The 113584-nt window shown below is 62.2% G+C and carries 97 protein-coding genes, 5 tRNA genes and 4 pseudogenes (1 of these 106 cut by a window edge); 63 read left to right on the top strand and 43 right to left on the bottom strand.

What is annotated here, in order from left to right; all coding sequences use genetic code 11:
• The 3 genes from INQ47_RS19005 to INQ47_RS18995 all read left to right on the top strand — a co-directional run.
• Positions 1 to 815 carry the 3' portion of an aldehyde dehydrogenase (NADP(+)) gene (locus tag INQ47_RS19005; protein ID WP_404702323.1) on the top strand. The gene continues 769 nt to the left of window position 1, outside the view, so 815 of the gene's 1584 nt are visible here — the last part of the coding sequence; its start codon lies beyond the left edge, outside the window; the stop codon is at positions 813 to 815.
• A gap of 82 nt (positions 816 to 897) precedes the next feature.
• A complete protein-coding gene (locus INQ47_RS19000) occupies positions 898 to 2265 on the top strand; it encodes an MFS transporter (protein WP_404702322.1) in 1368 nt (455 codons plus the stop codon).
• Positions 2262 to 3200, top strand: coding sequence for a 2-hydroxyacid dehydrogenase (locus INQ47_RS18995; RefSeq protein WP_252458501.1), 939 nt, complete (start codon positions 2262 to 2264; stop codon positions 3198 to 3200). The genes INQ47_RS19000 and INQ47_RS18995 overlap by 4 nt, the downstream gene beginning before the upstream one ends.
• Positions 3201 to 3376: 176 nt before the next feature.
• On the opposite strand, the gene INQ47_RS18990 is transcribed toward INQ47_RS18995, so the two are convergent.
• Positions 3377 to 4309: an NAD-dependent epimerase/dehydratase family protein gene (locus tag INQ47_RS18990; protein WP_404702321.1), complete on the bottom strand. Its 933-nt coding sequence runs from the start codon at positions 4307 to 4309 to the stop codon at positions 3377 to 3379.
• A 314-nt stretch (positions 4310 to 4623) separates the two neighbouring features.
• Here INQ47_RS18990 and INQ47_RS18985 point away from each other — a divergent pair, with 314 nt between their 5' ends.
• Complete coding sequence (locus INQ47_RS18985) at positions 4624 to 5064, top strand: MerR family transcriptional regulator (protein WP_021785530.1); 441 nt, start codon at positions 4624 to 4626, stop codon at positions 5062 to 5064.
• Between the two features lie 61 nt (positions 5065 to 5125).
• On the opposite strand, the gene INQ47_RS18980 is transcribed toward INQ47_RS18985, so the two are convergent.
• Both INQ47_RS18980 and INQ47_RS18975 read right to left on the bottom strand, forming a co-directional pair.
• Positions 5126 to 6028, bottom strand: coding sequence for an acetoacetate decarboxylase (ADC) (locus INQ47_RS18980; protein WP_404702335.1), 903 nt, complete (start codon positions 6026 to 6028; stop codon positions 5126 to 5128).
• 265 nt (positions 6029 to 6293) lie between these two features.
• Positions 6294 to 7730 (bottom strand): coniferyl aldehyde dehydrogenase, encoded by a 1437-nt coding sequence (locus tag INQ47_RS18975; RefSeq protein ID WP_404702320.1) that lies wholly within the window; start codon positions 7728 to 7730, stop codon positions 6294 to 6296.
• 102 nt (positions 7731 to 7832) lie between these two features.
• Here INQ47_RS18975 and INQ47_RS18970 point away from each other — a divergent pair, with 102 nt between their 5' ends.
• The 4 genes and pseudogenes from INQ47_RS18970 to INQ47_RS18955 all read left to right on the top strand — a co-directional run bounded on the left by INQ47_RS18970 (position 7833) and on the right by INQ47_RS18955 (position 11513).
• A complete protein-coding gene (locus INQ47_RS18970) occupies positions 7833 to 8456 on the top strand; it encodes a TetR/AcrR family transcriptional regulator (RefSeq protein ID WP_392520937.1) in 624 nt (207 codons plus the stop codon).
• 77 nt (positions 8457 to 8533) lie between these two features.
• The gene (locus INQ47_RS18965) at positions 8534 to 9232 is read left to right on the top strand and encodes a type 1 glutamine amidotransferase domain-containing protein (protein WP_404702319.1); all 699 of its coding nucleotides are present in this window, start codon (positions 8534 to 8536) and stop codon (positions 9230 to 9232) included.
• A 179-nt stretch (positions 9233 to 9411) separates the two neighbouring features.
• Positions 9412 to 10857 (top strand): annotated as a pseudogene (locus INQ47_RS18960) (TonB-dependent receptor domain-containing protein); the annotation flags it as partial.
• Between the two features lie 116 nt (positions 10858 to 10973).
• Positions 10974 to 11513, top strand: a complete 540-nt coding sequence (locus INQ47_RS18955; RefSeq protein ID WP_404702318.1) for a histidine phosphatase family protein — start codon at positions 10974 to 10976, stop codon at positions 11511 to 11513.
• A gap of 3 nt (positions 11514 to 11516) precedes the next feature.
• Here the strand turns inward: INQ47_RS18955 and INQ47_RS18950 are convergent, their stop codons facing one another.
• Entirely contained in the window at positions 11517 to 12302 is a 786-nt protein-coding gene (locus INQ47_RS18950) for a sulfite exporter TauE/SafE family protein (RefSeq protein ID WP_021785523.1), read from the bottom strand.
• A gap of 124 nt (positions 12303 to 12426) precedes the next feature.
• Positions 12427 to 13020, bottom strand: a complete 594-nt coding sequence (locus tag INQ47_RS18945; RefSeq protein ID WP_252458507.1) for a helix-turn-helix domain-containing protein — start codon at positions 13018 to 13020, stop codon at positions 12427 to 12429.
• Positions 13021 to 13134: 114 nt separating this feature from the next.
• Between INQ47_RS18945 and INQ47_RS18940 the strand changes: the two genes are divergently transcribed.
• The 3 genes from INQ47_RS18940 to INQ47_RS18930 all read left to right on the top strand — a co-directional run bounded on the left by INQ47_RS18940 (position 13135) and on the right by INQ47_RS18930 (position 15838).
• Positions 13135 to 14271, top strand: coding sequence for an NAD(P)/FAD-dependent oxidoreductase (locus INQ47_RS18940; protein ID WP_404702317.1), 1137 nt, complete (start codon positions 13135 to 13137; stop codon positions 14269 to 14271).
• A gap of 12 nt (positions 14272 to 14283) precedes the next feature.
• A complete protein-coding gene (locus INQ47_RS18935) occupies positions 14284 to 14661 on the top strand; it encodes a RidA family protein (RefSeq protein ID WP_176683966.1) in 378 nt (125 codons plus the stop codon).
• Between the two features lie 112 nt (positions 14662 to 14773).
• Complete coding sequence (locus tag INQ47_RS18930) at positions 14774 to 15838, top strand: hypothetical protein (RefSeq protein ID WP_103444055.1); 1065 nt, start codon at positions 14774 to 14776, stop codon at positions 15836 to 15838.
• A 53-nt stretch (positions 15839 to 15891) separates the two neighbouring features.
• Here INQ47_RS18930 and mcpA (INQ47_RS18925) read toward each other — a convergent pair.
• From mcpA (INQ47_RS18925) to INQ47_RS18915, 3 genes and pseudogenes are all read right to left on the bottom strand, one after another.
• A pseudogene (gene mcpA / locus INQ47_RS18925) lies at positions 15892 to 16488 on the bottom strand (methyl-accepting chemotaxis protein McpA); the annotation flags it as partial.
• A 258-nt stretch (positions 16489 to 16746) separates the two neighbouring features.
• A pseudogene (gene mcpA, locus INQ47_RS18920) lies at positions 16747 to 17778 on the bottom strand (methyl-accepting chemotaxis protein McpA); the annotation flags it as partial.
• Between the two features lie 142 nt (positions 17779 to 17920).
• Positions 17921 to 18799 carry a LysR family transcriptional regulator gene (locus tag INQ47_RS18915; RefSeq protein ID WP_404702316.1) on the bottom strand — a complete coding sequence of 293 codons (879 nt, stop codon included), beginning with the start codon at positions 18797 to 18799 and terminating at the stop codon, positions 17921 to 17923.
• A 102-nt stretch (positions 18800 to 18901) separates the two neighbouring features.
• On the opposite strand from INQ47_RS18915, the gene INQ47_RS18910 reads away from it, so the two are divergent.
• Positions 18902 to 19330, top strand: coding sequence for a PACE efflux transporter (locus tag INQ47_RS18910; RefSeq protein WP_021785516.1), 429 nt, complete (start codon positions 18902 to 18904; stop codon positions 19328 to 19330).
• Positions 19331 to 19369: 39 nt separating this feature from the next.
• Here the strand turns inward: INQ47_RS18910 and INQ47_RS18905 are convergent, their stop codons facing one another.
• The 5 genes from INQ47_RS18905 to INQ47_RS18885 all read right to left on the bottom strand — a co-directional run bounded on the left by INQ47_RS18905 (position 19370) and on the right by INQ47_RS18885 (position 23850).
• Positions 19370 to 20419, bottom strand: a complete 1050-nt coding sequence (locus tag INQ47_RS18905) for a hypothetical protein (RefSeq protein WP_252458512.1) — start codon at positions 20417 to 20419, stop codon at positions 19370 to 19372.
• A gap of 150 nt (positions 20420 to 20569) precedes the next feature.
• The gene (locus tag INQ47_RS18900; protein WP_014591693.1) at positions 20570 to 21238 is read right to left on the bottom strand and encodes a GntR family transcriptional regulator; all 669 of its coding nucleotides are present in this window, start codon (positions 21236 to 21238) and stop codon (positions 20570 to 20572) included.
• A 16-nt stretch (positions 21239 to 21254) separates the two neighbouring features.
• A complete protein-coding gene (locus INQ47_RS18895; protein WP_021785513.1) occupies positions 21255 to 21953 on the bottom strand; it encodes a FadR/GntR family transcriptional regulator in 699 nt (232 codons plus the stop codon).
• Between the two features lie 44 nt (positions 21954 to 21997).
• On the bottom strand, positions 21998 to 23308 hold the full coding sequence (locus INQ47_RS18890) for a C4-dicarboxylate transporter DctA (RefSeq protein WP_252458514.1): 1311 nt from the start codon (positions 23306 to 23308) through the stop codon (positions 21998 to 22000).
• A gap of 227 nt (positions 23309 to 23535) precedes the next feature.
• Positions 23536 to 23850, bottom strand: coding sequence for a helix-turn-helix domain-containing protein (locus INQ47_RS18885; RefSeq protein ID WP_003250216.1), 315 nt, complete (start codon positions 23848 to 23850; stop codon positions 23536 to 23538).
• Between the two features lie 266 nt (positions 23851 to 24116).
• On the opposite strand from INQ47_RS18885, the pseudogene INQ47_RS18880 reads away from it, so the two are divergent.
• The 3 genes and pseudogenes from INQ47_RS18880 to INQ47_RS18870 all read left to right on the top strand — a co-directional run.
• Positions 24117 to 24398, top strand: a pseudogene (locus INQ47_RS18880) (PAS domain-containing protein); the annotation flags it as partial.
• Positions 24399 to 24563: 165 nt separating this feature from the next.
• A complete protein-coding gene (locus tag INQ47_RS18875) occupies positions 24564 to 25682 on the top strand; it encodes a methyl-accepting chemotaxis protein (protein WP_404702334.1) in 1119 nt (372 codons plus the stop codon).
• 13 nt (positions 25683 to 25695) lie between these two features.
• Positions 25696 to 27384, top strand: a complete 1689-nt coding sequence (locus tag INQ47_RS18870; RefSeq protein ID WP_404702315.1) for a putative bifunctional diguanylate cyclase/phosphodiesterase — start codon at positions 25696 to 25698, stop codon at positions 27382 to 27384.
• A gap of 93 nt (positions 27385 to 27477) precedes the next feature.
• Here INQ47_RS18870 and folD read toward each other — a convergent pair whose 3' ends face one another.
• A complete protein-coding gene (gene folD, locus INQ47_RS18865; protein ID WP_003250234.1) occupies positions 27478 to 28332 on the bottom strand; it encodes a bifunctional methylenetetrahydrofolate dehydrogenase/methenyltetrahydrofolate cyclohydrolase FolD in 855 nt (284 codons plus the stop codon).
• 269 nt (positions 28333 to 28601) lie between these two features.
• On the opposite strand from folD, the gene INQ47_RS18860 reads away from it, so the two are divergent.
• The 11 genes from INQ47_RS18860 to INQ47_RS18810 all read left to right on the top strand — a co-directional run bounded on the left by INQ47_RS18860 (position 28602) and on the right by INQ47_RS18810 (position 38692).
• Positions 28602 to 28678 (top strand) — tRNA-Arg (locus INQ47_RS18860).
• Between the two features lie 41 nt (positions 28679 to 28719).
• A tRNA-His gene (locus tag INQ47_RS18855) sits at positions 28720 to 28795 on the top strand.
• A 52-nt stretch (positions 28796 to 28847) separates the two neighbouring features.
• A tRNA-Leu gene (locus tag INQ47_RS18850) sits at positions 28848 to 28932 on the top strand.
• Positions 28933 to 28968: 36 nt separating this feature from the next.
• Positions 28969 to 29044, top strand: a tRNA-His gene (locus tag INQ47_RS18845).
• Positions 29045 to 29666: 622 nt separating this feature from the next.
• The gene (locus INQ47_RS18840; RefSeq protein WP_176683955.1) at positions 29667 to 29966 is read left to right on the top strand and encodes a DUF6388 family protein; all 300 of its coding nucleotides are present in this window, start codon (positions 29667 to 29669) and stop codon (positions 29964 to 29966) included.
• Positions 29967 to 30214: 248 nt separating this feature from the next.
• Positions 30215 to 31528 carry a trigger factor gene (gene tig / locus INQ47_RS18835; protein WP_404702314.1) on the top strand — a complete coding sequence of 438 codons (1314 nt, stop codon included), beginning with the start codon at positions 30215 to 30217 and terminating at the stop codon, positions 31526 to 31528.
• 91 nt (positions 31529 to 31619) lie between these two features.
• Positions 31620 to 32261: an ATP-dependent Clp endopeptidase proteolytic subunit ClpP gene (clpP, locus tag INQ47_RS18830; RefSeq protein WP_003259400.1), complete on the top strand. Its 642-nt coding sequence runs from the start codon at positions 31620 to 31622 to the stop codon at positions 32259 to 32261.
• 108 nt (positions 32262 to 32369) lie between these two features.
• Positions 32370 to 33653, top strand: a complete 1284-nt coding sequence (clpX, locus tag INQ47_RS18825) for an ATP-dependent Clp protease ATP-binding subunit ClpX (protein ID WP_003250242.1) — start codon at positions 32370 to 32372, stop codon at positions 33651 to 33653.
• A gap of 164 nt (positions 33654 to 33817) precedes the next feature.
• Entirely contained in the window at positions 33818 to 36214 is a 2397-nt protein-coding gene (gene lon / locus INQ47_RS18820; protein WP_103444062.1) for an endopeptidase La, read from the top strand.
• A 152-nt stretch (positions 36215 to 36366) separates the two neighbouring features.
• The gene (gene hupB / locus INQ47_RS18815) at positions 36367 to 36639 is read left to right on the top strand and encodes a nucleoid-associated protein HU-beta (protein WP_003250246.1); all 273 of its coding nucleotides are present in this window, start codon (positions 36367 to 36369) and stop codon (positions 36637 to 36639) included.
• A gap of 181 nt (positions 36640 to 36820) precedes the next feature.
• On the top strand, positions 36821 to 38692 hold the full coding sequence (locus INQ47_RS18810) for a SurA N-terminal domain-containing protein (RefSeq protein WP_275967092.1): 1872 nt from the start codon (positions 36821 to 36823) through the stop codon (positions 38690 to 38692).
• Between the two features lie 115 nt (positions 38693 to 38807).
• Here INQ47_RS18810 and INQ47_RS18805 read toward each other — a convergent pair whose 3' ends face one another.
• On the bottom strand, positions 38808 to 39848 hold the full coding sequence (locus INQ47_RS18805; protein ID WP_103444825.1) for a patatin-like phospholipase family protein: 1041 nt from the start codon (positions 39846 to 39848) through the stop codon (positions 38808 to 38810).
• Between the two features lie 177 nt (positions 39849 to 40025).
• Here INQ47_RS18805 and INQ47_RS18800 point away from each other — a divergent pair, with 177 nt between their 5' ends.
• From INQ47_RS18800 to INQ47_RS18790, 3 genes are all read left to right on the top strand, one after another.
• On the top strand, positions 40026 to 40304 hold the full coding sequence (locus INQ47_RS18800) for a lipoprotein (RefSeq protein WP_003250254.1): 279 nt from the start codon (positions 40026 to 40028) through the stop codon (positions 40302 to 40304).
• Positions 40305 to 40318: 14 nt separating this feature from the next.
• Entirely contained in the window at positions 40319 to 41098 is a 780-nt protein-coding gene (locus tag INQ47_RS18795) for a CHAD domain-containing protein (protein ID WP_404702313.1), read from the top strand.
• Between the two features lie 77 nt (positions 41099 to 41175).
• Positions 41176 to 41973 (top strand): acyl-CoA thioesterase, encoded by a 798-nt coding sequence (locus tag INQ47_RS18790; protein ID WP_404702312.1) that lies wholly within the window; start codon positions 41176 to 41178, stop codon positions 41971 to 41973.
• Positions 41974 to 42013: 40 nt separating this feature from the next.
• Here the strand turns inward: INQ47_RS18790 and INQ47_RS18785 are convergent, their stop codons facing one another.
• The 3 genes from INQ47_RS18785 to INQ47_RS18775 all read right to left on the bottom strand — a co-directional run bounded on the left by INQ47_RS18785 (position 42014) and on the right by INQ47_RS18775 (position 44860).
• Positions 42014 to 42382 (bottom strand): Mpo1-like protein, encoded by a 369-nt coding sequence (locus tag INQ47_RS18785; RefSeq protein WP_404702311.1) that lies wholly within the window; start codon positions 42380 to 42382, stop codon positions 42014 to 42016.
• Between the two features lie 75 nt (positions 42383 to 42457).
• Positions 42458 to 43936: a methyl-accepting chemotaxis protein gene (locus tag INQ47_RS18780; protein ID WP_103444066.1), complete on the bottom strand. Its 1479-nt coding sequence runs from the start codon at positions 43934 to 43936 to the stop codon at positions 42458 to 42460.
• Between the two features lie 126 nt (positions 43937 to 44062).
• Entirely contained in the window at positions 44063 to 44860 is a 798-nt protein-coding gene (locus tag INQ47_RS18775; RefSeq protein ID WP_021782896.1) for a TatD family hydrolase, read from the bottom strand.
• A gap of 157 nt (positions 44861 to 45017) precedes the next feature.
• Between INQ47_RS18775 and INQ47_RS18770 the strand changes: the two genes are divergently transcribed.
• From INQ47_RS18770 to greB, 4 genes are all read left to right on the top strand, one after another.
• The gene (locus INQ47_RS18770; protein WP_404702310.1) at positions 45018 to 46424 is read left to right on the top strand and encodes a transglycosylase SLT domain-containing protein; all 1407 of its coding nucleotides are present in this window, start codon (positions 45018 to 45020) and stop codon (positions 46422 to 46424) included.
• Between the two features lie 112 nt (positions 46425 to 46536).
• Complete coding sequence (locus INQ47_RS18765) at positions 46537 to 46974, top strand: DoxX family protein (RefSeq protein WP_010953281.1); 438 nt, start codon at positions 46537 to 46539, stop codon at positions 46972 to 46974.
• A 248-nt stretch (positions 46975 to 47222) separates the two neighbouring features.
• Positions 47223 to 47531, top strand: coding sequence for a hypothetical protein (locus tag INQ47_RS18760; protein WP_003250272.1), 309 nt, complete (start codon positions 47223 to 47225; stop codon positions 47529 to 47531).
• Between the two features lie 11 nt (positions 47532 to 47542).
• Positions 47543 to 48031: a transcription elongation factor GreB gene (gene greB, locus INQ47_RS18755; protein ID WP_021782892.1), complete on the top strand. Its 489-nt coding sequence runs from the start codon at positions 47543 to 47545 to the stop codon at positions 48029 to 48031.
• Between the two features lie 60 nt (positions 48032 to 48091).
• On the opposite strand, the gene INQ47_RS18750 is transcribed toward greB, so the two are convergent.
• Together INQ47_RS18750 and INQ47_RS18745 are read right to left on the bottom strand one after the other, a co-directional pair.
• The gene (locus INQ47_RS18750; RefSeq protein WP_404702309.1) at positions 48092 to 50599 is read right to left on the bottom strand and encodes an ABC transporter permease; all 2508 of its coding nucleotides are present in this window, start codon (positions 50597 to 50599) and stop codon (positions 48092 to 48094) included.
• Positions 50596 to 51282: an ABC transporter ATP-binding protein gene (locus INQ47_RS18745; protein ID WP_252458293.1), complete on the bottom strand. Its 687-nt coding sequence runs from the start codon at positions 51280 to 51282 to the stop codon at positions 50596 to 50598. The genes INQ47_RS18750 and INQ47_RS18745 overlap by 4 nt, the downstream gene beginning before the upstream one ends.
• A gap of 10 nt (positions 51283 to 51292) precedes the next feature.
• Here INQ47_RS18745 and INQ47_RS18740 point away from each other — a divergent pair, with 10 nt between their 5' ends.
• The 3 genes from INQ47_RS18740 to INQ47_RS18730 all read left to right on the top strand — a co-directional run bounded on the left by INQ47_RS18740 (position 51293) and on the right by INQ47_RS18730 (position 53338).
• Positions 51293 to 51898: an arylesterase gene (locus INQ47_RS18740; protein ID WP_014591667.1), complete on the top strand. Its 606-nt coding sequence runs from the start codon at positions 51293 to 51295 to the stop codon at positions 51896 to 51898.
• A gap of 58 nt (positions 51899 to 51956) precedes the next feature.
• On the top strand, positions 51957 to 52247 hold the full coding sequence (locus tag INQ47_RS18735; protein ID WP_003250283.1) for a hypothetical protein: 291 nt from the start codon (positions 51957 to 51959) through the stop codon (positions 52245 to 52247).
• 113 nt (positions 52248 to 52360) lie between these two features.
• A complete protein-coding gene (locus tag INQ47_RS18730) occupies positions 52361 to 53338 on the top strand; it encodes a L,D-transpeptidase family protein (RefSeq protein WP_252458291.1) in 978 nt (325 codons plus the stop codon).
• Positions 53339 to 53469: 131 nt separating this feature from the next.
• On the opposite strand, the gene INQ47_RS18725 is transcribed toward INQ47_RS18730, so the two are convergent.
• Positions 53470 to 53721: an Lpp/OprI family alanine-zipper lipoprotein gene (locus INQ47_RS18725; protein ID WP_003250288.1), complete on the bottom strand. Its 252-nt coding sequence runs from the start codon at positions 53719 to 53721 to the stop codon at positions 53470 to 53472.
• Between the two features lie 508 nt (positions 53722 to 54229).
• Between INQ47_RS18725 and INQ47_RS18720 the strand changes: the two genes are divergently transcribed.
• Positions 54230 to 54511: a GNAT family N-acetyltransferase gene (locus tag INQ47_RS18720; RefSeq protein WP_003250290.1), complete on the top strand. Its 282-nt coding sequence runs from the start codon at positions 54230 to 54232 to the stop codon at positions 54509 to 54511.
• Positions 54512 to 54580: 69 nt separating this feature from the next.
• On the opposite strand, the gene INQ47_RS18715 is transcribed toward INQ47_RS18720, so the two are convergent.
• Positions 54581 to 55657 carry a 3-deoxy-7-phosphoheptulonate synthase gene (locus INQ47_RS18715; RefSeq protein WP_252458290.1) on the bottom strand — a complete coding sequence of 359 codons (1077 nt, stop codon included), beginning with the start codon at positions 55655 to 55657 and terminating at the stop codon, positions 54581 to 54583.
• A gap of 231 nt (positions 55658 to 55888) precedes the next feature.
• Between INQ47_RS18715 and INQ47_RS18710 the strand changes: the two genes are divergently transcribed.
• The 3 genes from INQ47_RS18710 to cysB all read left to right on the top strand — a co-directional run bounded on the left by INQ47_RS18710 (position 55889) and on the right by cysB (position 58561).
• Complete coding sequence (locus tag INQ47_RS18710) at positions 55889 to 56836, top strand: putative 2-dehydropantoate 2-reductase (protein ID WP_404702308.1); 948 nt, start codon at positions 55889 to 55891, stop codon at positions 56834 to 56836.
• A 124-nt stretch (positions 56837 to 56960) separates the two neighbouring features.
• Entirely contained in the window at positions 56961 to 57458 is a 498-nt protein-coding gene (locus INQ47_RS18705; protein WP_021782885.1) for a universal stress protein, read from the top strand.
• Positions 57459 to 57586: 128 nt separating this feature from the next.
• Positions 57587 to 58561, top strand: coding sequence for an HTH-type transcriptional regulator CysB (gene cysB / locus INQ47_RS18700; RefSeq protein WP_252458288.1), 975 nt, complete (start codon positions 57587 to 57589; stop codon positions 58559 to 58561).
• A gap of 168 nt (positions 58562 to 58729) precedes the next feature.
• Here the strand turns inward: cysB and INQ47_RS18695 are convergent, their stop codons facing one another.
• The 5 genes from INQ47_RS18695 to INQ47_RS18675 all read right to left on the bottom strand — a co-directional run bounded on the left by INQ47_RS18695 (position 58730) and on the right by INQ47_RS18675 (position 64149).
• Positions 58730 to 59464 carry a phosphoadenylyl-sulfate reductase gene (locus INQ47_RS18695; protein WP_003250299.1) on the bottom strand — a complete coding sequence of 245 codons (735 nt, stop codon included), beginning with the start codon at positions 59462 to 59464 and terminating at the stop codon, positions 58730 to 58732.
• Between the two features lie 78 nt (positions 59465 to 59542).
• Positions 59543 to 60883, bottom strand: coding sequence for an aminodeoxychorismate synthase component I (pabB, locus tag INQ47_RS18690; RefSeq protein ID WP_404702307.1), 1341 nt, complete (start codon positions 60881 to 60883; stop codon positions 59543 to 59545).
• Positions 60884 to 61091: 208 nt separating this feature from the next.
• Complete coding sequence (locus tag INQ47_RS18685) at positions 61092 to 62072, bottom strand: alpha-L-glutamate ligase-like protein (RefSeq protein WP_404702306.1); 981 nt, start codon at positions 62070 to 62072, stop codon at positions 61092 to 61094.
• Positions 62072 to 63607 (bottom strand): inactive transglutaminase family protein, encoded by a 1536-nt coding sequence (locus tag INQ47_RS18680; RefSeq protein ID WP_252459465.1) that lies wholly within the window; start codon positions 63605 to 63607, stop codon positions 62072 to 62074. The genes INQ47_RS18685 and INQ47_RS18680 overlap by 1 nt, the downstream gene beginning before the upstream one ends.
• Before the next feature lie 5 nt (positions 63608 to 63612).
• A complete protein-coding gene (locus tag INQ47_RS18675; RefSeq protein WP_021782881.1) occupies positions 63613 to 64149 on the bottom strand; it encodes an ATP-dependent zinc protease in 537 nt (178 codons plus the stop codon).
• Positions 64150 to 64455: 306 nt separating this feature from the next.
• Between INQ47_RS18675 and INQ47_RS18670 the strand changes: the two genes are divergently transcribed.
• The 6 genes from INQ47_RS18670 (at position 64456) to prpD (ending at position 72919) form a co-directional block, all read left to right on the top strand.
• The gene (locus INQ47_RS18670; protein ID WP_404702305.1) at positions 64456 to 65172 is read left to right on the top strand and encodes a GntR family transcriptional regulator; all 717 of its coding nucleotides are present in this window, start codon (positions 64456 to 64458) and stop codon (positions 65170 to 65172) included.
• Positions 65169 to 66059 carry a methylisocitrate lyase gene (gene prpB, locus INQ47_RS18665; protein WP_012053054.1) on the top strand — a complete coding sequence of 297 codons (891 nt, stop codon included), beginning with the start codon at positions 65169 to 65171 and terminating at the stop codon, positions 66057 to 66059. The genes INQ47_RS18670 and prpB overlap by 4 nt, the downstream gene beginning before the upstream one ends.
• Before the next feature lie 60 nt (positions 66060 to 66119).
• On the top strand, positions 66120 to 67247 hold the full coding sequence (gene prpC, locus INQ47_RS18660; protein ID WP_021782879.1) for a 2-methylcitrate synthase: 1128 nt from the start codon (positions 66120 to 66122) through the stop codon (positions 67245 to 67247).
• Between the two features lie 162 nt (positions 67248 to 67409).
• Positions 67410 to 69998: a Fe/S-dependent 2-methylisocitrate dehydratase AcnD gene (gene acnD / locus INQ47_RS18655; protein ID WP_103444071.1), complete on the top strand. Its 2589-nt coding sequence runs from the start codon at positions 67410 to 67412 to the stop codon at positions 69996 to 69998.
• Positions 69999 to 70072: 74 nt separating this feature from the next.
• Positions 70073 to 71263, top strand: a complete 1191-nt coding sequence (prpF, locus tag INQ47_RS18650) for a 2-methylaconitate cis-trans isomerase PrpF (RefSeq protein ID WP_021782877.1) — start codon at positions 70073 to 70075, stop codon at positions 71261 to 71263.
• A 171-nt stretch (positions 71264 to 71434) separates the two neighbouring features.
• Positions 71435 to 72919, top strand: a complete 1485-nt coding sequence (prpD, locus tag INQ47_RS18645; protein ID WP_252459467.1) for a 2-methylcitrate dehydratase — start codon at positions 71435 to 71437, stop codon at positions 72917 to 72919.
• A gap of 175 nt (positions 72920 to 73094) precedes the next feature.
• Here prpD and acnB read toward each other — a convergent pair whose 3' ends face one another.
• A complete protein-coding gene (gene acnB / locus INQ47_RS18640) occupies positions 73095 to 75704 on the bottom strand; it encodes a bifunctional aconitate hydratase 2/2-methylisocitrate dehydratase (protein ID WP_404702333.1) in 2610 nt (869 codons plus the stop codon).
• A gap of 405 nt (positions 75705 to 76109) precedes the next feature.
• Here acnB and INQ47_RS18635 point away from each other — a divergent pair, with 405 nt between their 5' ends.
• Complete coding sequence (locus INQ47_RS18635; protein ID WP_181004865.1) at positions 76110 to 76592, top strand: DUF1289 domain-containing protein; 483 nt, start codon at positions 76110 to 76112, stop codon at positions 76590 to 76592.
• Between the two features lie 10 nt (positions 76593 to 76602).
• On the opposite strand, the gene queD is transcribed toward INQ47_RS18635, so the two are convergent.
• Positions 76603 to 76959 (bottom strand): 6-carboxytetrahydropterin synthase QueD, encoded by a 357-nt coding sequence (gene queD / locus INQ47_RS18630; RefSeq protein WP_003250327.1) that lies wholly within the window; start codon positions 76957 to 76959, stop codon positions 76603 to 76605.
• A 53-nt stretch (positions 76960 to 77012) separates the two neighbouring features.
• Positions 77013 to 78092, bottom strand: a complete 1080-nt coding sequence (locus tag INQ47_RS18625; protein WP_209964892.1) for a patatin-like phospholipase family protein — start codon at positions 78090 to 78092, stop codon at positions 77013 to 77015.
• 237 nt (positions 78093 to 78329) lie between these two features.
• Between INQ47_RS18625 and INQ47_RS18620 the strand changes: the two genes are divergently transcribed.
• The 5 genes from INQ47_RS18620 (at position 78330) to INQ47_RS18600 (ending at position 82331) form a co-directional block, all read left to right on the top strand.
• Positions 78330 to 78638, top strand: coding sequence for a PepSY domain-containing protein (locus INQ47_RS18620; RefSeq protein WP_404702304.1), 309 nt, complete (start codon positions 78330 to 78332; stop codon positions 78636 to 78638).
• Positions 78638 to 78952 (top strand): PepSY domain-containing protein, encoded by a 315-nt coding sequence (locus tag INQ47_RS18615; protein ID WP_392519311.1) that lies wholly within the window; start codon positions 78638 to 78640, stop codon positions 78950 to 78952. The genes INQ47_RS18620 and INQ47_RS18615 overlap by 1 nt, the downstream gene beginning before the upstream one ends.
• On the top strand, positions 78953 to 79621 hold the full coding sequence (locus INQ47_RS18610; RefSeq protein ID WP_103469233.1) for a response regulator transcription factor: 669 nt from the start codon (positions 78953 to 78955) through the stop codon (positions 79619 to 79621).
• Positions 79618 to 80937, top strand: a complete 1320-nt coding sequence (locus INQ47_RS18605; RefSeq protein ID WP_404702303.1) for a sensor histidine kinase — start codon at positions 79618 to 79620, stop codon at positions 80935 to 80937. Before INQ47_RS18610 ends, INQ47_RS18605 begins: the two co-directional genes overlap by 4 nt.
• A 239-nt stretch (positions 80938 to 81176) precedes the next feature.
• Positions 81177 to 82331: an HPP family protein gene (locus tag INQ47_RS18600; RefSeq protein ID WP_404702302.1), complete on the top strand. Its 1155-nt coding sequence runs from the start codon at positions 81177 to 81179 to the stop codon at positions 82329 to 82331.
• Here INQ47_RS18600 and INQ47_RS18595 read toward each other — a convergent pair.
• Complete coding sequence (locus INQ47_RS18595; protein ID WP_021782868.1) at positions 82305 to 83171, bottom strand: LysR family transcriptional regulator; 867 nt, start codon at positions 83169 to 83171, stop codon at positions 82305 to 82307. The two genes, INQ47_RS18600 and INQ47_RS18595, sit on opposite strands and share 27 nt — an antisense overlap.
• Before the next feature lie 178 nt (positions 83172 to 83349).
• On the opposite strand from INQ47_RS18595, the gene INQ47_RS18590 reads away from it, so the two are divergent.
• Complete coding sequence (locus tag INQ47_RS18590) at positions 83350 to 85239, top strand: propionyl-CoA synthetase (RefSeq protein ID WP_404702301.1); 1890 nt, start codon at positions 83350 to 83352, stop codon at positions 85237 to 85239.
• Between the two features lie 566 nt (positions 85240 to 85805).
• On the opposite strand, the gene zapE is transcribed toward INQ47_RS18590, so the two are convergent.
• Together zapE and INQ47_RS18580 are read right to left on the bottom strand one after the other, a co-directional pair.
• The gene (gene zapE, locus INQ47_RS18585; protein WP_404702300.1) at positions 85806 to 86876 is read right to left on the bottom strand and encodes a cell division protein ZapE; all 1071 of its coding nucleotides are present in this window, start codon (positions 86874 to 86876) and stop codon (positions 85806 to 85808) included.
• Positions 86877 to 87008: 132 nt separating this feature from the next.
• On the bottom strand, positions 87009 to 87251 hold the full coding sequence (locus tag INQ47_RS18580; RefSeq protein WP_020193386.1) for a hypothetical protein: 243 nt from the start codon (positions 87249 to 87251) through the stop codon (positions 87009 to 87011).
• A gap of 260 nt (positions 87252 to 87511) precedes the next feature.
• Here INQ47_RS18580 and INQ47_RS18575 point away from each other — a divergent pair.
• Positions 87512 to 87586 (top strand) — tRNA-Gln (locus tag INQ47_RS18575).
• A gap of 116 nt (positions 87587 to 87702) precedes the next feature.
• Here the strand turns inward: INQ47_RS18575 and INQ47_RS18570 are convergent.
• Genes INQ47_RS18570 through INQ47_RS18560 form a run of 3 tightly spaced genes read right to left on the bottom strand, consistent with a single transcriptional unit; the run spans position 87703 to position 92827 of the window.
• A complete protein-coding gene (locus tag INQ47_RS18570; protein ID WP_404702299.1) occupies positions 87703 to 90090 on the bottom strand; it encodes a response regulator in 2388 nt (795 codons plus the stop codon).
• A gap of 13 nt (positions 90091 to 90103) precedes the next feature.
• The gene (locus INQ47_RS18565; protein WP_021782864.1) at positions 90104 to 90565 is read right to left on the bottom strand and encodes a response regulator; all 462 of its coding nucleotides are present in this window, start codon (positions 90563 to 90565) and stop codon (positions 90104 to 90106) included.
• A gap of 15 nt (positions 90566 to 90580) precedes the next feature.
• Positions 90581 to 92827 carry an ATP-binding protein gene (locus tag INQ47_RS18560; protein ID WP_404702298.1) on the bottom strand — a complete coding sequence of 749 codons (2247 nt, stop codon included), beginning with the start codon at positions 92825 to 92827 and terminating at the stop codon, positions 90581 to 90583.
• 267 nt (positions 92828 to 93094) lie between these two features.
• Between INQ47_RS18560 and INQ47_RS18555 the strand changes: the two genes are divergently transcribed.
• The 7 genes from INQ47_RS18555 (at position 93095) to INQ47_RS18525 (ending at position 99439) form a co-directional block, all read left to right on the top strand.
• Positions 93095 to 93622: a spore coat U domain-containing protein gene (locus tag INQ47_RS18555; protein WP_404702297.1), complete on the top strand. Its 528-nt coding sequence runs from the start codon at positions 93095 to 93097 to the stop codon at positions 93620 to 93622.
• 30 nt (positions 93623 to 93652) lie between these two features.
• Entirely contained in the window at positions 93653 to 94189 is a 537-nt protein-coding gene (locus INQ47_RS18550; protein WP_404702296.1) for a spore coat U domain-containing protein, read from the top strand.
• 18 nt (positions 94190 to 94207) lie between these two features.
• On the top strand, positions 94208 to 94741 hold the full coding sequence (locus INQ47_RS18545) for a spore coat U domain-containing protein (protein ID WP_404702295.1): 534 nt from the start codon (positions 94208 to 94210) through the stop codon (positions 94739 to 94741).
• Positions 94742 to 94744: 3 nt separating this feature from the next.
• The gene (locus tag INQ47_RS18540) at positions 94745 to 95248 is read left to right on the top strand and encodes a spore coat U domain-containing protein (RefSeq protein WP_020192458.1); all 504 of its coding nucleotides are present in this window, start codon (positions 94745 to 94747) and stop codon (positions 95246 to 95248) included.
• 40 nt (positions 95249 to 95288) lie between these two features.
• Positions 95289 to 96065, top strand: a complete 777-nt coding sequence (locus INQ47_RS18535) for a molecular chaperone (protein WP_404702294.1) — start codon at positions 95289 to 95291, stop codon at positions 96063 to 96065.
• Between the two features lie 108 nt (positions 96066 to 96173).
• Positions 96174 to 98471, top strand: coding sequence for a fimbria/pilus outer membrane usher protein (locus INQ47_RS18530; protein ID WP_404702332.1), 2298 nt, complete (start codon positions 96174 to 96176; stop codon positions 98469 to 98471).
• Positions 98468 to 99439, top strand: coding sequence for a spore coat protein U domain-containing protein (locus INQ47_RS18525; protein ID WP_404702293.1), 972 nt, complete (start codon positions 98468 to 98470; stop codon positions 99437 to 99439). Before INQ47_RS18530 ends, INQ47_RS18525 begins: the two co-directional genes overlap by 4 nt.
• A gap of 88 nt (positions 99440 to 99527) precedes the next feature.
• Here INQ47_RS18525 and INQ47_RS18520 read toward each other — a convergent pair whose 3' ends face one another.
• The 5 genes from INQ47_RS18520 to dkgB form a co-directional block, all read right to left on the bottom strand.
• Positions 99528 to 100676 carry a M14-type cytosolic carboxypeptidase gene (locus tag INQ47_RS18520; protein ID WP_252459358.1) on the bottom strand — a complete coding sequence of 383 codons (1149 nt, stop codon included), beginning with the start codon at positions 100674 to 100676 and terminating at the stop codon, positions 99528 to 99530.
• Between the two features lie 142 nt (positions 100677 to 100818).
• A complete protein-coding gene (locus INQ47_RS18515; RefSeq protein ID WP_209964927.1) occupies positions 100819 to 101592 on the bottom strand; it encodes a helix-turn-helix domain-containing protein in 774 nt (257 codons plus the stop codon).
• Between the two features lie 36 nt (positions 101593 to 101628).
• The gene (locus INQ47_RS18510; protein WP_404702292.1) at positions 101629 to 102861 is read right to left on the bottom strand and encodes an MFS transporter; all 1233 of its coding nucleotides are present in this window, start codon (positions 102859 to 102861) and stop codon (positions 101629 to 101631) included.
• Positions 102862 to 103112: 251 nt separating this feature from the next.
• A complete protein-coding gene (locus INQ47_RS18505) occupies positions 103113 to 104285 on the bottom strand; it encodes an MFS transporter (protein WP_404702331.1) in 1173 nt (390 codons plus the stop codon).
• 20 nt (positions 104286 to 104305) lie between these two features.
• Positions 104306 to 105109, bottom strand: a complete 804-nt coding sequence (gene dkgB / locus INQ47_RS18500; RefSeq protein ID WP_404702291.1) for a 2,5-didehydrogluconate reductase DkgB — start codon at positions 105107 to 105109, stop codon at positions 104306 to 104308.
• A gap of 205 nt (positions 105110 to 105314) precedes the next feature.
• On the opposite strand from dkgB, the gene INQ47_RS18495 reads away from it, so the two are divergent.
• On the top strand, positions 105315 to 109502 hold the full coding sequence (locus INQ47_RS18495; protein ID WP_404702290.1) for an NEL-type E3 ubiquitin ligase domain-containing protein: 4188 nt from the start codon (positions 105315 to 105317) through the stop codon (positions 109500 to 109502).
• Positions 109503 to 109548: 46 nt separating this feature from the next.
• On the opposite strand, the gene INQ47_RS18490 is transcribed toward INQ47_RS18495, so the two are convergent.
• Together INQ47_RS18490 and INQ47_RS18485 are read right to left on the bottom strand one after the other, a co-directional pair.
• Entirely contained in the window at positions 109549 to 110043 is a 495-nt protein-coding gene (locus INQ47_RS18490; RefSeq protein WP_003250391.1) for a DUF934 domain-containing protein, read from the bottom strand.
• Positions 110027 to 111679 (bottom strand): nitrite/sulfite reductase, encoded by a 1653-nt coding sequence (locus INQ47_RS18485; protein WP_021782849.1) that lies wholly within the window; start codon positions 111677 to 111679, stop codon positions 110027 to 110029. Before INQ47_RS18485 ends, INQ47_RS18490 begins: the two co-directional genes overlap by 17 nt.
• 213 nt (positions 111680 to 111892) lie before the next feature.
• Between INQ47_RS18485 and INQ47_RS18480 the strand changes: the two genes are divergently transcribed.
• Complete coding sequence (locus INQ47_RS18480; protein ID WP_252459362.1) at positions 111893 to 112969, top strand: ABC transporter substrate-binding protein; 1077 nt, start codon at positions 111893 to 111895, stop codon at positions 112967 to 112969.
• Positions 112970 to 113584: the final 615 nt, after the last annotated feature.

The raw sequence follows: 113584 nt of genomic DNA, 5'->3' as shown, positions 1-113584 counted from the left end.
AACCGATCCCGGTTTTCGCCGAAATGAGCAGTATCAACCCGGTGCTGGTATTGCCCGGCGCGCTGGCGGTTCGCGCCGAGGCCGTGGCCTGCGAGCTGGTCGCCTCGGTGGTGCTTGGCTGTGGGCAGTTCTGCACCAATCCCGGTTTGGTACTGGGCGTGCGCTCTCCCGAATTCAGCACCTTTGTCGAACACATGCGTGCGCAGGTAGCCGACCAGTCACCGCAAACCATGCTTAACAAAGGCACCTTGGCCAGCTATGCCCACGGTGTGGCCACCCTCAAGGCACTGCCCGGCATTCGCCATCTGGCGGGTGCCGAACAGCAGGGCAACCAGGCCTGGCCGCAACTGTTCGCGGCGGATGCGCGGTTGCTGCTCGAGGGTGAGCCGTTACTGCAAGAAGAAGTCTTTGGCCCGGCCACGGTGGTGGTAGAACTGGCCGACCAGGCCCAGTTGCTTGCTGCACTGCATGCACTGGGTGGGCAACTGACCGCCACGCTGATCGGCGAGCAGAGCGATCTGGCCGCTGCCGCGCCACTGGTAGCGGTACTGGAGCAGAAGGCCGGTCGGATCCTCGTCAACGGCTACCCGACCGGTGTCGAGGTCTGCGACGCCATGGTGCACGGCGGCCCGTACCCAGCCACTTCTGACAGCCGTGGCACCTCAGTCGGCACACTGTCGATCGACCGCTTCCTGCGCCCGGTGTGCTATCAGAACTTCCCAGATGCGCTGTTGCCCGAAGCCCTGCGCGACGCCAATCCACTAGGGCTGCTGCGGCTGGTCGATGGTCAGCCCAGCCGCGAAGCGATTCGCTGACAGGTACTACCATCGGGCACTCGTGCCCGATGCTCTCTAAATAACAACAATCAGGCGTGCACGACATGCCAAGAGGTTAGTTATGGCTCATCAAGTTGTAGACCCCATGCACGATAAGGCTTTCGAAGATCGCACCTATCGCAAGGTAATCATACGAATCCTGCCTGTCCTGTTGCTGTGTTACATGGCGGCCTATCTCGACCGGGTGAACATCGGCTTCGCAAAACTGAGCATGCTGGAGGATCTGCAGTTCAGTAATACGGTCTACGCCTTGGGCGCGAGCGTTTTCTTCTGGGGCTACTTTCTGTTTGAAGTCCCAAGCAACTTGTTGCTGCATCGATACGGCGCGCGGTTCTGGATCGCCCGCATCATGCTGAGCTGGGCCATCATCTCCATGGCTGTCGCATTTACCCAGCCACTTGCCGCGTTCTTCCATGTCGAGTCCAGTACCATGTTTTACGTGCTGCGCTTCCTGCTCGGTATCTGTGAGGCAGGCTTCTTTCCGGGAGTGATTCTTTACCTCAACTACTGGTTCCCGACCCATCGGCAAAGCCGGGTGATGTCTGGTTTCCTGATGGCAATGCCTGTCAGCCTGACGCTGGGCGGCATTTTGTCTGGCTGGCTCATGACCAGCATGGATGGCTGGCATGGTATGGCCGGTTGGCAGTGGATGCTGCTGGTCGAGGGTGTACCGTCGGTGATCATGGCGGCGATCGTTTATTGCTGCTTGTGCGACAACATCGACAGGGCGGCTTGGTTGTCCCAGCAGGAAAAGGAACTGCTCAAAGCCAACTTGAAGCAAGAGGAGCACGGCAAGGTTTCACGCCTCAAAGATGTCTTCTTCAGCCCACGTGTTTGGCTGCTCGTATTCATCTTGCTCACGTTCAACACAGGTTTTTATGGCCTGGCCTTCTGGATGCCGTCGATCATCAAGAGCGCGGGAGTGACCAGCACCCTGGAAATCGGCTTGCTGACCGCCATCCCCTATGGCGTTGCGGTGATCGCCATGTTCCTCAACGCGCGCCACTCCAACCGCACTGGTGAACGTCGGCTGCATGCCGCGATCCCGGCGTTCATCGGTGGCTGCGGGTTGATCCTGAGTGCTGTTTTCGCACACAACGTTGTCCTTTCAATCGTGTTCCTGACCGTGGCGGCATCCGGGGTGCTCAGCCTGATGCCTATCTTCTGGACGTTGCCGGGCACGGTGCTCTCAGGTGTCGCAGCTGCGGCAGGCATAGGCATGATCAACGCGTTCGGCAACCTGTCTGGTTTCACCGGTTCGATGATTACAGCAGTGGCGGAGAACCTCACCGGCGACATCAACAACGGCACTTATGTCTTGGGCCTGTGCCTGTTCATCAGTGGAGCATTGATCATGGCGATCCCTGCCGCGATGTTGAAGCGACCCGACTCGCAGCCCCGCGAGCAGTTGAACCTGGAGGCAGCATGAACATCAATCACGGAGCAAGCCCGCGCCAGGCCCTGCTGATGCTGGCGCCGTTGCTCGACGAGCACGAAAGTCAGCTCGCCAGGCAGTTCGACTTGGTACGTGCTTTTGATTCGCATGCCCTGGAGGCTGTTCTAGCCGACCGGCCGGAACGTTTCCGTGCGGTGGTGACCAACGGAGTAGTAGGGGCGACAACCCCAGTCATGCGCGCACTGGTCAACCTGTCATTGATCGCTGTCAACGGTGTGGGCGTTGATTGCATTGATCTGGACCAGGCGAAAGCCCGCGGCATTCGGGTCGAGACGACGGTCGATATCCTCACGGATGCCGTGGCGGACCAAGCAGTAGCTTTGCTCTTGAGCTTGCTGCGCCAGGTTTGCGTGGCTGACCGCTTCGTTCGGGCGGGCCTGTGGCGCGAGGCCGCATTCCCATTGCTAGGCACCACGTTGCGAGGGCTGCGCGTCGGCATCATAGGTCTCGGCCGTATCGGCCAAGCGATTGCCAGTCGCCTACTGCCGTTCGGAGTCAAGCTGGCGTATCACAATCGCAATGAGCTGCAGGGCTGCAGTTACACCTATTACCCCGACGCTAGCAGCCTGGCCGCGGACAGCGACATTCTTATCCTCGCTGCCGCAGGAGGAAGTGCGACGTCACGCCTGGTCAATGCGCCAGTGCTGGAAGCGCTTGGCGCGAAAGGGGTGATTGTAAACGTGGCGCGGGGAAGCGTGATCGACGAAGTGGAACTGGTTGCTCGCTTGCAGGATGGGCGACTTGCAGGGGCGGCCTTGGACGTGTTCGTAAATGAACCGCAAGTGCCCACCAGCTTGTTTGACCTGGATAACGTAGTGCTTCAGCCGCACATAGGCAGCGCTACTCTGCAGGCTAGGAAGGCTATGGGGGACTACGTCGTTACTGCGATTTGTCGAAGTACACTTTGAAGGAAAGGCAATACGGCAAGCTTGGGCCATTGAACATGACTGCTTGTTCAAATCGATGTCCAGTTTGGGTCGTATAGCGACGGTCATACCTCGACCGTCGCTATACATTTTGAGCCCTCTGTTTGCTCCGCCATCTCCAATGCGTCATCGACTTCAACCCTCGCTATGGAGCCGTCTCAGCAGCTACCAGACACATTGAAGACTTGAGCGAGCCCTTGATGGTAAGTCGTGACTTTGAAATCGGGAAAACGCTGCTTGTACTTCGAAGAGTCGAACAGGTTGTCGTGCTCGTACCGTGGCAGCAGCTCCCGCAGCTCACGAACTTGCTTGGATATCAGGCCTACAGCTGTCAGGGTCAATTTGCCTAGAATTTTATAAGTAGCGTCCTTACCAGAGGTCTGAGAAGCCAGCGTGACAAGTTGTTTGTAGGTCAGCCGCTCATCGTCACAGGGCAGGTGCCAGGTTTGCCCGAACGCATCTGGCGTGTTCCCCAGCGCTGCCAGTGCCCGGCTTGCATCCGGCGTCCAGATGAGTGTTCGCTGAGTATCGTCTCGCACAGGGACGCGTGGCGTCTTGCCGGCCTTCATGTTGTCGAGGACCAGGGTATTGGTGATGCTCTGCGTTTTGCCGGGCCCATAGAACTCTGGAGCTCGCCCTATGACCACTGGAATGTCGCCTCGCGCCATCTCCTGCAACACCATCGATGCCATTCGCGCACGAACCTGCCCTTTACGACCGACCGGTTCGAAGGGCGTGTTCTCCGTCAGCAGACGATCATCCTGCGGGTACATATACGTGTTGTCGAAATAGACGAAGCTGGCATCGGATGCGCGAGCCGCATCAAGCGCGTTTCGCAGCATCACTGGAAACTGCGTTTCCCAAAGCTGTGTATCTGGCGGGAGTCCGGCCGTGAAATAAACGATGCTGCTACCCTTTACGGCCTTGGCCGCCTGGCTGGCGTCTAGCAGGTCCGCCGCAATCAGCGTGTCAGAGTCGCTGACTTTGCGCGGATTACGGCTGACCAGCCTGATATCTTCGGTAAATGTCCGGTTCAGTTCCCGTGCCAGCTCTATGGCGATCTGGCCAGTTGCGCCTAAAACGGTTTGCATTTGGTCTCCTGGAAACCTCGGTAGAAGGTTTCTCTCTACTAACTGCGATGATGATGGCCCGTTTACGTATGCCGGGCGCGACGCTGTGGCTGCCGCCCTTGGGCGCGGTACAGCAAAGTCCATGTAGCCCAGGTACTTACCTTAGGCTTAAAGTAAACTTTAAGGTCAAGTCCTTATCGTAAGAGTAGGCGCGGGATGGCGGGTTGGGCCGATTTGATCAGGCCCACGATTGGAGATCCGTAATGGAAGTTGGCTCTCGGGTGTCCGGGGGGTTAAAGTGAGCTTTAAGGTCAGAACTTCTGTGAAGGTGTGGTATGAGGATTGGAGCGCTTGCGAAAATCACGGGTCTTGCCGCTTCGCGCATTCGTTTCTACGAGGCAAGTGGGCTGATTCAATCAGTTGAGCGAAAGGCCAATGGCTACCGCGACTATTCAGATGATGCCGTCTGGATACTGGAGATGATCACCAGCGCACAGGCAGCAGGGTTTACCCTGGAAGAAATCCGGCACCTGTTGCCGATGAGTTCGCAAGGTTGGCGTCATGACGAGCTACTTTCCGGGTTGAAGCGCAAGGTCGAGGAGATCGAGGTGCTGCAGCAACGCTTGGCTCGCAACAAGGAGCAGTTGCTGATGGTGATCGACGGCATTGAAAGCAAGCCAGACGGCATGCCGTGCGTAGACAACACCCAGCGGGTGCTTGGCCGTCTGCGTGAAGACATCGCTTTGAACAAGGTGGGCGCTTCACCTGCCAAGTGAAGCATGCCAGCGTCTGATGCGGAGCAGGGCGCCGGCCCAGGGGCCGGCGCTGATAGAGCGTTCAGTTACCGCTATTCAATGCTGCCAGCGCCTTTGGAGCATAGAGGGCGCTCTGGAATTCGGGCACGTATTCGTATTTCACCATCTTGCCCAACTTCAAAGAACGGATGTAGGTCGACAGGCTACCGTCGCCGAGCACCAGGTGAGCCGAGTCAGCGCTCATGCTCGATCCATGACGGGTCTGCCGAGACGTCGCATAGCCATAACTCAGCTGTCCAGCGTGATCGAGGTTGGTGAAGCTGTTAGTCACCAAGCCGGCTTCACTGGATACGTCCTCGAGCTTTTTTGCCCTAAAGACGACGTCAATGTTGCCAGTCTGCGCGTCGACGATGTCATAGGACACGGTCGCGGCGTCCTCTCGGCGGTTGATCTCTGTCAGCCATTTCGGCAGGTTGTAGCCCACTACGCCACGGACACGGGCAAGCTCGGTATTCACCGGCAATTTGAGCACGTAGCCCCAGAAGTCCTTGGACATGGATTGTCCGATCAAGCTGAATGGCCCGAGATTGGACTTTCCTGGTTTGTTGGTGATGATCGACAAGGCAATTTCGTTGTAGCTGTCGTTGTCGCAATAATCGTAGGTGTAAGCCGTGAACGCTACCAGGCCGCGGCCTGGCCATACCTGCAGGGGTTGAACCTGCTTGAGTACTTCGGCAGGCATCAGCTCGCGCAGGCGATCGAGGTCTGCGGTGTAAACGGCTGTAAACCGGCTGTTCTTGTAGTAGAAGTTGGGCGAGTACGACTCGAAACCCATATCGACCTTGGTCTTTTCCAGGCCTTTGAACCAACTGAGGTCCATGCCTGGCGCTTCGGCCTGGATCACCGACAGGGGAGGGTTGGAGCGGTATCGGTCGTACAAACCGCCTTTGACGACGGGGACCTGGTGGCCTGCGATCTCTATCATCGCGGTTTCGGCATGTTTGGGGATGCCGGTCGTGTCCGCCAGGGTGGCGTTGGCGATGGGGGTCAGGAGTGCACCTGCCACTGCGGCGACGGTTCCGAGTTTCACTTTTCAGTCTCTCCGGTGAATTGCATCACGCATTGATGAATGCGACCAGGCATCTCGCTTGGCGCCGAACTAGGTGGACATTGCACACGCACCTTAACTTTAAACTTAACTTTAATGTCAAGGCGCCAAAGACCCGCTTTTCCAGCTACTGGGCGTGCTGTCAGGGGCGGGGCCGCAGGGTGAAGGCGAGGGCAAAATCAGCCAGTTTTCCGAATGGTGCCCGGAGCAGCTTTGGCAAGTTCCAGCGACCTTGGACGAACACGCCCTTGACATGGCTCATCGAGCGAAAACCCTCGATACCGTGGTAAGCCCCCATGCCACTGGGACCCACGCCCCCGAACGGCAGGTCGTCCACCGCGACGTGCATCAGGGTGTTGTTGATGCCGACGTTGCCGGAGGTGGTGCACCTGAGCAGCGCTTCGCTGTCGGCCCCCACATTGCCGAAGTAGTAGAGCGCCAGCGGACGTGGCCTGGCATTGATATAGCCAATAGCTTCGTCGAGGGAGCGGTAGGTACGCACGGGTAGCAAAGGCCCGAAGATTTCTTCGTGCATGACCCGTGCATCGTCACCAGCCCCCACGATCAGCACCGGAGCCAGTGTTCGCGGTCGCTCTGCTGCGCGCTCTGGCGTCACGCCAGTCTCGATCACCTTGGCGCCCCTGGTGCGGGCGTCTTCGACCAGCGACTGCAACCGCGTGTAGTGCCTGTCGCTGACGATGGAGGTGTAGTCCGGGCTGGTCGGGCCTTGCGGATAACCACGGGCGACAGCCGCACAGTACTGGGAGATGAATTCATCCAGGTCATCCTCATGGACCAGCGCGTAGTCCGGTGCCACACAGGTCTGGCCGGCGTTGGCCAGTTTGCCGAAGACGATGCTGTCGAGGGTGTTGCGTCCGGCATGCCCAGGGGCCACGACCACAGGGCTTTTGCCGCCCAGTTCAAGGGTCAGCGGCACAAGGTTGTCACTCGCCGCCCGCATCACCATCCGGCCAACCTGGGTACTGCCGGTGAACAACAGGTGGTCGAAGGGTAAAGCGCTGAAGCTTGCGCCTATCTCAGGGCCGCCGAGTATCACCGCCACCTCTTCGACGGTAAAACTGCCCGCCAGAATGCGCTGAATCAACTCACTGGTACGTGGCGTCAGTTCGGAGGGTTTGATCATCACCCGATTGCCAGCCGCCAGTGCGGTGGCCAGGGGGATGAAGGTCAACGCTATTGGGTAGTTCCATGGCGCCATGACGCCGATCACGCCTTTGGGCTGGTACTCCACATGCGCGCGGCCAGTGCGGTGAAACGCCGCGACATGACGACGCTCGGGTTTCATGAAGCGGCGTAGGTGCCGCAACAAGTAATCGATGGACTGGACCACGCCAAGCAGTTCCATGATGTCTGTCTCATGCCTTGAGCGGTTGCTGAAATCGGCGCTGATCGCTTCTTCCACGTCGCGGCGATGGGCAAGCACTGCCGCGCGCAACTTGATCAGGTTGGTTTTGCGTTGCTCAAAACCGGGTGGCCCGTCATTGAGAAACGCACGACGCTGCTGCTCCAGCGTGGTTGCGGCGTCGATAACCGGGATGGACGTTGCGGCGATAGTCATCTTGCACCTCTCAAGGTTATTGCAATGTAGACACTGTAAACTTGATTTCCGCCGATCATAGGAAGACAATGTTTTCACTGTCAACATGAGGGGAGCAGCCGTATGTCAGCCGATGAAATTTGCGAAGCAAAGCCCTACCACCATGGCGATTTGCGCCGCACCATCATCGACACTGCTTTGGCGACCCTGAAAGAACAGCAAGGCTGGCAATTCACCTTGCGCGAAATAGCCCGGCGAGCCCAGGTGAGCCACTCGGCGCCATATCGGCATTTTCCGGACAAGGGGGCGCTGCTCCACGAGTTGGCGCTACTGGGCTTCGAGCGATTGAATGCGGCGATGCAAGACTCGATGGGGCCAGCGATGTCAGCACCAGAGCGCTTGCGGGCGATGGCTTACGCCTACCTGGCGTTTGGCGAGGAAAATCCGGATTTGTACCGGTTGATGTTTTCGACACAGGCGGGAGACCCCGCGCAGATCCATGTTGACCCCCGAGCCCAGGCACCGTTCTACCTGGTGATCGAGGTGCTGGAGCGTGGTCAGGAGGAGGGTACGATCCGCGCCCGTTCTGCCTTGGGACAGGCCACCGCAAGCTGGGCGCACCTTCACGGGTTGACCCTGCTTTCGATCGATAGCCGGTTGGTGCCGGCGAAGGTCGGCGACCATGCCATTGAGGATGCCTTGACGACCTTGCTTGACGGGTTGGTCAGTGATCAGACGGCTCGATGACCTGCGACTCTACAGAGAACTGCTCGCCCGTATGAAGGCGATGCTTGGCCCAACCACCTAGGATCAGGTACTCAGGCATGACCAAACGCATCCTGCACGTCGTTACCAACGTTGCCCATTACAGCGACCCAAGTCATCCCACGGGGTTGTGGTTGAGTGAGCTGACGCATGCCTGGCATGTGTTCGCTGGCAGAGGTTACGAACAGCACTTGGTGAGCCCGCAGGGTGGAAAATCCCCACTCGAGCCGCGTTCGCTCAAGTGGCCATTGCTCGATGGCACGGCCAAAGCCTGGTTGAACGACCCGGCGGCAATGGCACGTCTTGCCAACACCTCAAGTCCGCAAGCGTTAGTGTCATCAAACTTCGACGCCATCTATTTTACCGGTGGCCATGCGGTGATGTGGGACTTCCCTGAGGACGAGGGTTTGCAGCGACTGACCCGCGAGATCTACGAGCGTGGTGGCGTTGTCTCTTCGGTTTGCCATGGCTATTGCGGGTTGCTCAATACTCGGCTGTCTGATGGTCGTCTCCTGGTAGAGGGGCGTCGTCTGACGGGCTATGCCTGGATCGAAGAAGTGCTGGCGGGCGTGGCGAGCAAGGTCCCATACAATGCCGAGCAAGAAATGAAGCGTCGTGGGGCGCGCTACGAGAAAGCACTCTTGCCATTCACTTCCAATGTGGTCGTCGATGGCCGCTTGGTGACAGGCCAGAACCCACAATCTGCCAAAGCAACTGCCGAACAGGTAGTGGCACTGCTCCAGCGGAAGGCTGCGTGAGATCCCTCGCTTAACGAGAGGAGCGACGTCTTCGCCATAGAGTGGTACGGCTGACACTTCGGTGATTCGGCACAGGCCGTTGTAGGAGCGGGTTCACCCGCGAAAGGGCCAGGCCTGCCGGCAATTTCCACCAGCCGTTCACTGTTGCCGCCGCCACCCTATTCGCGGGTAAACCTGCGCCTGCAGGCGACCGCGCACGCCTTATCCGCCGCGAGCCCGGGGTGAACCTGACCGGCAACAGTGCCAGTGGCGCACGCGGAAACAACCGCCAGATCGACCTGCGCGGCATGGGCCCGGAAAACACGCTGATCCTCATCGACGGCAAGCCATCCAGCGCGCGCAACGCCGTGCGCTATGGCTCCGGCGCCATGGGCGGGGTGGTCAACATCATCACCAAGCGCCCTTCCGAAGAGCTGAAAGGCAGCATCAGCCTGTACACGCAGCTGCCCAAAGACAGCGCAGAAGGCGCCAGCCGCCGAGCCAACTTCAACCTCAGTGGCGGCCTGACCGATAACCTTGGTTTCCGCCTGTACGGCTGCCTGGCCAAGACTGATGCCGACGATCTGGACATCAACGCCGGGCATGCCACCAGCGCCCTGGCAGCGGGGCGGGAAGGGGTGCGCATCAAGGACATCAACGGCCTGCTGAGCTGGAAACTGAACGACGAGCACCGCCTGGAAGCCAGTGCCGGCTACAGCCGTCAGGGCAACATTTTTGCCGGTGACACCATGAACAGCAACGGCGGCGGCGACGTCGACTCCGTCTCCAGCCTCTACGGCCACGAAACCAACGTGATGCAGCGCAGTACTTACGACCTGACCCACCTCGGTGATTTCACCTGGGGTACCAGCAAGACCACGCCGGCCTACGAGTACGTGCGCAACTGGCGCCTGAACGAGGGCCTGGCAGGCCGCACCGAAGGTGCCCCCAACGACGAAGGTAGGGCCATGTCACGTTTGCGCAGCACACGTCTGAGCAGTGAAGTGAATCTGCCGTTCGCCATGGGCAGCACAGAACATGTGCTTACCGTGGGCGGCGAGTACCTGTATGAAGCCCTCAACGACCAAGGTTCGTTGCGCCCGCAAAGCTCCGCCCCCAGCATCAGTGACGGCATTGTCGGCTTCGATCGCAGCCGCGTGACGCAGTGGGACAACGCCGGCAAAGCGCGGGTGGAAGGTGTCGAAGGCAACTTCTTCATCGAGGTGACTCCGACCCTGGACTGGAACACCAACCTGACCTGGATGCTCGACAACGATAATCGCGAAACGGGCGAGCCGCTGTCGGTGATCCCGGAATACACCGTCAACACCAGCCTCGACTGGCGCGCCACCGAACAATTGTCATTCCAGCTGGCAGGTACTTACTTCGGCAAGCAGAAATCACCGACCTACAACTACCGCACCCAGCAGGACTACGACAAGACCGCCCAGCAGGACGTCGAGGCCTATGGCCTGGTGGACGTGAGCGCCGGGTACAGGTTCAACGCCAACTACGATGTGCGTGTAGGTGTGAACAACGTGTTCGACAAGCAGATCCTGCGTGGCGGCAATGCCAGCAGCTCGGGGGCAAACACGTATAACCAGCCGGGCAGGGCGTTGTTTGCTGCGCTGAACATCAACTTCTGATCCGAGCGGCTGCTGTGCGGCCCATGCGCGGGCAAGTCGGGTCGACGACATTGTTGCAGCCAAAAGCCTCGCATCGTGCTAAACCATGCGCCCCAGCCCGCTGCGAGAAATGCCTGGTGAAAGCCATCCGCCTGACCCTGATCTGCCATGCCCTGACCCAGGCCCAGAAGAGCGGGCGCCTGCACCATTCTGACGATGGCATCCTGCCGCTAGAGCAAGAGTCAGGCGCCGACCGTTCAGGTGCGCAGTTGCTGAGTGCGCCAGAGCGGCGGGCCTGCGAGACGGCGGCGTGGTTAACGGGGGCGGTACAGATCGAGCCGGGGTTGGCCGATTGTGACCTCGGGCGTTGGCAGGGTTTGTCGCTGAAGCAGCTGCAAGCCGAGCAACCGCAGGCGTTGGCAGAATGGCTGCAGGATCCGGCCAGTGCCGTGCATGGTGGCGAGTCGTTCGCTGCGCTATGCCAGCGCCTGGCCGCCTGGCTGGCGGCCTTCGACAGGCCGGGTGACTGGCTGGCGGTGACCCACCCGATGGTCATCCGCGCCATGCTGGTTCAGGTGCTAGGGTGTCCGATGAGTGCCGGGCAGCGTATCGACGTGCTGCCGTTGTCACGCCTGGAACTGAGCTTTACCGGGCAGTGGCGGTTGCGCCTGGGCTAAGGCTCAGAACGCCAGCTTGTAACCGATCAGCAGCAGCATCGCTGCCAGGCAAGGGCGCAGCACGCGGTCGGAAATTCGCCCGGTGAGGTGGCTACCCAGATAGATGCCCGGCAGCGAGCCCAGCAGCAGATAGCCCAGCAGCGACCAATCCATGTTGCCCATGCCCGCGTGGCCCAGGCCTGCTACCAAGGTCAGTGGTACGGCGTGGGCAATTTCGGTACCGACCAGGCGACGGGTGACCAGGAACGGGTACAGCAGGAACAGCGCCACCGTACCCAGGGCGCCAGCACCGATGGAGGTGAGGGTGACCATTACTCCAAGCACCACGCCGGTCAGCACTGTGAGGGTGTTCAGGCTGCGGTTGCTGAGGTGGTAGTGATCACCGGCATGGCGGCTGGCGAAGGCCTGCAGGCGAGATTTGAACAGGATGGCCAGCGCGGTCAGGATCAGCACCACTGCCAGGCCTTGCTTGATGATGGCGTTGAGCGCCGAGGTGTCGGTGTGCAGGGTGCTGAGGAACCACAGGGTCAGCGCCGCTGCGGGCACGCTGCCCATGCTGAGCAGGCCGGTGATCTTCCAGTCGATGTTCTTGTTGCGCGCGTGCACCCAGACGCCACTGGCCTTGGTGATCGCTGCATACAGCAGGTCGGTGCCGACAGCAGTCGCCGGGTGGATGCCAAACCACAACAGGATCGGGGTCATCAGCGAGCCGCCACCGACGCCGGTCATACCGACGATGAAGCCCACGACCAGGCCAGCAATGGTGAAACCGAAAGAACCTACATCCATACGCTACTCGACTGCCCAACTTTGCCCGTTATCGGATGCCAGTCAGCATATAGATTTTTTTATAGCCAAATAGACTTGTTCGTTATTAGGTTATAACCGCGCTTGCCTTGGCAGGTGCGCCCGATCAACGATCGGTCATCACTACCATGACATGGGCATCACCACCGTCATCGCTTTCCGACAGGTAGATGTGCCCCACCTGGCTGTCGAAATACGCCGTCTCCTGCGGCCCGATACTCACCGCTTCTCCGGTCTCGAACTCGATGCGCACGCGCCCACTCAGCACCAGAGCGAATTCTTGCCCTGGGTGGCGGATAAAGTCGTCGAACTGGCCGCGCTCACGGGCAATGATGCGGGCATAGGCCGGTGTCATGCATCGTCCGGGGAAGTCCCCGGCAATCGGATAATAGTCGTAGGTGCCGGTCGAATAGCCCGCCGCTGCGGGCAGTGAATCGACCACCACGGTCACCGGCACCGGCGCACTGACCGTACCGCTGGCGCGAAACAGCTGGGCAATATCGACATTCAGCGCCCGCGCAGCAGCGGCGAGTTTTTCATAGCTGACCGACACCTGCGCCAGTTCCATCTTCGACAACGTGGACAGCGGCACGCCACTGGCTTCGGACAATTGCTTGAGGGTCATCTGGCGCGCCTTGCGCACCTGGCGCAGGCGCTGGCCGACGACGGCACGGTCAAGCTGGGGTAGAGCTGCGGGCATTCAGGGATCTCGGCATGCGGCGGTGGTCGGGCATCTTACCTTGGACACTTGCGCATTTCTAAATTCTCATATATTAGAATTCTCATAAATGATAATTGGCTGGCAGGAGCGTGCATGACCCCGACCTACGACACCCTGATCATCGGTGCTGGCATTGCCGGCGCCTCGCTGGGCTATCGCCTGGCCGGCCGGCAGCGTGTGCTGTTGCTCGAGCGTGAATCGCAGCCTGGCTACCATTCCACCGGGCGTTCGGCGGCCATGTTCATGGAGGCTTACGGCACTCCGCAGATCCAGGCACTGACTCGCGCCAGCCGGGCCTTCTACGAAGCGCCACCGCAGGGCTTCTGCGAGCACCCGCTGCTGGAGCCGCGAGGCTGTCTGTATGTGGCCGGCCTGGAGCAGCGTGAACTGCTTGAGCAAACTTACGCGCAGAACCTGGCCAATGGCACAGAGGTCAGCCTGCTTGACCGGGACGCGGCCTTGGCACTGGTACCCAGCTTGCGTGGCGAAGCCCTGGCCGGCGCGGTGCTTGAGCCGGGTGCGATGGACCTTGATGTACATGCCTTGCACCAAGGCTTCTTGCGTGGTTATCGCACTGCTGGCGGTGAACTGCGCTGTAACGCCGAGCTGATCAAGGCCTGGTACCTGGACGGCGTGTGGCAGGTGGAGTTGGCGGATGGCAGCCGGCTGCAGGCCCGCCGCCTGGTCAATGCTGCAGGGGCCTGGGCGGACCGTGTGGCCGAGCAGTGCGGGGTGGCGCGTATCGGCTTGCAACCGTGCCGCCGTAGCGCCTTCACCTTCCCCGGCCCGGCAGAACAAAACTTTGCCCGCTGGCCAGCGGTGATCGGCGTCGATGAAAGCTTCTACTTCAAGCCCGATGCCGGCCAACTGTTGGGGTCGCCAGCCAATGCCGACCCGGTTGAGCCACAGGATGCCGCGCCCGAGGAGTTCGACGTGGCCTTGGGTATTTACAACATTGAAACCATGACCACTTTGGCGATCCGCCGCCCCAGCCACACCTGGGCCGGGCTGCGTTCGTTCGTTGCCGATGGCGACCTGGTGATCGGTTTCGATGCGCATGCCCCCGCGTTTTTCTGGCTGGCGGCCCAGGGAGGCTATGGCATCCAGTCGGCAGCGGGCGCCTCGCGCCTGGCCGCCGACCTGCTGCTGGGCCAGCCCTTGTGTCCCGACCTTGTCAGCCAGGGAGTGGCGCCCGAGCGCCTGTCCCCGGCCCGTTTCCAGCAACCCTGAAAGGAGCATCCCATGAGCAATGACATTCAGCGTTTCCCCAGTAGCCTGCCGTTCCCGTTTTCCCGCGCGGTAAAGGCCGGTGGCTTTCTGTTCCTCTCCGGGCAGGTGCCGATGAGCACCGACGGCGAAGTGGTGCGCGGTGATATCCAGACCCAGACCCGTGCTGCCTGCGAGCGCATCGCCGAAAGCCTGGCGGCCTGTGGTGCGCGTTTCGACCAGGTGGTGAAGGTCACGGTCTGGCTGTCGGACATGCGCCATTTCGCCGGCTTCAACGAGGTGTACAAGGCGTTCTTCGGCGCGGCGCTACCGGTGCGCTCCACCGTGGCTTCGGCGTTGGCCCTGGGCGTGGATGTGGAGATCGAAGTGCAGGCGTTCGTCGGCGACGCCTGACCGGGCAAAGAGCCCGTGTAGAGGCGACCGTGTGTCGTGATGGGCTGCAAGGCCGCCCCTGCGACAGGTATGCGACGGCAATGAAAAAACAACAATAAATCCAGAGGTTCACATGCAAGAGCAGCTGAAGATTGCCGGCGCATTTGTCGGCGTGATCGTGGGGGCGGGGTTCGCTTCAGGGCGGGAACTGTTGTTGTTCTTTGTCGATTTCGGCGTGTGGGGGTTGGCTGGCGCGTTGGTCAGCGCCGCCTTGTTCACCTTCCTCGGCATGGCGTTGGCGGGGCTGGGCAATCGCCAGCAGGCCACCTCGCACAAGGATGTGATCCTGGCCATCTGCGGCCGTCACCTGGGCATGTTCGTCGACTGGTTGATCACCTTTTTCATGTTCGCCGTCACCGTGGTCATGCTGGCCGGCGGTGGTGCATTGCTGGAGCAGCAGTTCGGCATCCCGGCCCTGACTGGCAGCGTGCTGGTGACGCTGGTGGTGGTCGGCATCGTGTGCCTGGACGTGCGCAGGATGATTCTTGCAATCGGCGCGATCACCCCCTTGCTGATCCTGGTGGCTTCGGCGATAGCGCTGTATGCCGTGATCACCCGCGAGCAGAGCTTTGCTGCGCTCGATCAGGTGGCCAGCCAGCAACAGGCCGGCACCCGTCATTGGTTGCTGGGTGCGTTCCTGTATGTGTCGTATAACATCGTGGCGGGCGCGCCGATCCTGGCCATCCTGGGCGGTTCGGCCAAGGGCGAGAAAGCGGCGGTGTGGGGAGGCCTGCTCGGCGGTGCGGCACTAGGCGGCCTGATGCTGGTGATGAGTGCCGGGCTGTTGTCGCGCCTGGACAGTGTGGCCGACCAGCCGATGCCGATGCTGTCGATTGCCAACGAAGTGTCACCACTGCTGGGGCTGGTGATGTGCCTGATCATCTTCGGCATGATCGTCAACACCGCGGTGGGCACGCTGTTTTCCTTCCTCTCGCGGCTGTTACCTGCGGGCACGACGACGTTCCGCTGGGGCTCGGTGGTGACCGGGGTGGTGGCGTTCGGCTGTAGCCTGGTGGGGTTCATCAGCCTGGTGGGCGAAGTGTACCCGTTGTTTGGCTACCTGGGCTTTGTGCTGATGGCGGCGGTGCTGCTGGCCTGGGTACGGCGGGGCAAGGCTGCGAAGGCGGTGGCTGCATAAGGGGCCGGTACAGGCGACAACAGGCATAGGCCGTTGCCGCCTGAACCCGGCGTTTAAATCCTGAAGCTGCCCACCAACTGCTTCAAACGCCCGGCCTGCTGGGCCAACTGGTCGCAATGGCGCAGGGTCTCGTTGAGGTTCTCCACCCCCTGCTGGTTCAGGGCGTTGATCTGGGTGATGTCCAGGTTGAGGCTCTCGACCACGGCGGTCTGTTCTTCGGTCGCTGTCGCCACCGACTGGTTCATGCCATCGATTTCGCCAATGCGCTGGGTCACGCTGGCCAGGCGTTCGCCGGCCTGGTTGGCCACCTGCACGGTCTGCTCGCTGGAGACCTGGCTGGTGTTCATGGTATGCACCGCTTCGCGCGAGCCTACCTGCAGGCTGGTGATCATGCGGTGGATTTCTTCCGCCGACTCCTGGGTACGGTGCGCCAGGTTACGCACCTCGTCGGCTACCACGGCAAAGCCACGGCCGGCTTCACCCGCACGGGCCGCTTCAATGGCCGCGTTCAGTGCCAGCAGGTTGGTCTGCTGAGAAATGCCCTTGATCACGTCGAGGATCTTGCCGATTTCGTCGGTGCTGGCGTTGAGCGTTTCGATCTGCGCGCACGACTCGCTGATCCGTTGCGACAGGGCAGTCATGGCGCTGATGGCTTCTTCAACCACTTCACGGCCACCGTGCGCCTGCTCGCTGGCACCGCTGGCATGTTGCGAAGCATCTGCGGCGTTGCGGGCGATTTCCTGGGTGGCGGCGCCCAGTTCGTTGATGGCCGCAGCGACGCTGTTGGTGCGCATGCTCTGTTCTTCAGAACCGCTGATCGACGCATTGGACGCGCTGACCACTTTCTCCGAAAGGTCATGTACCAGGCGGGTGGCCGAGGACACTTCGCTGATCGAGGCATGGATGCGCTCGACAAAGCGGTTGAACGAGGTAGCCAGTTCGCCGAACTCGTCCTTGTTCTGCACGGCCAGGCGGCGGGTAAGGTCACCTTCGCCTTCGGCGATGTCACGCATGGCGCGGCCCATGGTGGTCAGCGGGCTCATCAGCACCGGAATCAGCAGGCCGAGCAGGCCGGCAATCGCGGCCACGGCGATCAGCATGGCGATGATCGCCGAGGTGCGGAACTGGCTGAGCGCGGCATAGGCCTTGTCCCTGTCGATCGACAGCCCGATGTACCACTGCGCCGAAGGCAGGCCGGCCACCGGGGCGAACGAGATGATGCGGTCCTGGCCGTCGAGCGTGACATCCTGCATGCCGGCGGCGACCCGCAGGTTGCTGCCTGGGTAGATGTCCTTGAGGTTCTTCATTACCTGGTCTTTGTTGGGGCTGACGATCACCTGGCCATTGGCGTCGGCCAGGAAAGCGTGACCGATGCCGCCGAAGTCGACCGAGTTGATGATCTCGACGAGGGTATCGAGGGTCACGTCACCGCCGACAACACCGATCAGTTCGCCATTGCTCTTGCTCTTCACCGGCGTGGCGATGGTCACCATCAGGCCACCGACTGCACCTTGGTACGGGGCGGTCAGCACGGTCTGCCCGGCGCTGGCGGCGGCGCCATACCAAGGGCGCTGGCGCGGGTCGTAACCGGCGGGCATCTGGGTATCCGGGCGCTGGGTGAATCCGCCGTTGGCCTGGCCCAGGTAGGTGAACAGGAAATTACGCGTGTAGGACGGCTGCTCGATCAGCCCTGCCAGCGTGTCGCCGGCGCCTTGCTGGCCGATGTCCTGTGCCAGGTTTTCCAGCACCAGAATGCGCCCGCTCATCCAGTTCTGGACGCTGCTGGCGGTTAGTGCACCGGCCTGCTGCACCGAGGCTTCAATGTTCTGGCGAATGGTGTTGCGTTGCAGGTAGTCGTTGTAGAGCGTGAACAGGGCAAATGCCAAAACCACGACGCCGCAGGCGCTGAGCAGGATCTTGTGGCGAAATTTCAGGTTCATGTTTCGAGACCTTGAGCCAATGAGGGGAGGGCGCAGCGCGCTCATGACGCGATGCGGGGCCTGTCGACCGAGATATCGGCTCGAGGGGTAAAAGATTGAAGTGCTTAGAGAAAATTCTTACAGTCGTTTCGACGGACGGCAGTCACTGGTCAGCCAACTGTTCGATCAGCAGGCGTGCGGCCCGCTGCAGCGGCTGTTGTTTGCGCCACAGGATATGCACGGGCAGTTGCAACTCGTTGCGTGTATTGCGGAACTCGAGGCGTACCAGACGCCCGCTGGCCAGCAGCGGCGCGACCCGTGACAACGGCAGATCGCCCCAGCCCAGGCCCGCTTCCACCATCTGCAAAGCCAGGTCGAAGCTGTCGCTGGACCAGTGCGTGGCACCGATCAGCGGGCGAGGGTCAGTCAGCGGCAGGTCGCGGCTGCGCACCAGAATCTGACGCACCTGGGTCAGGTCTTCAAGGTAGTGGATACGCCCCTCACGCCAGGCCGGGTGGGCTGGCGACAGGGTGGCTACCAGCGACTCCATGCCAATGTGCTGGAAGCCGCGTCGGGCATCGACCTGCAAGCCGGCAAAGGCTACGCAGAGGTCGGCGCGGCCGCTGTCCAGCAAGTGCAGGGCTTCTTCCTGTGGGGCGCTGAGCAGGGCAATGTCCAGCAACGGGTGGCGCTCACCGAGGTTGGCGATGGCCGCCAGTAGCGGGCGGTGATCGATGTCGGGTACCACGGCCAGGGTCAGGCTGCTCTCCAGCCCTTGGGACAGTTCCAGGGCATGAACCTGCAGCAGCCCCAGTTGTTCGGCAATCAGCCTGGCGTGTGGCTTCAGGGCCAAGGCCTGTGCGGTTGGGCGAACTTCACGCGGGCCGCGTTCAAACAGGCTGTAGCCAAGTTCTGCCTCAAGGTTGCCAATGGCCATGCTCACAGCGGAAGGCACCCGCTTGAGGGCGCGTGCCGCAGAAGAAAACGAGCCGTGGTCGAGCACGGTCAGAAACAGCTGGATGTTGTCGCTGGAAAAGTTCATGGCAGCCTCCTGTCAGTTGATCTGACAGCTGCTGACTTTTGCTGTCAAGTGTGTTGAAGCATGATCGCGCCCGTCGCTTTTTGTCTTTGGAGGTAACCCCGGGTGCAGGGATTGAAACGCAAGCTGGTCTACGTGACTTTCTATGAGCTGATCGGGCTGTGCATGTCGACCCTTGGGCTGGCCTACCTGTCAGATACGCAGGCGTCGCATACCGGGCCGCTGGCGGTGATGATCACCACCATCGCCATGCTCTGGAACCTGGTCTATAACACCCTGTTCGAGTACTGGGAGAGCCGCCAGGCCAAGCGGGGGCGCAGCGTGGCGCGGCGGGTGGTGCATGCCATCGGCTTCCAGTTGACCCTGGTGGTGTACTTGATTCCGCTGATTGCCTGGTGGCTGGACATGACATTGCTGGAGGCGCTGCTGGTGGATATGGCGTTCATCATCCTGGTGCCGTGCTACACCTTTGCCTACAACTGGGCGTTTGATCGGGTGTTTGGTTTGCCACGCTCTGCCCTGGCTGCAGCTTGATATAGCCTTGCGCGGCGAACAAGCCAGCACAGGCCGCCACTAAGGTGGCAGGCGAATGATCAAAGGCGCCTGCTGCTGCTCAACCTGCTGTTCCATCGGCCGCGGCGCACTGGCCAGCAAGCTGTCCTCAACCTGCCCTGACAGGTAATAGACCCCCGCCATGGCCCCGCTCTGGCGGTTCTCCATCAGCTCCTGCCATTCCTGGTTCAACGCCACGTTGAGAATCACCCGCAGCTGTTCGACCATCTGCGGGTGTTCACGGTCATGGGTCATCATCCCGTAACCGGCCGTAGCAATCGAAATCATCGCCCCCGCCACCTTGCCCACTGCCGATGCCACGGCACTGGCGATACCGCGTGGCGCCAGGGTGGCGCCGAGCTTTTCGCTGGCCTGGGTGGCCACCGAGTTAAGCCCGACATCGGTTCTGCCAGGGCCTTTGCTGGCCTGCTGATGCAAGTGCTGGCGCATGGCTTGCCAGGCCGGTTGCTGGTCCAGTGACTTGGCCCGCAGCAGCTGATAGAGGCTGGCATTGCGCGCATCCGGTGGCCCCAGGGCGATGGCGGGGATACGGTTGAGGCGCTGGCTGAACTGCTCGGGCGGCGCGTTGTAACGGCTGATGATGGCCGGCAGTTGCTGGCCGAGCAGTTGCAGATACAGTTCACAGGCGCGGTCGCGGATACCCTCGGGGTTGATCTGCTCGGCTACCGGCTCGATCACCCGCGCGTGATACTGCTCCTGCAGGTACAGGGCCAGGCGTTTTTCTGCCGGTTCCCGACCCTCGCCGCTGTCGAGCTTGTACCAGGCCACCTTGAGGGTGAGCCATTGCTGGGTCCAGTAACCCGTGAACCAGGGGATGAAGTCGCGCTCGGTGCGTTGTTGCACCTGCTCCTTCCACACCCGCATGGAGCGACGGGCATAGTCATTGGCCGAGCCGGCGGCGCCGGCCGAGGCGTTGATCAGTTCCTGATCGATGCGTTGCCACGCCGCAGGGCTGAGTATTGTGGGCGGGGGCGGGGCAGGGGGACGCTTGCTCGCACAACCGCCGAGGGCCAGCAGAAGGCATAGCAACAGGAAGATTCGAGCACTCACGCGACCGCCTCCCTGGTAGAGGCTGGGCTGGTTCTCGCAGTATAGGGTGGGGCTATCGGGGCTGCTGTGCAGCCCATCGCCCGCTCGGCGCAGCTGCAAATGGTTGCGTGAACGCGGCCTGAGCAGGAGCGATCGCGTAGTCTGGTCGGATTATTCCAGGTCCAGCTTTTCTTCCAGGCGGTCAAGGTGCCTGTGCATCAACCCCAAGGCCGCTTCGGCATCACCTTGCTCCACGGCATCGATGATCGCCGCATGCTCTTCCCACGCGCAATGATCGCAGCACGGCGATTCGTAGCGAGCGATGATCAGCGAGGTCATCGGTACCAGCCCATTGAGAAATCGCGCCAGCGGCGCATTGGCCGCTACCTGCGCCAGTTTCAGGTGGAACTCGCCGCCCAGGCGGATCGCCGCGCAGCGTTCGCCACTCTCATGGTGCTGGCGCTCGCGCTCCACCAGTTGCCGTAGCTGGCGTACCTGCGCCGGCCGGGCGCGTTGCGCGGCCAGTGTGATCAGTGTGGTTTCGGCCAGGCGCCGGGCACTGAGCACCTGGCGTGCCTGGTCTGGGTCAGGCGCGGCCAGATGTGCGGTGTGGCTGGGGCGCTGCACCACCACCTGCTGGTCGGACAGGCGCCCGAGCACGCGGCGGATCACCGTGCGACTGACACCAAATGCATGGCCCAGCGCCTGCTCGGGCAACAGGCTGCCCGGGGGCAGGCGCTGTTCGAGAATGGCGTCGAACAGCCGCGGGTAAATCTGCTCGGCCGACAGACGGGTTTCGCCGGCCGCGAGCAGGGCAGGCAAGTGGGGGGCGGCGTTCATGGTCACTCTCCTGAGGTCATGGATGTGGATGTTCGTCCGGGATATTCAGCGCGATGCCCATGCGCAGCCCTTCGGCCACGATATGCTGACGCATCTGGGCACTGGCCTGGGCGCTGCTGCGTTCGCGAATGGCGCGTACCACCGCTTCGTTCTCCTTCAGCCGCGCGGCCAGGTGCTCTGGCGAGTTGCGCAGCATGTCGGCGCTTTGCTTCAGGGCATTGCCGGTCTGCTGCACCACGCTCTGGAAAATCGGGTTGGTGGTCAGGGCGAACAGCGCTTCATGGAAGGCAATGTAGGCTTTGACCCCGGCTTCGCTGTCATCGGCCTCCAGCGCTTCGCGCATGTCCATCAGGGTCAGGCGCAGCTGGCCGATGTCCTGGCTGTTGGCCGATTGCGCCACCAGGCCGACGATGAACGGTTCGAGTGTGTAGCGCAGTTCCAGTACGTCGGCCAGGCTGGCCGCAGCACTGACTTCCCCACCCGACGCCTGGGCATCGGCATCCAGCACCAACACGCCCTTGCCTGGCAACGAGCGCACCAGGCCCAGTGTTTCCAGCACGGTTACCGCTTCGCGCAGGCTGGGGCGGCTGATGCCCAGTTGTTCGGCCAGTTCGCGCTGGCCTGGCAGCATGTCGCCGGTGCGCCATTGGCCGCGGGCCAGGGCCTGGCGGAGTTTTTCCACCACTGAGTTGACGACGGTTGATGAGCTGATCACGTTTCGCTCCTGGAAGGGCCGGCGTCGATGCCGGCCACGTTCGCTCAGAATTCCTGTTGATGGGCGTTGGGTTGCTTGCGGGGTGTGTGGGCAAAGCCAGGCTTGCCGTCGAGCACGTTCTGCGCGCGCTCCAGGTCAATGTCCTTCTCCCAGCGGGCAATGGCCACGGTGGCCACGCAGTTGCCGATCAGGTTGGTCAACGCCCGGCCGATACCCATGAACCAGTCCACCGCCAGCACCAGTACCAGGCCTACCACAGGGATCGCCGGTACCGCAGTCAGGGTGGCGGCAAGAATCACCAGTGCCGAGCCTGGGATGCCGTGAGCCCCCTTGGAAGTCACCAGCGACACCAGCAGGATGGTCAGCAGGTCGGTCATTTCCAGTGGCGTGCCGGTGGCGTTGGCGATGAACACGATGGCCAGGGTCAGGTAGATGGAGAAACCATCGAGGTTGAACGAGTAGCCGGTAGGGATCACCAGGCCGACCGTCGAACTGCCAATACCCAGGTGCTCAAGCTTGCGCATGATCTGTGGCAGCACGGCGTCGGAAGAGGCGGTGCCCAGGACGATGGTCAGCTCTTCACGCAGGTACTTGATCAACGGCAGCAGTTTAAGGCCCGACAAGCGCATGACGGTGCCCAGCACGATCAGTACGAAGCCGGCACAGGTCAGGTAGAACAGCGCCACCAGCCCGCCCAGGTGCTGCAGAGACTCCAGGCCATACTTGCTGGTGGTGAAGGCGATGGCGCCGAACACGCCGATCGGCGCCAGGCGCACGATCATGCCCATGATGCGGAAGATCACATGGCTCAGTTCATTGATCAGTCGCGAGATGCCGGCGGCTGAGTCACCCACCAGGTTCAGCGCGCTGCCGAACAGCACCGAGAACAGCAGCACCTGAAGAATGTTGTTGTCGGCGAAGGCACCGATCACCGAGGTGGGGATCAGGTCCATGAAGAACGCCGTGGCGCCGTGGATGTGCTGGCCGCGCTCGGCCAAGCCGTTGGCATCGGCGGCGGACAGTTGATCCAGATGAATATTGGCACCGCTGCCAATGCCACTGCTGAAGGCGAACACCAGGCCGATCACCAGCGCCAGGGTCGTCAGTACTTCGAAGTAGATCACCGACTTCAGGCCGATGCGCCCGACCTTTTTCAGGTCGCCCGCACCCGAAATGCCGCTGACCACCACGCAGAACACGATCAGGCCGATGAGCATCTTGATCAGCTTGATGAAGCCGTCGCCGAGGGGTTTGAGTTGCAGGGAGAGGTCGGGGAAGCTCAGACCGCAGGCGATGCCAAGGGCAAGGCCGAGTACGACTTGCAGGAAAATCGAACGCGAGCACCATTTGAGCATGGGAGGAGTCTCTGATCGGTGTCCTTGCTTCGGTAGCCGCACGGGGCGAAAGAGCGCAGGACTTAATTATTGTGGTCTTACCGGTTTGTTCAGCGCGAGGCCATAAAAGCGCGAAAAATCCCTGATTGCAAGGATTTTTGGCCTTACCGGTCTGACCAGTTGTGGGGCAATCCGGCCTGCCATGCTCTAGTTCGGTGCGTGCCGTGAAAGTGGGCGCGTGAAATAGCTCAGGGCTTGGCCAGTGCCTGGTCGACTGCTGCAATCAGCTTGCCAAGATCTTTAGGCGGGGCGTTGTGGATGACGCCGAACAGGTAGGCGCGCTGCTCCTCTTCGTCGTCCGGTTCTGCGAAGAAGTCCTTGGGCTTGACGCCCAGCACCTGGGCAAACGCCATGATTGCATCAATGCTGGGGGTGTAGGTGCTGGTTTCGAAACGGCTGATGGTCTTGGGGTCGAAGCCGGTCCGTTCGGCCAGTTGTGCCTGGGTCAGCCCCGCCAGCTTGCGGTAGCGGCGCAGGGCGATACCCAAAGCTGATCTCGTCATCGCTTAATTCCCATTTAGAATCAAGAACTTAACGATATCTATCAATGTGGCGCAACGCCATGATCGATCACCTTTGTTTTATTTATGTGATGAATTTCGTAGAATTCATGGCCTGACCGGTTAGTCATCGTCCTCTTCCTTGTACCGTTCGGCCTCGTGCCTCAATGGCGGGAAGCGCTTTTGCCCATTGGAACTGATCGCCATGAATCGGTTCCGGCGGCCGTCGATGAACTGGGTACCGGCTTGTCATTGAATGGAGTCTCATCGTGCGCCTCAACTTGCCGGTAACCCCGGTCGAGCAACGTTTCCCCCCTCATCAGCGGCTGATTTCTGCTACCGATACCGCCAGCCTGATCACCTATTGCAACCCTGAGTTTGCCGCCATCAGTGGCTACAGCGAGGCCGAACTGATCGGCAGCCCGCACAACCTGGTGCGCCACCCGGACATGCCGCCAGCGGTGTACGAGTTGATGTGGCGCTACCTGAAAGCCGGCAAGAGCTGGATGGGTATCGTCAAGAACCGCTGCCGTAACGGCGACTACTACTGGGTCAATGCTTACGTCACGCCCATCCTCGAAGGTGGGCGGGTTGTGGGTTACGAGTCGGTGCGCGTATGCCCCACGCGGGAGCAAGTCGCCCGTGCCGAAGCGCTGTATGCGCGGCTGCGCAACGGTCAGGCGGCATTGTCGACGCCACGCCGGCTGAGCTTGCTGATGCAGGCCTTGGCCTTGCCACTGGCCGGCGGGCTGCTGGCGGTGGGCGCCAACCAACTATGGCCCGGCCTGGTGGGGCAGGGGCTGACCCTGGGTCTGTTCGTGGCCTGTGGCCTGTGGGCGCGCAACGCCCTCGGGCGGCAGCTACAGCAGATTGTGCGGGGCGCCGACGGTGCCTTCGCCGACCCGGTTGCAGCCTTGACCTACAGCGACCTGACGGGTGCTGCCGGGCAGTTGCAACTGATGCTGATCAGCGAAGAGGCACGTCTGAAAACCGCCTTGACGCGGCTAAGTGACCTGGCCGGGCAAATGGCCGTGGCTGCTCGCGATGCCGGGCAGTTGTCGCGCAGCACCGAGGCGGCATTGCTGGAGCAGCGCGCCGAAACCGACCTGAGCGCCACCGCAATGAACCAGATGACCGCCTCCATCGGCGAAGTGGCCAACCACGTGCAGTTGACCGCCGCCGAGGCACACACGGCTCACCTGCTGGCCGAACAAGGTAGCCAGGTAGCCGATGCCAGCGGTGCGGCCATTCGTAACTTGGCCAGCACTGTGACGCAGATCAACCAGGCGGTCAGTCACTTGGCTGGTCAGACCGGCGCCATCGCCGAGGCAGCCGGGATGATCCGTGGCATTGCCGAGCAGACCAACCTGCTGGCCCTCAACGCCGCCATCGAGGCAGCCCGTGCGGGCGAGCAGGGCCGCGGCTTTGCCGTGGTCGCCGACGAGGTGCGGGCACTGGCCGACAAGACCCGCCAGTCCACCCTGCACATCCAGGCCATCATCGATGCCCTGCGTAGTGGCGCCGAGGAAGCCGTGGCGATCGCCAGCCGCGGCATCGACGGTGCCGAGCAAGGCGTTGCCCAGGTCCAGGAGGCCCGGCAAGCGCTGCATGGTATTCGTGACGCGGTACAGCGCATCAGCAATATGAGCCAGCAGATGGCCGCCGCCTCGCAGCAACAGTCGACGGTGGCAGAAGACGTTTCGCGGCAGATCAACGGCGTGGCCGGTATTGCCCAGCACAGCGCCCACAGCGCCAACGCCGCCGCCTCGCGCGGCACCGAACTGGAACATGTATGCGCCGGATTGCGCGCCCTGGTGGAGCGCTTCAACCGCTAAGGCAGGATGCTTTATGGATGATAACTATCGCGCGGCCGTGGACGCGGCCGCGATCTTTTCGGAAACCGACCTGCGTGGGAACATCACCTACGTCAATCAGCAGTTCTGCAGCATCTCGGGCTACAGCCGCGAGGAACTGCTGGGGGCCAATCACCGCATCCTCAATTCCGGCCTGCATGAGCCGACGTTCTTTGTCGGCATGTGGCGGGCTTTGGTCGCCGGGCGGGTGTGGAAGGGTGAAATCTGCAACCGCTCCAAGGATGGATCGTTGTATTGGGTCGACAGCACCATGGTGCCACTGGTCGATCCGCTTACAGGCCAGGTGCGCAAGTATGTGTCGATCCGCTTTGACGTCACCGAGAAGCGTCAGCTACTGCATACCTTGCAGTGGCGGGTGGGCCACGATGTGCTCACCGGCCTGCCCAACCGCGCCTATCTGTCCGACTTGCTGAACCAGGCCCTGGCCTGTTCGCGTCGTGAAGGTATCTCGCTGGCGGTGTGCATGCTCGACCTGGATGGTTTCAAGGCGGTCAACGACGGCTACGGGCATGCTGTGGGTGACCTGCTGCTGGTGGAAGTGGCGCAGCGCTTGAAGAGCATCCTGCGCGGTGGTGATGCCGTGGCCCGGCTGTCGGGCGACGAGTTCGTGCTGATCCTGCGCGACGTCGACGATGAGTGTCAGTTGCATGCAGCCCTGCAGCGGGTATTGCGTGCCTTGGCGGCGCCCTATGTGGTGCGTGAGCATACGCTGTCGCTCAGCGCCAGTATCGGCGTGACCCTGTACCCGCAGGATGACGAAGATGCCGACACCCTGGTGCGCCACGCCGATCAGGCCATGTATGTGGCCAAGCAGCGCGGGCGCAACCGTTACCATCTGTTCGACGTGACGCAGGAGCAGGAGCTCAAGGCCACCCACCAGACCGTGGCACGCGTGCGCCGGGCGCTGCGCAACGGTGAGCTGTGTCTTTACTACCAGCCCAAGGTCAACCTGCGCAGTGGCAAGGTGCTGGGCTTCGAGGGTTTATTGCGCTGGCAGCGGCCAGGCCGTGGCGTGGTGCCGCCTGGCGATTTCCTGCCATGGGTAGAGCAGACCGACCTGATCGTCGAAATCGGCGAGTGGGTGATCGGGCAGGCGTTGAGCCAGTTGCAGGCCTGGCAGCTGCAAGGGCAGCCTTGGTCGTTGAGCGTGAATATTGCCGCGCGGCATTTGCAGCGCAGTGACTTTGCCGAGCGCCTGCAGCAACTGCTGGCAGCGTACCCGACGGTGGACCCGGCGCTGCTGGACCTGGAAATCGTCGAGTCAGTGGCCATCGACAACCTGCAGCACGTCAGCCGCTGCCTGGACGCCTGCCGTGCGCTGGGTGTGCGTTTCTCGCTGGACGATTTCGGCACCGGTTATTCGTCGTTGAGTTACCTGAAACGCTTGCCGACCCAGACGATCAAGATCGACCAGTCGTTCGTGCGGGACATCCTTCATGACCAGGACGACCTGGCGCTGACGGAGGCGGTGATCGGCCTGGCCCGGGCGTTTGGCCGCGAGGTGGTTGCCGAGGGGCTGGAGAGTGTCGAGCACGGGCGGGTACTGATGGGCCTGGGCTGCGAGCTGGCGCAGGGTTACTGCATTGCCCGGCCGATGCCATCCAGTGAAGTGCAAGCTTGGGCGCAGGCCTACCGGCAGCCAGTGGAGTGGCGTGACCCTTGAAGGCCATCAGCGGTCGGTGGTCTTGACCCGCATCATCAATCACGGGCAAAAAAACGGCACCTGCAAGAGGTGCCGTTTTTGCATCACGCGGTATTACTTGTGCAGTTCTTCTGCTGCATACAGCGTGTTCTCCAGCAGGCACGCCCGGGTCATCGGCCCGACGCCGCCCGGCACCGGTGTGATCCAGCCGGCGCGTGGCAAGGCAGTCTCGTAGACCACGTCGCCGACCAGCTTGCCGTCTTCCTGGCGGTTGATGCCCACGTCGATGACGATGGCGCCTTCCTTGACCCACTCACCCTTGACCAGGCCCGGCTTGCCGGCAGCCACGACCACCAGGTCGGCACGCCCGACATGGCCGGCCAGGTCCTTGGTGAAGCGGTGGCAGACGGTCACGGTGCAGCCGGCCAGCAGCAGCTCCATGGCCATCGGGCGGCCAACGATGTTGGACGCGCCGACGATCACCGCGTTCATGCCGTACAGGTCCTGGCCGGTGCTTTCCAGCAGGGTCATGATGCCTTTCGGTGTGCACGGGCGCAGCAGCGGAATACGCTGGGCCAGGCGGCCGATGTTGTACGGATGGAAACCGTCCACATCCTTGTCCGGGCGAATGCGCTCGAGCAGCAGCGAGGCGTCCAGGTGCGCCGGCAGCGGCAGTTGCAGCAGGATGCCGTCGACGGCCGGATCGTCATTGAGACGGTCGATCAGCTCGGTCAGGGCTTGTTGCGTGGTCTCGCTGGGCAGGTCGAACGCCTGCGAAATGAAGCCGACTTCTTCGCAGTCCTTGCGCTTGTGCGAGACATAGACTTGGGAGGCGGGGTCGGTGCCGACCAGGATCACTGCCAGGCCCGGCGTGCGCAGGCCTTGCTGGCGACGCTCCACGACACGTTGAGCGATCTGCTGGCGCAGGCTGGCGGCGATAGCCTTGCCATCGATTAGGTGTGCAGTCATAGACGCGTGATTAACCATCGAGAAGGAACAATAAAGAACGCGCATTCTCGCACGACATGGGCCAAGGGCAAAGGCGGGTGGTCGGGCAAATCCCCTAACCCCTTAAATAATTTAAATTTTTTCGAAAAAGGTGTTGACGACTTTCGGGGTCGACTATAAGATTCGCCGCACTTGTCGGGCACAGCCTAGCACTGGTTGGCTAAGTCGGGCAGAATGAGTGGTTTAACAGTTCCTTGTTAGCGTCTCGTTCGGTTAGGCTTCAAGCTTAAGCGCCCGTAGCTCAGCTGGATAGAGCATCCGCCTTCTAAGCGGATGGTCGCAGGTTCGAGTCCTGCCGGGTGCGCCATTAGGCAGCTTTGGCAAGCAAGTAGGCTGTAATGCAATATGGTGGGCGTAGCTCAGTTGGTAGAGCGCTGGATTGTGATTCCAGTTGTCGTGGGTTCGATTCCCATCGTCCACCCCATATTCTTCAAGGGCGCCTCGATAGCATCTGGCGCCTTTGTTTTAAGCGTTACGCGGACGTGGTGAAATTGGTAGACACACTGGATTTAGGTTCCAGCGGCGCAAGCTGTAAGAGTTCGAGTCTCTTCGTCCGCACCATGTTTCTGTAAGGTTGTACCGCAAGACCGCAATATGGTGGGCGTAGCTCAGTTGGTAGAGCGCTGGATTGTGATTCCAGTTGTCGTGGGTTCGATTCCCATCGTCCACCCCATATTCCTGAAAGGCGCCTTGATCGTGAGATCGGGCGCCTTTTTGTTTTGGGGTTGTGATGTGCATGCCGTCAGTGTTCTGGTGTCTTTGTTTGAGGTTGAGCGTCGCCCGCGTGGCTCCTGATGTTCCTCCTCGATATCGTGCCGGGTAAGCAAGGTGGTCGCGCTTGCTCTGTTGGCGGTCAAGCTTTTATGAGGTGTTCTACGGCCGATTGTGTCTGGGCGGCAAGGTGCCTGCCTTGGTTTTTGCGGTGATGCGTAGATCGAGCGCCGCCCGCGCGGCGCATCGCGAGCAAGCTCGCTCCTACATTTGTTTCAGGCCAGTATCGCCTGTGCCTGCGCGCGCGACCGCCTGCTTGCCCCCGCGATATCGAGGTGAGCGCCAAGGGGGCGTGCGCGTCTGCCCCAGGAATAAATGGCCCGAAACAAATGTAGGAGCGAGCTTGCTCGCGATGCGCCGCGCGGGCGGCGCTCGATCTCGAAGGCGCTGAAAGTGTCGTGGTCAGCCACCGCTCGGCCAAATCACCTCCCGCCCCTTGTAATCCTCTGGTGGCACCCCAATAAAAGCTGTTAGATTTCAGCCGGTTGAAACGCCGGCCCGTTTGGCCGGCAAAGGATGTCACCATGATTGCGAAAGAAGCCCGTCAGGCCCTGGCGCTGCAGCGCTTTGCCGAAGCCAGTCCGCAGCTGCTCGAGGAGATTCGTGAGCTGGATGCGCGCGAGCAGGCCCAGCAGATCGAGTGGGCGTTCGAGGATGCGGCCGCGGAGCAGGGCATTGAGCCCTGGGAGTTGGCGCTGCAATTGATTGCCGAGTCCCCGGAGCAGCTGCAGGCCATGCGCCTGGAAACGCACCGTGAAGTGGCCGAGGCGCTGGGGCTGGAATGGGAGGAGTACTGCCAGTTCAACGAAATCGATCCTGAATAAAGGAGGCGAATTTTTTGCTGGTAGTTGTTTGACAAGGTATTTCGGCTGCAGGCCGCCCCGGGCGCCGTGCAGCCTCTGTTGGAAGCAGGCCCGGCGCTGTGCCGTGCGGGCCTTGAAAGTTAATCGACCGGCGTTGTTTTCAGTCGTCCCGTGTGGGGTGACTTCTGCTGCGTGACTCACTAGAATGTTTGCCCTTGATTCTGGAGTCGGGCTAACGCCGGCTAACGTCTGTGCAACGAGGAATATCCATGCAAGTTTCTGTTGAAAACACTTCCGCTCTCGAGCGCCGCATGACCATCGCCGTTCCGGCCGAGCGCGTCGAGAACGAAGTCAACAAGCGTCTGCAGCAGACTGCCAAGCGCGCCAAGATCGCGGGCTTCCGTCCTGGTAAAGTGCCGATGACCGTGATCCGTCAGCGTTTCGAGGCGGACGCCCGTCAAGAGGCTTTCGGTGACCTGGTCCAGGCTTCTTTCTACGAAGCCATCGTCGAGCAGAAGCTGAACCCGGCTGGCTCCCCGGCTGTAGAGCCGAAGTCCTTCGAAAAGGGCAAGGATCTGGAGTTCGTCGCCGTCTTCGAAGTGTTCCCGGAGTTCACGGTTGCCGGCCTCGAGTCGATCAAGGTCGAGCGCCTGAGCGCCGAAGTGGCTGACAGCGACCTGGACAACATGCTGGAAGTGCTGCGCAAGCAGAACACTCGCTTCGAGGCCGTTGAGCGCGCTGCGCAGAACGACGACCAGGTCAACATCGATTTCGTCGGCAAGGTCGACGGTGAAGTGTTTGCCGGTGGTTCGGCCAAAGGCACCTTGCTGGTACTGGGCTCCGGCCGCATGATCCCGGGCTTCGAAGAAGGTCTGGTAGGCGCCAAGGCTGGCGAAGAGCGCGTTGTCAACGTGACCTTCCCAGAGGACTACCAGAACCTGGACCTGGCTGGCAAAGCCGCTGAGTTCACCATCACCGTCAACAGCGTTTCGGCACCTGTGCTGCCAGAGCTGAACGAAGAGTTCTTCGCCCAGTTCGGCATCAAGGAATCGACCCTGGAAGGCTTCCGCGCCGAGGTTCGCAAGAACATGGAGCGTGAGCTGCGTCAGGCGATCAAGACCAAGGTCAAGAACCAGGTCATGGACGGTCTGCTGGCCGCCAACCCGATCGAAGTGCCAAAAGCCCTGCTGGAAAACGAAGTCAACCGTCTGCGCGTGCAGGCTGTTCAGCAGTTCGGTGGCAACATCAAGCCTGAGCAGCTGCCAGTCGAGCTGTTCGAAGAGCAAGCCAAGCGCCGTGTCGTGCTGGGCCTGATCGTGGCCGAAGTGGTCAAGCAGTTCGAGCTGAAGCCGGACGACGCCAAGGTTCGCGAGATGATCGAAGAAATGGCTTCGGCTTATCAGGAGCCTGAGCAGGTCATCGCCTGGTACTACAAGAACGACCAGCAACTGAACGAAGTGCGTTCGGTTGTGCTGGAAGAACAAGTTGTAGATACTGTTCTGCAGAAAGCGACTGTGACCGACAAGTCGGTCTCGTACGAAGAAGCCGTTAAACCAGCCGAGGCTCCTGCCGCTGCTGAGTAACAGGCTTCTCTCGTAGGAAACCTCCACAAGCCAGCCTTCGAGCTGGCTTGTGCGTATTCAAGCCATGACTATTTGGGAGTGAGCGCAGGACATGTCCCGCAATTCTTATATTCAGCAGAGCTCTGACATCCAGGCCGCAGGCGGCCTGGTCCCGATGGTTATCGAGCAGTCCGCCCGTGGCGAACGTGCTTACGACATCTACTCGCGCCTGTTGAAGGAGCGTGTGATCTTCCTGGTTGGCCCGGTAGAGGACTACATGGCCAACCTCGTCGTTGCGCAACTGCTGTTCCTTGAGGCGGAAAACCCGGACAAGGATATCCATCTGTACATCAACTCGCCGGGCGGTTCTGTCACCGCCGGCATGTCGATCTACGACACCATGCAGTTCATCAAGCCGGACGTTTCGACCATTTGCATCGGCCAGGCCTGCAGCATGGGCGCCTTCCTGCTGGCGGCAGGTGCCAAGGGCAAGCGTCATTGCCTGCCGAACTCGCGCGTGATGATCCACCAGCCGCTTGGCGGCTTCCAGGGTCAGGCCACCGATATCGAGATCCACGCCCAGGAAATCCTCAATATCAAGGCCCGTCTGAACGAGCTGCTGGCCTATCACACCGGCCAGGACCTCGAGACCATCAAGCGTGACACCGAGCGTGACAACTTCATGAGCGCATCGCGCGCAGCCGAGTACGGCCTGATCGACTCGGTCTACGACAAGCGGCAACTGGCCTCCTGAACCGGGAGGTCAGAGCAGGTGGGCGTCGAAAGCGCCTACCTGCGGACTTGAAAAAGCCCGCAATTGCCTTCATCTTGTGTTGCAAGCCTACCGGATTGGATCGATCGAATGACTGACACCCGTAACGGCGAGGACAGCGGCAAATTGCTTTATTGCTCCTTCTGCGGCAAAAGCCAGCACGAAGTGCGCAAACTGATTGCCGGGCCCTCGGTATTTATCTGCGACGAGTGCGTCGACCTGTGCAACGACATCATCCGTGAGGAGGTGCAGGAAGCCCAGGCCGAGAGCAGCGCGCACAAATTGCCTTCGCCGAAAGAAATCAGCGGCATCCTGGACCAGTACGTCATTGGTCAGGAGCGCGCAAAGAAGGTGCTGGCCGTAGCGGTGTACAACCACTACAAGCGCCTGAACCAGCGTGACAAGAAGGGTGACGAAGTCGAACTGGGCAAGAGCAACATCCTGCTCATCGGGCCGACTGGCTCGGGCAAGACCCTGCTCGCCGAAACCTTGGCACGCCTGTTGAACGTACCGTTCACCATTGCTGACGCCACCACCCTGACCGAAGCCGGTTATGTGGGTGAGGACGTCGAGAACATCATCCAGAAGCTGTTGCAGAAGTGCGACTACGACGTGGAAAAGGCCCAGATGGGCATTGTCTACATCGACGAAATCGACAAGATCTCGCGCAAGTCGGACAACCCGTCCATCACCCGTGATGTTTCCGGTGAGGGCGTGCAGCAGGCACTGCTGAAACTGATCGAGGGCACCGTGGCCTCGGTTCCGCCGCAGGGTGGCCGTAAGCACCCGCAACAGGAGTTCCTGCAGGTTGATACCCGCAACATCCTGTTCATCTGCGGTGGTGCGTTTTCGGGCCTGGAAAAGGTCATCCAGAACCGTTCCACCAAGGGTGGCATCGGTTTTGGTGCCGAAGTGCGCAGCAAGGAAGAGGGCAAGAAGGTTGGTGAATCCCTGCGTGAGGTCGAGCCGGACGATCTGGTCAAGTTTGGCCTGATTCCGGAATTCGTCGGCCGTCTGCCGGTACTGGCTACCCTTGACGAGCTGGATGAGGCTGCGTTGATGCAGATCCTCACCGAGCCGAAGAATGCCCTGACCAAGCAGTATGCCAAGCTGTTCGAGATGGAAAGCGTCGACCTCGAGTTCCGCAGCGATGCGCTCAAGGCCGTTGCACGCAAGGCCTTGGAGCGCAAGACTGGCGCTCGTGGCCTGCGTTCGATCCTCGAAGGCGTCCTGCTCGATACCATGTACGAGATTCCTTCGAAAAAGGATGTCAGCAAGGTGGTTATCGACGAGAGCGTCATTGAGGGCACCTCGCAGCCGCTGATGATTTACGAAAACAGCGAACCGCAAGCCAAGGCCGCACCAGACGCCTGATTCGGGCAATGGCCGGTTCTCGGTTGCAAGCAAGAAGGGGGCCTACGGGCCCCTTTCTGCTTTTCCTGAGCAAGCGCTTGTAATTTCCCAAGCGTGCCCCCACATTAGGTCCAAGCATCATTTCCACCGGTTTCCGGCCATAAGGCCGCTGTAGAGGCGAAATCATGAAGACCACCCTCGACTTGCCTCTTTTGCCATTGCGCGATGTCGTTGTTTACCCGCACATGGTTATCCCGCTGTTCGTGGGGCGTGAAAAGTCCATCGAAGCCCTCGAGGCGGCGATGACGGGCGAAAAGCAGATCCTTCTGCTTGCCCAGAAGAATCCAGCCGACGACGACCCGGGTGAGGACGCCCTGTACCGCGTCGGTACTGTTGCCACCGTGCTGCAACTGCTGAAGCTGCCTGATGGTACCGTCAAGGTGCTGGTCGAAGGCGAGCAGCGTGGTGCGGTCGAGCGCTTCTCCGAAGTTGAAGGGCACATCCGTGCCGAAGTTTCCCTGATCGACGAAACCGACACTGCCGAGCGCGAGTCGGAAGTCTTCGTGCGCACGCTGCTGTCGCAGTTCGAACAGTATGTTCAGCTGGGCAAGAAAGTGCCTGCCGAAGTGCTGTCTTCGCTGAACAGCATCGAAGAGCCAGGGCGCCTGGTCGACACCATGGCCGCGCACATGGCCCTGAAGATCGAGCAGAAGCAGGAAATTCTTGAAATCGTCGACTTGACTACCCGTGTCGAGCACGTGCTTGCACTGCTGGATGCCGAAATCGACCTGCTGCAGGTCGAAAAGCGCATTCGCGGCCGGGTCAAGAAGCAGATGGAGCGCAGCCAGCGCGAGTACTACCTGAATGAGCAGATGAAGGCCATTCAGAAAGAGCTTGGCGATGGTGACGAAGGCCACAATGAAGTCGAAGAGCTGAAAAAGCGCATCGAAGCCGCTGGTCTGCCTAAGGATGCCCTGGCCAAGGCCCAGGCGGAGCTGAACAAGCTCAAGCAAATGTCTCCGATGTCGGCCGAAGCTACCGTGGTGCGCTCGTACCTCGACTGGCTGGTGCAGGTGCCGTGGAAGGCACAGAGCAAGGTGCGTCTGGACCTGACCAAGGCCGAGGAAATCCTCGATGCTGACCATTATGGCCTGGAAGAGGTCAAGGAACGCATCCTCGAGTACCTTGCCGTGCAGAAGCGCGTCAAGAAAATCCGCGGGCCGGTGCTGTGCCTGGTCGGCCCACCTGGCGTCGGCAAGACCTCGCTGGCCGAGTCGATCGCTGCCGCCACCAACCGCAAGTTCGTGCGCATGGCCCTGGGTGGCGTGCGTGACGAGGCCGAGATCCGTGGCCACCGCCGTACCTACATTGGCTCCATGCCGGGTCGCCTGATCCAGAAGATGACCAAGGTGGGTGTGCGCAACCCGTTGTTCCTGCTCGACGAAATCGACAAGATGGGCAGCGACATGCGCGGCGACCCAGCCTCGGCACTGCTGGAAGTGCTCGACCCTGAGCAGAACCACAACTTCAACGACCACTACCTGGAGGTCGACTATGACCTCTCGGACGTGATGTTCCTTTGCACCTCGAACTCGATGAACATCCCGCCGGCGCTGCTGGACCGGATGGAAATCATCCGTCTGCCTGGCTACACCGAGGACGAGAAGATCAACATCGCCATCAAGTACCTGGTGCCCAAGCAGGTCAAGGCCAACGGCTTGAAGAAGGAAGAGCTGGAGGTCGATGTCTCGGCGATTCGCGACATCATCCGCTACTACACCCGTGAAGCCGGTGTACGGGGCCTGGAGCGGCAAATTGCCAAGGTCTGCCGTAAGGTGGTCAAGGAACATACCGGGCAGAAGCAGGTCAAGGTCAAGGTGGCCAGCGAGCAGCTGGAGCACCTGCTGGGCGTGCGCAAGTTCCGCTATGGTCTGGCCGAGCAGCAGGACCAGATCGGTCAGGTTACCGGCCTGGCCTGGACCCAGGTGGGCGGCGAGTTGCTGACCATCGAGGCCGTGGTCATCCCCGGCAAGGGCCAGTTGATCAAGACCGGCTCGCTGGGCGATGTCATGGTCGAGTCGATTACCGCCGCGCAGACCGTGGTACGCAGCCGCGCCCGCAGCCTGGGGATTGCCGCCGACTTCCACGAGAAGCACGACGTGCACATTCACATGCCTGAGGGCGCCACGCCGAAGGATGGCCCAAGTGCCGGTATCGGCATGTGCACCGCACTGGTGTCGGCGCTGACGCAGATTCCGGTACGTGCCGACGTGGCCATGACCGGCGAAATCACCTTGCGTGGCCAGGTATTGGCCATTGGCGGGCTGAAGGAAAAACTGCTGGCGGCACACCGTGGCGGGATCAAGACGGTGATCATTCCCGAGGAGAATGTTCGCGATCTCAAGGAGATTCCTGAAAATATCAAACAGGATCTTCAGATCAAACCGGTCAAATGGATTGACGAAGTCCTGCAAATTGCGCTGCAATACGCCCCGGAGCCCTTGCCAGATGTGGCTCCGGAGATTGTCGCGAAAGATGAAAAGCGCGACGGCGATGCCAAGGAAAGAATTAGCACGCATTAGTAGTTTTCAGCTGGGGGGCTTTCCTTGACAGTTTTTTCGAGGCCTTGCTATAAAGCGGCACGCTATTGTCGTCAGGCCGCCCAGCACACGTTTCATAAGCTTTTCATTACATACTTAGAAACAAACTCAATAGAGAAATAAGGGGACTTAGAGTGAACAAGTCGGAACTGATTGACGCTATCGCCGCATCTGCTGACATCCCGAAAGCTGTAGCCGGCCGTGCGCTGGACGCAGTCATCGAATCCGTCACCGGCGCCCTGAAGCAAGGTGACGATGTGGTACTGGTTGGCTTCGGTACCTTCTCGGTCAAGGAGCGCGCCGAGCGTACCGGCCGCAACCCGCAAACCGGCAAGGCAATCAAGATCGAAGCCGCCAAGGTTCCAGGTTTCAAGGCAGGCAAAGGCCTGAAAGACGCCGTCAACTAAGTCGTCTTTCAGCCGGGCCCGGCCTTGCCTGGTCCGAGCACGGTGATGGCGGGGCGCAAACGTTCCCGCCTGACACGTTTGCTAAGAAAAGGCGCATCCTCGGATGCGCCTTTCTTTTATCAGGATTCTACCCACGCTCCGCGGTTGTCGACGCAGTGGTACAGCCGTTTCTGGGGGACGCATGCTGCAAAATATCAGGGACAATTCACAAGGTTGGATTGCCAAGACCATCATCGGCCTTATCGTCGTGTTGATGGCATTGACCGGTTTCGAAGCCATTTTCCAGGCCGCCACTCATAGCCAGGACGCCGCCAAGGTGAACGGCCAGACCATCAGCCAGAACGAACTGAGCCAGGCGGCCGACATGCAGCGCCGTCAACTGATGCAACAGTTGGGCAAGGATTTCGACCCGGCGCTGCTGGATGACAAGTTGCTGCGTGAAGAAGCACTCAAGGGGCTGATCAGCCGCAAGCTGCTGCTGCAAGGTGCTGAGGATGCCAAGTTTGCATTCTCCGACGCTGCGCTGGATCAGGTGATCTTGCAGACCCCTGAGTTCCAGGTGGACGGCAAGTTCAGCGCTGACCGTTTCGACCAGGTGATTCGCCAGATGGGCTACGGCCGCATGCAGTTCCGCGAGATGCTCGGCGAGGAAATGCTGATCGGCCAACTGCGCACCGGCCTGGCCGGTAGCAGCTTCGTCACCGATCAGCAGGTCGACGCCTTTGCTCGCCTGGAAAAGCAGACCCGCGACTTCGCCTCCCTGACCTTCAAGGCCGACCCGGCCGCAGTCAAGGTCAGCGATGAAGAGGTCAAGGCGCACTACGACCAGCACGCCAAGGAGTTCATGTCGCCTGACCAGGTCGTGATCGACTACATCGAACTGAAAAAGTCGGCCTTCTTCGACCAGGTCAAAGTGACCGACGAAGAGCTCAAGGCCCAGTACGAGAAGGAAATCGCCAACCTCGCCGAGCAGCGCCATGCCGCGCACATCCTCATCGAGGTCAACGACAAGGTCACCGACGCCCAGGCCAAGGCCCGCGCCGAAGAGATCGAGCAGCGTCTGGCCAAGGGTGAGGACTTTGCCGCACTGGCCAAGGAGTTCTCTCAGGACCCAGGCTCCGCCAACAGCGGTGGTGATCTCGGCTTCGCCGGCCCGGGTGTATACGACCCAGCCTTCGAAGAGGCGCTGTACAAGCTGCAGGATGGCCAGGTATCTGCACCGGTGCGCACCGAGTTTGGCTACCATTTGATCAAGCTGCTGGGCGTGCAGGCGCCAGAAGTACCGAGCTTCGCCAGCCTGAAGGACAAACTGACCCGCGATCTGAAGATGCCACTGGTCGAGCAGCGTTATGTCGACGCCAGCAAGCAACTGCAGGATGCTGCCTACGAGGCTTCCGATCTGGCCCAGCCGGCCCAGGACCTGAACCTCAAGGTACACACCTCCGCTGCCTTCGGCCGCGAGGGCGGTGAAGGCATTACCGCCAACCGTGCGGTGGTGCAGGCTGCGTTCTCTGAAGAAGTGCTGGATGAGGGGGCCAATAGCACCGCCATCGAGCTTGACCCTGAGACCACCGTAGTGCTGCGCGTCAAGGAGCACCGCAAGCCAGAGCAACTGCCGCTGGAAGCTGTGGCCAAGAACATCAGGGAGCACCTGGCCAAAGAGAAGGCGACTGCCGAGCTCAAGGCCAAGGCAGACAAGCTGATTGCCGGCCTGCGCGACGGTTCCATCGCAGCAGGCAGCGTGCACGAAGGCCAGGGCTGGAAAGCCTATGAAGCAGTCACCCGTGGTGAGGACGGTATTGATCCGGCCGAACTGCAGGCACTGTTCCGTCTGGGCAAGCCGCAAGCCAAGGACAAGCCTGTTTACGGCAGTGTAGTGCTGCGTGACGGTAGCCTGGTGGTGTTGCAGCTCAAGGGTGTGAACGAAGGCGCTACCGCCACCGACGAAGAGAAGCAGCAGATTCGCCGCTACCTCGCGTCACGTGCTGGCCAGCAGGACTTTGCCGCTTACCGCAAGCAGCTGGAAGCCAATGCAGACATCACCCGTTACTAAGGTGTTCGTTGCATGAAGAAACAGGCCGCCTCGCGCGGCCTGTTTCGTTTTCGCCAGCCGCGAGGACGGCCATTGTCGAAGACCGCACTGCCTCAGGGGCGGCGCCGACCAGATTCTACCGCTTCACCCCTTCATAACTGTCCAGCGTATCGCGTGCAATCTCTCGCCCCAGGGCGATGAGCTCCGGCGCCTTGTAGAACTCAAAGAACCGGCACACCCGCTTGGGCACGTTGATCAGCACATCCGGCGGATAGCCGGCAATCTTGTACTGTGCCAACGAAGTCTGCATGACCTCGAAGCTCTGGTTGATCAAGTCCAGCAGCGAGGCCGGCCCCACGTTGTCGATGATGAAAGAACCGGTGGCCGACTTCGGCGCGCCCTCGCGCTCCGGGGCCGCCGCTGATTGCTGGCTTTCCGGGTCGGCGCTGTCGGCCAGCCACGGGCTTGGTGGCGCCAACCCTTCGGCGACGATTTCCTTTTCGATGCGGATCAGCTCTTCCGCCGGTTTGCGCCGGAACGGCAGGCGTGAGCCCAGCGAGCTCAGCAAGGCGTCAAAACGCATCTTGAACGCTGCCGGGCGCTCAATCACTGGCAACTGGTACTGCTTCTGGTTGGTGGCGTTGAGGTTCACCGCGATGATCAGGTCGCAATGGCTGGACACCACAGGCACGATTGGCAGTGGGTTGAGGATGCCGCCGTCTACAAGCATGCGGTTGCCTTGCATCACCGGCGTGAACAGGCTGGGAATGGCCGCCGAGGCGCGCATGGCCTGGTGCAGGCAACCCTCCTGGAACCAGATTTCCTGTTGGTTGGTAAGGTCGGTCGCCACTGCGGTGTAGGGTATGCGCAGTTGCTCGATGTTTATCTCGCCGACGATCTTGCGGATCTGCCCGAACACCTTGTCGCCGCGAATTGCACCGAGGCGAAAGCTGACGTCGACCAGGCGCAGCACATCCAGGTAGTCGAGGCTCTCGATCCAGTTGCGATAGTCGTTCAGCTTTCCGGCGGCATAGATACCGCCAATCACCGCGCCCATGGAACACCCCGCGACGCAGGCTATATCGTAGCCGCGGCGCTCGATTTCTTCGATCACGCCGATGTGTGCATATCCTCGGGCTCCGCCCGACCCCAGTACCAGTGCCACACGTTTACTCATGAACATTCCCCGGCCAGTGCCATCATGGTCCTACAATGCACCCATCGCTGCCTGTGCTTCAATGTAGATCGTGCTGAGCTACTGTAATAAAACTGGCCAGGCAACGCCGGCTGGGCATGGCACTTTCCAGCTGTCGGAGCGTCGAATAGCCACCGTTTATCCATAGAGGTATTACTGATGAAAGCCTGGATCTGCCTTCCACTGATTGCCTTGGCCCTTGCTGGCTGCGCGGGCAAGACGGCCTACCGTGACAGCTGCGCGACCCAGCTGGATGCCGCCTGGAAGGAGCTGGACCTGGCCAAGGCCGAAGGCTTCGCCGGTGCCGTCAGTTACTCCAAGGCCTTGTCGTTGCTGACCGGGGCCAAGACCCAGCAGCAGTTCGAAGGCTATGAAAGCTGTACCCGCAAAGCCGAAAAGGCCCGTTTCTACATTCGTGAATCTCGCGCTGGGCGCTGACCAGGGAGCATCGTATGTCTGCCATGCTCGATCATGTAGTAGCCCAGATACTGACCTTGCAGGTGCGCTTGCTGGCCTGTCGTGAACGCCTGGCTGCCAATACCGACAGCGAGGCCTTGCACGACTTGCGTATCACCTTGCGGCGCCTGCGCAGTCTGTTGAGGCCGTTGCGTGGGCTGCCCGGCGTGGAGCAGCTTGAGGATGCTGCAAGTTCGCTGGGTACCCTTACCACGCCCTTGCGTGATCGTGAGGTACTGGCGGCCGAGCTGATCGGGCGCGGTCATGCGGCAGCCGGGCAGCGGCGTCTGCAGGGGCGTGACAGAACCTTTGCAAGTGTCGCTGCCAGCCCGCAGCTGGCCAGGGTACTGGCGATTGTTGACGCCTTTCCATTGTTCCTGCGTGCGGCGGGCCGGGAGGGGCTGGTCAAATCGCTGGACAAACGCATCGACAAGCGCCTGGTCAAACAATGGCGCACGTTGCACGAAGCGTTGCAGGACCCGGCTCACGATCGCCACCGGCTGCGTTTGCTGATAAAGCGTGCGCGCTATGGCGATGAGGCCTATCCGCAACTCGATCACGCAGGAAAGAAACTGCAACGTGTGCTGAAAAAGGCCCAGGGCGACCTGGGTGATTGGCACGACCGCCTGCAATGGCTGTTGCAAGCGCGCGACCATGCCGACCTGCTGCCCTGCAAGGCCGATTGGGAGCAGGAGCTGCATGAGGCGGAGCGCCAGTCAGATGTGACGCTGGATACCCTGCAAGAGGCGCTGGCGCGGCGTTATCACGGAAAATGACCGATTTGCGGGCTGATTGTCCGGGGTTTGCTGGCTAGGATGAGTGGACCTTTTCCTTTGCAGGCAGGAGCCGGCCAATGAATTTCAACCAACTGCTCGACGCCGTGCGGGCCAACCCGGATTCCGTCAGCATTCCGCCCAGCTGGGCTCAGGGGCGCGCAGCCTTTGGCGGCCTGATGGCGGCCATGGTGTACGAAGCCATGCGCCTTAGGCTCTGCGACAGCCGCCCGGTACGCTCATTGGCCATCAGCTTCGTGGCACCAGCGGCTGCGGATGTGCCCATCCGCTTCGAGGTGGAGGTCTTGCGCGAAGGCAAGGCGGTTAGCACGTTGCTGGGCCGCGCTGTTCAGGATGGCCAAGTGGTGACCTTGGTGCAGGGCAATTTCGGTGCGGGCCGGCCTTCGGTGGTGGAAGTGCCGGCGTTACCTGCCGTTGAAATGCCTGCGCTCGACGCGGCGGCCCCGGAGTTGCCCTATATCAAAGGCGTTACCCCTGAGTTCATGCGGCATGTTGCCCTGCGCTGGGCGGTAGGTGGGCTTCCGTTCAGTGGCAATAAGTCGCGCAAGATGGGCGGCTGGGTGCGTTTGCGGGATGTGGCTGACGAGCCGGTGAACGAGGCGCACTTGCTGGCGTTGGTCGATGCCTGGCCACCCAGCCTTATGCCGTTTCTCAAGCAGCCCGCTGCGGGCAGTACGCTGACCTGGACCATTGAGTTCATCCAGCCTACGGCGAAGCTGTCGACCCTGGATTGGTGCCGATACTGCGTGGAGACCGAGCATGCGCGGGATGGCTATGGGCATGCTGCTGCGGCATTGTGGACAGCGCAGGGCGAGTTGTTGGCCTTGAGCCGGCAGACCGTCACCGTTTTCGCCTGATCCTTACCAGGCTGCTCACAGGAGCGCTCCGGCAACTGACTCAGTGTCGGTGCTTGTGCCGCTCCCGCCAGGCCCTCCACCAGGCCCCGCTCACCACAAAGCGCGGAAAGGTGATGAACTGCTCGGTCAGTAAGCGCTGCACGGCATCCTGGCGGTTGGCGAACGGTTCGGGCTGCTTGGCTTCAAGGCGGTGGCCTTGGCGCTGCAGGCCCAGTGCGGCGATCAGGGCAATCACGCCCACCGCGATCTGGCCGAGGTCGAAACCGAAGAGTCCGGACAGCACCAGTAGTGCCCCCAAAATGAACAAAGGAACGGCAATCAGGTGCAGCACCAGGTTGGCCGGGTGGCGGTGATTATGGTGGTAGCCGCGCCATTGCCAGGCGGGAAGATTGGGCAGGCGTTTGCTCATGGGGATTTCCTCTCGGTCATGCCCAAAGCTTAGTGCGGCCCCCAGGCGGGGGCCAATCGAACCTGGCTATGGTGACTATAGCTTGAGCTGGCCAATGGCCTTGTTCAGTTCGCCGGCCAGGGTCGCCAGTTCGCTGCTGGTGGTCGCCGAGCCGACCGTCTGCTGCACGGTCCGCTCGGTGACATCGCGGATGCTGACCACCGCGCGGTTCATTTCCTCGGCTACCTGGCTTTGCTGCTCGGCCGCTACAGCGATCTGGGTATTGCTCTCGCGCATCTGTGCCACGGCACCGGTAATTTCAGCCAGCGCCTCGCCGGCCTCCTGAGCCTGACGCACGCAGTCGTCGGCCTTGTACGAGCTTTCCTGCATGAACTCCACCGCATCACGGGTGCCCGACTGCAGGGCCGAAACCATGGTGGTGATCTCATCCGTGGAGGTTTGCACGCGTTTGGCCAGGTTGCGCACTTCATCGGCCACCACGGCAAAGCCGCGGCCCAGGTCGCCGGCGCGCGCGGCTTCGATGGCAGCGTTGAGTGCCAGCAAGTTGGTCTGTTCGGCAATACTGTGGATCACACTGACGACACCGTTGATCTTCTGGCTGTCCTCGGCCAACTGGCGAATCATTTCGGCAGTTTGCTGCACGCCACTGGAAAGCCCGGAAATCGAATCCTGCACTCGGCTGACCACCGCTTGGCCGCTGCCTGCCAAGGTGTCCGCGGTTTGTGACAAATCGCGGGTGGCACCGGCGTGTTGGGCAATGTGGTGCACGGTCGCCGACATTTCGTTGATGGCAGTGGCGGCCTGGTCGGTTTCACTCTGCTGGCCGAGCATGCCATGGCGCACGTCACTCATGCTGGCGGCCAGGCGTGCAGCGCCCGAGTCCAGCTGTGCTGCGCTTTGGGCGACGGTGCTGACCACGCGGTGGTAGGTGGACTGCATGGCGTTGAAGGCCCCGGCCATCTGGCCGACCTCGTCGCCACTGGCCAGCGGTACGCGGGCCGACAAGTCACCGGTTTTTTCCACGTGCAGCATCACGTCCTTGAGGGTGTTGAGCTGGCTGAGCAGGAAGCGGATCAGCAGTTGGGAGGCACCGAGCATGGCCAGCATCAGGATCAGTACACACACCGCGTAGTTGCTGAAGCGATCGAAGAATACCTGGCGCAGACTGGGGGACTGAGCCAGCACAGCCAACTGCTGGTCGCCGTTGCGCAGCACCTGAGCGCCACGCAGCGGGTTTTCACCGAGGATCCAGGCGCTTGGCAGTTCTACCCAGCCATTGGCATTGCGCAGGGCATCGAGCGCTTCTCCGGCGAAGGTTGGTGTTTGCCCCGTTTGCCAACTGATGACATTGGCCGGGCGTGGCAGTGCTTGCCCGGCTGGCCAGGCGGCCAGCAACTGGGCTTGCGCGGCCGCTTGGGCCTGAGCCGCCTCGGCACGTGCGCGTTGCTCCAGGTGCACGGCATACAGCACCAGCAGCAAGGTGGTGACAAAGGCCACTGCGTTGACGGCCCAGAACTTGTACTTCAGGGAAACATTGCTAAGCCAGGCACCCATGGGCAGGTCTTCTCTGAGTTGAGCGGAAACAATATTGGCAAGGTGCCATCATTGTGCCCGCATCCTCCACGGGATTTGTTGATGCATATCAACGGCGTTCACCCACCCCGCAGAAACCCGCAAGAATCAGGGGAGCTGGAAAAAATCGCGCGCCGTTGCCGTGGTATGCGCTGCCGTATGCTCGGCTGACTCACCGCGATGTGAGGCCACCTCGCGCAGTACTTCCGGCAAGAACGCCGGCTCGTTGCGCCCGCTTTTGGGCTTGGGCCGCAAGCTGCGCGGCAGCAGGTAGGGCGCGTCGCTTTCCAGCATCAGCCGGCCTTGAGGAATGTTGCCTACCAGCGGGTGCAGGTGAGTGCCGCGGCGTTCGTCGCAGATCCAGCCGGTAATGCCGATATGCAGGTCCAGGTCCAGGTAGGCGAACAGCGCCTCGCGCTCACCGGTAAAGCAGTGCACCACTGCGCCCGACAGGTGGTCGCGGTACTCCCTGAGAATCGCCAACAAGCGCTCGCTGGCATCGCGCTCGTGCAGGAACACCGGCAGGCGCAGCTCCGCAGCTAGTGTCAGCTGGGCTTCCAGGGCTTTTTCCTGGAGCGGGCGAGGGGAAAAGTCGCGGTTGAAATCCAGGCCGCATTCGCCCACAGCGCGTACGCGCGGTTCACTCAACAACAGTCGCAGCTGGCGCTCGCTGTCGGCATCCCAGGCCTTGGCATCGTGTGGGTGTACGCCGGCCGTGGCGAACAGGTGCGCGCCGCTGGCATCCAGTTGTTGGCACAGCTCCAGCGCTTGTTCGCTGACCGCCAGGCTGGTGCCTGTCAGTAGCATTTGCGTAACGCCGGCCTCCAGTGCGCGCTCGACAACGGCTGCCTGTTGGTCGTGAAAGCTGCTGTTGGTCAGGTTGACGCCGATATCGATCAGTTGCATGGTGCTATCTCGTGCCGCGGGGCGGCCAGCATAGCAAAAACCGGGTTTTTCTGAAAAAGCCAAGAACTTCATGCTGTTGCCGTGGTCTTTTACCGTCGTTTATCACTTGGCGGTGCAACCCATGGATGCCGCTCACCGACCACGGACACGTTTTCGCATGCTGCGATGCTGGCTCATTTTCCTGCTGATGCTCGGGGTGACCTTTACCGGCATCGCCCAGGCGCGTTCGCCGGGCCCACAGCAGCACATACCGCCGGCCAAGGTACGTGACCTGCCGCAGATTCGCACCAGCAAAGTACTGCGAGTGCTGGTCAACCAGAGCCGCAACAGCTCCGGTGAGGTCAAGGGCGAGCCAGTCGGCATAGAGTATTATCGCCTGCGTGCCCTGGAGCATTTCCTCAATGCTCGTACCGCCGACGACCAGCAGATCCAGCTAACGCTCATCCCGCGAGCCAAGGAGCAGTTGCTGGGCGCTCTGGCCCGCGGCGAGGGTGATCTGGCTGCCCCGGGCGAGCTGCTTGACCCCACGACGGTGGGCGCTGTCAGCAGCAGTGCGCCGATACTCGACCAGGTGCCGCTGACGCTGGTCGGGCGCAAAGGCGAGCGAAGTTTCAGCAAGGTCGAACAGCTGTCAGGGCGTACCGTCGCCTTGACCAGCGCCAGTGCCGCCGGGCCGCTGATCCAGCAGGTCAACCAGCAACTGGCACTGCGCAAGCGGCCGCCGATCAAAGTGGAGTGGGTCGATTCGACGCTGGCAGTGGAGGATGTGCTGGAGATGGTACAGGCTGGCATCTACCACCTGACCGTGGTCGAGCAGCCCATTGCCCGGCGTTGGGCCCGGGTTATGCCGCGCCTGCGCCTGGACAGCCGGGTGCGCCTGGGGCCGCCACAAGCGATGCGCTGGTATGTAGGGCATGATGCGCCGCAATTGTTAGCCGCAGTCGATCACTTTCTGCAAGGTTACCGCGCGCCAGACAACCAGGATGCGGCGTTCGAGCGTATCTACCGCCGCCAGTACCGGGTACACAACCCGCTGGCCAGCAAAGGCCGCCAGCGTCTGGCCTCGGTACGGGCAGTGTTGCAGAAACACGGCCAGGCGCAACAGATCGACTGGCTCAACCTGGCTGCGCTGGCCTTCAAGGAGTCGACGCTCAACCCGGCTGCCCGCGGCACTGGCGGTGCCCATGGCCTGATGCAGATTACCCCCGCAGCGGCCCAACGGGTGGGGGTGAGCAATACCGCGACGGTAGATGGCAATGTCCTGGCCAGTGCCCGCTACCTGGCGCTTATCCGGCGCAAGTTTTTTGCCAGTGCCAAGATCAATGAGCGTGAGCGCATGGCCTTTGTGCTGGCAGCCTACAACCTTGGCCCCGAGCGGGTTCAGGCCATGCGCGCAGAGGCCCGACGGCGAGGGCTCAACGGTAACCAGTGGTTCTTCCAGACCGAGCGTATCGCCATGGAGCAGGTGGGGATGGGACCGGTCAATTTCGTCAATAGCATCAACAAGTACTACCTGGCGTTCAACCGCGAACGCACAGCACTGGAGCGCGTAGCGAAGCGTTAACAATCGATTATATCGATTGTTATGTTGGGTTTTTTGCGATTTTCATATCTATCTAATTGATTATGATGGCGCCCATCCCAACACAACTGCTTCGCTTCAAGGACGCTTCCACATGAACAACACTACCCTCAACGCACTGTTCTCTACTCGTGCTGGCGCAGGCCTAAGCGTTATCCGCATCCTGGTCGGCATCATCTTCATGGCCCATGGTGCGCAAAAACTCTTCGGCCTGTTCGGTGGCTACGGCCTGGAAGGCACCGGCCAGTGGATGGAAAGCATCGGCCTGGCGCCGGGTTATCTGATGGCCTTGCTGTCCGGCAGTGCCGAATTCTTCGGTGGCCTGGCCTTGGTGGTCGGCCTGCTGGCTCGCCCGGCGGCCCTGGCGCTGACGGTGACCTTGATAGTGGCGATCGTTTCGGTGCACATCGGCAACGGCCTGTTCATGTCCAACAACGGCTATGAGTTCGCCCTGGCGCTGTTGGCCGGCACTGTTGCAGTCATGATCGAGGGCGCCGGCCGCTTTTCGCTCGACCGCCTGATCGCCCGCTAATCACCTGTATGCTGCGAGCAACGAGCCGCAGGCAAGCGCGGGCCAATACTCGGCTTGTTCTTGCTTGCGGCTTGTAGCTTGCAACTTGGGGCTCATCGCTCTAGCATACCGCCTGCGCCGATTTAAACAGCTACTTGCGGGGCGCAGGAAAGCCCCACCTCCGGGCCGTCCGAAATACCGCTAAAGCGCTGGTTCGGTGACGCCTCCCACCGCTGCCCAGCGGGATTCGCGAGGCGGAGAGAAGCTCCATGAGTTGCCCACGTACCAGTGTCTGTTTGAGCCCTTTGCCTGCCAGCCAGGCGTCCCGCACACCGCGCATCCTGCTCGGCGGCCGGCATCAGCCCACTCTATTGCGTCATCTTGAAGGCCTGTCACGGCGTAAAGGCCAGGCGCGTGCCTTTCTGATCCAGTTCGCCGATAGCGGCTGCCACCTCGCGCAGTATGGCAATGACCGTTTCGATCTGGCTGTGATTCAGGCGCCGGCGCCGGACGAGGCCGCCGAAGTCATAGGGCATCTCACCCGCATCGCGCGTCAAGGCCTGATAACCCGCCGCTGAGGAGTGCGCTATTGAGCACCAATATCATCACCACAGAAGGCCATGAGGCGCTGAAGAAAGAGCTGGACCACCTGTGGCGGGTGTATCGCCCGGAAATCACCCAAAAGGTTGCCTGGGCGGCGTCGTTGGGTGACCGCAGCGAGAATGCGGACTACCAGTACAACAAGAAGCTGCTGCGCGAAATCGACCGCCGGGTGCGATACCTGCGCAAGCGTCTTGAAGATGTGAAAGTAGTGGCCTATTCGCCTGAGCAGGAAGGCAAAGTTTTTTTCGGTGCCTGGGTAGAGATCGAGAACGACGAGGGCGAGACCATGAAGTTTCGCATTGTCGGCTATGACGAGATCTACGGGCGCAACGATTACATCTCGATCGATTCGCCCATGGCTCGCGCCTTGCTGAAGAAGGAGGAGGGTGATGAGGTGGTGGTGCATACACCTACCGGTGAGGCAACCTGGTATGTGAGCAGCATCAGTTATGGCCAGGGCGTTTCGACGGGCTGACTGGGCCCGTCTTGCGCCAGCCTGAGGCATGTGCTGTCCCTGCAGACGATCTCCCAGGCCTCAAGCCTCGCGCAACACCGCCAGCGGGCTGGCATTCAACGCCCGCCGCGTTCCCAGCACCCCCGCACCACCCACCAGCAGCGCCCCCGCCAGCGGCAACACCAGCAGCCACGGGTGCGGGCTCCACTGCAAGTCGAAGGCATAGCGGTACAGCACCCAGGTAATCAGTTCGCAGCCCACGGCCGCCAATAGCCCGCTGGCCGCACCCAGCAGGCCGAACTCGATGCGCCGGGCCTTGACCAGCAAGGGCCGCGCCGCGCCCAGTGCACGCAGCAGTGCGCCTTGGCGAATACGCTCGTCCAGCGTGGCCTGCAAGCCAGCGAACAGCACGGCCAGCCCGGCGGCCAGCACGAACAGCAGCACATACTCCACCGCCAGGGTGACCTGGGCGAGGATGCTGCGCAGTTGGTCGAGCAAGGCATCCACCTGCAGGATGGTCACCGCCGGAAACGCCCGTGACAGCGCCACTACATCCAGGTCATGCCCCGGAGCCAGATAGAAGCTGGTCAGGTAAGTGGTTGGCAGCCCCTGCAGCGTGCCGGGCTGGAAGATCATGTAGAAGTTCGGCTGGAAGCTGTCCCAATGCACGTTGCGCAAGCTGCTCACGCGGGCCTGGCGTTGCTGGCCGCCAATATCGAACGTCAGCAGGTCGCCCATTTGCAGTTTCAGGCTGCTGGCCAGTTGCGCTTCCACCGAAACCCCGGGGATGTCGTTGTCGGCTGGCAAGGCTTGCCACCAGCTGCCGGCGCTCAACACATTGCCTTCGGGCAACTCGGCGGCCCAGGTCAGGCTGAGGTCGCGCTGCACGGCGCGCTCGCCTGCCGAGTCCTTGCTGACCACCTGCTGTACCGGTCTTTCGTTGATTTGCACCAGGCGCCCGGGTGTCACCGGGTACAGCGGTGCCGAAGCGGCATTGACCTGGTGCAGGCGTTGAGCGAACAACTCTCGGTCATCCGGCAGGATGTTCAGGGCAAAGTGATTAGGCGCATCCTTGGGGAGCTGTGCTTGCCAGGTATCGAGCAGCTCTGCGCGCAGCAGGGCGACCAGGGCCATGGCCAGCAGTATCAGGCCGAAGGCCAGGGCCTGGCCTGCCGCAGCCATGGGGTGGCGTAATAGCTGGCCCAGCCCCAGGCGCCAGGTGAGTGGCGCCCCGGCCAGCAGCTGGCGCAGGCTGCGCAAACCGAGCAACAGCAAGCCGCCAAGCAGAAGCGCAGCGACCAGGCCGCCACCGAGCAGGGCGAAGGTGAGCAGCAGGTCGAGGCTCAGGCGCCACATGATCAGGCCCAGGGCGAGCAGGGCGGCGCCGTACACCAGCCAACTGCTCGCAGGCATCGGCAGCAGGTCACGGCGCAGCACACGCAGTGGCGGCACTTGGCCCAGTGCTGCAATCGGCGGCAGGGCGAAGCCGGCCAGTGCCACCAGCCCGGTACCGATACCTGCCAGCGCTGGAATGATGCCGCCGGCGGGCACCACGCTCGGCAGCAAGCCGTGAAGCAGGCGGAACAGGCCCAACTGAGCCAGCCAGCCAAGCAAGGCACCGGCCAGGGCAGCGACCAGGCCGAGCATGGCCAGTTGCAGGCAATACAGGCCCAATGCCTGGTGGCGTGACAGGCCCAGGCAGCGCAGCAGGGCGCTGGCGTCCAGTCGGCGTTCAGCATAGCGGCTGGCCGACAGAGCCACGGCCACACCTGCTAGTAGCACAGCCACCAGGCTGGCCATGTTCAGGTAGCGTTCGGCTTTGCCCAGTGCGCCGCCGATCTGTTGGTTGCCATCGCGGGTGTCACGCAGGCGCTGGTTGGCGGCCAGGTCTTTTTCCACGGCGTGGCGGTACTGCGCCAGCGCCTCGGCATCGCCGCGCCACAGGTCGCGGTAGGTGACCCGGCTGCCCGGCTGAATCACGCCGGTGGCTTCCAGGTCGGCCAGGTTCATCATCACGCGTGGGGTAAGGCTGTAGAAGTTGTTGGCGCGGTCCGGTTCGTAGGTAAGCACACGGCTCATGCGCAGGGTTTTCATACCCACGTCGATGCTGTCGCCGATCGCCAGCCCCAGTGCCGCCAACAGGCGAGGTTCGACCCACACTTCGCCAGGGGCAGGGCCGCCGCCGGGCGTTTCTTCGGCATAGGGTGCCGGAGCGCTGCGTACTTGCCCGCGCAATGGGTAGGCGCCGTCGGCGGCCTTTACGCTGGACAGCTGGATGCCATTGTCGCCGCCGACCACGCTGGTGAACTCGACCACGTGTGCATGGCGCAAGCCTAGTGCCTTGCCGGCATCCAGCTGTTGCTCGCGGGCCGGGGCGCTGCCCTGCAGTACCAGATCGGCGCCAAGGAACTCACTGGCGCGCAGCTGCATGGCGCCGTTGAGGCGGGCGCCGAAATAGCCGATGGCGGTGCTGGCGGCTACCGCCACCAACAGGGCAAAGAACAGCACGCGCACTTCACTGGCGCGAACATCGCGTAGCAACTGGCGCAGTGCCAGGCCACACAGGCGGGACAGCGGCATATGGCTCACCGGGCCTCCATCGGCGCCACGAGGCGGCCCGCGTCCAGGCGGATCTGGCGCCGACAGCGGCGGGCCAGGCGTTCGTCATGGGTGACCAGCACCAAGGTAGTGCCGCGCTCCTTGTTCAGCTCGAACAGCAAGTCGCTGATGCGCTCGCCGGTGTGGCTGTCGAGGTTGCCGGTGGGCTCATCGGCGAACAGCACCGCAGGCTGCGCGGCGAAGGCGCGGGCGATTGCCACGCGCTGCTGCTCGCCGCCCGACAGCTGCCGAGGTGTGTGGCTCAGGCGCTTGCCCAAGCCGACCCGTTCCAGCAAGGTACGAGCCTGTTCGCGGGCATCGCGGCGGCCGTCCAGCTCCAGTGGCAGCATGACGTTCTCCAGGGCATTGAGGCTGTCGAGCAGCTGGAACGACTGGAACACGAAGCCCACATGTTCGGCGCGCACACGGGCACGCTGGTCTTCATCCAGTGGCCCCAGGTCGTGGCCGGCGAGCATGACGTTGCCAGCACTGGGGCGGTCGAGGCCGGCGAGCAAGCCGAGCAGGGTCGACTTGCCAGAGCCGGAGGCGCCGACGATGGCCAGGCTGTCGCCTTGGGCCAGGTCGAGAGACAGTGCGTGGAGGATGGTAAGGTCTCCTTCCGCGCTGGGGACCACTTTGCTAAGGTTCTGCGCAACGAGAATGCTGGGGCTCATGGAGAATCCGATGCGAGTGTGGTGGTTGAGTGCCGGTCTGGCCCTGTATTGCCTGGCCCAGAGCGCAGCGGCAGGAACACTGCTGGTTGTTGGCGATAGTATCAGCGCCGGTTTTGGCCTGGATAGCCGCCAGGGCTGGGTGTCTCTCTTGCAGGCCCGCCTCAGGGACGAAGGTTTTGACGACAAAGTGGTCAATGCTTCGATCAGTGGCGACACCAGCGCAGGCGGCCAGGCGCGGCTGCCGGCGCTGCTTGCAGCACATAAACCGAGCCTGGTGGTGTTGGAGCTGGGCGGCAACGATGGCCTGCGCGGGCAGCCGCCTGCTCAATTGCAACAAAATCTTGCCTCGATGATCGAGCACTCGCGTCAGGCAGGGGCCAAGGTGCTGCTATTGGGCATGCGCCTGCCGCCCAATTATGGTGTGCGTTACACCACTGCTTTTGCCAAGGTGTATGAACAGCTGGCAGCGGACAAACAGGTTCCTTTGGTGCCGTTTTTCCTCGAAGGGGTAGGGGGTGTACCCGAGCTGATGCAGGCTGATGGCATCCATCCGGCCCAGGGTGCCCAGCAGCGCCTGCTGGAAAATGCCTGGCCAGCGATAAAACCCTTGCTGTGAAGCTTTAAACGGGGGCGCCTTTCGGCTAATGTTGCGCCCCCCGTTTCGAGTGCTCCAAATGCCGCGCCCTGCCTGGTCCCTGTATGCCTATCAACTGATCGAGCCCGACGAACAGCTCGACTTGTTCGCCTGCCAGGAAATCCGCGTCCACCTCGTGGCCCGCCAGCTTGAGCTGGGTGTGCCGGTCGACCGTACCTTGTGCGGCGGCCTGCTGCCAGCGCAGCCGCGCTGGTCGGGGGTGCCGCGATCCATCTACCGTGATGGCCGGCTGTGTGAACTATGCCGTGCCATCCTCGATGCCCAGCGACGCGGCATGCGTCCGGTGTGGCCAGAGCTGCACGGCAGCTGAACGACAGGCGCCTTTCATCATCTGAAACGCTTGCAGCGTGCCAATGCCTCCCGCTTGCATCGGCGCGGGTGTACAATCGATTCTCTTGACCCACCTTTCGAAGGATTTACCGGATGTTGCCGCGCTTTCCTGCAGTCACCCGTAGCCTGTCCCTGGCCGCCCTGTTGGTAGCGGGCCCCGCTGCTGCGCTGGAGCTGCCACTGCCACCGCCCGGTGAAGACATCGTCGGCCAGGTGCATGTGATCAAGGCAAAGTACGAGGACACGTTCGCCGATATCGGCACCGCAAACGACCTCGGCTACCTGGAAATGATCGCCGCCAACCCGGGCGTAGACCCTTGGCTGCCGGGCGCCGGCACCGAGATCATCCTGCCGACCCGTTTCGTCCTGCCGCCGGGCCCGCGCGAAGGCATCGTCATCAACCTGGCCGAGTACCGTTTGTACTACTTCCCTAAGGGGCAGAGCGTGGTGTACACCTTCCCGCTGGGTATTGGCCGCGAGGGGTGGGGGTCGCCGATCGCCAATACCAGGATCACCGCCAAGACGCCGAACCCGACCTGGACGCCGCCCGCTTCGATTCGCAAAGAGCACGCAGCGGACGGTGACATCCTGCCGACTGTGGTGCCGGCTGGCCCGGACAACCCGCTGGGGCCGTTCAAGTTCACCTTGGGCGTGCCAGGCTACCTGATCCATGGTTCGAACAAGAAGTTCGGCATTGGCATGCGCACCAGTCACGGCTGCTTCCGCATGTTCAACAATAACGTGCTTGAACTGTCGAAGATGGTGCCGGTGGGGACTCCGGTGCGCATCATCAACGAGCCTTACAAGTTCGGTATCAGTGGCGGCAAGGTCTATCTTGAGGCACACACGCCGCTGGATGACCAGGGTAACCCGTCAGTTGTTGACAAACACACCGCCGTTATCAATACCTTGCTCAAGCGCGAAGACCTGGCCAATAACCTACGCATGAACTGGGACATGGTGCGTGACGTGGTGGCCGCAGAAGATGGTATGCCGGTAGAAATTGCCGTGCCGGTGGAAAACCAGGGCGGCGCACCGATGGTTACGAGCATTCCGCCCGAACTGCAGTAAGGTAATTTCGACACGCCTAGGCCTGCCTTAGTGCAGGCCTTTTCGTACCTGCTGGCCGCGTTTTTGGTTTCAAAGGCAATAAAAAAGCCGACCCACAAGTGGGTCGGCTTCTTAACAATCCGTGAGGATTATTACTTGCGGCTGGCTTTGTCCAGCATACGCAGGGCGCGCTCGTTGGCTTCGTCAGCGGTCTGCTGAGCCTTCTGAGCGGCTGCCATTGCGTCGTCAGCCTTACGGTAGGCTTCGTCAGCACGAGCTTGAGCGCGAGCTGCTGCGTCTTCAGTCGCAGTCAGACGAGCTTCGGTTTCTTTGGATACGCTGCTGCAACCGGTAGCCAGAACTGCGGCCAGAGCCAGAGCAGAGAATTTCAGAACGTTGTTCATCGTGTTCCCCTTCAAGGACTTTCTATTAAAGAGCCATCTCTCAGGAAAGAGAAACTGGCCGGCGTACATAGTACCCATTACTTGTAGTAAGTAAACTGACAGAGCGCAAGAACTGCAAAAAAAATGTTGCTTGACCCCGCGCCGACAAGATTTGCGACGTGTCTGTGAAAAAAATGTGCAGGCTTCGCAAGCGGTTGTAGCGCAGGAACTTTTTTGTTGAACTAAGGGTGACTTTAACTGTCGATCAGCGTCTTAAGCGCTAGAGCATCCGGTAGCTGTTGGGCTGGCTTGGGAAAGTCACGCCGGGTGGCGTTTTGATCATTTTTAACCGCCACCACCTTGAGCAATCCCGCTTGCGGTGCCTACTATCTTGTGAGCGCCAGAGGATCCAAGCGATTACAATCGTCCAATGGTCGAAGCGGAAACAGGTGGCGTAGAGGATTCTGTGCCGGATAAACCACCATCGGTTAAGGTAAGGGTCTGCCGAGAAGACCTGCGAGGAGTAGTGATGAGTGAAGCGCTGACCATCCACCATGACCAGGCCGGTCATCAGTTCGAGACCAACGTGGACGGTCATCGTGCCTATCTGACGTACATGGATCTGGGCAAGCAGACGCTGGACATCTATCGCACCTTCGTGCCCAACGCCCTGCGCGGCCGCGGGATTGCTGCCGCGCTGACCGAGCGCGCCCTGGAGTACGCCGAGCAGATGGGTTACACGGTGATCCCGTCTTGCTCGTATGTGGAGCGTTACATGGAGCGCCAACAGCGGCATTCGAGCAAGGCTTGAGCTGACGACTGGGCGCCAGACACAACAAAAAACGCCGGGCAATGCCCGGCGTTTTTGTTCGCGCAATATTTAGCTGCGCTTACGCTGCGGCAGCACATCCTTGAGCTTGGCATGCATGCTGCGCAGGGTTTTCTCGGTAGCCGCCCAGTCGATGCAGGCGTCCGTGATCGACACCCCGTACTGCAACTCGTCGAGGTTTTTCGGAATCGACTGGCAACCCCAGTTCAGGTGGCTTTCAACCATCAGGCCGATGATCGACTGGTTGCCTTCGAGGATCTGGTTGGCGACGTTCTCCATCACCAGCGGTTGCAAGGCCGGGTCCTTGTTGGAGTTGGCATGGCTGCAGTCGACCATGATGTTTGCCTTGATCTTGGCCTTGGCCAGGTCTTGTTCGCACAGGGCGACGCTGACCGAGTCGTAGTTCGGCTTGCCATTGCCGCCGCGCAGTACCACGTGGCCGTATGGGTTGCCCTTGGTGGTGACAATCGACACACCGCCTTCTTGGTTGATGCCCAGGAAGCGGTGCGGCTTGGACACCGACTGCAGGGCATTGATGGCAACGGTCAAGCCGCCGTCTGTACCGTTTTTGAAACCCACCGCCGAGGACAGGCCGGAGGCCATCTCGCGGTGTGTTTGCGATTCGGTGGTGCGGGCGCCGATGGCCGACCAGCTGATCAGGTCTTGCAGGTATTGCGGGGAAATCGGGTCGAGCGCTTCGGTGGCGGTCGGCAGGCCCATTTCGGCCAGGTCCAGCAGCAGCTGGCGGCCGATGTGCAGGCCGTCCTGGATCTTGAACGAGTCATCCAGGTACGGGTCGTTGATCAGGCCTTTCCAGCCGACGGTGGTGCGCGGCTTTTCGAAATACACGCGCATGACCAGATACAGCGTATCGGACACTTCTTCGGCCAGCACTTTCAGGCGCTCGGCGTATTCGTGGGCAGCCTTGATGTCGTGGATGGAGCAAGGGCCGACCACGACGAACAGGCGATGGTCCTTGCCGTCGAGAATATTGCGCACCACTTCACGGCCGGCAGTCACGGTCTGCAGGGCCTTGGCGCTGAGGGGGATTTCCTTCTTGAGCTGATCAGGGGTGATCAGGGTCTCGTTGGAGGCAACGTTCAAGTCATCGATCGGTAAATCAGCCATCGTGTTACTCGTCAGGTCACGGTGCCGGCCGCCAACTATCCCCGTGCGGCCCAGCAGCAAGAATAATCGCAGCGGGGAGCCGAACCTTAGCGCGTTACAGATGGCACGACAATGGGCTGAACCCAGTCATTGTGGGGTTTTTACCTAAGCGAGGGTGTTGCGCGTGAATGGACTGCCCAGCGCTACGTAACCTGTGTAAAAAGAGCGCTGACTATATACCTGGAGATTGGCATGCATTCGCACACCCCTCGCATCGGCATCATCGGCAGTGGCGCTATCGGTGGCTTTTATGGGTTGATGCTGGCCCGGGCCGGTTTCGATGTGCATTTTCTGCTGCGCAGCGAGTATCAGGCCGTTTGTGAGCATGGGCTGAGCCTGGACAGTGCAGTGCATGGCGCACTGCAGATGAGGGTGCAGGCTTATGCCAGTGCCGCCGACATGCCGCCCTGTGACTGGCTCTTGATCGGGGCCAAGGCCACCAGCAACGAGCAGTTGGCACCGTTGATCGTCCAGGCCGCTGCGCCCGGCGCCAAGGTGGTGCTGTTGCAGAACGGCCTGGGGGTAGAGGAGCAGCTGCGTCCAGCCTTGCGTAGCGATATGCACCTGCTCGGCGGCCTGTGCTTCATCTGCGTCAACCGCGAGGCACCAGGTGTCATCCGTCACCAGGCTTTGGGTGCGGTCAATCTGGGGTATCACAGCGGGCCGGCCAGCGATTGCGGTGTCGCGCTGGTAAATGAAGGTGCTGGGTTGTTCCGGGCGGCGGGGATCGACTCGCAGGCCATGCCGAACCTGGCCTTGGCGCGCTGGCAGAAGCTGGTGTGGAACGTGCCTTACAACGGGCTGTCAGTGCTGCTGGGGGCCAGCACCACGCCACTGATGGCCGACAGCAGTACCCGCGCGTTGATACAGGCCTTGATGGCCGAGGTGGTGCAGGGCGCGGCAGCTTGTGGCCATGTGCTGCCTGAGGGCTATGCCGAGCACTTGCTCCAGGTGACTGAGCGCATGCCCGACTACTGGCCGAGCATGTATCACGACCACACCCACAAACGCCCGTTGGAGCTGGGGGCCATCTATGCCGAGCCGCTGGCACGCGCACGGGCGGCAGGCTGCAGCCTGCCGCGCATTGAGATGTTGTACCAGGCGCTGAGTTTCATCGACCGCAGCAATCGGCCTGCCTGAGGGTGGCCGAGACTTCGGTGGGGCCCTGCAGCCCACGGCAGCAGCGCGCCGGACGGCAAAGCGAGCGTCCGGCGCGCTGCTAAGCTGAAGCTTGCTCTGCCGCTGCGGCAGTCGAGGAGGTCGAATGATCCGCTCCATGCTGTACGCCACCGACCTCGGTGTCTACGCCCCTTTCGTGATGCAACACGCGCTGGCGCTGGCGCGCACGTTCAGTGCCGAGCTGTATGTGATCCACGCGGTAGAGCCGATGGGCCAGTTCGCTGAATCTCTCCTGCAAAGTTACCTCGATGAGCAGACGCTCGACCAGTTGCACAGCCAGGGGGTGAATACCGTGATGGCAAACATAGAGCAGCGTGTGCTGGAAAACTTTCGTGACGAGTTGGGCGAAGAGGCTGACCTGGCGGTGATCAAGGCCGTGCGGGTGCGTCAGGGTGACCCGGCGCAGGTGATTCTCGACCAGGCCCAGCGGCTAAGCGTCGACCTGTTGATATTCGGTAGCCACAGTGCGGGTGCCGGGGTGGATGTACCGTTGGGGCGCACGGCGGTACGGCTGCTGCAGCTGTCGCCGGTGCCCGTGTACATGGTGCCCTTGGCGCAGCATCTGGGGCGTAGGAAAGCATGAAGATAGGTGTAGGCCGTTTCCGTGGGCATGTAACAAAATAGTTCTAGATTTATTTCAGAAACCACTAATATAGTTATATATCGTCGCTGCCTGCTGCCGCGGACTCATCGCTGAACCGAGGGAAACCTATGAAGCTTCAACAACTGCGCTACATCTGGGAAGTGGCGCACCATGACCTCAACGTCTCCGCGACGGCGCAGAGCCTGTATACCTCCCAGCCAGGTATCAGCAAGCAGATCCGCCTGCTCGAAGACGAATTGGGTGTTGAAGTCTTTGCCCGCAGCGGCAAGCATCTGACACGTGTTACCCCGGCCGGTGAGCGCATCATCAATACCGCAGGCGAAATCCTGCGCAAGGTCGAGAGCATCAAGCAGATTGCCCAGGAATTCTCCAACGAGAAGAAGGGCACGCTGTCCATCGCCACCACCCACACCCAGGCGCGCTATGCGTTGCCGCCGGTTATCAGCAGCTTCATCAAGCAGTATCCGGAAGTGTCCCTGCACATGCACCAGGGTTCGCCCATGCAGATTGCCGAGATGGCTGCGGACGGTACGGTCGACTTCGCCATCGCCACTGAGGCGCTGGAGCTGTTCGGCGACCTGATCATGATGCCGTGCTACAAGTGGAACCGTTGCGTCGTGGTGCCACAAGGTCACCCGCTGGCCAAACTGCCGAAACTGACCTTGGAAGCGGTCGCCGAATACCCGATCGTCACCTACGTGTTCGGCTTCACCGGGCGCTCGAAGCTGGATGAGGCTTTCAATCACCGCGGCCTCACGCCAAAAGTGGTCTTCACCGCGGCTGACGCCGACGTGATCAAGACTTATGTGCGCCTGGGGCTGGGCGTGGGTATCGTTGCCGGCATGGCTGTGGACGCCAAGCTCGACAGTGACTTGGTGGCGCTGGATGCCAGTGAGCTGTTCGAAGCCAGCATCACCAAGATCGGCTTCCGTCGCGGTACCTTCCTGCGTGGCTTCATGTGCGACTTCATCGAGAAGTTTGCCCCGCACCTGACCCGTGAAGTGATGGCCAAGGCCATTCAGTGTCATAACAAGCAAGAGCTGGAAGAATTGTTCGACGGCGTCGAGCTGCCGGTGCACTGATTCGGGAATGCTGGGGCCGCTGTGGGAGTAACTGTCTAGCTCAATTTCTAAAAGCTGGCGCGATCCCTGTGGGAGCGGGCTTGCCCGCGAACACGGGCGAAGCCCGTGCCATCCACCGCGGTGTCTTCTTCGCGGGTAAACCCGCTCCTACAGAGCGCCAGGACTAGCTCAAGCCTTGCTGATCAGGTTGCCTGCATGCAACCCGCATTCCTTCTGCGTCGACTCTTCCCACCACCAGCGCCCTTCACGTTCATGCTGGTTTGGCAGCACCGGGCGGGTGCACGGCTCGCAGCCAATGCTGATGAAGCCACGCTCGTGCAGGCTGTTGTACGGTAGCTCCAGCATGCGGATATAACCCCATACCTCTTCACTGCTCATCTGCGCCAGTGGGTTGAACTTGTACAGCGTGCGCTCAGGCGTGGAGAAGGCGCTGTCGATTTCCAGTGCTGCCACCTGGCTGCGGGTGCCGGGGCTTTGGTCGCGGCGCTGGCCGGTAGCCCAGGCGCTGACGGTGGCCAGCTTGCGTCGCAGTGGCTCGATCTTGCGAATGCCGCAGCACTCGCCATGGCCGTCCTTGTAGAAGCTGAACAGGCCCTTTTCCTTGACGAACGGGTCGAGCTTGGCGCGGTCGGGGCTGAGGATCTCGATCGGCAGGTTGTACTGTTCGCGTACCTGGTCGATGAACCGGTAGGTCTCCGGGTGCAGGCGCCCAGTGTCGAGGCTGAATACCTTTACCTGCTTGTTCAGCTTCCAGGCCATGTCGACCAGCACCACATCCTCGGCGCCGCTGAAGGAGATCCACAGGTCATCACCGAAGTGCTCGAAGGCAAGCTTGAGAATGTCCTGCGGGGACTTGTTGGCATAGGTCGCGGCGAGGGCGGCGACGTCGAAGGGTTGGCTCATCAGGCGGTTTCCATCTTGGCTGTGGCGCTGTGCGCTCGTAGTAGGGGGATGGTAACAAAAAATGCGGTCTGGAAGGGCTCACAAGCCCTGCAGGGTCTGCATCAGCACCCGCACTTTGGCTATCGACTCTTCATACTCGGCCTGCCACTGCGAGTCGGCTACCACTGCGCCGCCGCCCCAGCAACTGACTTGGCCATCTTTGATCAGCAAGCTGCGAATGGCGATCGAACTGTCCATTTCGCCGCGCACATCCACATACAGCAGCGAGCCGCAGTACAGTGCGCGGCGCGATGGTTCCAGTTCGTCGATGATCTGCATGGCGCGGATTTTCGGTGCGCCGGTGATCGAGCCGCCCGGGAAGCTGTCGCCGATCAGGTCCAGCGCATCCTTGTCGCTGGCCAACTGGCCGGTGATGCTGCTGACCAGATGGTGCACGTTGGGGTAACTCTCCAGGCTGAACAGTTCCGGTACCTTCACTGAGCCGATCTCACACGTGCGCCCAAGGTCGTTGCGCAGCAGGTCGACGATCATCAGGTTTTCCGAGCGGTCCTTTGGGCTGTGCAGCAGCTCTTCGGCATTACGCTTGTCTTCAGCCGGGTCGCTGGCGCGCGGGCGGGTGCCCTTGATCGGCCGGGTTTCCACCTGGCCTTGGTTGACGCGGATGAAGCGCTCGGGCGAAAAGCTCAGCAGGGTACTGCCGTCGGCCAGTTGCTGGTAGCCGGAGAAGGGTGTCGGGCAGGCCTGGCGCAGGGCCTGGTAGGCCCGCCATGGATCGCCTTGGCAGGGCGCGCGAAAGCGTTGAGTGAGGTTGATCTGGTAGCAGTCGCCGGCCTGGATGTAGCGCTGTACTTGGTCGAACGCTGTTTTGTACTGCTCGGGCTCCAGGTCGCCGGCCATCGGCGCGAGCAGCCGGAAGTCGCCGATGGTGGCGCTGGTGTCCTGGAATAGGTTGATCAGGCGTTCGCGTTCGTCGCCAGCCAGGCTGGGATGGAACACCAGCTGGCTGGTGCCAAGCAGATGATCGCTGACCAGCGCCCAGGCATATAGGCCCAGTTGTGCGTCAGGCAGGCCGAGGTCGTCCACGGCCAGACGTGGCAGGTGTTCCAGGCGGCGGCCGAAATCGTAGCTCAGGTAGCCGATCAGGCCGCCGGCGAAGGGCAGTTCTACACCGTTGGGCAAGTCGGCGTGGCCCAGTTGTGCCAGGCCAGCGCGCAGGCGCTGGAGGAAGACGCGGCCATCTTCATCGGGTTGCGCCTTCAGGTGTTGCAGCGGCCAGGCGCTTATCAGGTCGAAACGACCGCGCTCGGCGCCGGGGCGGGCGCTGTCGAGCAGGATCGCACCGGGTGCCTGGCGCAGGTGGGCGAAATAGGCGGCAGGGTCGGGCTGGTAGGGCAGGGGGTGTAGCGTGCAGGTCGGCATCAGTATGGACGGCGATGTAAAAGCGAGGAGGGCGATTGTAGACCTGTGCAGGAAAAGCGCCTAGCGCTGGGTACGACATTCAACATTGTGTTTGGCCCGTACGCAGCACAAGGTAGCGCCTGCAGGTCGAGCGAAGCGCTTGAGTCCAGTGCAGTGCTTGCAGGCGCAACCTTGTGCTGCGAATGGGCTGCAAGGCAGCCCCTGTATTTCAGCGGTTAGGCACATGCCCGAATAGACCCTGTGCTACCCGTACCCGCTGCTCGGCGTCTTCGGTCACACCCTCCTTGGCCAGTGCTTCGATGTGTGCCTCGATGGCATGGGTGCGCTGAGTCAGGCCGCAATCGTTGGCAATCTGGATGTTCAGCCCCGGGCGGGCGTTGAGCTCCAGAATCAGCGGGCCTTTCTCCTGGTCAAGCACCATGTCCACGCCGATATAGCCCAGGCCACACAGTTCATAGCAGCCAGCGGCCAGTTTCATGAAGCCGTCCCAGTTCGGCAGTTGCACGCTGTCCACCGCGTTGGTGGTGTCCGGGTGCTTGCTGATGATGTTGTTCAGCCAGGTGCCGCGCAGGGTCACGCCGGTGGCCAGGTCGACACCCACACCGATGGCGCCCTGGTGCAGGTTGGCCTTGCCGCCGGACTGACGAGTCGGCAGGCGCAGCATGGCCATCACCGGGTAGCCCATCAGCACGATGATGCGGATGTCCGGCACGCCTTCGTAACTGATGCTCTTGAATATCTGGTCCGGGGTCACGCGGTACTCGATCAGCGCGCGGTCGCGGTGCCCGCCGAGGGAGTACAGCCCGGTGAGGATGCTGGAAATCTGGTGCTCGATTTCCTCGTGGCTGATGATCTTGCCCGACACCGTGCGGTAGCGGTCCTCGAAGCGGTCGGCGATTACCAGAATGCCATCACCGCCGGCGCCTTGCGCCGGCTTGATGACGAAATCGCTGCGCCCGCCAATGATCTGGTCGAGCTTCTCGATCTCTTTTTCAGTCTCGATGATGCCGTACATTTCCGGCACATGGATGCCGGCCGCCAGTGCGCGCTCTTTGGTGATGATCTTGTCGTCGACGATCGGGTACAGGTTGCGCTTGTTGTACTTCAGCACATAGTCCGCGTTACGCCGGTTGATCCCCATGATGCCCCGGGCCTCCAGGGCTTTCCAGGTCTTGATCAGGCCAAACATCAGGAGTCAGCCTTGTTCAGGAAGGCTTTGAAGCGCACGAGCTCGGTCAGGCGGTAGCCGCGATAGCGGCCCATCGCCAGCATGAAGCCCACCAGGATCAGCAGCACCGCCGGGAAGGTGAACACGAAGTACACCAGTTCCGGCACCATCATCAGCAGGTGTGCCAGGGATGCTGCGAACAGGGTGCCGATGGCCACTTTCATGGCATGGCCGCCACCACGCTCCTCCCAGGTGATCGACAGGCGTTCGATGGTCATGGTCAGGATCACCATCGGGAACAGCGCTACCGACAGCCCGCGTTCAAGGCCCAGCTTGTGGCTGAACAGACTGATGGCGGCAATCAGCACCACGACAAAGGTCAGTACCACCGACAGGCGTGGCAGCATCTGCAGCTTGAGGTGTTCCAGGTACGAGCGCAGCGACAGGCCCAGGGCAGTGATCACCGTGAACAGCACAATACCGAAGCCCAGCTGGGTTTCGCGGAACGCCAGGGCGATCAGCACCGGGGTGAATGTGCCCAGGGTCTGGATGCCGATCAGGTTGCGCAGCACCAGAATCACCAGCACGCCGATCGGGATCATGACCATGATCATGAAGGTTTGCTGGGTTTGCAGCGGCAGGCCGTACAGCGAGTACTCGAGGAAGTCGGCGTCAGTGTTCTCGTCGGTCAGCTTGGCCAGGCGGATGGCGTTCATCTCGCTGTTGTTCATGCTGAAGGTGACGTTGGCCTTCTTGCCGCCATCAATGGTGATCAGGTTGTCGTCACCGGTCCACCACAGCAGGCGGTCGCTCGGCAGGCCTTGCTCACCGGTGTCCGGGTTGAAGTACAGCCAGTCGTCGCCGTTGAAGCTGCGCAGCCACAGCTCCGGGGTCTGCGGGGTGTCGGCCAGCAGGCGGATGGTGTGCACTTTCTCCATCGGCACGTGGGCGATCGACAGCAGCAGGTCGATGACCTGGGCCTTCTTCATCGCCGAAGTGTCGCCGGCCAGCAGCAGCTTGACGTTGTCGTCGTTGAGGTTGTTGACCCGCTTGATGGTCTCGCTGACGAAGGTCTCGACGTCGGCCGAGTGCTGACGTATAGGCGCCATCAGGGCTTCGGCGGCGATCTTCTCGGGGCCTTCGACGGCCAGACTGTCACGGAAGGTCGGGCCTTTGACCTTGCTCTTCTCGCTGCTGTAGCGCTTGGTCAGTACCAGGCGGTAGTAGAGGGTCTGTTTGCCACTGGCGCGACGTGCCGACCAGGTAACCTTGCGGTTGCCGTCGGCACGGTTGATGCTGACCCCGTAGTTGTTGGAAATGAAGCTCTCGTTGAGGCTGACGTAGTCGCGGTTCAGCGGTGGCACGAACATCTGCACCTTGACCGGGTCCTTGCTGCTGGCCACGAACTCGACCTTGGCGTCGATGTTCCACAGGTCGTCGGTTTCATCCTCGGTCACCGGGATGCCGAGCACGAAGATCTGATAAGCCGTGACCGCCACGCCCAATAGCACCAGCACGGTGATCAGGACTTTCAGATGGAGGGTAAGAGAGCGCATCGGGATTACTCTGCTTTGGGAGCGTCGGTGGCACAGGCAGGTTTGCCGGCCGCGTATTTAAGGCTTGGGTCAACCAGTGCGTCGAAGTGCTTGAGCGCCTCGGAGCCGATCAGCAGCGGGAACTGGAAGGCGCTGCGGTCGGTGAGGTTGACTTCGATGGTGCGCCTGGCCTGGCCCATGCAGATTTCGAGTTCGATGACCGGGCGGGCCGTGTAGGCCTTGCCCGATTCGGCATCATAGTCGCCGGCTCGGCGCTTGATCTTGCTGACGCGTGCCAGTGGGCGTTCGATCGGGTGCGAATGGGCCGCATCAATGGCGAGGTAGAAGCGTACCCAGCTTTCGCCATTGCGCTTGAACCGCTTGATGTCGCGGGCACTGAGCGACGCGGTCTTGGCACCGGTGTCGAGCTTGGCGGCCACTTCCAGGTCCAGGTCGCCCAGATGCGCGTATTCGTTGAGACCATACACGGTCTTGCCCGCAGCCTGGCCAAGGGCCGGCAGCAGGGTGAGGCACAGCAGCAATAAAACGGGTGTAAGTCTCATATTCCTGGCGCGGTGCATTGCAAGGTTCTAGGCAAGGTTCAGGTCAAGGTGACTGGCAATTACTGCGCAAGCTTCCTCGTTTATCTGTCAGCAAGCATGAATGCATGACAGACAGGCTATCCATACCCCATTGGAGGCGCGGCATTCTATCACGCCGACGTCTTGACGCCAGCGGTGCGCGATCTGACAGCGTTGAAGTGGTGTTAGTTCGCGATTAGACGATTGTCGACAATGTTCATTTTGTCTTTGACTTGCTGGTCTGGATTGGCTAGTTTTTGACGAATGGTTTTAAAAGGTGTCGACAATATGCAGGACCTTTCCACCCCCGGCCCGGTGCTGACAGACGAAACGGAAACCCTCTCCGAAAACGTCTTCCGGCGCATCCAGGCGGCCATTGTCAAGGGTGATATCGCCCCCGGCAGCAAGATCTCCGAGCCGGAACTGGCGCGCACCTATGGCATCAGCCGCGGGCCGCTTCGCGAGGCTATCCACCGCCTTGAAGGCCAGCGCCTGTTGGTGCGCGTGCCGCATGTGGGGGCGCGGGTGGTATCGCTAAACCACGCCGAACTGATCGAGCTGTACGAAATTCGCGAGTCGCTCGAAGGCATGGCCTGCCGCCTGGCCGCCGAACGCATGAGCCAGGCCGACATCGACGAACTGCGCCGGGTGCTCGACACCCATGAGCGCGATGCCGCGTTCCAGGCCGGCCTGGGCTACTACCAGCAGGAAGGCGACTACGACTTCCATTACCGGATTATTCAGGGTAGCGGCAACCAGACCCTGGTCAAGATGCTCTGCGGCGAACTGTACCAATTGGTGCGCATGTACCGTATCCAGTTCTCCGCCGCGCCCAACCGGCCACGCCAGGCCTTTGCCGAGCACCATCGCATTCTTGATGCCATCGCCGACCGTGACGGCGAACTGGCCGAACTCCTGATGCGTCGTCACATCGGCGCGTCCAAGCGCAATATCGAGCGTCACTACCTGGACGCCCACAACAACAGCACACGAGGTGAGAAATGACAGTGAAGAGCACCCCCGGTCAGCGTTTCCGTGACGCCGTTGCCGCTGAACATCCGCTGCAGGTGGTTGGCGCCATCAACGCCAACCATGCCCTGCTGGCCAAGCGTGCCGGCTTCAAGGCCATCTACCTGTCTGGTGGCGGCGTGGCCGCCGGCTCCCTGGGCTTGCCAGACCTGGGCATCACTGGCCTGGACGACGTGCTCACCGACGTGCGTCGTATCACCGACGTGTGCGACCTGCCGCTGCTGGTGGATGTCGACACCGGCTTCGGCGCTTCGGCCTTCAACGTTGCCCGTACCGTGCGCTCGATGAGCAAGTTCGGCGCTGCCGCCATCCATATCGAGGACCAGGTTGGCGCCAAACGTTGTGGCCACCGTCCCAACAAGGAAATTGTCAGCCAGCAGGAAATGGTCGACCGTATCAAAGCTGCCGTCGATGCCCGCAGCGATGACAGCTTCGTGATCATGGCGCGTACCGACGCGCTGGCCGTCGAAGGCCTGAACGCCGCCCTGGACCGTGCCGAGGCGTGCGTCGAGGCTGGTGCCGACATGATCTTCCCGGAAGCCATCACCGAACTGCAGATGTACAAGACTTTCGCTGATCGGGTGAAGGCACCGATCCTGGCCAACATCACCGAGTTCGGTGCCACGCCGCTGTACACAACCGAAGAGCTGGCCTCGGTCGATGTTTCGTTGGTGCTGTACCCGCTGTCGGCGTTCCGTGCCATGAACAAGGCGGCTGAGAACGTGTACACCGCGCTGCGCCGTGACGGCACGCAGAAGAACGTGATCGACACCATGCAGACCCGCATGGAGCTCTACGATGCCATTGGTTATCACGCCTTCGAGCAGAGCCTCGATGCACTGTTTGCCCAGAAGAAGGGCTAAGCGCCAGCGCCCGAATTAGCCAGAAAGCATCCATAACAAGTTCAAGAAAGGAGAAACACCATGGCCGAAGCAAAAGTACTCAGTGGCGCAGGCCTGCGTGGCCAGGTGGCCGGCCAGACTGCACTGTCGACCGTGGGCCAGGCCGGTGCCGGGCTGACCTACCGTGGTTATGATGTGCGCGACTTGGCCGCCGGTGCCGAGTTCGAAGAAGTCGCCTACCTGCTGCTGTACGGCGAGCTGCCAACCCAGGCCGAGCTGGCCGACTACAAGCACAAACTCAAGGGCCTGCGTGACCTGCCGCAAGCCTTGAAGGAAGTGCTTGAGCGCATCCCGCGCGATGCCCACCCGATGGACGTCATGCGTACCGGTTGCTCGGTAATGGGCACCCTCGAGCCAGAACTGACCTTCGAAGCCCAGCGCGACAAGACTGATCGCCTGCTGGCGCTGTTCCCGGCCGTGATGTGCTACTGGTACCGCTTTACCCACCATGGCGTGCGCATCGACTGCACCAGTGATGAAGACACCCTGGGTGGTCATTTCCTGCACCTGCTGCACGGCAAGAAGCCGAGCGAGCTGCACGTCAAGGTCATGAACGTGTCGTTGATCCTCTACGCTGAACACGAATTCAACGCCTCGACCTTCACTGCTCGCGTCTGTGCCTCGACCTTGTCTGACTTGTACTCCTGCGTTACCGCAGCCATCGGCTCGCTGCGTGGCCCGCTGCACGGCGGTGCCAACGAGGCAGCGATGGAACTGATCGAACGCTTCCAGAGCCCGCAGGAAGCCACCGCCGAGCTGCTGCGCATGCTCGAGCGCAAAGACAAGATCATGGGCTTTGGCCATGCCATCTACAAAGAGTCCGACCCGCGCAACGAGGTGATCAAGGGCTGGTCGAAACAGCTGGCTGACGAAGTGGGTGACAAGGTGCTGTACCCGGTTTCCGAAGCCATCGACAAGACCATGTGGGAGCAGAAGCGCCTGTTCCCCAATGCCGACTTCTACCATGCCTCGGCGTACCACTTCATGGGCATTCCGACCAAGCTGTTCACCCCGATCTTCGTCTGCTCGCGGCTGACCGGCTGGGCGGCGCACGTCTTCGAGCAGCGCGCCAACAACCGCATCATCCGCCCGAGCGCCGAGTATGTTGGCGTCGAGCAGCGCCAGTTCGTGCCGATCGAGCAGCGCTGAATAGCTACAGAGAGGCAGCCCGTTTCCCTTGTGGGAGCGGGCGTGCCCGCGAATGCGCTCGACCGGGCAACCCTATTGCACCTGCTGACGCATTCGCGGGCACGCCTGCTCCCACAGGTACGGTGAAACCTTCCGATTCCTGTGACCGAGCCTGATTCCATGATGAACACTGCATACCGCAAGCACCTGCCAGGCACCGACCTGGACTATTTCGATGCCCGCGCGGCGGTCGAGGCGATCAAGCCCGGCGCCTACGACGGCTTGCCTTACACGTCCCGCGTGCTCGCCGAGAACCTGGTGCGCCGCTGCGACCCTGCTACGCTCGATGCCTCGCTGAGCCAGCTGATCGAGCGCAAGCGCGATCTCGACTTCCCGTGGTTCCCGGCCCGCGTGGTGTGCCATGACATCCTCGGTCAGACTGCGTTGGTCGACCTTGCCGGCCTGCGTGACGCCATTGCCGACAAAGGCGGCGACCCGGCCCAGGTCAACCCGGTGGTGCCGGTGCAGCTGATCGTCGACCACTCGCTGGCCGTCGAGTGCGGTGGTTACGATCCGCAGGCCTTCGAGAAGAACCGCGCCATCGAAGACCGCCGCAACGAAGACCGCTTCCACTTCATCAATTGGACCAAGAAGGCGTTCAAGAACGTCGACGTGATCCAGCCGGGCAACGGCATCATGCACCAGATCAACCTGGAGAAGATGTCACCGGTGGTCCACAGCGACCACGGCGTCGCCTACCCGGACACCTGCGTCGGCACCGACAGCCACACGCCGCATGTCGATGCACTGGGTGTGATCGCCATCGGCGTAGGCGGTCTGGAAGCCGAAAACGTGATGCTCGGCCGCGCCTCCTGGATGCGCTTGCCGGAAATCGTCGGCGTCGAGCTGACTGGCAAACTGGCCCCGAACATCACTGCCACCGACCTGGTCTTGGCCCTGACCGAGTTCCTGCGCAAGCAGAAAGTGGTCGGTGCTTACCTGGAGTTCCATGGTGAGGGTGCACGTGCCCTGACCTTGGGCGACCGCGCCACCATTTCCAACATGGCCCCGGAATACGGCGCCACTGCGGCGATGTTCGCCATCGACCAGCAGACCATCGACTATCTGCGCCTGACCGGCCGTGAAGAGCAGCAGGTCAAACTGGTGGAAACCTACGCCAAGGCCACCGGCCTGTGGGCCGACAGCCTGGGCGCTGCCGTCTATGAGCGCACCCTCAGCTTCGACCTGTCGAGCGTGGTGCGCAACATGGCCGGTCCGTCCAACCCGCACGCCCGTGTCGCCACCAGCGACCTGGCCGCCAAGGGCATTGCCGGCAACTGGGAAGAGGTGCCGGGGCAAATGCCTGACGGTGCGGTGATCATCGCTGCCATCACCAGTTGCACCAACACCAGCAACCCGCGCAACGTGATTGCTGCAGGCCTGATTGCACGCAATGCCAACAGGCTGGGCCTGGCCCGCAAACCGTGGGTGAAGTCGTCGCTGGCGCCCGGCTCCAAGGCCGTGCAGCTGTATCTGGAAGAAGCTGGCCTGGAGAAAGAGCTGGAGCAGCTCGGCTTCGGCATCGTCGCCTTCGCCTGCACCACCTGCAACGGCATGTCCGGTGCCCTTGACCCGGTGATTCAGCAAGAAATCATCGACCGCGACCTGTATGCCACTGCCGTGCTGTCGGGTAACCGCAACTTCGACGGGCGTATCCACCCGTATGCCAAGCAGGCCTTCCTCGCCTCGCCACCACTGGTGGTCGCCTATGCCATTGCCGGCACCATCCGCTTCGACATCGAGAAGGATGTGCTGGGCGTGGTCGATGGCAAGGAAATCCGCCTGAAGGATATCTGGCCCAGTGATGAAGAGATCGATGCGGTGGTGCGTGCAGCGGTCAAGCCGGAGCAGTTCCGCAAGGTTTACATCCCGATGTTTGCCATCGAGGAAGACCGTGGGCCGAAGGTGGCGCCGCTGTACGAGTGGCGCCCCATGAGCACCTACATTCGTCGCCCGCCATACTGGGAAGGCGCCCTGGCCGGCGAGCGCACGTTGCGTGGCATGCGCCCGCTGGCGGTGCTGCCGGACAACATCACCACCGACCACCTGTCGCCGTCCAACGCCATCATGCTCGACAGCGCCGCCGGTGAATACCTGGCGAAAATGGGCCTGCCGGAAGAGGACTTCAACTCCTACGCCACTCACCGGGGTGACCACCTGACGGCCCAGCGCGCCACCTTCGCCAACCCCAAGCTGTTCAACGAAATGGTGCGCAACGACGATGGCAGCGTGAAGCAGGGCTCGCTGGCGCGTATCGAGCCGGAAGGCAAGGTTACCCGCATGTGGGAGGCGATCGAGACTTACATGCAGCGCAAGCAGCCGCTGATCATCGTTGCGGGTGCCGACTATGGCCAGGGCTCGTCGCGCGACTGGGCGGCCAAGGGCGTGCGCCTGGCGGGTGTCGAGGCAATTGTCGCCGAAGGCTTCGAGCGCATTCACCGCACCAACCTGGTAGGCATGGGCGTGCTGCCGCTGGAGTTCAAACCGGGCACCGACCGCAAGACCCTGGGCCTGGATGGCAGCGAGACCTATGACGTGCTGGGTGCGCGTACGCCACGGGCGACCCTGACCCTGGTGGTTACCCGCGCCAATGGCGAGCGCCTGGAGGTGCCGGTGACCTGCCGTCTGGACACTGCCGAGGAAGTGTCGATCTATGAGGCGGGCGGGGTGCTGCAGCGCTTTGCCCAGGACTTCCTTGAAGCGACCGCCTAACCAAGAGCAGCGCGGTCCTCTGTAGGCGCGATTAAGCCCGCGCCTACAGAGGCTGTGCAAGACAGGAATTGAACATGGCACATGTACCGCAAGTGAAAATCCCCGCCACCTACATCCGCGGCGGCACCAGCAAAGGCGTGTTCTTCCGCCTGCAAGACCTGCCCGAGCAGGCGCAAATTCCAGGCCCCGCCCGCGATGCGCTGCTGTTGCGGGTAATCGGTAGCCCCGACCCTTACGGCAAGCAGATCGACGGCATGGGCGGCGCCACGTCGAGCACCAGCAAGACCGTGATCCTGTCGCAAAGCATCAAGCCCGAACACGATGTCGACTACCTGTTCGGCCAGGTCAGCATCGACAAGGCCTTCGTCGACTGGAGTGGCAACTGTGGCAACCTGTCCGCTGCGGTCGGTTCGTTTGCCATCAGCAGTGGCCTGGTCGACCCGGCGCGTATTCCGCGCAACGGTATCGCCACGGTGCGTATCTGGCAGGCGAATATCGGCAAGACCATCATCGCCCACGTCCCGATCACTGAAGGTGAAGTGCAGGAAACCGGCGACTTCGAGCTGGACGGGGTCACCTTCCCGGCGGCCGAGGTGCAGCTGGAGTTTCTCGACCCTGCTGCCGATGAAGACGGCGGTGGCGGTGCCATGTTCCCCACCGGCAAGCTGGTCGATGACCTGGAAGTGCCGGGGGTCGGCACGTTCAAGGCAACCTTGATCAATGCCGGTATCCCGACCATTTTTGTCAATGCTGCCGATATCGGCTACACCGGTAGCGAACTACAGGACGCCATCAACGGCGACCCGCAGGCGCTGCTGCGTTTCGAGACCATCCGCGCCTATGGCGCCGTGCGCATGGGGCTTATCGACAACGTCGACCAGGCTGCCGGGCGTCAGCACACGCCGAAAGTGGCGTTCGTCGCACCGCCGAGCACCTACACTGCGTCCAGTGGCAAGGCGGTGCAGGCCGGTGATATCGACCTGCTGGTGCGGGCCTTGTCGATGGGCAAGCTGCACCATGCCATGATGGGTACGGCTGCGGTGGCAATTGGCACTGCGGCGGCCATTCCGGGCACGCTGGTCAACCTCGCCGCTGGCGGGGGCGAGCGCAGCGCTGTGCGTTTCGGTCATCCTTCGGGCACCCTGCGGGTCGGGGCCGAGGCGCGCCAGGTGAATGGTGAGTGGACGGTAACCAAGGCAATCATGAGCCGCAGTGCTCGCGTGCTGATGGAGGGCTGGGTTCGCGTGCCTGGCGACAGCTTCTAACGCACCACTGGCGCTCGGCTTTAGTTCGTTGGGGCCGCCAAGCGGCCCTTCGCGGGCTTGCCCGCTCCCACAGGGTAACCACAGGTTCTGAATGCCGTGGTCAACCTGTGGGGGCGGGCAAGCCCGCGAAGGGCTGCTCAGCAGCCCCGGCAATTCTGAAGGGAGCTGGATATGAGCGCCAACGTAGACCTCAACGACCGCCCGGACTACGACCGGGTGCTACAAACCCTGGCCGATTACGCCCTCGGCTACCGGGTCGAATCCCGCGAGGCCCTGGACACCGCGCGCAACTGCCTGATGGACACCCTAGGTTGCGGTCTTCTCGCTTTGCGCTTCCCTGAGTGCACCAAGCTCCTTGGCCCCCAGGTGGAAGGCACGCTGGTCCCGAATGGTGCTCGCGTCCCCGGCACCTCCTATCGCCTCGACCCGGTCAAGGCCGCCTGGGATATTGGCTGCACGGTGCGCTGGCTGGACTACAACGATACCTGGCTGGCCGCCGAATGGGCTCATCCCTCGGACAACCTCGGCGGTATCCTGGCAGTGGCTGACCACCTGTCACAGAAGCGTCTTGCTGCGGGTGAAAAGCCACTGCCGATGCGTGACGTGCTCTCGGCCATGGTCATGGCGCATGAAATCCAGGGCGTGCTGGCGCTGGAAAACGCCTTCAACCGCGTCGGCCTCGATCATGTGATTCTGGTGAAGGTCGCCTCGACCGCCGTGTGCGCCAGGCTGATGGGGGCCAATCGTGAGCAAATGCTCTCGGCCTTGTCCCATGCCTTCGTCGACGGCCAGGCCCTTCGTACCTATCGCCACGCGCCCAACGCCGGTTCGCGCAAGTCCTGGGCTGCGGGTGACGCCTCCAGCCGAGGTGTGCGCCTGGCCGACATCGCCTTGCGTGGGGAAATGGGCGTGCCGGGCGTGCTCACGGCTTCGCAGTGGGGGTTCTACGATGTTTCGTTCAGCCATACCAACAAAGACCTGGCGCTCAAGCCCGCCGGGCAGTACGAGTTGCGTCTGCCCCAGGCGTTGGGCAGCTATGTGATGGAAAACGTGCTGTTCAAGGTCAGTTTCCCTGCCGAGTTCCATGCCCAGACCGCCTGTGAGGCAGCAGTCACCCTGCACCCACTTGTGCGTAACCGTCTGCATGAAGTCGACCGCATCGTCATCACCACCCAGGAATCAGCGATCCGCATCATTTCCAAGAGCGGCCCGCTGGCCAATGCCGCCGACCGTGACCACTGTCTGCAGTACATGGTGGCCGTGCCGCTGATCTTTGGCCATCTGGTGGCCGAGCATTATGAGGACGCCTTCCATGCCAATCACCCCAGTATCGACCGCCTGCGCGAGAAGATGGAGGTGGTGGAAGACCCGCGCTTCAGTCGTGAGTACCTGGAGCCGGACAAGCGCTCGATCGCCAACGCACTTCAGGTGTTCTTCAAGGATGGCAGCAGCACCGAGCAAGTGGTGGTGGAATACCCGATCGGGCATCGCCGGCGGCGCGGGGAGGGGATACCGTTGCTGGAGGCCAAGTTCAGGGCCAACCTGGCGACCCGCTTTGCCCGGCAGCGGTGTCAGCAGATTTTCGAATTGTGCAAGGACCAGCAGAAACTGGAAGGCATGGCGGTGCACAGGTTCGTGGATTTGTTTGTGATATGAGGTGGCCTGTGCCGGCCGCTTCGTGGCTAAAGCCGCTCCTACAGGGGCATGCGCAGGTCTGGAACACCGTGGGAGCCCTGTGGGAGCGGCTTTAGCCGCGAAATGGCCGGCACAGGCCCAAACAACAAAGCCCCGGCATCGCTGCCGGGGCTTTGCTTACAACCTGTAACTCAGCTTACGCCTGGACCACCGGGATCTTGGTGTTGGCTGCCGCTTCGCGGAACTCGGCGATCTGGTCGAAGCTCAGGTAGCGGTAAACGTCGGCAGCCATGCTGTCGATGTCTTTCGCATACTGCATGTACTCTTCGACGGTCGGCAGTTTGCCGATGATCGAAGCGACAGCGGCCAGTTCGGCCGATGCCAGGTACACGTTGGTAGCGTCGCCCAGACGGTTCGGGAAGTTACGGGTCGAGGTGGAGACCACGGTCGAACCGGTCTGCACTCGTGCCTGGTTACCCATGCACAGCGAGCAGCCTGGCATTTCCATGCGAGCACCGGCCTTGCCGTAGATGCCGTAGTAGCCTTCTTCGGTCAGCTGGTGGGCGTCCATCTTGGTTGGAGGAGCCAGCCACAGACGGGTCGGAATGCCACCCTTGACCTTCTCCAGCAGCTTGCCGGCAGCGCGGAAGTGGCCGATGTTGGTCATGCACGAACCGATGAACACTTCGTCGATCTTCTCGCCTTGTACCGAGGACAGCAGGCGGGCATCGTCCGGGTCGTTCGGCGCGCAGAGCACAGGCTCTTTGACGTCGGCCAGGTCGATTTCGATGATTTCGGCGTATTCGGCATCGGCGTCGGCCGACAGCAGCTCAGGCTTGGCCAGCCAGGCTTCCATGGCCTGGGCGCGGCGCTCCAGGGTGCGGGCATCGCCGTAGCCTTCGCCGATCATCCAGCGCAGCAGGGTGATGTTGGACTGCAGGTACTCGGCGATGGCCTTTTCCGGCAGCTTGATGGTGCAACCGGCAGCGGAACGCTCGGCCGAGGCGTCGGACAGCTCGAAGGCTTGCTCGACAGTCAGTTCGTCCAGGCCTTCGATTTCCAGGATGCGGCCGGAGAAGGCGTTTTTCTTGCCTTTCTTCTCGACGGTCAGCAGGCCCTGCTGAATGGCGTAGTAAGGGATGGCATGAACCAGGTCGCGCAGGGTGATGCCTGGCTGCAGTTTGCCCTTGAAGCGCACCAGGATCGATTCTGGCATGTCCAGCGGCATGACGCCGGTGGCGGCAGCGAAGGCCACCAGGCCGGAACCGGCCGGGAACGAGATGCCGATCGGGAAGCGGGTGTGCGAGTCGCCACCGGTACCCACGGTGTCAGGCATCAGCATGCGGTTCAGCCAGCTGTGGATGATGCCGTCGCCCGGGCGCAGCGACACGCCGCCACGGGTGCGGATGAAGTCTGGCAGGGTGTGGTGGGTGGTGACGTCGATCGGCTTCGGATAGGCCGCGGTGTGGCAGAACGACTGCATGACCAGGTCAGCAGAGAAGCCCAGGCATGCCAGGTCTTTCAGCTCGTCGCGCGTCATCGGGCCAGTGGTGTCCTGGGAGCCGACGGTGGTCATTTTTGGCTCGCAGTATGCGCCTGGGCGCACGCCCTGGCCTTCTGGCAGGCCACAGGCACGGCCGACCATTTTCTGCGCCAGGGTGAAGCCCTTGCCGGAATCGGCAGGCTGCTCTGGTTTCTTGAACAGGTCGGAAGCACCCAGGCCCAGCTCGGCGCGGGCTTTTTCGGTCAGGCCACGGCCGACGATCAGCGGGATACGGCCGCCAGCGCGGACTTCATCCAGCAGCACTTCGGTTTTCAGCTCGAAGTTGGTGACCAGCTCGTCGCTGTCGTGACGGCGTACTTCACCTTTGTATGGGTAAACGTCGATGACGTCGCCCATGCCAAGGTTGGTGCAGTCGAATTCGATCGGCAGGGCGCCGGCGTCTTCCATGGTGTTGTAGAAGATCGGGGCGATCTTGGTGCCGAAGCAGAAGCCACCGGCGCGCTTGTTCGGCACGTACGGGATGTCGTCGCCGAAGAACCACAGTACCGAGTTGGTAGCGGATTTACGCGAGGAGCCAGTACCGACCACGTCGCCGACATAGGCAACCGGGAAGCCCTTGGCCTTGACGGCTTCGATCTGGGCCAGCGGGCCGACCGAACCAGGCTGCTGCGGTTCGATGCCGTCGCGGGCCATTTTCAGCATGGCCAGGGCGTGCAGCGGAATGTCAGGGCGCGACCAGGCGTCCGGGGCAGGCGACAGGTCGTCGGTGTTGGTTTCGCCAGGCACCTTGAACACGGTCAGGGTGTACTTGTCGGCGATGGCCGGACGCGAGGTGAACCACTCGCCGGCAGCCCAGGATTCCAGGACGGCCTTGGCGTGAGCGTTACCGGCCTTGGCTTTTTCGGCCACGTCGTGGAAGGCATCGAACATCAGCAGGGTGTGCTTGAGCTGTTCGGCCGCGACGGCGCCCAGTTCGGCGTCATCCAGCAGTGCGACCAGCGTTTCGATGTTGTAGCCGCCCTGCATGGTGCCCAGCAGTTCGGTGGCATGCTTGCGGTCGATCAGTGGGGACTTGGCTTCGCCCTTGGCGACGGCGGAGAGGAAAGCGGCCTTGACGTAGGCAGCTTCGTCGACCCCTGGCGGTACGCGGTTGGTGATCAGGTCTACGAGGAAGGCTTCTTCGCCGGCCGGCGGGTTTTTCAGCAGCTCGACCAGGCCTGCAGTTTGTTCGGCGTTCAGCGGCTGGGGAACGATACCCAGGGCGGCGCGCTCTTCGATGTGTTTGCGGTAGGCTTCAAGCACAGTTATTTCCCTCATCAGTGGTCCCTAAAGGGGGTCCGGGACGCTTATCCAGCATTCAATGCACCCATGCGCTGCCGCGGCTTTGTGGGCCGCCCAGCCAGGGTCGCAAAGAATCCTTACAGAAGCTGCTTTCAAAGTTTTACGCCTGCAGAACGGGGGCTGATGAGGGCTGGCGCGGGCATGCGAGGGATGCATGGCCCGGGCCAACGCCGTTCTACCGGATCAACTGTGCTCGTGACGCTTTGAAAACAGCTTCCAACGGACATTGTTGCCTTTGAAAAGGCCGGGTGATTCTACGGTAAAAAAAGCCCGAAGGTAAGGCGGTGTACGCGACTTTAACGAGTGACCCTGGTTAGACAAAGGGCTAACATGGGCCTGTGTTCCATCGCCAAGCTGTTGTTTTTCATGTCCAACAAGTCCATCAAGACCCCTTGCGTAGGCCTGTGCTCCACGGTGTACGGAGACACGGTGTGCCGTGGCTGCAAGCGTTTTCACCACGAAGTGATCAACTGGAACGGCTACGACGACACGCAAAAGCGCGCCGTGTGGTTGCGCCTTGAGCAGCTGCTGGTGCAGGTGATGATGGCCAAGCTTGAGGTGTTCGACAAAGGCCTGCTGCGCCAGCAACTGGAGCAGCGCTCCATCCGCTTTGTCGAGCAGCAGTCGGAATATTGCTGGGCTTACCAGTTGATTGCCCGCGGGGCGCGGATGATCCGTGACCTGGAGGCCTATGGTATGGCGTTGCTGCCGGAGTTCCGTGACTGGGAACTGCCACAATTGCGCGATGCGATCGATCGCGAGTTCTTCCTGCTTTCAGAGGCGCACTACCAGCGCTACATTGCCCCCGGCTTCCTGCGCGATGCCATGGGCAGCGCGCAAGGCCAGTGAGTCGGGCGAATCAGTCGCCGGTGTATTCGCAACCGCTGGTGCAGGTTTCATGAATACGCACCTTCGACAGCTCCGGCATCAGCGGCTTGACCTGGTCCCAGATCCACTTGGCGATCACTTCGCTGGTGGGGTTTTCCAGGCCGGGGATGTCGTTCAGGTAGTTGTGGTCCAGCTGATCATAGATCGGCTTGAAGATCGCCTTGACCTCGGCGAAGTCGCGGATCCAGCCCGTGTGCGGATCGAGCGGGCCGGTCAGGTGCAGGCCGACCTTGAACGAGTGGCCATGCAAGCGGCCGCATTTGTGCCCTTCAGGGACGTGGGGCAGGCGGTGGGCCGATTCGAATGTGAATTCCTTGAAAATTTCCACGCTGTCATAACTCTGTGTGAATCAATAATGCGCGCAGTCTACCAGCATGGCCGCTACAAGGCTTGCAGGCGTTCATGCAGCCGCCCGGTGGCGGTCAGTTCCAGAAGTTCATCACCCAGGCGCTGGCTTTCGGCGATGGCCTTGTACCAATAGCGCTTGCGCCCTGGCGCATCGCCCATGAAGCGCTTGAAGTCGTTGCGGTCGGGCAGTTTGCCGTAGGGCAGGGCGGCCAGGTATTGCGGCGAAGGCGTCATCAGCAGCACGTTTTGCAGGCGGGTGGCATCGCCCTTGCGCCAGGGCAGGGCCTTGTCGAACCAGCCAGGGACCACCTTGTCGGTGAAGTGTGGGTAGAGCACCAGGTCGTCACCGCGGTAGGGCAGGTCGAGGTGGTAGTCGAGCAGGCCGCCGTCGCGGTAGGTGCCGGCGCCGGCACCGGGGATGTCTTTTACGCCCTGCATGACCATCGGTATCGACCCGGAAGCGAGCAGGGCATGGCGCAGGTTGGCCAGGTCCAGCGGCAGGTAGCGTGAGGGGAAGTCGGTCAGGGTGTCGAGCGGAGGGGCGGCGCGCCCATCGTGCAGAATGATGCGCTCGAAGTGGCGGGCCAGGCGCGAACGGCCCAGAAGGTTGCTGGCAACCACCGAGCCCAGGCCCAGCCCCAGGCGGCCGCGATGGTCGTGAGCGAGCTGGCCATGGCTTTTCACCACCAGAATGTTCAGGCGGTAGTGCGGGTTGGCCAGCAGTTGGCCGTCGCGGCCTTCCAGCAGGTCATCGAGCATGCGTTGGCAGCTGCGGCTGATTTCGGCCGGAGTGACGCCCTTGGCAAAATCCTGCTCGGTGTACAGCTCGCCCAGGCGGCGGATGCCGGCGACCGGGTCGTCGAGGCAGGCGCTGGCGAAGCGCCAGGCACCGATCGATGCGCCGATCAGGGCACGCTGACGGGGTGCCGAGGGTAGCCACTCGCCGAACAGCGCCAGGTCAAGGCCCTGGATGCCCAGCGGCTTCGGCCCACCCGCCGCGCCCGGCAATACCCCGACATCGGCCGCCTGCAGGCCGCGCTCGCGGATGTGTCGCAAGGCACGCTGGCCGGCCTTGAAGGTGAGGGCGGGGTATTTAATGTGGATGGCGCTCATGGCGTGTCTCTTGGGCATAGGAGCAGCCTTGTGCTGCGAGGGGCCGTTACAGATAACATAACTGTATGTGCCTGTATTGGCCCTTTCGCAGCACAAGGCCGCTCGTTGCAGGTTGCCGAGCCTGGCTAGCGTCGTAACTGCGCTATCATGCCGCCAGCTGTTTTCAGGTTGAATTAAGGACCGGTGGTTAATCTTAACCCCGTAGACAACTTGTACAGTTCTCAGGAGAGAAGAACGATGAAAACCTTGACAGCCCTGATCACCGCCGCAGCCCTTGCCCTGGGCGCCAATGTCGCCTTCGCCAGGGACGTTCAGCCTGACGAAGTGGTGAAACTGGTCAACGCCAAGACCATCAAGTCGCTGGACCAGCTCAAGACCACCGCCATGGCCAAGCACCCGGGCGCCACCGTCACTGACTCGGAACTTGAAGACGAGTACGGCCGCTACATCTACAAGGTCGAGCTGCGTGATACGCAGAACGTCGAATGGGAGGTGGCGCTGGACGCCAAGACCGGTGAAGTGCTGAAGGACGAGCAGGACAGCTGATGAACCTCTTGCCGCGGCCAGCGCGCTACTTCGCGCTGGCGCTGCTGGCGGTGTGCTCTCTGGCCGCTGCCCGCGACCTCGATCAGGATGAAGCCCTGAAGCTGCGGCAGAAGGGCGTCATCCTGCCGCTCGAACAACTGCTCGAGACCGCTCTGGGGCGTCACCCCGGGGCGCGTCTGCTGGAAGCCGAGTTGGAAGAGGACGATGATCGCTACGAATATGAAGTCGAGTTGCTGACGACTGAAGGTGTGGTGCGCGAGATCAAGCTCGATGCCAGCACCGGCGCCCTGCTCAAAGACGAGGAAGATGACTGAATGCGCCTGTTGCTTGTCGAGGACAACGTACCGCTGGCCGATGAGCTTATCGCCGGCCTGCAGCGCCAGGGCTATGCCGTGGACTGGCTGGCTGACGGCCGAGACGCGGTTTACCAGGGGCAATGCGAGCCTTACGACCTGATCATCCTGGACCTCGGCCTGCCCGGTTTGCCTGGCCTGGACGTGCTGGCCCAGTGGCGCGCGGCTGGCCTGGCCACACCGGTATTGATCCTCACCGCCCGCGGCTCCTGGGCCGAGCGTATCGAAGGGCTGAAGGCCGGGGCTGACGATTACCTGAGCAAGCCCTTCCACCCCGAAGAGCTGCAGTTGCGCATCCAGGCCTTGTTGCGCCGCGCCCGTGGCCTGGCCAATCAGCCGAAGCTGGAAGCGGCCGGCCTGCACCTTGACGAAAGCCGTCAGTGCGTGAGCCGCGAGGGTGTGGATGTGCAACTGACCGCCGCCGAGTTCCGCCTGCTGCGCTACTTCATGCTGCACCCCCAGCAGATCCTGTCCAAAAGCCACTTGGCCGAGCACCTCTACGACGGTGAAACCGAGCGCGACTCGAACGTGCTGGAGGTCCACGTCAACCATTTGCGTCGCAAGCTGGGCCGCAGTGTTATCGAAACCCGACGCGGGCAAGGCTACATCTATGCCGGGAGCGGTGAGTGAAGTCGATCCAGGCGCGCCTGAGCCTTGGCCTGGTGGCGGTGCTGGTGGTGGTCGGCGTGGTGCTGGCGCAACTGACCTTGTGGCTGTTCGAAGCCGGCCTGCAACGTTATCTGGAAAACGGCCTGCGCAAGGAAAGCGAGAACCTTCTGGTGGCATTGGTGCGTGGGCCTTCGGGCCTACAGCTGGATGAGCGGCGCATCTCGGCTGCCTATCAGCGGCCGTTTTCCGGTTACTACTTCCGCATCGATCTCGATCAGGGTACCTGGAGGTCTCGTTCGCTGTGGGACCTGGACATGCCCAAGCCCGCAGCGCCCGGGCTTTCCGATAGCCATGAACTGGGCCCGGAAGGCCAGCAACTGCTGACCCTGCGTGCCGACTACCGGCGCCTGGGCCAGGACATTTCGATCAGTGTGGCTCAAGACTATTCACCGGTGCGCGAAGGTTTCCGGCGCTTGCAGCAAATCGGCCTGGGCATGGGGCTGGTGGCGCTGATCCTGATTCTGGTGCTGCAGCGCATCACGGTCACCCGCTCGCTGCGGCCGCTGGAACGGGCACGTCAGCAGATTGCCCAGTTGCAGCAGGGGCAGCGCTCGCAGCTGGATGCCGAGGTGCCCAGCGAGTTGGTACCGCTGGTGGGGCAGATCAACCACTTGCTTAGCCATACCGAAGACAGCCTGCGTCGCTCACGCAACGCCCTTGGTAACCTCGGCCATGCGCTGAAGACGCCGCTGGCGGTGTTGCTGAGCCTGGCTTCCAGTGAACGCCTGCAGGGTCTGCCGGAGGTGCGCGCGCAAATGCGTGAGCAGTTGCAGCAGATTCAGGAACGCCTGGCGCGCGAGCTGAACCGTGCACGCCTGGCAGGGGATGCGCTGCCGGGTGCGCAGTTTGATTGTGATGCCGAACTGCCGGGGTTGCTCGGGACCTTGGGCATGATTCATGGCGAGGGCCTGCTGCTGGCAAGTGATGTGTCGCCCGGGCTCTTGTTGCCATGGGACCGCGAGGACGTGCTGGAACTGTTGGGCAATCTGCTGGACAACGCCTGCAAGTGGGCTGACAGCGAGGTGCGCGTGGGTATCGCGTCGAACGCCGAGGGCTACCGGCTGTGGGTCGATGACGATGGCCCGGGTATTGCGCAAGACCAGCGGCAGCAGGTGCTGGAGCGTGGTTCGCGGCTGGACGAGCAGGTGGACGGGCATGGGCTTGGGTTGGGCATCGTGCGCGATATCGTTGATGCCTGGGAAGGGCACCTGGCCTTGCTGGAAAGCCCGCTGGGCGGCCTACGGGTGAGCATCGACCTGCCGCGCAAGGCCCGATAATGCCGGGGCCGCTGCGCGCCACGAGGGTGTCAGTACTACAAAAAAATTGCAGTACAGGCGCATTTTTTTGAATTAGCCCAATCCCGCTGCGCCCGGCAGAATCTCCCTCACGAAACCCTGCGGTTTCCATCTCTCCACGGACGGAGCCCCTTGTGGTATTGCATGCGCAATACGAGGCCCAGGCCAGCTCGGCTGGGCTTTCTTTTTAATCAGAAAACCCAAAGATCCCGATTGCCCAAATGTCTGCCTCGCGTTTCGAAAATCGTCTGCAGCGGCTGCTGCCGGCCCCCCTGAACATCCCCCCCAAAGAATGGTTGCGTGCCGGTATCGGTGCGCTGCTTGGCCTTTTCCTCGCGGGCTGGCTGACCAGCATGGCCTATGGGCCCAGCATCGCCCTGCACTTGCTCGGCCCGCTGGCTGCTTCAGCGGTACTGGTGTTTGCCGTGCATTCCGGCCCATTGGCCCAACCTTGGCCGGTGTTGGGCAGCTACGCCCTGGCCGGCGCTGTAGGGCTGGCGATGCGCGAAGGCTTCGGCCCCGAGCTGTGGGTGGCTGCTGCGGCGCTCGGTATCTCGATCCTGGGCATGTGCCTGTTGCGCTGCCTGCACCCACCGGGTGGCGGTGTGGCGGTGAGCGCGGTGCTGGCCGACACGGGGTTGACTGCCATGGGCGATCACCTGCTGGAGCCGGTGCTGCTCAATGCGCTGATCCTGGTGACCGTGGCAATCGCCTACAACCGTTTGACGGGTGTGCGCTACCCGAAAGGCGCGGTGCCGCGCAAAGACCTGCACCACACCCATGACCCGCTGCCCGGCGAGCGGGTCGGTATCCGCGGTGAAGACCTGGACCAGGCCCTGGAAGAGCTGGGCGAGTTCGTCGACGTCACCCGTGACGAGCTGGAGCGCATTATCCTCGCCACCGAGCAGCACGCCCTGCAGCGTAGCCTTGGCGGTATCACCGCAGCCTCGGTGATGTCCCGCGATGTGCAGTTCGCCACGCCTGATACCACGCTGGAGCAGGCGTGGAAAATGCTCGCCAGCCATCACCTGAAAACCCTGCCTGTCCTGCAGCACGGCAAGCTTGTGGGCATCGTCAGCCTCAGCGACCTGGTTGGCCCGGCCATGCAGCGTGGCCGTTGCGGCTGGCGCGGCCTGTTCGGCCGCAAGGCAGTGCGCATGGCGCAAGTGATGAGCACGCGGGTTGTCAGTGTCAGCAGCCAGCACCCGCTGGAACGCCTGCTGCCCTTGTTGTGCGAACAAGGCCTGCACTGCTTGCCGGTGCTTGATGCCGACAAACTGGTGGGGGTGATCACCCAGACCGACCTGATCGCCGGCCTCAAGCGCCAGTTGCTCAGCAAGATCGAGGCATCAGATAACCGGGTCCCAGCGTTGTGACCAGTCGCTGGCGCCGGCAGCTACCAGCCGGCGCAGGATGGCGAAGGCCTGTTGCAGGGCTTCGCTGTCGCGTTTGCGTGGGTACACCAGGAAGGTCGGGTAGGTGAACTCCGGTGCCTGCGGTACCCGCTCGAACACGCCGCTGTCCAGATAGGCCTGCACCACCCGCGTGCGGAAGTAGCCACTGCCGCCTTGGTCGAGTATGAACTGCAGGGCCAACGGGCCAAGGTTGAAGCTTAGCGCCGGGCGCGCGCGGTCGGGCAGGGCCGCATCGTGCTGGCGGCGGAAGGCCTCGCCCCAGTCGATGTAGATGTATGGTTCGGGCCGATCGACCCGGCGCACGCGAATCAGCTTTTCTTCCATCAACTGCTCCACCTGCAGGCCTGGGCCGTAGGTCGGCTGGTAGACCAGCGCGGCGTCCAGCAAGCCCATTTCGACCTTGCGCAGGAGCGACTCTCCATCGCTGACCTCGCTGCGGATGGCATGGCTGGGCAGTTCGCGGTGCAGGGCACTTACCCAGTCGAGCATCATCGGGTTGCCCAGGCTCACCTCGCCGCCGACATGCAGCACCTGTTGGCAACCTTCAGGCAGCGGCAGGTCGCGGCGCGCGGCCTCCCAGGTTTGCACCAACTGGTTGGCATAACTGACGAACGCTTCGCCATCGCTGGTCAGGCTGGCGCCGCTGCGGCTACGCACGAACAGCTGGCAACCCAGTTGCTGCTCCAGGCGCTGCACGCGCGCGGTGATCGCGGTTTGTGACACGAACAGGCGTTCGGCTGCGGCGACCAGGCTGCCGCAACGCACAATTTCCAGGAAGGTACGGGCCTGATCGATGTCCATGGGCTGCTCGGTGTTTGAGGGGGGCCTATTCTAGAGGCTTTGCACTGTTATGGGGCGTTATTGCGTTGTCTGCAAATTTGCAGGTCGGTTGTGACTTTAGTCCCATGGCAGGGTGGGTGTAGCGGTCCATACTCAAGTTTCGCCCTTCAATAACAACAAGTACCGGGTTTCTGACGATATGAGCTACCAGCACAGCTACGCCCATTCCATTTCCGACCCTGCCGCTTTCTGGGCGGAACAGGCCGCACACCTGGCCTGGCACCGCAAGCCTGCCCTGACCCTGCAAGATAACGCTGACGGGACCCACCGCTGGTTCGCTGATGGCCGCATCAACAGCTGTTACCTGGCACTCGATCACCAGATCGAGCAGGGCCGGGGCGAGCAGTTGGCGCTGATCTACGATTCGCCAGTGACTGGCGTGCAGCAGACCTACACCTACAACCAGTTGCGCGACGAGGTAGCACGCCTGGCCGGTTTGCTGCGCCAGTTGGGGGTGAACAAGGGCGATGGTGTGATCATCTACATGCCCATGGTGCCGCAAGCGGCCATGGCGATGCTGGCCTGCGCGCGGATCGGCGCGGTGCATTCGGTCGTGTTTGGTGGTTTCGCCGCCAACGAGTTGGCCCTGCGCATCGATGACGCCCGCCCCACCTTGTTGCTGACGGCATCGTGTGGGCTGGAGTTCGACCGGGTCATTGCATACAAGCCGCTGGTTGACCGCGCCCTGCAACTGGCCCGGCACCAGCCGCGCAACGTGTTGGTGCTGCAGCGGCCGCAAGCGCACGCTGAACTGCTGCCAGGCCGTGATCTGGACTGGCAGGCGGCCTTGGCCGGCGCCGAGCCGGTGGCGCCCGTCGAGCTGGATGCCGGCGACCCGCTATACATCATGTACACCTCAGGTACCACCGGTAAGCCCAAGGGTATCGTCCGGGAAAACGGCGGCAATGCCGTGGCGCTGTGTTATGCCATGCGCCATATCTATGGCATGCAGGCCGGCGATGTGTGGTGGGGCATTTCCGACGTCGGCTGGGTGGTCGGCCATTCACTGATCGTCTATGGGCCGTTGATGAACGGCTGTACCACGGTGTTCTATGAAGGCAAGCCGATCCGCACCCCGGATGCTTCGGCCTATTGGCGGGTGGTGGAGCAGTATCAGGTCAACGCGCTGTTCTGTGCACCGACGGCCATGCGCGCCATCCGCAAGGAAGACCCGGAGGGCGAACTGATCCGCAAGCATGACCTCAGCTCGCTGCGGCAACTGTTCCTGGCGGGGGAAAAACTGGATTCCAGCACCCATGAATGGCTGGAGCGGGTGAGTGGCAAGCCGGTGCACGACCACTGGTGGCAGACCGAGACCGGCTGGCCGGTCACCGCGCCTTGCGTCGGGCTGGAGGGCAGCGCGGCGAAACCAGGGTCGAGCAACCGGGCGGTGCCTGGCTACAACGTTCGCGTGCTGGATGACGAAGGCCACTTGCTCGGGGCCAACCATCAGGGCTCGATCGTGATTGCCCTGCCATTGCCACCCGGTTGCAGCCAGACGCTGTGGGGGGACCACGAGCGCTACCTGCAGGCCTATCTGCGCACGTATCCGGGTTACTACCACACGGGCGATGGCGGCTATCTGGACGATGATGGCTTCGTCTACATCATGGGGCGCACCGATGATGTGATCAACGTTTCCGGTCATCGCTTGTCCACCGGTGAAATGGAAGACCTGGTTGCCCGCCACCCGGCGGTCGCGGAGTGCGCGGTTATCGGCGTGCATGACGAGATCAAGGGCCAGGTACCGCTGGCGCTGGTGGTACTCAAGGATGGCGAGGGCATTGCTGAAGCGCAGTTGCTGGTGGAACTGGTGGGCAGTGTGCGCGAGGAAATCGGCCCGCTGGCCTGCTTCAACCGGGTTCGGCTGGTGAAGCGTCTGCCCAAGACCCGTTCCGGCAAGATTCTGAGGGCGGTGCTGCGCAAGATTGCCGATGGCCAGGATTATGTGCCGCCTTCGACCCTGGATGATCCGGCAGTGCTGGGCGAGATCGAAGCGGTGCTGGCGGATTTGCCCAGGGCGGGTTGATGGTTTGACCTCGATGGCCCCCTCGCGGGCGGGACACGCAACGGTGGTTCGGCAGAGGCCGTCGTAGGAGCGGGTTCACCCGCGAAAGGGCCGGGCCTGCTGGCCAATTTCACCCGCCGTTCACCGTTGCTGCCGCTACCGTATTCGCGGGTAAACCCGCTCCTACACCTGATTGAGGGGGTGGACACACATTGGTGATTGGGCGCAGGCCGTCGTGTAGGAGCGGGTTCACCCGCGAAAGGGCCGGGCCTGCTGGCCAATTTCACCCGCCGTTCACCGTTGCTGCCGCTACCGTATTCGCGGGTAAACCCGCTCCTACACCTGATCGGGGGTGGACACACATTAGTGATTGGGCGCAGGCCGTCGTGTAGGAGCGGGTTCACCCGCGAAAGGGCCGGGCCTGCTGGCCAATCTCCAGCCGCCGTTCACCGTTGCCGCTGCCACCGTATTCGCGGGTAAACCCGCTCCTACACCTGATCGGGGGTGGACACACATTGGTGATTGGGCGCAGGCCGTGGTGTAGGAGCGGGTTCACCCGCGAAAGGGCCGTCTCAGGCACTGCAGGCTCAGGGGGCAATCTGGTGCAGTTGCCCCAACCGGCTGCGGGTACGCATCAGGTCGGCCAGCGGGCCACCCAGGCTCTCTTCCAGCGGACGTTTACCTATGACAATCACCTGTCGATCCTGGTCATACAGCACATCTACCAGGTTGACGAAGCGCTGCTGAGCCGCCAGCGAACACTCCGAGAGGTCATCCAGCCCATCGATGACCCACTCGTCATAATCCCTGGCCAGCACCAGGTAGTCGATGACCGCGGTGGCCTTCTCGCACAGATCGTCAAAGCCAAGCACCACCCGCCGGCCATCGACGGCCAGCGCCCGCAGCGGGCGCTTGTTCACTTCCAGTATCACCGGGTGTTCGTTCGGCACGTTCAGCGCCTGGCGCTGCGCCGCATCACCCGGCCAGACATAATGGCCCTGGGTAAAACGCTGATGCTCGCGGTTGGCCGGCAAGCTTCGAAAATCGGTGTTGCCACCGACTTCGAGCACTTGCATCGAGCTGTTGATCAGGCGAATGACCGGCAGAAAACGCTCGTGATACAGCGGGTTGGGCAGCAACCCTTCGGGCGCGTAGTTAGAGGTCACCAGCAGGTACACGCCCCGGGCGAACAAGGCGTTGAACAGCCGGGTGAGCAGCATGGCATCGCCTATGTCATGCACGTGGAATTCGTCGAAGCACAGCACCCGGCAACCGCCCACCAGCTCGTCCAGCGTTGCGCCCAGCGCGTCGTCCAGCGCCCGGTGGCGGTGCATGCCCTGGTGCAGGCGTGCAAAGAAGTCATGAAAGTGCAGGCGCAGCTTGGCGGCTATCGGCACGGCCTGGAAAAAGCCATCGAGCAGCCAGCTTTTACCACGGCCGACCGAGCCGTACAGGTACAGGCTGCGCGGTTGGCCTTGTTCAAGCTGCGTCAGTTGTTCGGCCATGCAATGGATTACCCGCCGTTGACCGTCACTCAGCTGATAACCGCGGCTGCGCGCCTTGTCCTCGAACCAGCCGAGCAGCTCGCTCTGTTGATTGGCGGTGCCGCGCAAGCGTTGGCCAAGCTGGCGCAGCGGGGTAGGGATCCAGGCAGACAAAAGCAACGCTCCTTGGGCGATGGTGGGGCAGCCTGCAGCTTGCCCGAGGGCGGCCATTTTGACTAATAGAGAAAGTGCCGGGCAATCATCACTTCTTGCGATAGGTCTGACCGCCTGTTGTACCTGTACGGGCTATGCCTTGCGCTCCAGCTGGCGCTCGATCATGTACTTCACCGCCAGGCGACGCTCCTTGAGGTGGCGCAGGTCTTCGTCGACGAAATTACCGGCCGATATCGATTCGGCAGCCAGTACCTGATTGTCGATGTCCACGTACTCGTCCAGCAGGCGGTCCAGCGCCTTGTCCTGCTGGCGGCGCTGTTGGACGATTTCGCGCGGGTAGTGCAGGTCCTGGTACAGGTCGTGTGAGACAGGCATGAGGTCCTCCTTGGTCAATGCGATGGGCTTACCTGATTGGAAGTGCGGAATGCGATTGTGTTGAAGCGAGGCGGGCGGAAACCGACGGACGGTCGCTGTGCCAGCGCCGAAATGACTAACTCGCTGTTTTTTTGGCATTTTTTTTATCGGGGGGGGTTCACAGACCGAAAGTTTGTTGTTAAAGTGCCGCGCATTCCAAGACAACAACCCAGTTGTCAGTCACTTGGAATTGTCAGAGCAGCAAATGCTGCATCCGATACAGGGGCGTCGCCAAGCGGTAAGGCAGCAGGTTTTGATCCTGCCATGCGTTGGTTCGAATCCAGCCGCCCCTGCCATTTCTCAGATTCAAACGTATTTCACCCGGTGCCAGGAAAGATGAGCACTGGGTTTTCGCGTTTGTGTGGTTTTGCGCGCCACCGCGCCTCCTGAGCGCGGTTCGTGCCGTACCGGGTTACCTGGCAATCCCCAACATTTCGTTCAGCGCCCTGGCCAGCTCATCAGCCTGCACCGGCTTCTGGATCACCAGGCTGCACGGCAGTTCCAGCCCCTGCAACTCCGCATAACCGGTAAGAAACACCACCGGCATGTGGGGGTACCGTTCGCGGGCAGCCAGCGCCAGTTGTGCACCGTTGAACTCGGGCATGGCGAAATCAGTCAGCAGCAGGTCAATATCGTCATCCAGCAAGGCCAATGCCTGTTCGCCGCTGTGCGCCTGGCGCACCTGGTAGCCGTATTGGCGTAACACATCGCCCAGCATGTCGCGCACCAGGTGGTCGTCGTCCACCAGTAGCACCGTGCGATTATGGCCGCTTTCGCTGATCGGCTGACTGAGCGCGGCTGCCACGGGTTCGTTCACCATCTCCTCTTTTACCGCCGGCAGGTATACCGCCACTTCGGTACCGCGACCGAGTGTGGTGTCGATGCGCACGCCGCCACCGGACTGCTTGGCGAAGCCGAATACCTGGGCCAGGCCCAGGCCCGAACCTTTGCCGATGTCCTTGGTGGTAAAGAAAGGCTCGAATACCTTGGCCTGCACGTCTTCGCTCATGCCGCACCCCGTATCGCGGATGCTCAGCATCACGTACTCGCCCGGGTCCGGGTCTTCCGGACGTTGCGGGCGCTTGTCGATACGGGTGTTGCGCGTTGTCAGGGTCAGCTGGCCGCCGTCGGGCATGGCATCGCGGGCATTGATCGCCAGGTTGAGGATGATCATCTCGGTCTGGGTGGGGTCGGTCAGTGCCTGCCACAGGGCCAGGTCAAGGTCCAGGCGCACCGAGACGTTGCCACCCAGGGTGCGGCGCAACAGCTCTTCCAGGCCGGCCAGGGTTCGATTGAGGTTCAGCGGCACCGGCTCCAGACGCTGGCGGCGGGAGAAGGCCAGCAGTTGCGAGGTCAGCTTGGCGCCACGCTCGCCCGCCTCGCGGATATGGGTGAGGCGAGTGCGGGCCTTTTCCAGGTCGGCCTTGGCCAGATCGCGCTCCAGAAAGCTGGCACCGGTGAGTATCACCGTCAGCAGGTTATTGAAGTCGTGCGCCACGCCAGCCGTCAGCTGCCCGACCGCTTCCAGCCGCTGCATCTGCTGCAGAGCGGCCTCGATGCGCTCGCGCTCGTTGATCTGTTCGCGCAGCCGGGCGTTGGCATCTGCCAGGCCCAGGGCGGCTTCGCGCTCGCTGGTGATGTCGCGTGCCACCACGTACAGCAGGGTGTCCTCCGGCACCACCACCCACGACAGCCAGCGTTGCTGGCCGCCGGCATGCAGAATGCGACCGACAAAGCGTGCGCTGGTGCGGCCATGGGAGAGGGCGGCCAGTTCGGTGAGTAACTGTTCCTGGTCGTGTTCCGGCAGCAAGTGCAGCAAGGAGGACTGGCTCAGGCGTTCGCGTGAGAAGCCCAGGCTGGCTTCCCAGGCGGGGTTCAGCGCGACCGGGGTCAAGTCTTTGTTCAGCACGGCCAGCAAATCTTGCGACAGCTCCCAGGCACGATCGCGTTCGCGGGTACGGCGCTCGACCCGCTCGCCGAGCATCTCGTTCAGCTGACGCAGCGCCTGGGTAGCCTGGCGTTGCGTGTGGATGTCCTGCAGCACGCCTGAGAAGCGAACGCACTGATCACCGACGAACTGGCTCTGGCCGCTGCTCAGCAACCAGCGGGGCTCCAGGCCATTGGGTTGCGCGATCCGAAACTCCACGCGGTAATGACCGTCGCTTTCCGGGCGCATGGCATGTTCCACCGCCTCGCGCACCAGTGGCAGGTCGTCGGGGTAGATGCCGGCGTAGAACACTTCAAGGCTCATTTCGGTGCTGGTGGGCAGGCCGAACAAGGTCTTGCAGCGGTCATCCCAAAGCAACAGGCCCTCTTGCGGGCGCAGGTCCCAGGTGCCCATGCCGGCGGCGTCGATGGCAATGCGAGCACGTGCTTCGACGTCCGCCAAGGCCTCTTCGGCGCGGCGACGGCGCTGGCGTTCCTGCACTTCGCTCAGGGCTCGGCGCACGGCTTTGGGCAGTAGTGGCAGGTTCTTCTTCAACACATAGTCGGTCGCGCCCAGGCGGATCATTTCCACCGCGTGCTCTTCGCCATAAATGCCGGACAGGAATATGAACGGAATATCGGGTGCCAGGCGTTGGGCGATGGCCAGCACTTCGGTACCGGACGAGCCTGGTAGCACGCAGTCACACAAGATCAGGTCGTAGTGGGCCTGGCGCAGGGCATGTTCGACACCCGCATGGTCGAACACCAGCTGCGACTGTACATGCAGCCCGCTGCGCTCCAGGCGCATCAGGGTCAGCTCGGCGTCCATCGAGCTGTCCTCGACCATCAGTAGTTTCAACGGCGTTTGATGCATCGTCGCGGCGGCCTCAGTTGCTACCGCGACGGTTCAGTCGCAGTGAGCCGGGTGGCGGTTCGTTTAGCACTGCCCAGAATACCCCGAGGTCGGAGATGGCGGCGACGAATTCCTTGAACTCCACGGGTTTGACCACATAAGCGTTTACCCCAAGCTCGTAGGCACGCAACAGGTCGGGCTCTTCGCGCGAGGAGGTCAGCATCACGGTGGGGATGCTGCGCAGTTCGGCAGTGGCGCGCACTTCCTTGAGCACCTCCAGGCCGTCGACCTTGGGCAGTTTAAGGTCGAGTAACAGCACGGCAGGGTTGCCGTCATCGCGCTCGGCATAGACGTTGCGGCGCAGCAAGTAGTCGAGCGCATCGGCGCCGTCACGCAGCACGATGACCTCGTTGGCCAACTGGCTGCGCTCCAGGGCCAGCAGGGTCAGCTCCAGGTCTCGGGGGTTGTCTTCGACCAGCAGAATGGGCTTGAGCATGATGGTGGCGATGCCTCAGGTAACAGTGTTTCGGGGTAGGGTGAAGTGGAAGCTGGCGCCTTGGTCGATCTGGCCAGTGGCCCAGACTCGACCGTCATGGCGCTCGATGATGCGGCGTACACTCGCCAGGCCAATGCCGGTGCCTTCGAAATCTTCCATGCGGTGCAAGCGCTGGAAGACGCCGAACAGCTTGTTGGCGTAGGCCATGTCGAAGCCCACGCCATTGTCGCGGATGCAGACCTCGGTTTCGCCGGGGTGCTGTACGGCACTGATGCCGATACGAGCAGGGTTGCGGCCGCGGGTGTACTTGATGGCATTGGCTATCAGGTTGTGCAAGGCCATGTTGATGAATGCCGGGTCGCCGATCACCTTGGGCAGCGGCGCGATGTCCCAAACGATTGCGCGGCCTTCGTAATCGGGGGCCAGCTCGCTGCGAATGGCCTCTACCAGGGCGTTTAGGTCGACGTCTGACAGGCGCAAGGCCGAGCGGCCCATCTGCGAGAAGTTGAGCAGGTTGTCGACCAGGCTGCCGGCAAAGTGCGCCGCTTCACCGATATGCTGCAGAAAGCGCTTGCCGCGTTCGCTCAGGCCCTCGCCTTCGATTTCGCCAAGCAGTTCGGTATAGCCGGCGATGTGCCGAAGCGGTGCGCGCAGGTCGTGGGAAACACTGTAGGAAAACGCTTCGAGCTCCTTGTTGGAGCGGCGCAACTCGCCAGCCAGTTGTGCCAGTTCTTCGGCTTTGCGCAGGACAATGCCCAGCACAGCGGTGCGCAGCTCCATCACACCCTCGATCACCAGTGGGTCCCACGCCTGACAATAGCCGCGCAGTTCTTCCTGCCAGCGTTCAAAACTGTGCCGTGGGTCGAGGTTGCCCTGTGGCCCGACCTGCTTGGTCGGCTGGCCGGCCCAGCTGACCGTGCGTATCTGCTCGGGGCGGAACCACAGCAGGTAGTGCGAGTGGATCTGCGAGATGGCCACTGCCAGCACCCCGCCAGCATGGTTTGCCAGCTCGGGTAGCTCAGTGATGTCGCGGCGCAGGTTGTCGCTATGGAACACGCTGTCTTCGTCACGTTGGCCAAGCCAGTGCACCAGCGCGGTCACCTGGGCCTCAGGCGGAGTCTGGCCGATCAGGTCACAGCGCTCGGCCGAGATCACCGCCGCGCCCTGGGCGTCGGCAAAGGCCAGCAGCACGTGGGGCAGGTCGCGCAAGCCATCACTGACACTGTCGTGGTCGGCCATGGACGAGATCATGCGTACGATGTGTTGGCGCAGCGCCAACAGCTTGCGCGTGCTGGTATGGGACTCGCGGGACTCTACCTGCAACGACAGCACGCTGGCCAACAGCTCGCAAGCCGTGCGGGTGCGCAGGTCCACCGGGCGTGGCTGCTGATGGTGACAGGAAATCAGCCCCCACAGCTCGCCGTCGACCACGATCGACAGTGACATCGAGGCCAGCGTGCCCATGTTGCGCATGTACTGCAGGTGCACGGGCGACACGCTGCGCAGTGCAGCGAAACTCATGTCCAGCGCCTTGCCGGTGCGCGGGTTGATGGCGGGCAGCAGTGGCGAGGGGTGATAGTTGGCATCCTCGATCACACGGATGCGGTTGACCCGGTACAGCTCGCGCGCCTGGCGCGGGATGTCTGCAGCCGGGAAGCACAGGCCCGCGTAGCTAGGGTAGCCCGGGTCGGCTACCTCAGCCAGCACTTGGCCGTTACCTTCGGCATCGAAACGGTACGCCTTGACCCGCCCGAAGCCGGTGATGCGCTTGAGCTGCAACACCGTTTGCTGCAGCAGGTCTTCGATACTGCTGGCCAGTTGCAGACTGGCGACAAAGCTGCGGACCAACGGGTAATAGTCACCTTGCCCGGCCAGGTCTGCTGGCAGGCGGGGTGGTTCGAACTCGGCAATCAGCACCTGATCGTGGCAATGGACCAGCAAGTGCAGCAGGGCACTGACGGGTGCGCCCTGGCGCAAGCGCACGTCGCCAATGTGGAATGGGAAGACCTCATCTTCGGGAAGCCGTGAGAGGTGTGCGTGCAGGTCAAAGCCATCGTGAACCAGGTCGGAGAAGTGACAACCGATCAGTTCACGGGCTGGCAAGCCCAACCAGTGCTCGACATTTTCACTGGCCTGCAGTACGCACAGGTCGGTGGCATCCAGCACCAGCAGAAAGCCGTGAGGCTGAATGCTGCCCGGAACCTGGATCGGTTCCTGGGCACAGCGCTCCATGGCGTCTGCCAGTGAGTTGTCTGCAGTCATGATTGAAAAAGCTCCTGTCATGTCTGTCCGTGTACGGCACAGGTGTCTGGCGCAGGACGAGTACGATTCACCCTAACAGAATCCCGGCCCATTTACCGGCTCCTGGCCATTGGAGGCACGGGTTGGCCAGGGGTTCTGTGCGGCACAGGCTTTTTTTGATACCACGGTATCGCTTTGTCGCTAATACAAAAAAATGGCTTTGTGCTACTTCGGCTGCGCTGCCTCGCTGCTACGCTCAGTTCAAGACACCTCGATAAGGATAACAAGGTGACGGAGCGCATGCTGGCCGCGCTGTTCGGCCTGTTGTTCAGCGGCAGTACCGTGGCTGCGGATTTCCTCGTGGAAGTTCGGGTGCTGGTGCAACGTGGCTGCATGCTGGTCAACCAGCCCCGCGATGCGGGAGCCCAGGCCCTGGGGCGAATCGACCTGGGTGCGACGGCGCGCCTGGATGGCCTTGGCGCGCCCTTGAGCGGCGTGCTGCTGAGCCAGCGCCCGCCGCGGCTTGAGTGCAACCCGGATACGCCCTATCAGGTGCGCGTCGATGGTGGCCAGCATGGTGGCGTCGGCGAGCTGCGTTACCTGGTCAGCCACGACCGCCTGGCGCGGCCCATTCCTTATCGCTTGTACCGTGACGCTGCCTGGCGTGAGCCTCTGGCGGTGGGGGTAGCCCTGTCGGCGCGTGTGCCGGGCAGCGGTTCGGTTGAATTGCCGTTGTACGCACGTATCGACAAATTGGCCTGGGTGCCGGAAGCAGGGGCTTACGCCGACCTGCTCAAAGTCACCGTCACCTGGTAGGGACGCCACCATGCACAAGGACGCCATGCCATGAGCCGCACTTCGATCCTGTTGCTCACCCTCGGCCCGCTGCTGATCCCCGGCGGTGCGGTGCATGGCAGCACCACCGGTTTCATCCAGGCACGGCTGGTGATCAGCGCGTCTTGCCAGATCAGCAGCAACGAGACGCAACCGGCTGTGCTGGGTGACCCAGGCGTAATGGACTTTGGCGAGCGCGGTCCGAATTGGGACCAGCCTTTGCGCAGCCAAGTGGACGAGATGGGCGGTGAGGGCAACCTGCAGATCAGTTGCACCCCTGAAGTTCGGGCCTTCAACGTGCGTATCAATGGTGGCCTCAATGGCGACGATGGCATACGCCGCCTGAGTAACGGCCGTGAACTGATTCCATACCAGCTGGCGGTCGACCCAGGCGGTAACAGCCGCTACGGCGTCGGCCAGGCGCGTGCCTTCACCATCAGCAGCAGCCAGCAAGTCCCGATTCCCATCTACGGTGTGGTAGTGGCGCAACCGCGTGCGCTGCCGGCCGGGCTTTACCGCGACACCCTCAGAGTGACCCTGGACTGGTAACCCCGCAAGGAGACCCCGATGCGAACGAACCTTTCATATTGCGTCCTCGCAGGCCTGGGCCTGGCGTTGGCTTCCCAGGCCCAGGCGGCCACGGTAACGGGGAGTATCAGCTCGACCCTGACGCTGACTGCGGCGTGCCAGGTCAATGGCACGTCGGGCACGTCGGGGCTTAACTTCGGTGCCTTGGACTTCGGTACCCATGATGCCTTGTTTGTCACCGCCGAAGCCCAGGTGCTGGGAGGCGGGGGGGGCGCCATGAGCGTTCTGTGCTCTGCAGGTACGGTGCCTGTGATCAAAGTGCGGGCAGGCCTGCATGACGGCCAGTCTAGTGGTGGCTCCCGTGCGCTCGCCGATGGTTCTGGCAACTTTGTGCCGTATGACCTCTATACCGACGCTGGGCGTACGACGTTGCTGGCGGTCGACGACACCATCACCCTGCCGACCAGTACCGGCGCCGCTCAGACGGTCAACCTTTACGGCAAGGCCGTCGGCAAAGCGGGCCTGCCTGCAGGGGTCTACAGCGACACGATTTCGGTCGAGCTGTCGTTCTGACCCATGCGCGGCTGGCTGGCAGGAGGCCTGACTGGCGTCAGCATGCTGTTGGCAGCCCCGTTGGGGGCAGTGACCACCAGTACCTTCACGGTGACGGCGCAGGTTGTCGCCGGGTGCCTGGTGGTGGGGGGTGTCACCAGCTACGGCACGCTCGATTATGGCTCGCAGTCGGCGCTGTCCACGGGGCTGCTCAGCACATCGCTGGGTGGTTCTACCGTGACGTTCCAGTGCACGCCGGGCGTGGCCATGAGCATGAGCCTGGACGGCGGGCAAAACAGTGCCAGTGGCACACGCAACCTGAAGCGCACCAGTGGCACGCAAGTGCTGGCCTACCAGTTGTACCGGGACGCCGCCTATAGCCAGGCCTTGGGGATCGGCCAGAGCGTGGCGGTGAGCTATTCCGACCCGACGGCGATCAAGCTACCGGTGTACGGGCGGGTTCAGCTGACCGGCACGCAGCCGGCAGGGACCTACACCGATGTGGTGCAAGTGACGGTGACCTGGTAACGGCCAGCGCCACCCATGACAAGTGTCTAAGGAGAGCTGCATGCGGGCAGGCGCGAAGTGGACGCGTGGATTGACTGGATTATTGTCGCTGGCAAGCCTGCCGGCCTGGGCGGCCACTTCGGTGCTGATCTGGCCGATCGACCCGGTGCTGGAGGCCGACCAGAAGGCAGGTGCATTGTGGCTGGAAAACCGTGGCACTGCGCCGGCAAACCTGCAGGTGCGGGTATTCGCCTGGCGCCAGGGTGATTACCAGGAGCAGTTCCAGGCGCAGCGCGAGATTATCGGCAGCCCGCCGGTCGCCAACATTGCACCCGGGCAGAAGCAGCTGATCCGCCTGACCCGTACCGGCCCTTCACCGGCCGGCCAAGAGCAGGCCTACCGCATCATCATCGACGAGATTCCGCCCGCCATTCCGGTCGACAAGGCCGAGCCTGGGGCTACGGCGGCCATTCGTTTGCAGATGCGCTATTCGGTGCCGCTGTTTGTCTATGGTGAGGGGCTGTGGGGCAAGGCCGACCCTGAAGGCAAACGCAATGCCGAGGGCGTGGGCAAGCCGCAGCTCAGTTGGCGCCCGGTGACGGTGCAGGGCAAGCCCTACATTGAACTGCGTAACACGGGCCCGGTACATGCGCGGCTGACCGATGTGGTCGTGCAGCAAGGCCGCCAGAGCAAGCCACTGGCTGAAGGCCTGCTGGGTTATGTGCTGCCGGGGGCAAGCATGCGCTGGCCGGCTCCCGTGGCATCCGGCAGCGTCAGCGTGCTGAAGGGCAGGGTCAATGGTCAGCGCTCGGCGGACGCCATCCGCCAAGGCCAATGAGCCAACGGCTGAATGAAGTGCAGGGGCCAGGGAGGACCCGGCAATGGTTGGAAACCGTGTGTGAAATGGCTCCCGGCGACGACGTGCCGCTGGTGCCTGGGGCTGGCCATGGTCGGCCCCGCACTGGTGCTGGCCGACGACTTGCCCCCACCGCCCACGGAGATGTCCGCCATCGCCGAGGCCACCCTTTACCTCGACCTGGTGGTGAACCAGATGCCCAGGGTTGACCTGATACCGGTGCAGCAGCGGGCCGGGCGGTTGTACCTGGACAGCGACGTATTGCGTGCAGCCGGCGTCTCGCTGCCGGGCAACCCCCAGGGGGAGGTGGCCCTGGACAGCATCGCGGGGCTGCACACCGACTACGACAGTCAGAACCAGCGCCTGCTGCTGCAAGTGCCGCCAGCCTGGTTGCCAGAACAGCAAGTGGGTGATCGCAACCTTTACCCGGCCAGCGATGCGCGCAGCAGTTTCGGCGCCTTGTTCAACTACGACCTGTATCTCAACGACACCGATGAAGGCGGCACCTACCTGGCGGCCTGGAACGAGCTGCGCCTGTTCGACAGCTGGGGTACCTTCTCCAGTACCGGCCAGTGGCGCCAGTCTTTCAATGGCGCACAGGCGGACGATACGCGCCGTGGCTTCATGCGTTACGACACCACCTGGCGCTTCACCGACGAGCAGCGCCTGCTGACCTACGAAGCCGGTGACTTCGTGACGGGCGCCTTGCCCTGGAGCAGCTCGGTACGAGTGGGTGGGGTGCAGCTGTCACGCGACTTCGCTGCGCGTCCGGATCTTGTCACTTACCCATTGCCTGCGTTCGCCGGTGAAGCGGCGGTGCCCACGTCGCTCGACCTGTTCATCAACGGTTTCAAGTCCAGTACCACTGAACTGCAGCCAGGGCCGTACACCCTTACCAACGTGCCGTTCATCAACGGTGCCGGGGAAGCGGTGGTGGTCACCACTGATGCCCTTGGCCGGCAGGTGTCGACCACCTTGCCGTTCTATGTCACCAGCAGCCTGCTGCAGAAGGGCCTGTCGGACTACTCGGTGGCCGCCGGCAGCCTGCGCCGTGATTATGGCGTACGCGATTTCAGCTATGGGCCGGGTATTGCCTCGGGCAGCTTGCGCTATGGGCTCAGTGACATCTTCACCCTGGAAACCCACGCCGAAACGGCTGAGTCGCTGATGCTGGGTGGGCTGGGCGGCAACATGCGCGTGGGCAACTTCGGCGTGCTCAACGCTGCCTTGGCGCAAAGCCGGTTCGATGGCGACAAGGGCCATCAGGTCGCCCTTGGCTACCAGTACAACAGCCAGCGCATCGGCTTTGGTTACCAGCGCCTGCAACGCCATGGCGAGTATGCCGACCTGAGTCGGGTGGGCTCCCCGGACATGCAACTGAGCAAAAGCAGCGAACAGGTCACCCTCAGTGTCAACCTGAACGAGTATGGCAGCATTGGCGCTGGCTACTTCGACGTGCGCGCCGGTGACGGTACACGTACCCGGTTGATCAACCTGAGCTACAGCAAGCCACTGTGGGGCAGCAGCAGTGTGTACCTGTCGGCCAACCGTGAAGTGGGTGACAGACAGTGGGCGGTGCAGGCGCAGTTGGTGATCCCGTTCGACCTGCACGGCACATTGGCGCTGAGCATGGAACGCAGCCATGAAGGCGAGACCCTGCAACGGGTCAACTACAGCCGTGCGGTGCCAGCCGGTGTCGGCGTCGGTTACAACCTGGGCTATGCCGCAGGCAGCGACCGTGATGCCTATCGCCAGGCCGACGTCACCTGGCGCCTGCAATCGGTGCAATTGCAGGCCGGTGTGTATGGCAGCAGCGGCGACATGACCCGCTGGGCCGATGCCAGTGGTTCTCTGGTGTGGATGGATGCCGGCGTGTTCGCCGCCAACCGTATCGATGATGCCTTCGTGGTGGTCAGCACCGCAGGTTACGCCGATGTGCCGGTGCGTTATGAAAACCAGGAGATCGGCCGCACCGATGCCAAGGGGCACTTGCTGGTGCCTTACAGCAGCGGTTACTACCGGGGCAAGTACGAGATCGACCCCATGAACCTGCCACCGGATGTCCTCGCACCGGACGTTGAGCAGCGTGTAGCGGTGCGACGGGGCAGTGGCTACTTGCTGGAATTCCCCCTCAAGCGCGTCATGGCGGCCAGTGTCGAATTGGTGGATGGCAACCAGCAGGTGCTCAAACTGGGTAGCCGTGTCACCCACGCAGAGAGTGGTACGCAGGCGGTGGTGGGGTGGGACGGGTTGGTGTACCTGGAGAACCTGTCGTCGCATAACCGCCTTCAGGTAACGCTTGAAGGGGGAGGAAATTGCGAAGTGTCGTTCGACCTGCCTGAGGCGCAAGGCTCGATCCCTTTGATTGGTCCGTTGGTGTGCCGATGAATGCCTGGCGGTGGGGCCTGGTGGCGAGCGTGCTGCTGTTGCCGAGCAGTACGGCCTGGGCGCTTTGCTCGTCGGTGGCCACGCTGCCTGCAGCGTTTGGCAGCCTTAATTCAACGCAGGTTCGCAACACGGTACAGACGGCTTCCAGCCTAAACTCCGGGTTGCAGTGCACCGGTTCACTACTGACCGTGCTCAGCAGCGGTGATCATTTCTATGCCACGATCATGCCCGCCTCGGGTGGCCTGGTCGGCCCGACAGGCGATGTCATTCCCTACACGCTCTATGCCGACAACACCACCCGCTACCCGATTACCCGGGGTGTGGCCTACGACTTCGCCCGCAACGGTATCCTCGACTTGCTGGGGCTGCTCGGCGGTACCACGCCCAAGGCGGTGCCGATCTACATGCGCACCCAAATTGGCAGCAATGTCGCGGCCGGGTTGTATCAGGAGGCCCTGACCGTGGCCTGGAACTGGGATTATTGTTCGGGTATTGGCGCGTTGGGGATATGCCTTGGGCGTGACACCGGCTCGGGTAGCCAGATCTTGAACGTGAGCCTGACGGTGACCAACGATTGCCAGATCACCACCCCTGACATCAGTTTCGCCAGTGCGCCGGTGGTGGCGGGGTTCGGCACGGTGAGCCAGGGCATAAATGTGTCATGCACCAAGGGCAGCAGCTACACGGTAGGGCTGGGTGACGGACAGAACGTGTCCGGTGGGCGGCGGCGGATGAAGTCTTCGGCCAACAACTACCTGGCCTATGACATTTTCAAAAGTGCCGGGACCGTGCGCTGGGGGGCGTCAGGGGCTGCCAGGCGTTCCAGTACGGATGCCGACATCAACCCCGGCGTGGGTACCGGCACGGGTAGCCAGGTGTTCAACTACAACGCCAAGGTCTATACCGATCAGGCGACACCGCCGGCTGCGACCTATACCGACAGTGTGATACTGGATGTGCAGTTCTGAACCCGTCATCCGTGCGGCAGTCAATACCCCCGAAGGAGCCGCCGCGTGTCGCGACGGGCTGCTTCTTCAGGGGCACGCAAGGCGGGGTTCAGCGCAAATCGTCTACCATGTTGGCCAGGGTCTCCAGCACCGCTCCGGCCAGTGCCTTGGAGCGCGCCCCCGACCACCCGGTGACTGCATCGGGCGCGTCGTCATGGTCCTTGAACGGCATTTCCAGCGTCAGTGACAGGCAGTCATGGGCCATGCCCACCGCATTGCAGGCCAGTGTCGTATTCGCCTGTCCGGGTTCGTCACGGGTATAGCCATGCACCGTCTGGAAGTCGCGGGTCAGGCTGCACAAGGTGCTACGAAACTGCTCTTCGAGCTTGGCCAGCCGAGGGGTGTAACCCGGGTTGCCCTCGCATGCGGCCGTGAACACGTGGGGGATCTCTTCGTCACCGTGCACGTCGATGAAGGCATCCACACCGTACTGCTTCATCTGCGCCTGTGCAAAGAACACTTCCGGGCTGAATTCGACGCTGGCGTCCTGCCAGGCGCGGTTGAGGTCCTTGCCCTTGAAGTTGGTGCGCAGGTGGCCGAGGAAGGCGCCGTCGGGGTTCATGTTGGGGATCAGGTAAAGGTCGGCTTTGGCCAGCAGCTGCTGGACCACTGCGTCGTTGGCCTGCAGGCGGTCGATCACGCCTTCCATGAACCATTCGGCCATGTGCTCGCCCGGGTGCTGCTGGGCAATCAGCCACAGCTTGCGTTTGCCTTCGGCACCGTCACCTGCCCGCAGCAGCGGGATATCGCGGCCCTGGATACTGCGGCCGCAGGCCAGCAACTCGACCCCGGGGAGTTCGCGGGCACGTTCGATCAGCTGGTTGTGGCGGGCCCGCGGGTAGGGCTCGAAGTAGGCGAACCAGATCTGGTCCTGTTCAGCCTTGACCTCGAACGATAGCGCCGTACCGTCGAACTGGCTTGGCACACGGAACCAGCGCTGCTGGTCGTAGCTGGCGACCGCGTTGTAGCCGCTCCACGCGTTCTTGTACGAGGAGCCGGAAGCGTTGTCCAGGCTGAAGCGATGGACCTGCCCCGGTGTCAGCCCGCTGACCTTGAAGTGGAACCACTGGTAGTGGCCGCTGTGGGTGTCCGGGCGAATGGCCAGGTGTACCTGGGCCGGGTTGCTGGCATCCAGTACCTGTATGTTGCCGGAGTCGAAATCGCAGTCGATCTGCAGGGGGGACAGCGTCACGGTCATGTGCCGGGCTCCTTTGCGGGCATTGTTGTAGGGGTACTGTATACGGCTTGGCGGGGATGCTGTGCAAGATCAGGCAGGGCGAGCCGCTAGCGGACAGCCCTTATGCAGCAAGCTGGTGGCCGGCAAATGTGTGGACTTCAGGTTATTTGAAGAACTGGCTGGGCGTGGTACCGAACTGGCGCTTGAACATGCTGGCGAAGGCACTTGGGCTGTCATAGCCCAACGCGCCCGCCACATCGATGATTCGCTCGCCCAGCGCTATCCGCTCCAGTGCCTGCATCAGCCGCGCCTGCTGGCGCCACTGGCCGAAGGTCATGCCGGTTTCCTTGCGGAACAATCGCTGGATGGTCTTTTCGTCCACCCCTAGTCGCGCGCCCCAGTCGGCAACGGTGGCGTTATCCTCGGGCCGTTCATGCAATGCCGCGCAGATCACCCGCAGCCGCTGGTCGCTGGGTTGCGACAGCTTCAGCGGCAAGGTTGGCAGGACGCAGATTTCGTCGAGAATCAGGCGCATGACCCGGGCTTCGCGCGAGTCCTCGGCAAACGGAGCGGTGAAGCCCACCGAGGCCTTGATCAGTTCGCTGAGCAAGGGCGAGATGCTGATGGCCTTGCTCTGCAGGGGCAGGCCCGTTGCCGCGTCGATGCGCACGAACACACTGCGCATCTTCACGTCGCCGACACAGCGAATGGCGTGCACCTGGCCGCAAGGCATCCACACACCGCGGCTGGGTGGCACCGTCCAGCATTCGTTGCCGGACTCGACGATCATCAGGCCTTTGATGGCATAGATCAGTTGATGCTTGGTATGGCTATGGGGCTCGATGAACCAGTCGCTTGGGTAGTCTGTCGCACGGCTACCGACTTCCCAGGTCCACTCATCGACCTCCACCAACAATTCACGCTGCGGCTTTACCATCGTGACCTCATATCGGAGCAGCCTGGCAGCGCCACTTTAGCAGCAACGGCCAGGGCGGGCCCGCGAGCGGGTGGCCGGCAGCAAGGCGGTGGCTAACCCGAGCAGCGGCAGGAACGCGATGGCTTGGTACACCCATTCGATGCCATGCTGGTCGGCCAGTGTGCCCAGGCCGGCTGCACCCACGCCGCTGATGCCGAACATCAGCCCGAACATCACCCCCGAAACCATGCCGACCCGGCCTGGCACCGCCTCTTGGGCATACACCACCAGGGCAGCGAATGCCGAGGACATCACCAGGCCGATGGCCACCGCCAGTACGGCTGTCCAGGCGAGGTTGGCATGGGGCAGGGCCAGGGCGAAGGGCGCCACGCCGAGGAACGAGACCCAGATCACGGCCTTGCGCCCGATGCGATCACCCACCGGGCCACCGGCAAAGGTGCCCAGCGCAACGGCTGCGAGGAACACGAACAGGTACAGCTGGCTGTGCTGCACACTCAGGCCGAAATGCTCGATCAGGTAGAAGGTGAAGAAGTTGGTGAACGAAGCGATGTAGACGAACTTGGCGAACATCAGCACGGCGATCACCACCACCGCGCGCCACATGGCACCCCGCGACAGGCCAGGGGCCTGTTGGCCCGCGAAGCTCTTGAGCCGGGCCTGGCCGTGGCGCACGCTCCAGCCCGTCACCCGCAGCAGCACCATAACAGCCAGCGCAGCGGCCAGCATGAACCAGGCAATGGCCGGTTGCCCGTGCGGAATGATGATGGCAGCGGTGAGCAGCGGGCCGAGGGCCGAGCCGGTATTGCCGCCGACCTGGAAGGTTGATTGCGCGGTCCCGAAGCGCCCGCCGGAGGCCATTCTGGCCACCCGCGAGGCCTCTGGGTGGAAGGTGGCCGAACCCACGCCGACCACGGCGGCAGCCACCAGCAGCATTTCATAGCTGCCAGCAAAGGCGAGCAGGGCGATACCCACCAGCGTCACCAGCATGCCGGCAGGTAACAGGTAGGGTTGTGGGTGCTTGTCGGTGAACATGCCGACCCAGGGTTGCAGCAGGGAAGCGGTTACCTGATACACCAAGGCGATCCAGCCGATCTGGGCAAAGCTCAGCGCGAAATCGCTTTTCAGCATGGGGTAGATCGATGGCAGTACGGCTTGAATCAGGTCATTGAGCAGGTGGGCGAATGCAGCAGCACCGACGATGCGCACGACAAAGCCCTGAGGCTGGTCGGCAGGCGTGGCGGCGGCTACGGAGGCGGCGGAGGTTGTCATGGGCAAGGTTCTTCTATGGCAAGGGAGCAAGGCATTGCCGCAGCAGGTTATCCAGTGCACAGGTGGCCTGTCTCACGCCGAACAGGCAGCCAATGTCGCGTTTCGGGCATCCTTGCCCGCAGCCTGAAAAGAGAACGGAGGCGCCCGGCATTCCATCATTACAGCGTGAGGAAGGACAGAGGTGTATCGGGCGCGGCCCGTGTGCAGGAACGGCCTTGTGTCGCGATGGGCCGCTCCAGCAGGTGATGCGATCAGGCCATATCGGCTGCGGTCTTGCCGGCGACCTTGTTGCGCCCGCCCAGCCATACCAGCAACAGCCCCGCAGCCGCCAGCACACCCCCGGCCATTGGCACGGCGGCGTAGCCCAGGTTCAGGCTGATAACCGCACCACCCAGCGCCGCGCCCACGGCGTTACCCAGGTTGAACGCACCCACGTTGATCGACGATGCCAGGCCCGGCGCCTCGATGGCGGCAGTCATTACGCGCATTTGCAGCGGCGGTACCACGGCGAAGGTGAACATGCCCCAGACCAGCAGGGCGATGGCGGCGCCGATGTGGCTGCTCAGTATCAGGGGCATCAGCAGCATGATCAGCGCCAGCACGGCGAGGAAAATCTTCGCCGCGCCATCCAGCGACCAGTCCGCCAGGCGGCCCCCCAGGCTGTTGCCAAGGGTGAAGCCAACCCCGATAAGTACCAGCCCCAAGGTTATGAAGCTGTCCGAGGCACCGGTCAGTTCGGCCAGCACTGGTGCCACGTAGGTGTACAAGGTGAACATGGCGCCGGCACCGAGCACGGTGGTGGCCATTGCCAGCAACACGCTGGGGCGGGCAATGACTGCCAGTTCCTTGCGCACATGCGGCACGCTGCCGCGTTCACCCTTGGGCAGGGCGTACCACAGTGCGGCCATGGCCAGCAGGCCGAGTACGGCGGTGCCGGCAAATGCCATGCGCCAGCCGATCTGCTGGCCGATCCAGGTGGCGGCTGGCACGCCGCCGATGTTGGCGATGGTCAGGCCCATGAACATGGTGGCCACGGCGCTGGCCTGTTTCTCCTTGGGCACCACGCTGGCTGCCACCACGGCTCCCAGGCCGAAGAACGCACCATGGTTGAGGCTGGTGACCAGTCGCGAAGCGAGCAGGGTGTAGTAGTCCGGCGACAGCGACGACAGCAGGTTGCCAAGGGTGAAGATGGCCATCAATGCCATCAGCGCAGCGCGCCTCCCAAAGCGGCTGAACAGCAGGGTCATGATCGGCGCGCCGACCATCACGCCAATGGCATAGGCGGTGATCAGCATGCCGGCGCTGGGGATGCTCACCTCCACGCCCTGGGCGATGACTGGCAGTAGCCCCATCGGGGTGAACTCGGTAGTGCCGATGCCAAAGGCGCCAATGGCCAACGCGAAGAGCACGCGGCCGGGTCTCATTGTTTGAGCAGTCATCAGTGTCAGTCCCAGGTTGGCGCCAGGCCGTCAGGGCTGACCTCGCGGCCATTGCGCTCCAGCTTGGCGATGCGTGCCATGTCGTCGCTGTCCAGCTTCAGGCCACGGGCAAGCAGGTTGCTGGCCAGGTTTTCACGCTTGGTCGACGACGGGATCACGGCATAGCCCAGTTGCAGGGCCCAGGCCAGGGCGACCTGGGCGACAGTAGCTTTGTGCTTGGCGGCGATCTGGGCCAGTACCGGGTCTTTCAGCACTTTGCCGTAGGCCAGGGTCATGTACGAGGTCACGGTGATCCCTTGTTCCTGGAGGAACGCAGTCAGCTTGGCGTTCTGCAGGTACGGGCTGAGCTCGATCTGGTTGGTGGCGATTTCCCCTTTGCCGACCACGGCAATGGCTTGCCTGGTCAGTTCGATATTGAAGTTGGAAACGCCGATCTGGCGAGCCAGGCCTTGCTGTTTGGCGTCGGCCAGGGCCTTCATGTACTCGGGCAGTTCTACGCCGTTGCCCGGCGCTGGCCAGTGGATCAGCAGCAGGTCGACATAATCGGTGCGCAGCTTCTGCAAGCTGTCACGCAGGCTGGGGATCAGCTTGTCGGCGGCGTAGTTGTCGACCCAGATCTTGGTGGTGATGAACAGCTCGCTGCGCGGCACGCCGCTTTCGGCGATGGCCTGGCCGACTTCGGCTTCGTTCTTGTAGATCTGTGCGGTATCGATGACACGGTAGCCGACTGCCAGGGCAGACTTGACCGAGTCGATGACGGTTTGGCCGGTGAGGCGGAAGGTGCCGAGGCCGAAGGAAGGAACGCTCATGGGGTTGCTCCTGAATAGGGGGAGGATCATGTGGTGCCCAGTGTGCAGGTTTGAACGGCAGCGAATAAGCCGCTACGGCGCCAAAGTCATTTGACCTGTAGGCAAAAATACATTTTCAAGCTGTGCATTCACTACATAAATAGGGCCAGAGGGGATTGGAACCTTGTTCAGCTAGCGCTTTTTTCATCAAGCGTTGAGGCTGCCCATGACCCCTTCCGTAATACCTGCCGATTCCATCGATGCGCTGATTGCCCGTCAGCTGCCAGGCTGGCTCAAGCGCGCGTCTGCCCAAGAGCTGACAGGGCTGCGCGCCGCTGCTTTGCGCCAACAGCGGGCGCAGGACCAAGTAGACGCCTGGTTAGGGGCCATAACCCCCTTGGATGAGTTCGCCGAGTCGTTGCTCAAAAGAGCACTTGAGGCCCATTCGATCAGGCAGGTAGACCTGCGCCAGGCACAGCTCAGGCTGGTGACGCTGCAGCCAAGACCGTCGATATCTCCTGCTTTACCAAGCACTTCGACACGCATCGTCAGCACCCAGACCCTGCTCTCGGCGGCACTGCATAACTTCCACGAAAAGGAAATGCAGCCTGGCTGGTTCGCGGCCGGGTCGCAGTTGGTCACGGCTAGCGGGCACCTGCTGCCGCTAAGTGCGCAAGCCTTTGTCCGCCTTTGCAGAGACCTTGATATCGGCAGGCGTTATCAAAGCCATTTGCAAGCGAAGCTTGAAGGCGAGGGGGGGGGCGCCGAGAGCACCCTGGAGGAGGCGATGAGCGCCAACCTGGCGCTTGCTGCAATCGCCGCAAGGATCAAGGGTGAAATCGATGAGCAGACCTGTCAGTGGATCAACCAGGTGGTGGGAACAGCGTCTTTCCTGCCAGCCGACGACACCGTGTTGAAGTGTCACACCCTGAGGCTGTTGGGCAAGGAAGTCATTGGCGCACTGGTGATCGAAGTGCGTCAGAACGCCCGCCTGCTTGGCGTTATCGCGTGGTTGCCTGAGGACCCGTATGCCCCGGTGAGTTGGCACACCAGCTGGGAGCTGCTGTACATGACCCTTGGCATACGCTTGCGTAATGAAGCGTATCGGCGGTACTTCCAGCGCTTCGTCGCAGAGCGTGATCGCGTCGCCTTCTGCGCGACGCTGAACGCGCTGCTCAACCACGGTAATACTGTTCTTCCGCTTGAGCTGGATGGCCGCTGTTTTGCGATCGAGGGCGACGTGTTCGTCGCGCTGCGCCAAGCCCGGATCGACAAAATGCGGGATGACGCGCGGGTACTGGCGGTATCGACAGAGGATGAGGATATCGCCGACCGCCGCGCACGTTTGCAGGGTTATCTGGACTTGGGCTTGAGCGTGGCAGGCCTGGCAGCGCTGTTTGTGCCTGTGTTGGGGCAGGCCCTGCTGGGGCTTACGGTGGTGCAACTGGCGGGTGAGGTGTACGAAGGCTACCAGGATTGGCAGTTGGGTGATCGCGACGCCGCATTGGGCCACTTGTTCAACGTGGCCGACACGGTCGTGATAGCGGCGGTGACGACGGCCGGGGCGGCGGCACTTGGCAAGCTGGCACAGCGAGTGGCGCGGGTGGATGCCATGGTGCCGGTAAGCCTGGGCGATGGCCAGTTGCGGCTGTGTGATCCGTCCTTGTCGGGCTATCAGCGTGAGGGCGTCGATTTGATGGTAGGACAGGCCGTGAATGAAACTGGCCGTTCGCTGAGGCGCCTGCCCGAGGCTGTCTATGAGGTGAGCGAAGGGGACGATGGCGCATGGCGTATTCATCATCCATCAAGGCCGGGGGCGTATTCACCGGCACTTGAGCACAATGGTGCCGGGGGATGGGTGCATGAGTTCGAGCAACCGCAGCGCTGGCATGACCCCGCCAGCATGGTGCGCCGCCTTGCCAGCCGCACGGCGCAGGTGCCCGATGAGGCGGTATCCGTAGCGCTGCAGGCAACCGGTTTCGATACTGACTGCCTGCGCCGTTTGTTACTGGAAAATGCGCCCCCGCCGGCACGCTTGCTCGATGCCATCGAGCGCCAGCAATTGCACCGTGATTTTCCGGCGTTGCGAGGTGAAGCTTTCGAGGAGGTCTTCAACGAGCGACAGATCAGCCCGCAAGCAGCGGACCGGGTCTTGATGCGGGACTTCCCAGGCCTTTCCCACCGCTGCGCACGGGAAATCGTCGAGGGAGCCAGCAGTGTCGAGATGGAGAGCCTGACTGGCGCAGGCCGGGTACCCCTGGCCTTGGCGGAACGTGCACGCTGGGCAATACGCGACAGCCGGATAGACCGTGCCTGCGCAGGGTTGCGCCAGGCCGCCGCAGAAAATGACGATACCGGCAAGCTCGCGTTGGGCCTGATCGATGCCATCGCCCCTTGGTCGACCGGGGTCAACGTTGAGCTGCCTGCCGCAGGCAGGGGTGGGTTGCTGCAGACGTTGAGACAGCAACTGGACAGCCGTCAGCGACAGTTGCTTGGTATGAGCCAGATGACGGATGACGCACTGGGTGAGCGGCTTGGGCGTGAGGCACTCGCAGATCGTGAGTCGGCGGCCCGGATGATTGGGCTGGCCCGTGTGGGGCAGGGGATTCGCCCTCCTGTGCGGTTGTTCGATGGGCGTTTGGGCTACCCGCTCAGTGGCCACCTGACAGGGACCCGCCAGGCACTGCGCCGCACGTTGAACCACGTGTATCCGGTGATGAGCAGTGAGCAGTTGGAGGTCTACCTGCAAGACCTGGCGCAGCGGGGGGTGGATCCGTGGAACCATGTCAGCCAACTGCTACAGGCCAAGGTAAGCCTCAAGCAGGCATTGCAAGCCTGGCGAAATGACGCAGGGCTGAACATTGTCCGCCGCCTGCGTCGTATCAAGGTTGCCAGGCGCATTACGGCAAGCTGGCAGCGCTTTACCCCTGGGGAGATGGCGGGTGACTACCACCTGACCCTCGTGGGTGAGCGGGTGGGTGACCTGCCGGCCTTGCCTGACAATGTGAGTTTCGACCACATCACGCACCTGACCCTGCGCGATATGCAGGTGACGAGCCTTGATGCGGGCTTTCTTGGTCGCTTCAGCAAGGTGCGCAACCTGGACTTGCGGAACAACCGGCTGACTCGCCTTCCTGCAGGTATCGAGCAACTGACCGAATTGAAAAACCTGCGCCTTGGCGGCAATCAGATCGTGCTTTCCAGCGAGGATAACCTGCGTTTGAGCCAGCTTGTGGAGCTGCGCCGTTTGGAGCTCAACGGCAACCCGGTCGGTTTGCTGCCACCCTTGGCGTCTTTCCCCTTGCTGCGCCGGCTGTCCTTGCGCAACACCGGGCTGGGCGAACTGCCCGCTGATCTGGCCAGGCACGGTAATCTGGAGTTGCTGGACATGCGTGACAACCAGATCCAGACGCTGCCTGAAGCGTTGTCCCTAGTGCCGCTGCGCTTGTTGCGGGGCCTGGAGCTGCACGACAACCCACTCTCGGACGAAACCCTGCAGCGCTTGCAGTTGGCCAGGGCGTCGGCCGGGGCCGCTGAGCGTCGGCGTGCGGCCCATGCCACTTCGATCCCGAACGCTGCAGCCCCTTGGTTTTCAGGGTTCACGCCAGCCCAGCGCGAGGTGCGATTGGCGAGCTGGAACCGCTTGAGCCAGGAAGCCGGGGCACAGGATCTGTTCCGCTTTTTCTATGATTTACGCGCCCTGCGTGAATACGACGCACAACCGCGCGACCTTCAGGCGCGGGTGTGGCATATCCTCGAAGCCTGCGAACAGCACGCTGAAGTACGCGCGAGCCTGTTCGAGCAAGTTGCCCGACCGCGCAGTTGCAGCGACGAGTTGCTGCTGACGCTCAGCGAGCTGGAGATTGGCGCGATGGTCGTCAGGGCCGGAACAGCCGGTACCGGGTTGCAGAAGGAGCGGGCGCTGGTCAGGCTGGGGCGTTCGTTGTTCCGCCTGGACAAAGTCAACGCAATTGCCGCGCGGCATATTGCGGATTACTTTTCGAACGATCCCGTTGAGGTTTACCTGACCTATCGCGTCAGGCTGGCGGATAGCCTCGACCTTCCCGTGCAGCCCAGCCATCTTTCGTATGAGAGTTTCAGCGGCGTTGGCCGTGAAGACCTGGACGCCGCGCGCAGCGAGGTGCTGCGGCAGGAAACGCCACAAGCCTTGGCTCAGGCGCTGGCAGATCGATCCTTCTGGCAGGACTATCTGCACGAGCAGCAGGCGGCGCGCTTCAGCCGCCTGGACGAGCCTTTTCAGCAGCGCCTGGATGCGTTGCTCGAACAATCGAAAACGCTGAGCGATGTCGACTATTTTGCCCAAGTCGAGCATATCTGCGCAGAGCGTGAGGTCGCGAAACGGCAGCTTTTGCTTGAATTGAGCCGAGAGGCAATTCAACGCCACGGCCTATGAACGAAACAGCCCGCCGAGAGGCGGGCTGTTTGCTGGGGCGGGACGATCAGCGGCGGCGGAACAGCGGCAGCGGTTCGTCGGTGGCGGCCTGGTAGGTCACCGAGAAGTCCTTCAGGCTTTGCAGCGCGTCTTCCGGGTCCTTGTCGGCACGGATGGCGAATGCGTCGAAGCCGCAGCGGGCCATGAAGAACAGCTGGTCGCGCAGCACATCGCCGATGGCGCGCAGTTCGCCTTTGAACTTGTAGCGGTCACGCAGCAGGCGCGCATTGGAGTAGCTGCGGCCGTCGGTGAATGCCGGGAAGTTCAGGGCGATGACCTGGAAGTGGTGCACGTCTTCGCCGATTTCCTCCGCTTCCTGGTCGCTGTCCAGCCATACACCCAAGCCACCATCGCGGGCCTTGAGCACATGGGCATGGTCGCGCCACATCTGTAGCGGGACGATGTAGTCGTCGCAGTTGGTCAGCTCGTCGAACGAGGTTTCCTTGGGCAGCAGGTGCCAGGTTTCGTCGACGATCTGGTTGTTCTTAATGATTCGCTGCATAGACGCGTTCCTTGAAGGGGTCGATGCCGATACGCTGGTAGGTGTCGATGAAACGCTCTTCCTCGGTACGTTGCTCGACGTACACGGCGATCAGCTTCTCGATCACATCGGCCATGTCATCCTGCGCGAAGGACGGGCCAAGGATCTTGCCCAGGCTTGCGCCGCGCGCGGCGTTGCCACCCAGCGACACCTGGTAGAACTCCTCACCCTTCTTGTCCACGCCGAGGATGCCGATGTGGCCCACGTGGTGGTGGCCGCAGGCGTTCATGCAGCCGGAGATGTTCAGGTCGATTTCGCCGATGTCGAACAGGTAGTCCAGGTCGTCGAAACGGCGCTGGATGGACTCGGCAATCGGGATCGACTTGGCGTTGGCCAGCGAGCAGTAGTCACCACCCGGGCAGCAGATGATGTCGGTCAGCAGGCCGATGTTCGGAGTGGCGAAGCCGCCCTCGCGCAGTTCCAGCCACAGCGCGTGCAGCTGGCGCTGCTCGACGTCGGCGAGGATGATGTTCTGCTCGTGCGAGGTGCGCAGGAAGCCGAAGCTGTAGCGTTCGGCCAGGTCGGCCACGGCGTCCAGCTGCTTGTCGGTCAAGTCACCCGGAGCAACACCGGTCGGCTTGAGTGACAGGGTCACAGCCACGTAACCCGGGCGTTTGTGGGCACGGGTGTTGCGCGAGCGCCAGCGGGCGAACCCTGGGTACTCGGCATCCAGTGCGGTGTAGTCGACGTTGTCGAGTGCGAGGTACTCGGGGTCGACGAAGTGGCGCGACACACGCTGCACTTCGGCCTCGGTCAGGGTGGTGCTGCCGCCTCGCAGGTGGACCATTTCGGCCTCGACCTTTTCGGCGAACACTTCCGGGGTAAGGGCCTTGACCAGGATCTTGATCCGCGCCTTGTACTTGTTGTCACGGCGACCGTAACGGTTGTACACGCGCAGGATGGCGTCGAGGTAGCTGATCAGGTCCTGCCACGGCAGGAACTCGTTGATGAACGAGCCCACCACCGGGGTACGGCCCAGGCCACCACCGACCAGCACACGGAAGCCCAGTTCGCCGGCAGCGTTGCGCACCGGCTCCAGGCCGATGTCGTGCACTTCGATAGCGGCGCGGTCTTCCTGCGAGCCGTTGATGGCGATCTTGAACTTGCGTGGCAGGTAGGCGAATTCCGGGTGGAAGGTGGTCCACTGACGGACGATTTCACACCACGGGCGCGGGTCGACGATTTCGTCTGCGGCCACACCGGCGAACTGGTCGGTGGTGGTGTTGCGCAGGCAGTTGCCGCTGGTCTGGATCGCGTGCATCTGCACGGTGGCCAGCTCGGCGAGGATGTCGGGGATGTCCTCCAGCGCCGGCCAGTTGAACTGCACGTTCTGGCGGGTGGAGATGTGGGCATAGCCCTTGTCGTAGTCGCGAGCGATCTTGGCCAGGGTGCGGACCTGATTGGCGTTCAACTGGCCGTACGGCACCGCGACACGCAGCATCGGCGCGAAACGTTGGATATAAAGGCCGTTCTGCAGGCGCAGAGGGCGGAATTCTTCTTCGCTCAGCTCACCGGCCAGGTAGCGGCGGGTCTGATCACGGAACTGCTTGACGCGGTCCTCGATGATCCGCTGATCGTACTCGTCGTATACGTACATAAAAGTCCTGTCTCAGGCATGCAGCTATTCGCGCGCACGGCCGCGCACTCCGGTACGGAGCCGGGGAACGATATCAGGTTGCGGTTATGCGCTAAAGTGATGTTTTTGCATATGAAAAGAACCAAATGGACTATGTGAGATTGACTGCCATTTGTGCGCTGAGCGTCGCCAGGCGTTTATAATCCGGCGTTTGCTTCGCAGAGATGTGACCCCATGCTCAAGGCCCTGTGCCAAAGCTTGTGCCTAGCCTTGCCACTGGTGGCAAATGCGCAACCGGCTTCGGTGGTGTTTCTCAACCCGGGGCTGTCCACCGAGACATTCTGGACCAGCTATACCCGCTTCATGAAGGCCGCCGCGGACGAGCTGGGCATGACCCTGCAGGTGCAATACAGCGAGCGCCGCGCCGACCTGATACTGACCCAGGCCCGGGCGATCCTGAACGCGCCGCAGCGGCCGGATTACCTGGTACTGGTCAACGAGCAGTACGTGGCACCGGAAATCCTGCGCCTGTCGCGTGGCACCGGGGTGAAACTGCTGCTGGTCAACAATGGCCTGACCGCCAGCCAGCGCCTCAGCATCGAGGCTCAGCCCGACAAGTATGCCGAGCCGCTGGGTACCTTGATGAGCAACGACGAGCAGGCGGGCTACCAGATGTTGCACTCGATGCTCGCACAACTCCCTCGCAACGCAGGGCCGGTGGATCTGCTTGCCTTTGCCGGGGTCAAGACCACCCCGGCCTCGCAGTTGCGCGTTGAGGGCATGCGCCGCGCCTTGGCCGATTTCCCTCAGGTGCGCTTGCGGCAGGTGGTATACGGCGGCTGGAATCGCCAGCGCGCCTACGAGCAGGCGCAACAGTTGCTGGAGCGTTACCCGGCCACCCGCCTGGTGTGGTCGGCCAATGACCAGATGGCTTTTGGTGCCATGCAGGCGTTCGAGGAGGCCGGGTATACGCCGGGGCGTGATGTGCTGTTCGGTGCCGTCAACAGCTCGGCCGAAGCCTTGCGCGCGCGTATCGATGGGCGCTTGAGCGTGCTGATGGGGGGGCATTTCACCCTTGGCGGTTGGGCCATGGTGATGCTGCACGATGATGCCCATGGGCTGGCGTTGAACCGCGACGGCCTTCGCGAGCGCCGTGTTCCGGTATTGCAGGAAATCGATCAGGCCAAGGCCAGGCGTTGGTTGAAGCTGCTGGAAAGGGACGACTACGGCGTCGATTTTCGGCGTTACAGTGCCGAAGGGCGGCCGCCCGGTTACCGTTACCCGTTTCTGGCGTCACCGGTCGAATATTGAATGACCCTGCTTGAGGGAAGGACATTGCTCGTCTTAACTGCTGGTGGTGAAGTGCATTCCCATAACCACTACAAGAGGCAATGCAATGGGAAACCCAACCAAGGTCCGCAAAGCTGACAGCAGTGTCGATGCCTGGGCGATCCTCTGTCTGATCGTTCTGGTGGTGGTCACTGCCGTGTATTGGGTCAGCCACCAGTAACTTGAAACTCAAGACCGTGATGTAGCAGGGGCGCCTGCGGGAGGGAATCTCGCAGGCGCTTTATTATTGCCTGTGCCCGCCTCTTCGCGGTGGAAACATCTGCCTTGAGAATGACGCAGGACCGTTGTAGGAGCGGGTTTACCCGCGAAAGGGCCGGCCCTGCTGGCCAATTACCACCCGCCGTTCACCGTTGCCGTCGCGACCGTATTCGCGGGTGAACCCGCTCCTACACAGATCGGTGGTGGACACACATCGGGGGTTGGACACAGGCCGCCGTAGGAGCGGGTTTACCCGCGAAAGGGCCGGGCCTGCTGGCCAATTACCACCCGCCGTTCACCGTTGCCGCCGCGACCGTATTCGCGGGTAAACCCGCTCCTACACAGATCGGTGGTGGACACACATCGGGGGTTGGACAC

The organism is Pseudomonas sp. 3HC3 (assembly GCF_044904505.1).
GTDB lineage: Bacteria > Pseudomonadota > Gammaproteobacteria > Pseudomonadales > Pseudomonadaceae > Aquipseudomonas > Aquipseudomonas putida_Y.
The sequence above is the reverse complement of the archived record's forward strand: the minus strand, read 5'-3'. Positions and strand labels throughout refer to the sequence as shown.

Excerpts from the sequence above, each read along its gene's own strand:
- INQ47_RS18590 (WP_404702301.1), top strand. The coding sequence starts at position 83,350 with ATGAGCTACCAGCACAGCTACGCCCATTCCATTTCCGACCCTGCCGCT.
- INQ47_RS18485 (WP_021782849.1), bottom strand. The coding sequence starts at position 111,679 with ATGTACGTATACGACGAGTACGATCAGCGGATCATCGAGGACCGCGTC.
- INQ47_RS18550 (WP_404702296.1), top strand. The coding sequence starts at position 93,653 with ATGAGCCGCACTTCGATCCTGTTGCTCACCCTCGGCCCGCTGCTGATC.
- INQ47_RS18735 (WP_003250283.1), top strand. The coding sequence starts at position 51,957 with ATGCCGCGCCCTGCCTGGTCCCTGTATGCCTATCAACTGATCGAGCCC.
- prpD (WP_252459467.1), top strand. The coding sequence starts at position 71,435 with ATGAGCGCCAACGTAGACCTCAACGACCGCCCGGACTACGACCGGGTG.
- INQ47_RS18745 (WP_252458293.1), bottom strand. The coding sequence starts at position 51,282 with ATGAGCCCCAGCATTCTCGTTGCGCAGAACCTTAGCAAAGTGGTCCCC.
- INQ47_RS18520 (WP_252459358.1), bottom strand. The coding sequence starts at position 100,676 with ATGACCGTGACGCTGTCCCCCCTGCAGATCGACTGCGATTTCGACTCC.
- INQ47_RS18635 (WP_181004865.1), top strand. The coding sequence starts at position 76,110 with ATGTCCAACAAGTCCATCAAGACCCCTTGCGTAGGCCTGTGCTCCACG.
- prpF (WP_021782877.1), top strand. The coding sequence starts at position 70,073 with ATGGCACATGTACCGCAAGTGAAAATCCCCGCCACCTACATCCGCGGC.
- INQ47_RS18545 (WP_404702295.1), top strand. The coding sequence starts at position 94,208 with ATGCGAACGAACCTTTCATATTGCGTCCTCGCAGGCCTGGGCCTGGCG.
- INQ47_RS18570 (WP_404702299.1), bottom strand. The coding sequence starts at position 90,090 with ATGCATCAAACGCCGTTGAAACTACTGATGGTCGAGGACAGCTCGATG.
- INQ47_RS18675 (WP_021782881.1), bottom strand. The coding sequence starts at position 64,149 with ATGAGACTTACACCCGTTTTATTGCTGCTGTGCCTCACCCTGCTGCCG.
- pabB (WP_404702307.1), bottom strand. The coding sequence starts at position 60,883 with ATGCCGACCTGCACGCTACACCCCCTGCCCTACCAGCCCGACCCTGCC.
- INQ47_RS18890 (WP_252458514.1), bottom strand. The coding sequence starts at position 23,308 with ATGCTCAAATGGTGCTCGCGTTCGATTTTCCTGCAAGTCGTACTCGGC.
- INQ47_RS18560 (WP_404702298.1), bottom strand. The coding sequence starts at position 92,827 with ATGACTGCAGACAACTCACTGGCAGACGCCATGGAGCGCTGTGCCCAG.
- INQ47_RS18930 (WP_103444055.1), top strand. The coding sequence starts at position 14,774 with ATGCAAGAGCAGCTGAAGATTGCCGGCGCATTTGTCGGCGTGATCGTG.
- INQ47_RS18785 (WP_404702311.1), bottom strand. The coding sequence starts at position 42,382 with ATGAGCAAACGCCTGCCCAATCTTCCCGCCTGGCAATGGCGCGGCTAC.
- prpC (WP_021782879.1), top strand. The coding sequence starts at position 66,120 with ATGGCCGAAGCAAAAGTACTCAGTGGCGCAGGCCTGCGTGGCCAGGTG.
- INQ47_RS18625 (WP_209964892.1), bottom strand. The coding sequence starts at position 78,092 with ATGAGCGCCATCCACATTAAATACCCCGCCCTCACCTTCAAGGCCGGC.
- INQ47_RS18990 (WP_404702321.1), bottom strand. The coding sequence starts at position 4,309 with ATGCAAACCGTTTTAGGCGCAACTGGCCAGATCGCCATAGAGCTGGCA.
- INQ47_RS18900 (WP_014591693.1), bottom strand. The coding sequence starts at position 21,238 with ATGAACGCCGCCCCCCACTTGCCTGCCCTGCTCGCGGCCGGCGAAACC.
- INQ47_RS18525 (WP_404702293.1), top strand. The coding sequence starts at position 98,468 with ATGAATGCCTGGCGGTGGGGCCTGGTGGCGAGCGTGCTGCTGTTGCCG.
- INQ47_RS18805 (WP_103444825.1), bottom strand. The coding sequence starts at position 39,848 with ATGAGTAAACGTGTGGCACTGGTACTGGGGTCGGGCGGAGCCCGAGGA.
- INQ47_RS18935 (WP_176683966.1), top strand. The coding sequence starts at position 14,284 with ATGAGCAATGACATTCAGCGTTTCCCCAGTAGCCTGCCGTTCCCGTTT.
- INQ47_RS18775 (WP_021782896.1), bottom strand. The coding sequence starts at position 44,860 with ATGCAACTGATCGATATCGGCGTCAACCTGACCAACAGCAGCTTTCAC.
- INQ47_RS18595 (WP_021782868.1), bottom strand. The coding sequence starts at position 83,171 with ATGGACATCGATCAGGCCCGTACCTTCCTGGAAATTGTGCGTTGCGGC.
- INQ47_RS18600 (WP_404702302.1), top strand. The coding sequence starts at position 81,177 with ATGTCTGCCTCGCGTTTCGAAAATCGTCTGCAGCGGCTGCTGCCGGCC.
- INQ47_RS18695 (WP_003250299.1), bottom strand. The coding sequence starts at position 59,464 with ATGAGCCAACCCTTCGACGTCGCCGCCCTCGCCGCGACCTATGCCAAC.
- INQ47_RS18670 (WP_404702305.1), top strand. The coding sequence starts at position 64,456 with ATGCAGGACCTTTCCACCCCCGGCCCGGTGCTGACAGACGAAACGGAA.
- INQ47_RS18725 (WP_003250288.1), bottom strand. The coding sequence starts at position 53,721 with ATGAACAACGTTCTGAAATTCTCTGCTCTGGCTCTGGCCGCAGTTCTG.
- cysB (WP_252458288.1), top strand. The coding sequence starts at position 57,587 with ATGAAGCTTCAACAACTGCGCTACATCTGGGAAGTGGCGCACCATGAC.
- INQ47_RS18760 (WP_003250272.1), top strand. The coding sequence starts at position 47,223 with ATGAGTTGCCCACGTACCAGTGTCTGTTTGAGCCCTTTGCCTGCCAGC.
- dkgB (WP_404702291.1), bottom strand. The coding sequence starts at position 105,109 with ATGAGCGTTCCTTCCTTCGGCCTCGGCACCTTCCGCCTCACCGGCCAA.
- INQ47_RS18515 (WP_209964927.1), bottom strand. The coding sequence starts at position 101,592 with ATGGTAAAGCCGCAGCGTGAATTGTTGGTGGAGGTCGATGAGTGGACC.
- INQ47_RS18615 (WP_392519311.1), top strand. The coding sequence starts at position 78,638 with ATGAACCTCTTGCCGCGGCCAGCGCGCTACTTCGCGCTGGCGCTGCTG.
- INQ47_RS18710 (WP_404702308.1), top strand. The coding sequence starts at position 55,889 with ATGCATTCGCACACCCCTCGCATCGGCATCATCGGCAGTGGCGCTATC.
- INQ47_RS18620 (WP_404702304.1), top strand. The coding sequence starts at position 78,330 with ATGAAAACCTTGACAGCCCTGATCACCGCCGCAGCCCTTGCCCTGGGC.
- lon (WP_103444062.1), top strand. The coding sequence starts at position 33,818 with ATGAAGACCACCCTCGACTTGCCTCTTTTGCCATTGCGCGATGTCGTT.
- INQ47_RS18915 (WP_404702316.1), bottom strand. The coding sequence starts at position 18,799 with ATGAACTTTTCCAGCGACAACATCCAGCTGTTTCTGACCGTGCTCGAC.
- INQ47_RS18705 (WP_021782885.1), top strand. The coding sequence starts at position 56,961 with ATGATCCGCTCCATGCTGTACGCCACCGACCTCGGTGTCTACGCCCCT.
- INQ47_RS18730 (WP_252458291.1), top strand. The coding sequence starts at position 52,361 with ATGTTGCCGCGCTTTCCTGCAGTCACCCGTAGCCTGTCCCTGGCCGCC.
- INQ47_RS18770 (WP_404702310.1), top strand. The coding sequence starts at position 45,018 with ATGCTGCGATGCTGGCTCATTTTCCTGCTGATGCTCGGGGTGACCTTT.
- INQ47_RS18945 (WP_252458507.1), bottom strand. The coding sequence starts at position 13,020 with ATGCCCGCAGCTCTACCCCAGCTTGACCGTGCCGTCGTCGGCCAGCGC.
- INQ47_RS18780 (WP_103444066.1), bottom strand. The coding sequence starts at position 43,936 with ATGGGTGCCTGGCTTAGCAATGTTTCCCTGAAGTACAAGTTCTGGGCC.
- tig (WP_404702314.1), top strand. The coding sequence starts at position 30,215 with ATGCAAGTTTCTGTTGAAAACACTTCCGCTCTCGAGCGCCGCATGACC.
- INQ47_RS18720 (WP_003250290.1), top strand. The coding sequence starts at position 54,230 with ATGAGTGAAGCGCTGACCATCCACCATGACCAGGCCGGTCATCAGTTC.
- INQ47_RS18495 (WP_404702290.1), top strand. The coding sequence starts at position 105,315 with ATGACCCCTTCCGTAATACCTGCCGATTCCATCGATGCGCTGATTGCC.
- clpX (WP_003250242.1), top strand. The coding sequence starts at position 32,370 with ATGACTGACACCCGTAACGGCGAGGACAGCGGCAAATTGCTTTATTGC.
- INQ47_RS18715 (WP_252458290.1), bottom strand. The coding sequence starts at position 55,657 with ATGGCTGATTTACCGATCGATGACTTGAACGTTGCCTCCAACGAGACC.
- INQ47_RS18490 (WP_003250391.1), bottom strand. The coding sequence starts at position 110,043 with ATGCAGCGAATCATTAAGAACAACCAGATCGTCGACGAAACCTGGCAC.
- INQ47_RS18795 (WP_404702313.1), top strand. The coding sequence starts at position 40,319 with ATGTCTGCCATGCTCGATCATGTAGTAGCCCAGATACTGACCTTGCAG.
- INQ47_RS18875 (WP_404702334.1), top strand. The coding sequence starts at position 24,564 with ATGCAGGCCTTGGCCTTGCCACTGGCCGGCGGGCTGCTGGCGGTGGGC.
- INQ47_RS18940 (WP_404702317.1), top strand. The coding sequence starts at position 13,135 with ATGACCCCGACCTACGACACCCTGATCATCGGTGCTGGCATTGCCGGC.
- INQ47_RS18510 (WP_404702292.1), bottom strand. The coding sequence starts at position 102,861 with ATGACAACCTCCGCCGCCTCCGTAGCCGCCGCCACGCCTGCCGACCAG.
- INQ47_RS18680 (WP_252459465.1), bottom strand. The coding sequence starts at position 63,607 with ATGCGCTCTCTTACCCTCCATCTGAAAGTCCTGATCACCGTGCTGGTG.
- INQ47_RS18790 (WP_404702312.1), top strand. The coding sequence starts at position 41,176 with ATGAATTTCAACCAACTGCTCGACGCCGTGCGGGCCAACCCGGATTCC.
- INQ47_RS18535 (WP_404702294.1), top strand. The coding sequence starts at position 95,289 with ATGCGGGCAGGCGCGAAGTGGACGCGTGGATTGACTGGATTATTGTCG.
- INQ47_RS18800 (WP_003250254.1), top strand. The coding sequence starts at position 40,026 with ATGAAAGCCTGGATCTGCCTTCCACTGATTGCCTTGGCCCTTGCTGGC.
- INQ47_RS18970 (WP_392520937.1), top strand. The coding sequence starts at position 7,833 with ATGTCAGCCGATGAAATTTGCGAAGCAAAGCCCTACCACCATGGCGAT.
- INQ47_RS18995 (WP_252458501.1), top strand. The coding sequence starts at position 2,262 with ATGAACATCAATCACGGAGCAAGCCCGCGCCAGGCCCTGCTGATGCTG.
- INQ47_RS18505 (WP_404702331.1), bottom strand. The coding sequence starts at position 104,285 with ATGAGACCCGGCCGCGTGCTCTTCGCGTTGGCCATTGGCGCCTTTGGC.
- INQ47_RS19000 (WP_404702322.1), top strand. The coding sequence starts at position 898 with ATGGCTCATCAAGTTGTAGACCCCATGCACGATAAGGCTTTCGAAGAT.
- INQ47_RS18980 (WP_404702335.1), bottom strand. The coding sequence starts at position 6,028 with ATGATAGAGATCGCAGGCCACCAGGTCCCCGTCGTCAAAGGCGGTTTG.
- INQ47_RS18885 (WP_003250216.1), bottom strand. The coding sequence starts at position 23,850 with ATGACGAGATCAGCTTTGGGTATCGCCCTGCGCCGCTACCGCAAGCTG.
- INQ47_RS18985 (WP_021785530.1), top strand. The coding sequence starts at position 4,624 with ATGAGGATTGGAGCGCTTGCGAAAATCACGGGTCTTGCCGCTTCGCGC.
- prpB (WP_012053054.1), top strand. The coding sequence starts at position 65,169 with ATGACAGTGAAGAGCACCCCCGGTCAGCGTTTCCGTGACGCCGTTGCC.
- INQ47_RS18565 (WP_021782864.1), bottom strand. The coding sequence starts at position 90,565 with ATGCTCAAGCCCATTCTGCTGGTCGAAGACAACCCCCGAGACCTGGAG.
- INQ47_RS18480 (WP_252459362.1), top strand. The coding sequence starts at position 111,893 with ATGCTCAAGGCCCTGTGCCAAAGCTTGTGCCTAGCCTTGCCACTGGTG.
- INQ47_RS18840 (WP_176683955.1), top strand. The coding sequence starts at position 29,667 with ATGATTGCGAAAGAAGCCCGTCAGGCCCTGGCGCTGCAGCGCTTTGCC.
- INQ47_RS18950 (WP_021785523.1), bottom strand. The coding sequence starts at position 12,302 with ATGGATGTAGGTTCTTTCGGTTTCACCATTGCTGGCCTGGTCGTGGGC.
- clpP (WP_003259400.1), top strand. The coding sequence starts at position 31,620 with ATGTCCCGCAATTCTTATATTCAGCAGAGCTCTGACATCCAGGCCGCA.
- INQ47_RS18610 (WP_103469233.1), top strand. The coding sequence starts at position 78,953 with ATGCGCCTGTTGCTTGTCGAGGACAACGTACCGCTGGCCGATGAGCTT.
- INQ47_RS18685 (WP_404702306.1), bottom strand. The coding sequence starts at position 62,072 with ATGTTTGGCCTGATCAAGACCTGGAAAGCCCTGGAGGCCCGGGGCATC.
- INQ47_RS18975 (WP_404702320.1), bottom strand. The coding sequence starts at position 7,730 with ATGACTATCGCCGCAACGTCCATCCCGGTTATCGACGCCGCAACCACG.
- INQ47_RS18740 (WP_014591667.1), top strand. The coding sequence starts at position 51,293 with ATGCGAGTGTGGTGGTTGAGTGCCGGTCTGGCCCTGTATTGCCTGGCC.
- INQ47_RS18540 (WP_020192458.1), top strand. The coding sequence starts at position 94,745 with ATGCGCGGCTGGCTGGCAGGAGGCCTGACTGGCGTCAGCATGCTGTTG.
- INQ47_RS18765 (WP_010953281.1), top strand. The coding sequence starts at position 46,537 with ATGAACAACACTACCCTCAACGCACTGTTCTCTACTCGTGCTGGCGCA.
- INQ47_RS18530 (WP_404702332.1), top strand. The coding sequence starts at position 96,174 with ATGGTCGGCCCCGCACTGGTGCTGGCCGACGACTTGCCCCCACCGCCC.
- INQ47_RS18870 (WP_404702315.1), top strand. The coding sequence starts at position 25,696 with ATGGATGATAACTATCGCGCGGCCGTGGACGCGGCCGCGATCTTTTCG.
- INQ47_RS18965 (WP_404702319.1), top strand. The coding sequence starts at position 8,534 with ATGACCAAACGCATCCTGCACGTCGTTACCAACGTTGCCCATTACAGC.
- INQ47_RS18580 (WP_020193386.1), bottom strand. The coding sequence starts at position 87,251 with ATGCCTGTCTCACACGACCTGTACCAGGACCTGCACTACCCGCGCGAA.
- acnD (WP_103444071.1), top strand. The coding sequence starts at position 67,410 with ATGAACACTGCATACCGCAAGCACCTGCCAGGCACCGACCTGGACTAT.
- INQ47_RS18810 (WP_275967092.1), top strand. The coding sequence starts at position 36,821 with ATGCTGCAAAATATCAGGGACAATTCACAAGGTTGGATTGCCAAGACC.
- folD (WP_003250234.1), bottom strand. The coding sequence starts at position 28,332 with ATGACTGCACACCTAATCGATGGCAAGGCTATCGCCGCCAGCCTGCGC.